The sequence below is a fragment of the Chryseobacterium mulctrae genome (genome assembly GCF_006175945.1).
Lineage (GTDB): Bacteria > Bacteroidota > Bacteroidia > Flavobacteriales > Weeksellaceae > Chryseobacterium > Chryseobacterium mulctrae.
Genome location: NZ_VAJL01000001.1, coordinates 576,716 through 692,058, shown reverse-complemented (window position 1 = coordinate 692,058; position 115,343 = coordinate 576,716). Strand labels below are relative to the sequence as shown.

The 115,343-nt window shown below is 34.0% G+C and carries 101 protein-coding genes, 2 tRNA genes, 3 rRNA genes and 1 riboswitch (2 of these 107 running past the window's edge); of the genes, 63 read left to right on the top strand and 43 right to left on the bottom strand.

Annotated elements, in window-relative coordinates; genetic code table 11:
• The 5 genes from FDY99_RS03000 to FDY99_RS22900 all read right to left on the bottom strand — a co-directional run.
• A protein-coding gene (locus FDY99_RS03000) for a histidine kinase (RefSeq protein WP_139419049.1) crosses the window boundary here: on the bottom strand, positions 1–127 show its start. It extends 644 nt beyond the left edge of the window; 127 of the gene's 771 nt are visible here — the first part of the coding sequence; the start codon lies at positions 125–127; its stop codon lies beyond the left edge, outside the window.
• An 86-nt stretch (positions 128–213) separates the two neighbouring features.
• Positions 214–585 carry a hypothetical protein gene (locus tag FDY99_RS02995; RefSeq protein WP_139419047.1) on the bottom strand — a complete coding sequence of 124 codons (372 nt, stop codon included), beginning with the start codon at positions 583–585 and terminating at the stop codon, positions 214–216.
• A gap of 76 nt (positions 586–661) precedes the next feature.
• Positions 662–1,855, bottom strand: a complete 1,194-nt coding sequence (locus FDY99_RS02990) for an alanine dehydrogenase (protein WP_074231701.1) — start codon at positions 1,853–1,855, stop codon at positions 662–664.
• A gap of 67 nt (positions 1,856–1,922) precedes the next feature.
• Complete coding sequence (gene tsaE / locus FDY99_RS02985) at positions 1,923–2,330, bottom strand: tRNA (adenosine(37)-N6)-threonylcarbamoyltransferase complex ATPase subunit type 1 TsaE (protein WP_139419045.1); 408 nt, start codon at positions 2,328–2,330, stop codon at positions 1,923–1,925.
• A gap of 101 nt (positions 2,331–2,431) precedes the next feature.
• Positions 2,432–5,899: a GEVED domain-containing protein gene (locus FDY99_RS22900; protein ID WP_228448728.1), complete on the bottom strand. Its 3,468-nt coding sequence runs from the start codon at positions 5,897–5,899 to the stop codon at positions 2,432–2,434.
• Positions 5,900–6,377: 478 nt separating this feature from the next.
• Between FDY99_RS22900 and FDY99_RS02975 the strand changes: the two genes are divergently transcribed.
• The 3 genes from FDY99_RS02975 to clpP all read left to right on the top strand — a co-directional run bounded on the left by FDY99_RS02975 (position 6,378) and on the right by clpP (position 9,471).
• The gene (locus tag FDY99_RS02975) at positions 6,378–6,596 is read left to right on the top strand and encodes a hypothetical protein (RefSeq protein WP_139419043.1); all 219 of its coding nucleotides are present in this window, start codon (positions 6,378–6,380) and stop codon (positions 6,594–6,596) included.
• Between the two features lie 19 nt (positions 6,597–6,615).
• Positions 6,616–8,601, top strand: a complete 1,986-nt coding sequence (gene dnaG, locus FDY99_RS02970; protein ID WP_139419041.1) for a DNA primase — start codon at positions 6,616–6,618, stop codon at positions 8,599–8,601.
• A gap of 183 nt (positions 8,602–8,784) precedes the next feature.
• Positions 8,785–9,471, top strand: a complete 687-nt coding sequence (clpP, locus tag FDY99_RS02965; RefSeq protein WP_074231705.1) for an ATP-dependent Clp endopeptidase proteolytic subunit ClpP — start codon at positions 8,785–8,787, stop codon at positions 9,469–9,471.
• Between the two features lie 73 nt (positions 9,472–9,544).
• Here the strand turns inward: clpP and FDY99_RS02960 are convergent, their stop codons facing one another.
• From FDY99_RS02960 to FDY99_RS02925, 8 genes are all read right to left on the bottom strand, one after another.
• Positions 9,545–10,663 (bottom strand): T9SS type A sorting domain-containing protein, encoded by a 1,119-nt coding sequence (locus FDY99_RS02960; protein ID WP_139419039.1) that lies wholly within the window; start codon positions 10,661–10,663, stop codon positions 9,545–9,547.
• 52 nt (positions 10,664–10,715) lie between these two features.
• On the bottom strand, positions 10,716–11,837 hold the full coding sequence (locus tag FDY99_RS02955) for a T9SS type A sorting domain-containing protein (protein WP_139419036.1): 1,122 nt from the start codon (positions 11,835–11,837) through the stop codon (positions 10,716–10,718).
• A gap of 8 nt (positions 11,838–11,845) precedes the next feature.
• Positions 11,846–13,123 carry a YncE family protein gene (locus FDY99_RS02950; RefSeq protein ID WP_139419034.1) on the bottom strand — a complete coding sequence of 426 codons (1,278 nt, stop codon included), beginning with the start codon at positions 13,121–13,123 and terminating at the stop codon, positions 11,846–11,848.
• A gap of 103 nt (positions 13,124–13,226) precedes the next feature.
• Positions 13,227–13,416: riboswitch (cobalamin riboswitch) on the bottom strand.
• Between the two features lie 152 nt (positions 13,417–13,568).
• Positions 13,569–14,327 (bottom strand): triose-phosphate isomerase, encoded by a 759-nt coding sequence (gene tpiA / locus FDY99_RS02945; RefSeq protein WP_139419032.1) that lies wholly within the window; start codon positions 14,325–14,327, stop codon positions 13,569–13,571.
• Positions 14,328–14,410: 83 nt separating this feature from the next.
• On the bottom strand, positions 14,411–16,543 hold the full coding sequence (locus tag FDY99_RS02940; RefSeq protein ID WP_139419030.1) for a S9 family peptidase: 2,133 nt from the start codon (positions 16,541–16,543) through the stop codon (positions 14,411–14,413).
• Between the two features lie 28 nt (positions 16,544–16,571).
• Positions 16,572–16,922 (bottom strand): TerB family tellurite resistance protein, encoded by a 351-nt coding sequence (locus tag FDY99_RS02935; RefSeq protein WP_139419028.1) that lies wholly within the window; start codon positions 16,920–16,922, stop codon positions 16,572–16,574.
• Positions 16,923–17,011: 89 nt separating this feature from the next.
• A complete protein-coding gene (locus tag FDY99_RS02930; protein WP_139419025.1) occupies positions 17,012–18,121 on the bottom strand; it encodes a BT_3928 family protein in 1,110 nt (369 codons plus the stop codon).
• A gap of 5 nt (positions 18,122–18,126) precedes the next feature.
• On the bottom strand, positions 18,127–18,690 hold the full coding sequence (locus FDY99_RS02925; RefSeq protein ID WP_139419023.1) for a DUF1599 domain-containing protein: 564 nt from the start codon (positions 18,688–18,690) through the stop codon (positions 18,127–18,129).
• A gap of 112 nt (positions 18,691–18,802) precedes the next feature.
• On the opposite strand from FDY99_RS02925, the gene folP reads away from it, so the two are divergent.
• On the top strand, positions 18,803–19,651 hold the full coding sequence (gene folP, locus FDY99_RS02920; protein ID WP_139419021.1) for a dihydropteroate synthase: 849 nt from the start codon (positions 18,803–18,805) through the stop codon (positions 19,649–19,651).
• A gap of 75 nt (positions 19,652–19,726) precedes the next feature.
• On the opposite strand, the gene FDY99_RS02915 is transcribed toward folP, so the two are convergent.
• The 3 genes from FDY99_RS02915 to FDY99_RS02905 form a co-directional block, all read right to left on the bottom strand.
• On the bottom strand, positions 19,727–22,180 hold the full coding sequence (locus FDY99_RS02915; protein ID WP_139419019.1) for a DUF5686 family protein: 2,454 nt from the start codon (positions 22,178–22,180) through the stop codon (positions 19,727–19,729).
• A 140-nt stretch (positions 22,181–22,320) separates the two neighbouring features.
• A complete protein-coding gene (locus FDY99_RS02910) occupies positions 22,321–22,557 on the bottom strand; it encodes a hypothetical protein (RefSeq protein WP_139419016.1) in 237 nt (78 codons plus the stop codon).
• A 132-nt stretch (positions 22,558–22,689) separates the two neighbouring features.
• A complete protein-coding gene (locus FDY99_RS02905; RefSeq protein WP_139419014.1) occupies positions 22,690–25,095 on the bottom strand; it encodes a hypothetical protein in 2,406 nt (801 codons plus the stop codon).
• Between the two features lie 1,442 nt (positions 25,096–26,537).
• On the opposite strand from FDY99_RS02905, the gene FDY99_RS02900 reads away from it, so the two are divergent.
• From FDY99_RS02900 to rrf, 5 genes are all read left to right on the top strand, one after another.
• Positions 26,538–28,054 (top strand): 16S ribosomal RNA (locus FDY99_RS02900).
• 181 nt (positions 28,055–28,235) lie between these two features.
• Positions 28,236–28,309, top strand: a tRNA-Ile gene (locus tag FDY99_RS02895).
• A gap of 87 nt (positions 28,310–28,396) precedes the next feature.
• Positions 28,397–28,470, top strand: a tRNA-Ala gene (locus FDY99_RS02890).
• Between the two features lie 204 nt (positions 28,471–28,674).
• Positions 28,675–31,434, top strand: a 23S ribosomal RNA gene (locus FDY99_RS02885).
• 143 nt (positions 31,435–31,577) lie between these two features.
• A 5S ribosomal RNA gene (rrf, locus tag FDY99_RS02880) occupies positions 31,578–31,685 on the top strand.
• Together the 16S, 23S and 5S rRNA genes with 2 tRNA genes alongside form the textbook arrangement of a ribosomal RNA operon.
• Before the next feature lie 690 nt (positions 31,686–32,375).
• On the opposite strand, the gene FDY99_RS02875 is transcribed toward rrf, so the two are convergent.
• Positions 32,376–34,859 (bottom strand): DUF5686 family protein, encoded by a 2,484-nt coding sequence (locus FDY99_RS02875; RefSeq protein ID WP_139419011.1) that lies wholly within the window; start codon positions 34,857–34,859, stop codon positions 32,376–32,378.
• A 409-nt stretch (positions 34,860–35,268) separates the two neighbouring features.
• Between FDY99_RS02875 and FDY99_RS02870 the strand changes: the two genes are divergently transcribed.
• The 5 genes from FDY99_RS02870 (at position 35,269) to FDY99_RS02850 (ending at position 40,201) form a co-directional block, all read left to right on the top strand.
• A complete protein-coding gene (locus FDY99_RS02870) occupies positions 35,269–35,574 on the top strand; it encodes a hypothetical protein (protein WP_139419010.1) in 306 nt (101 codons plus the stop codon).
• Positions 35,571–36,742 (top strand): IS3 family transposase gene (locus tag FDY99_RS02865; protein WP_139418594.1). Its coding sequence is split into 2 segments (ribosomal slippage): positions 35,571–35,817 and positions 35,817–36,742, totalling 1,173 coding nucleotides; the frame shifts between segments, so codons are not numbered across the junction. Before FDY99_RS02870 ends, FDY99_RS02865 begins: the two co-directional genes overlap by 4 nt.
• A 246-nt stretch (positions 36,743–36,988) precedes the next feature.
• Positions 36,989–38,179 carry an NACHT domain-containing protein gene (locus FDY99_RS02860; protein WP_139419008.1) on the top strand — a complete coding sequence of 397 codons (1,191 nt, stop codon included), beginning with the start codon at positions 36,989–36,991 and terminating at the stop codon, positions 38,177–38,179.
• Positions 38,180–38,891: 712 nt separating this feature from the next.
• On the top strand, positions 38,892–39,551 hold the full coding sequence (locus FDY99_RS02855) for a hypothetical protein (protein WP_139419006.1): 660 nt from the start codon (positions 38,892–38,894) through the stop codon (positions 39,549–39,551).
• A 356-nt stretch (positions 39,552–39,907) separates the two neighbouring features.
• Positions 39,908–40,201: a GIY-YIG nuclease family protein gene (locus tag FDY99_RS02850; protein WP_115950668.1), complete on the top strand. Its 294-nt coding sequence runs from the start codon at positions 39,908–39,910 to the stop codon at positions 40,199–40,201.
• Positions 40,202–40,489: 288 nt separating this feature from the next.
• Here the strand turns inward: FDY99_RS02850 and alaS are convergent, their stop codons facing one another.
• Complete coding sequence (alaS, locus tag FDY99_RS02845; RefSeq protein WP_139419004.1) at positions 40,490–43,093, bottom strand: alanine--tRNA ligase; 2,604 nt, start codon at positions 43,091–43,093, stop codon at positions 40,490–40,492.
• 749 nt (positions 43,094–43,842) lie between these two features.
• Between alaS and FDY99_RS02840 the strand changes: the two genes are divergently transcribed.
• The 4 genes from FDY99_RS02840 to msrB all read left to right on the top strand — a co-directional run bounded on the left by FDY99_RS02840 (position 43,843) and on the right by msrB (position 46,313).
• Positions 43,843–44,397 (top strand): sigma-70 family RNA polymerase sigma factor, encoded by a 555-nt coding sequence (locus tag FDY99_RS02840; protein ID WP_139419003.1) that lies wholly within the window; start codon positions 43,843–43,845, stop codon positions 44,395–44,397.
• A 10-nt stretch (positions 44,398–44,407) separates the two neighbouring features.
• The gene (locus FDY99_RS02835; protein ID WP_139419002.1) at positions 44,408–44,680 is read left to right on the top strand and encodes a hypothetical protein; all 273 of its coding nucleotides are present in this window, start codon (positions 44,408–44,410) and stop codon (positions 44,678–44,680) included.
• 81 nt (positions 44,681–44,761) lie between these two features.
• Positions 44,762–45,214: a DUF417 family protein gene (locus FDY99_RS02830; RefSeq protein ID WP_139419001.1), complete on the top strand. Its 453-nt coding sequence runs from the start codon at positions 44,762–44,764 to the stop codon at positions 45,212–45,214.
• Between the two features lie 10 nt (positions 45,215–45,224).
• Positions 45,225–46,313, top strand: coding sequence for a peptide-methionine (R)-S-oxide reductase MsrB (msrB, locus tag FDY99_RS02825; RefSeq protein WP_139418999.1), 1,089 nt, complete (start codon positions 45,225–45,227; stop codon positions 46,311–46,313).
• A 73-nt stretch (positions 46,314–46,386) separates the two neighbouring features.
• On the opposite strand, the gene FDY99_RS02820 is transcribed toward msrB, so the two are convergent.
• Positions 46,387–46,743: a hypothetical protein gene (locus FDY99_RS02820; protein WP_139418997.1), complete on the bottom strand. Its 357-nt coding sequence runs from the start codon at positions 46,741–46,743 to the stop codon at positions 46,387–46,389.
• 98 nt (positions 46,744–46,841) lie between these two features.
• Here FDY99_RS02820 and FDY99_RS02815 point away from each other — a divergent pair, with 98 nt between their 5' ends.
• The 3 genes from FDY99_RS02815 (at position 46,842) to FDY99_RS02805 (ending at position 48,462) form a co-directional block, all read left to right on the top strand.
• Positions 46,842–47,117, top strand: a complete 276-nt coding sequence (locus tag FDY99_RS02815; RefSeq protein WP_139418995.1) for a DUF1294 domain-containing protein — start codon at positions 46,842–46,844, stop codon at positions 47,115–47,117.
• Positions 47,118–47,205: 88 nt separating this feature from the next.
• Entirely contained in the window at positions 47,206–47,754 is a 549-nt protein-coding gene (locus tag FDY99_RS02810; RefSeq protein ID WP_139418993.1) for a type 1 glutamine amidotransferase domain-containing protein, read from the top strand.
• Between the two features lie 333 nt (positions 47,755–48,087).
• Positions 48,088–48,462, top strand: a complete 375-nt coding sequence (locus FDY99_RS02805) for a hypothetical protein (protein ID WP_139418991.1) — start codon at positions 48,088–48,090, stop codon at positions 48,460–48,462.
• A 79-nt stretch (positions 48,463–48,541) separates the two neighbouring features.
• On the opposite strand, the gene FDY99_RS02800 is transcribed toward FDY99_RS02805, so the two are convergent.
• The 4 genes from FDY99_RS02800 to FDY99_RS02785 all read right to left on the bottom strand — a co-directional run bounded on the left by FDY99_RS02800 (position 48,542) and on the right by FDY99_RS02785 (position 53,794).
• Positions 48,542–50,803 (bottom strand): glycoside hydrolase family 3 C-terminal domain-containing protein, encoded by a 2,262-nt coding sequence (locus FDY99_RS02800; RefSeq protein ID WP_139418989.1) that lies wholly within the window; start codon positions 50,801–50,803, stop codon positions 48,542–48,544.
• A 429-nt stretch (positions 50,804–51,232) separates the two neighbouring features.
• Positions 51,233–52,042, bottom strand: a complete 810-nt coding sequence (metQ, locus tag FDY99_RS02795) for a methionine ABC transporter substrate-binding lipoprotein MetQ (RefSeq protein WP_139418987.1) — start codon at positions 52,040–52,042, stop codon at positions 51,233–51,235.
• Positions 52,043–52,224: 182 nt separating this feature from the next.
• Complete coding sequence (gene metI, locus FDY99_RS02790; RefSeq protein ID WP_139418985.1) at positions 52,225–52,881, bottom strand: methionine ABC transporter permease MetI; 657 nt, start codon at positions 52,879–52,881, stop codon at positions 52,225–52,227.
• Positions 52,874–53,794, bottom strand: a complete 921-nt coding sequence (locus FDY99_RS02785; protein WP_262711421.1) for a methionine ABC transporter ATP-binding protein — start codon at positions 53,792–53,794, stop codon at positions 52,874–52,876. Before FDY99_RS02785 ends, metI begins: the two co-directional genes overlap by 8 nt.
• A 477-nt stretch (positions 53,795–54,271) precedes the next feature.
• On the opposite strand from FDY99_RS02785, the gene FDY99_RS02780 reads away from it, so the two are divergent.
• The 3 genes from FDY99_RS02780 (at position 54,272) to FDY99_RS02770 (ending at position 58,329) form a co-directional block, all read left to right on the top strand.
• Positions 54,272–55,018, top strand: a complete 747-nt coding sequence (locus FDY99_RS02780) for a metallophosphoesterase (protein WP_139418981.1) — start codon at positions 54,272–54,274, stop codon at positions 55,016–55,018.
• Positions 55,019–55,103: 85 nt separating this feature from the next.
• Entirely contained in the window at positions 55,104–55,658 is a 555-nt protein-coding gene (locus FDY99_RS02775) for a DUF2652 domain-containing protein (protein WP_139418979.1), read from the top strand.
• A gap of 547 nt (positions 55,659–56,205) precedes the next feature.
• Positions 56,206–58,329 carry a type IA DNA topoisomerase gene (locus tag FDY99_RS02770; RefSeq protein ID WP_139418977.1) on the top strand — a complete coding sequence of 708 codons (2,124 nt, stop codon included), beginning with the start codon at positions 56,206–56,208 and terminating at the stop codon, positions 58,327–58,329.
• A 134-nt stretch (positions 58,330–58,463) separates the two neighbouring features.
• Here FDY99_RS02770 and FDY99_RS02765 read toward each other — a convergent pair whose 3' ends face one another.
• Positions 58,464–59,771 carry a helix-hairpin-helix domain-containing protein gene (locus FDY99_RS02765; RefSeq protein WP_139418975.1) on the bottom strand — a complete coding sequence of 436 codons (1,308 nt, stop codon included), beginning with the start codon at positions 59,769–59,771 and terminating at the stop codon, positions 58,464–58,466.
• Positions 59,772–60,225: 454 nt separating this feature from the next.
• Positions 60,226–60,570 (bottom strand): MerR family transcriptional regulator, encoded by a 345-nt coding sequence (locus tag FDY99_RS02760; RefSeq protein WP_034757421.1) that lies wholly within the window; start codon positions 60,568–60,570, stop codon positions 60,226–60,228.
• Between the two features lie 114 nt (positions 60,571–60,684).
• Between FDY99_RS02760 and FDY99_RS02755 the strand changes: the two genes are divergently transcribed.
• Complete coding sequence (locus FDY99_RS02755) at positions 60,685–61,563, top strand: AraC family transcriptional regulator (protein ID WP_139418973.1); 879 nt, start codon at positions 60,685–60,687, stop codon at positions 61,561–61,563.
• Between the two features lie 4 nt (positions 61,564–61,567).
• On the opposite strand, the gene ccoG is transcribed toward FDY99_RS02755, so the two are convergent.
• Positions 61,568–63,010, bottom strand: coding sequence for a cytochrome c oxidase accessory protein CcoG (ccoG, locus tag FDY99_RS02750; protein WP_139418971.1), 1,443 nt, complete (start codon positions 63,008–63,010; stop codon positions 61,568–61,570).
• Between the two features lie 255 nt (positions 63,011–63,265).
• Between ccoG and FDY99_RS02745 the strand changes: the two genes are divergently transcribed.
• A complete protein-coding gene (locus tag FDY99_RS02745) occupies positions 63,266–64,156 on the top strand; it encodes an SMP-30/gluconolactonase/LRE family protein (protein ID WP_139418969.1) in 891 nt (296 codons plus the stop codon).
• Positions 64,157–64,215: 59 nt separating this feature from the next.
• Here FDY99_RS02745 and FDY99_RS02740 read toward each other — a convergent pair whose 3' ends face one another.
• Together FDY99_RS02740 and FDY99_RS02735 are read right to left on the bottom strand one after the other, a co-directional pair.
• Complete coding sequence (locus FDY99_RS02740; protein WP_139418967.1) at positions 64,216–65,523, bottom strand: DEAD/DEAH box helicase; 1,308 nt, start codon at positions 65,521–65,523, stop codon at positions 64,216–64,218.
• Between the two features lie 134 nt (positions 65,524–65,657).
• A complete protein-coding gene (locus FDY99_RS02735; RefSeq protein ID WP_139418965.1) occupies positions 65,658–66,647 on the bottom strand; it encodes a hypothetical protein in 990 nt (329 codons plus the stop codon).
• 233 nt (positions 66,648–66,880) lie between these two features.
• Between FDY99_RS02735 and FDY99_RS02730 the strand changes: the two genes are divergently transcribed.
• The 6 genes from FDY99_RS02730 to FDY99_RS02705 all read left to right on the top strand — a co-directional run bounded on the left by FDY99_RS02730 (position 66,881) and on the right by FDY99_RS02705 (position 75,401).
• The gene (locus FDY99_RS02730) at positions 66,881–67,303 is read left to right on the top strand and encodes a PaaI family thioesterase (RefSeq protein WP_139418963.1); all 423 of its coding nucleotides are present in this window, start codon (positions 66,881–66,883) and stop codon (positions 67,301–67,303) included.
• A 93-nt stretch (positions 67,304–67,396) separates the two neighbouring features.
• Entirely contained in the window at positions 67,397–67,741 is a 345-nt protein-coding gene (locus FDY99_RS02725; protein WP_139418960.1) for a phage holin family protein, read from the top strand.
• 297 nt (positions 67,742–68,038) lie between these two features.
• Positions 68,039–68,278: a hypothetical protein gene (locus FDY99_RS02720; RefSeq protein WP_139418959.1), complete on the top strand. Its 240-nt coding sequence runs from the start codon at positions 68,039–68,041 to the stop codon at positions 68,276–68,278.
• A gap of 111 nt (positions 68,279–68,389) precedes the next feature.
• Entirely contained in the window at positions 68,390–72,238 is a 3,849-nt protein-coding gene (locus FDY99_RS02715; RefSeq protein ID WP_139418957.1) for a T9SS type B sorting domain-containing protein, read from the top strand.
• A gap of 287 nt (positions 72,239–72,525) precedes the next feature.
• Positions 72,526–74,511 (top strand): urocanate hydratase, encoded by a 1,986-nt coding sequence (locus FDY99_RS02710; RefSeq protein WP_139418955.1) that lies wholly within the window; start codon positions 72,526–72,528, stop codon positions 74,509–74,511.
• A 368-nt stretch (positions 74,512–74,879) separates the two neighbouring features.
• On the top strand, positions 74,880–75,401 hold the full coding sequence (locus FDY99_RS02705) for a DUF6624 domain-containing protein (protein ID WP_139418954.1): 522 nt from the start codon (positions 74,880–74,882) through the stop codon (positions 75,399–75,401).
• A gap of 223 nt (positions 75,402–75,624) precedes the next feature.
• Here FDY99_RS02705 and FDY99_RS02700 read toward each other — a convergent pair whose 3' ends face one another.
• The 3 genes from FDY99_RS02700 to FDY99_RS02690 form a co-directional block, all read right to left on the bottom strand.
• On the bottom strand, positions 75,625–75,990 hold the full coding sequence (locus FDY99_RS02700; RefSeq protein WP_139418953.1) for a hypothetical protein: 366 nt from the start codon (positions 75,988–75,990) through the stop codon (positions 75,625–75,627).
• Positions 75,991–76,077: 87 nt separating this feature from the next.
• Complete coding sequence (locus FDY99_RS02695; RefSeq protein ID WP_139418952.1) at positions 76,078–76,344, bottom strand: DUF1883 domain-containing protein; 267 nt, start codon at positions 76,342–76,344, stop codon at positions 76,078–76,080.
• Positions 76,345–76,363: 19 nt separating this feature from the next.
• Complete coding sequence (locus FDY99_RS02690) at positions 76,364–76,684, bottom strand: hypothetical protein (RefSeq protein ID WP_139418951.1); 321 nt, start codon at positions 76,682–76,684, stop codon at positions 76,364–76,366.
• Positions 76,685–77,048: 364 nt separating this feature from the next.
• On the opposite strand from FDY99_RS02690, the gene FDY99_RS23530 reads away from it, so the two are divergent.
• The 5 genes from FDY99_RS23530 to FDY99_RS02670 all read left to right on the top strand — a co-directional run bounded on the left by FDY99_RS23530 (position 77,049) and on the right by FDY99_RS02670 (position 79,976).
• On the top strand, positions 77,049–77,183 hold the full coding sequence (locus FDY99_RS23530; protein ID WP_262711390.1) for a hypothetical protein: 135 nt from the start codon (positions 77,049–77,051) through the stop codon (positions 77,181–77,183).
• 180 nt (positions 77,184–77,363) lie between these two features.
• A complete protein-coding gene (locus FDY99_RS02685) occupies positions 77,364–77,609 on the top strand; it encodes a hypothetical protein (protein WP_139418950.1) in 246 nt (81 codons plus the stop codon).
• A gap of 20 nt (positions 77,610–77,629) precedes the next feature.
• The gene (locus FDY99_RS02680; RefSeq protein ID WP_139418949.1) at positions 77,630–78,388 is read left to right on the top strand and encodes a Rossmann-fold NAD(P)-binding domain-containing protein; all 759 of its coding nucleotides are present in this window, start codon (positions 77,630–77,632) and stop codon (positions 78,386–78,388) included.
• Between the two features lie 124 nt (positions 78,389–78,512).
• Positions 78,513–79,472 carry a cytochrome-c peroxidase gene (locus FDY99_RS02675; protein ID WP_139418948.1) on the top strand — a complete coding sequence of 320 codons (960 nt, stop codon included), beginning with the start codon at positions 78,513–78,515 and terminating at the stop codon, positions 79,470–79,472.
• Positions 79,473–79,478: 6 nt separating this feature from the next.
• On the top strand, positions 79,479–79,976 hold the full coding sequence (locus tag FDY99_RS02670) for a hypothetical protein (protein ID WP_139418947.1): 498 nt from the start codon (positions 79,479–79,481) through the stop codon (positions 79,974–79,976).
• Positions 79,977–79,999: 23 nt separating this feature from the next.
• On the opposite strand, the gene FDY99_RS02665 is transcribed toward FDY99_RS02670, so the two are convergent.
• The 3 genes from FDY99_RS02665 to FDY99_RS02655 all read right to left on the bottom strand — a co-directional run bounded on the left by FDY99_RS02665 (position 80,000) and on the right by FDY99_RS02655 (position 81,652).
• Positions 80,000–80,500, bottom strand: a complete 501-nt coding sequence (locus tag FDY99_RS02665) for a hypothetical protein (protein WP_139418946.1) — start codon at positions 80,498–80,500, stop codon at positions 80,000–80,002.
• A 124-nt stretch (positions 80,501–80,624) separates the two neighbouring features.
• Entirely contained in the window at positions 80,625–81,077 is a 453-nt protein-coding gene (locus tag FDY99_RS02660; RefSeq protein WP_139418945.1) for a VOC family protein, read from the bottom strand.
• Positions 81,078–81,121: 44 nt separating this feature from the next.
• Complete coding sequence (locus tag FDY99_RS02655; RefSeq protein ID WP_139418944.1) at positions 81,122–81,652, bottom strand: GNAT family N-acetyltransferase; 531 nt, start codon at positions 81,650–81,652, stop codon at positions 81,122–81,124.
• Between the two features lie 221 nt (positions 81,653–81,873).
• On the opposite strand from FDY99_RS02655, the gene FDY99_RS02650 reads away from it, so the two are divergent.
• The 6 genes from FDY99_RS02650 to FDY99_RS02625 all read left to right on the top strand — a co-directional run bounded on the left by FDY99_RS02650 (position 81,874) and on the right by FDY99_RS02625 (position 88,478).
• Positions 81,874–82,425, top strand: a complete 552-nt coding sequence (locus FDY99_RS02650) for a hypothetical protein (RefSeq protein WP_139418943.1) — start codon at positions 81,874–81,876, stop codon at positions 82,423–82,425.
• Positions 82,426–82,553: 128 nt separating this feature from the next.
• Entirely contained in the window at positions 82,554–82,940 is a 387-nt protein-coding gene (locus tag FDY99_RS02645) for a DoxX family protein (protein ID WP_139418942.1), read from the top strand.
• Positions 82,941–83,222: 282 nt separating this feature from the next.
• The gene (locus FDY99_RS02640) at positions 83,223–84,851 is read left to right on the top strand and encodes an NADP-dependent glyceraldehyde-3-phosphate dehydrogenase (RefSeq protein ID WP_139418941.1); all 1,629 of its coding nucleotides are present in this window, start codon (positions 83,223–83,225) and stop codon (positions 84,849–84,851) included.
• A 141-nt stretch (positions 84,852–84,992) separates the two neighbouring features.
• Complete coding sequence (locus FDY99_RS02635) at positions 84,993–85,496, top strand: RNA polymerase sigma factor (protein ID WP_139423753.1); 504 nt, start codon at positions 84,993–84,995, stop codon at positions 85,494–85,496.
• Positions 85,497–85,512: 16 nt separating this feature from the next.
• Positions 85,513–86,328, top strand: a complete 816-nt coding sequence (locus FDY99_RS02630) for a hypothetical protein (RefSeq protein WP_139418940.1) — start codon at positions 85,513–85,515, stop codon at positions 86,326–86,328.
• Between the two features lie 65 nt (positions 86,329–86,393).
• Positions 86,394–88,478, top strand: a complete 2,085-nt coding sequence (locus FDY99_RS02625; protein ID WP_139418939.1) for a M4 family metallopeptidase — start codon at positions 86,394–86,396, stop codon at positions 88,476–88,478.
• A gap of 109 nt (positions 88,479–88,587) precedes the next feature.
• On the opposite strand, the gene FDY99_RS02620 is transcribed toward FDY99_RS02625, so the two are convergent.
• A complete protein-coding gene (locus FDY99_RS02620) occupies positions 88,588–89,418 on the bottom strand; it encodes an alpha/beta fold hydrolase (protein WP_139418938.1) in 831 nt (276 codons plus the stop codon).
• Positions 89,419–89,588: 170 nt separating this feature from the next.
• Here FDY99_RS02620 and FDY99_RS02615 point away from each other — a divergent pair, with 170 nt between their 5' ends.
• The 3 genes from FDY99_RS02615 (at position 89,589) to FDY99_RS02605 (ending at position 91,518) form a co-directional block, all read left to right on the top strand.
• A complete protein-coding gene (locus FDY99_RS02615) occupies positions 89,589–90,080 on the top strand; it encodes an RNA polymerase sigma factor (RefSeq protein ID WP_139418937.1) in 492 nt (163 codons plus the stop codon).
• 91 nt (positions 90,081–90,171) lie between these two features.
• Positions 90,172–90,777 carry a hypothetical protein gene (locus FDY99_RS02610; RefSeq protein ID WP_139418936.1) on the top strand — a complete coding sequence of 202 codons (606 nt, stop codon included), beginning with the start codon at positions 90,172–90,174 and terminating at the stop codon, positions 90,775–90,777.
• A gap of 363 nt (positions 90,778–91,140) precedes the next feature.
• Positions 91,141–91,518, top strand: coding sequence for a GreA/GreB family elongation factor (locus FDY99_RS02605; RefSeq protein WP_139418935.1), 378 nt, complete (start codon positions 91,141–91,143; stop codon positions 91,516–91,518).
• A gap of 91 nt (positions 91,519–91,609) precedes the next feature.
• On the opposite strand, the gene FDY99_RS02600 is transcribed toward FDY99_RS02605, so the two are convergent.
• The 4 genes from FDY99_RS02600 to FDY99_RS02585 all read right to left on the bottom strand — a co-directional run bounded on the left by FDY99_RS02600 (position 91,610) and on the right by FDY99_RS02585 (position 95,211).
• Positions 91,610–92,170: a DUF417 family protein gene (locus tag FDY99_RS02600; protein ID WP_139418934.1), complete on the bottom strand. Its 561-nt coding sequence runs from the start codon at positions 92,168–92,170 to the stop codon at positions 91,610–91,612.
• A gap of 61 nt (positions 92,171–92,231) precedes the next feature.
• Complete coding sequence (locus FDY99_RS02595) at positions 92,232–93,065, bottom strand: helix-turn-helix domain-containing protein (RefSeq protein WP_139418933.1); 834 nt, start codon at positions 93,063–93,065, stop codon at positions 92,232–92,234.
• 41 nt (positions 93,066–93,106) lie between these two features.
• Positions 93,107–93,667 (bottom strand): YdcF family protein, encoded by a 561-nt coding sequence (locus tag FDY99_RS02590; protein ID WP_139418932.1) that lies wholly within the window; start codon positions 93,665–93,667, stop codon positions 93,107–93,109.
• Entirely contained in the window at positions 93,667–95,211 is a 1,545-nt protein-coding gene (locus FDY99_RS02585) for a S41 family peptidase (protein WP_228448726.1), read from the bottom strand. Before FDY99_RS02585 ends, FDY99_RS02590 begins: the two co-directional genes overlap by 1 nt.
• Before the next feature lie 144 nt (positions 95,212–95,355).
• Here FDY99_RS02585 and FDY99_RS02580 point away from each other — a divergent pair, with 144 nt between their 5' ends.
• A complete protein-coding gene (locus tag FDY99_RS02580; RefSeq protein ID WP_139418931.1) occupies positions 95,356–96,447 on the top strand; it encodes an MBL fold metallo-hydrolase in 1,092 nt (363 codons plus the stop codon).
• 1 nt (position 96,448) lies between these two features.
• On the opposite strand, the gene FDY99_RS02575 is transcribed toward FDY99_RS02580, so the two are convergent.
• Positions 96,449–96,736 (bottom strand): GNAT family N-acetyltransferase, encoded by a 288-nt coding sequence (locus tag FDY99_RS02575; RefSeq protein ID WP_074228026.1) that lies wholly within the window; start codon positions 96,734–96,736, stop codon positions 96,449–96,451.
• 288 nt (positions 96,737–97,024) lie between these two features.
• Between FDY99_RS02575 and FDY99_RS02570 the strand changes: the two genes are divergently transcribed.
• Positions 97,025–98,209: an MFS transporter gene (locus tag FDY99_RS02570; RefSeq protein ID WP_228448725.1), complete on the top strand. Its 1,185-nt coding sequence runs from the start codon at positions 97,025–97,027 to the stop codon at positions 98,207–98,209.
• Between the two features lie 302 nt (positions 98,210–98,511).
• Here FDY99_RS02570 and FDY99_RS02565 read toward each other — a convergent pair whose 3' ends face one another.
• The 3 genes from FDY99_RS02565 to FDY99_RS02555 form a co-directional block, all read right to left on the bottom strand.
• Positions 98,512–100,731 carry an NADP-dependent isocitrate dehydrogenase gene (locus FDY99_RS02565; protein WP_139418929.1) on the bottom strand — a complete coding sequence of 740 codons (2,220 nt, stop codon included), beginning with the start codon at positions 100,729–100,731 and terminating at the stop codon, positions 98,512–98,514.
• 105 nt (positions 100,732–100,836) lie between these two features.
• Positions 100,837–101,949, bottom strand: coding sequence for a cadherin repeat domain-containing protein (locus FDY99_RS02560; protein WP_139418928.1), 1,113 nt, complete (start codon positions 101,947–101,949; stop codon positions 100,837–100,839).
• 13 nt (positions 101,950–101,962) lie between these two features.
• Entirely contained in the window at positions 101,963–102,415 is a 453-nt protein-coding gene (locus tag FDY99_RS02555; RefSeq protein WP_102979889.1) for a T9SS type A sorting domain-containing protein, read from the bottom strand.
• Between the two features lie 150 nt (positions 102,416–102,565).
• Between FDY99_RS02555 and tpx the strand changes: the two genes are divergently transcribed.
• From tpx to FDY99_RS02480, 15 genes are all read left to right on the top strand, one after another.
• Positions 102,566–103,063 carry a thiol peroxidase gene (gene tpx, locus FDY99_RS02550; protein ID WP_074228029.1) on the top strand — a complete coding sequence of 166 codons (498 nt, stop codon included), beginning with the start codon at positions 102,566–102,568 and terminating at the stop codon, positions 103,061–103,063.
• Between the two features lie 87 nt (positions 103,064–103,150).
• Positions 103,151–105,487: an adenylate/guanylate cyclase domain-containing protein gene (locus FDY99_RS02545; protein WP_139418927.1), complete on the top strand. Its 2,337-nt coding sequence runs from the start codon at positions 103,151–103,153 to the stop codon at positions 105,485–105,487.
• 10 nt (positions 105,488–105,497) lie between these two features.
• Positions 105,498–107,546, top strand: coding sequence for an adenylate/guanylate cyclase domain-containing protein (locus tag FDY99_RS02540; RefSeq protein WP_139418926.1), 2,049 nt, complete (start codon positions 105,498–105,500; stop codon positions 107,544–107,546).
• A 150-nt stretch (positions 107,547–107,696) separates the two neighbouring features.
• Positions 107,697–108,281: an HD domain-containing protein gene (locus FDY99_RS02535; RefSeq protein WP_139418925.1), complete on the top strand. Its 585-nt coding sequence runs from the start codon at positions 107,697–107,699 to the stop codon at positions 108,279–108,281.
• A 7-nt stretch (positions 108,282–108,288) separates the two neighbouring features.
• Positions 108,289–109,170, top strand: a complete 882-nt coding sequence (locus FDY99_RS02530; protein WP_074228032.1) for a YitT family protein — start codon at positions 108,289–108,291, stop codon at positions 109,168–109,170.
• A 53-nt stretch (positions 109,171–109,223) separates the two neighbouring features.
• Positions 109,224–109,754, top strand: a complete 531-nt coding sequence (locus FDY99_RS02525; RefSeq protein WP_139418924.1) for a GNAT family N-acetyltransferase — start codon at positions 109,224–109,226, stop codon at positions 109,752–109,754.
• Between the two features lie 90 nt (positions 109,755–109,844).
• Positions 109,845–110,192 (top strand): VOC family protein, encoded by a 348-nt coding sequence (locus FDY99_RS02520; protein ID WP_139418923.1) that lies wholly within the window; start codon positions 109,845–109,847, stop codon positions 110,190–110,192.
• 171 nt (positions 110,193–110,363) lie between these two features.
• Complete coding sequence (locus tag FDY99_RS02515) at positions 110,364–111,575, top strand: DUF763 domain-containing protein (protein ID WP_139418922.1); 1,212 nt, start codon at positions 110,364–110,366, stop codon at positions 111,573–111,575.
• A 152-nt stretch (positions 111,576–111,727) separates the two neighbouring features.
• A complete protein-coding gene (locus FDY99_RS02510; RefSeq protein WP_139418921.1) occupies positions 111,728–112,318 on the top strand; it encodes a Crp/Fnr family transcriptional regulator in 591 nt (196 codons plus the stop codon).
• A gap of 76 nt (positions 112,319–112,394) precedes the next feature.
• Positions 112,395–112,808, top strand: a complete 414-nt coding sequence (locus FDY99_RS02505; RefSeq protein WP_139418920.1) for a VOC family protein — start codon at positions 112,395–112,397, stop codon at positions 112,806–112,808.
• A 34-nt stretch (positions 112,809–112,842) separates the two neighbouring features.
• Positions 112,843–113,250 (top strand): VOC family protein, encoded by a 408-nt coding sequence (locus FDY99_RS02500; RefSeq protein ID WP_139418919.1) that lies wholly within the window; start codon positions 112,843–112,845, stop codon positions 113,248–113,250.
• Positions 113,251–113,398: 148 nt separating this feature from the next.
• On the top strand, positions 113,399–113,923 hold the full coding sequence (locus tag FDY99_RS02495; protein WP_139418918.1) for a DinB family protein: 525 nt from the start codon (positions 113,399–113,401) through the stop codon (positions 113,921–113,923).
• Positions 113,924–114,215: 292 nt separating this feature from the next.
• Positions 114,216–114,647: a VOC family protein gene (locus FDY99_RS02490; RefSeq protein ID WP_139418917.1), complete on the top strand. Its 432-nt coding sequence runs from the start codon at positions 114,216–114,218 to the stop codon at positions 114,645–114,647.
• Between the two features lie 74 nt (positions 114,648–114,721).
• Positions 114,722–115,135, top strand: a complete 414-nt coding sequence (locus FDY99_RS02485; RefSeq protein WP_139418916.1) for an SRPBCC family protein — start codon at positions 114,722–114,724, stop codon at positions 115,133–115,135.
• Between the two features lie 18 nt (positions 115,136–115,153).
• Positions 115,154–115,343: the 5' portion of a DNA-directed RNA polymerase subunit alpha C-terminal domain-containing protein gene (locus FDY99_RS02480; protein ID WP_074228041.1), read on the top strand. It continues 68 nt past the right edge of the window; the window shows 190 of its 258 coding nt (coding positions 1–190); its start codon is at positions 115,154–115,156; its stop codon lies off the right edge, out of view.

Below are 115,343 nucleotides of genomic sequence, written 5' to 3'. Positions count from 1 at the left end.
TTACGTTTCTCTTTTTTAATCGCTGATTTTGACTGAAAAGATAAATACTCACCGTAAGAAAAAAGAAAATAGCAAAAACTCCAAAGAAGATCAGATAATCATGAATCATGTAGTAATTGCCATCCATTTTTAGAGAAATATTTAGATTTTATTTGCCACGAATGCACGAATAATTATCAATAAGAATTTGTGCATTCGTGGCTAAAAAATATTTTATTTAAGCTTTTTCAAAGAATTAAGAACTGCTTTTTCCTCACACTTTTCGAAAGTAATTTCGTACACGGGATTTTTCTCAGGATAAGTAATCACATAATCCGGGCAAGGTTTTTTCTGAGCGTGACTTCTTTCAAAATCTATTTTTCCTAAGGTAATAATACTATCTTTTAAAAACTTTTCGTCAACTTTTAAAGCTTTCATTTCATTTTTGAAGTTTTCAGAATATTGGAAGTCTTTTGAAAGGGTTTCTGCAATGACACGGCTGTTTGGTAAATAACCGCTACAGCTTGCGCCTTTAGCATTAAGTACAAAAAATACGATGATAAGTCCGGGAATAAGCCCGATGAGAAAGAATTTTATTTTCTTCATACGTAGAGTTTACGATCTATAATTGATGAATGATCATTGATAAATCATGATCGATTCTTTGTTTGCGAAAAATTTATTAGAATATTAAAAGATTGATGTCGTGATACGTAAGTCCGAAACGGTCGCAGATCACTTTTTTGGTATGTCTGCCTTTGTACATGTACAAGCTCTGCTTCATTTCGTTTTTGCGGATCAGCATGTTTTCAAAACCACCTTCAAGATCGTAGTTCAAAATATATGAAAGAAAGAAATTAGAGATTGCTTTTGTAGTTGTTCTCGGCATTTTTGACGTAAGATTCGGTAATCCGCAGTGAATAACGCCGTGTTTGATGATGTAAGGATCATCCATTGTTGTCAACTCGGAAGTTTCGATGGCTTTTCCGTTGTCAATAACAATGTCGATGATGACGCTGCCTTTTTTCATTTTCATTACCATGTCTTCGGTAACGATAGGCTGCATATTGAGTCTTGGTAAAGCGCCGATTACAACGTCAGCTCTTCTTAAACTTTTGCTTAATTCTTTAGGATCGATGATCGATGTAGGAACTCTGCTGTCGACCAAAGTATGAAGTCTTCTTAGTTTTGAGAGTGAGTTGTCAAAAACTTTTACACTTGCTCCTAAACCGATAGCTGCTTTTGTGGCAAATTCTCCAACGATTCCGGCTCCTAAAACCACAACTTCTGTAGGTCTTACTCCGGTAATTCCGCCGAGCATTAATCCGTTTGATAAGGCTAATAATTCTGAAGCGTATAAAATAGAAACTGAACCTGCAATTTCCCCGATCAATCTTACTAAAGCAAGTTGCTTGTATTCATCTGCAATAAATTCAAATGCAATAGCATTGATTTTTTTCTCAGCAATTTTTGTGAAATAATCTTTATCTCTTAAATTGATCTGAAGCGCAGAAACTAAGTAAGTATTAGGCTTGAAATAATCAATTTCTTCTTCTGTAGGTGGATTAATTTTTAAAACCAGATCCTGAGAAAATGCTTCTTTAGCATCCTGAGTAATTCTTGCTCCTGATTCTGAGTACTGTAAATCTGTGAAAAATGAGCCTTGTCCTGCACCAGATTCAATGATGATTTCGTGACCGTTTTCTACCAAAACCTGTACTGCATCGGGCGTTATGCACGTTCTTCTTTCGTTGAGACAGGTTTCTTTAGGGATTCCTATGCTAAACTGTTTTCCTTTTTTAATAACTTCCAGCTTCTCTTCCTTCGGAATTAATTCTTCCTCTGAAAAAGGAGTAAAAATATTTGTAGTACTCATTTTTGTTTAATTATGACTTACAGATTTTTTTTATTACAATCGATTTCTATAAGCAAAGATATAATATTTAATCGAATGTAATTTCTCTGTTTTCACCGGTATTATTGATGCTCATCGAGTGATAATTTAACCCGTAAAGTTCCTCTTCGTACACTTCCGGCCATTCTATAATACACAAAAATGCATTATCAAGATATTCTTCAATACCAATATCATATACTTCTTCAATATTTTTTAAACGGTACAGATCGAAATGGTAGATTTTTCCTTTTGGCGAACTGTATTCATTTACAATCGAATAAGTAGGAGAGTTTACTTCATCTTCATTGTCTAAATTTTTAAGCAGAAACTGAGTGAAAGTAGTTTTACCTGCTCCCAAATTTCCTTTTAAAAGCAGAATATTGTGTTTAATTTCCGGTAAAATAGAATCTACGACTTTTTGCCAGTCGCCAATCTCATGAATAGTAAATTGCATAAGCAAAGATAATTATTTAAGCTAAATTTTAAGTGATGCTCAAAATAAAACTGACTGAATAAAATTCAGCCAGCTTTGTTGTTATAATAAGATATTTGGTTTTATTTTTTTATTACTTTTGAAACACTCGTTTCATTGTTCTCCAAAGTAATTTTAATGATATAAACTCCTGAAGCATTGTTTTCTAAAGATATTTCTTCTACTTTACCTCCTTTTTTAATTAATTGTCCGGAGATATTGTACAGTTCGAAAGATCTAATCTTTTCCTTAGGATCAATTTTAATGATTGATGTTGTAGGGTTTGGATAAATTCTAATTGTGCCTTTTGAAATATTGTTTTCAGTTGTTGATAAGCTTCCAGCCACAATATTTACGGCATAATCTTCAACCTGGCCTGCTCTTAAATCTGTTGCACAAGGACCGGAAATAGAGTTTGGTGCAGATGGATTTGAATAAGCAGCAACATTGGTATTTTTCACAATACGCATTTTGGTATTTCCTAAAACAGCGGTTGAAGGAATGGTAATATTGGATGTAATGGTATTTGCATTTGCAGGGTTTGCGTCAGCAAGTTGTCCAATATAAAAACTTTCTCCGGTATCATCAAAAATACCATTGTGGTTAAAATCTATATAAGCCATCACGTCACTCGGGAAAGTACTTGAAGGTCCTTTTACAGAAATTTGGTACGTATTTCCCTGACTAATATCTGTAGAAATATTTGTGAAATCTTCATACGATGGAGTAGTTCCAGATGTAGCAGGCGAACTATTATCAATGGTGTTAAATGTTACTTTTGTAATCATATTTCCATTCGAATTGTACTGATAAGTTGGTAAACAGAACGGATTTACATTTCCGGGAGATTTTATTTCAAAATTATCAAAAGAAAGGTCATAATCTCCAGCAGTTCTGTTCGCATTGATTCTGATTTTTATGTATTGATTCAGATAATTTGCTAAAGAATATGTTTTTGTAATATAGCTTCCTGTTCCAGCTTCGTTATCCACGGTTCCTAGCGTTGCCCATGTTGTTCCGAAATCTGTAGAGATCTGCACTTCAAAATTTCCCCAATCTGTTAATGATGCATGAGGGCTATTGTAATTTGATTGTTTGTAATCAAAACTAAAAGTATAATCTGTCGCATTCAAAGGTCCAACTGCAATGGTGTTGAAAGTTCCTGATGCCGCATTATTAAACATGTTTTTATATAAATTGTTTGCAGATACACCATTTCCTGTGGCTCCTCTTACTGTACCTAAAGTGAATGATTGTGGGCTCGTTCCGTTTGTCCATCCAGTCCATCCATTAGGGAAATTTGATGTTAAAAATTCTTCTTTCCAAGGTGCCGGAGCGGTAGGAACTGTTATAAATGAAATAGATTTCCAAGGACTTTTTTCTGTTGCTGAACAAAGTCTTCTTATCCAGAAATAATAAGTTCCGTTTGAAAGTGACGAAAGATTGATAGTATTTGTTCCTGATGCTATTGTTGTAACTGCAGAGTTATTAGCCGGAGTTGTATTCGTTGTTGTAACAATATATTCGTAACCGTTTGCTGGTTGTTGATCGTTAACATTTGTCCAAGAAATATTGGCTCCAACTGGTGTTGTACTGTTTAAAGTAATGGTTGCTAATTCCGGACAAGTCGGAATAGGCTCCCAAATCACATCATCTACATACATATAAGACCATGTTCCACCGTCAAATCTTCTGATTCCAAGATAGTTTGCTGAACCACTGTAGTTATTGATGTAAACTATATATTCCTCATAATTTGTTGTTAAAGGTAAGGTCTGAATAATTTCTACATTTGCAGAAGCTGTATTTCCTGTTAAAGCTACGATCTGCACTTTTGTATCTGCAGCAGTTCTTCTCGCTTTGAAACGCAGTCTGTGTGTTCCGCTGTTGATATTGTTCAGTTCCGGGCTTACCAAAATAATTTTTGTTGCAGCATCAGTAGTGGTTGCTCCGTTTCCATAGAAACTGATATTGTTTGGTGCCGAAAAATTATCTGTGGTCGTTAAACTGATGGTTGGAGTAGAGCTGTTGTTTGATGTTAAAATTTTACTCCAGCAGTTCGGAAGATTATTTGTTCCTGTAACCGAATCGAAATTTTCGTTCAACATAGAAGTGGCAAGACAAGTTGTATGAACAGTTGAAGTACTAGAATATGAACTTTCACATTGTGTACTTACATTTTTCCCTCGAATATAATATTGAGTGTTGGGTTGTAAACCATTTACAGGCTGTGAAACTGTTGTTGCAGATAAAGTAAACGGAGAACCTGCGATCATATTGGTAAAATTACTGTCTGTTGCAACCTCTAAAACGGTATTAATCGCATTCGCTGTTCCGTTTTCTGAAACAGACCAATTAATGTTGAATGAATTGGTAGCAGCACTTGATGTCGTAATTCCGCTTACACTGATTGGGCAGTTTGTGATATTTGCTGTTAAAGGATTCTGAACATTATACAACGGCCCATTAGAACAGTTTGAGCTTACAGAATAAATTCTGTAAGTATACTGATTGTTTCCTTTGATTCCATGATTATAATTATTCTCAAAAGTAGTGTTTGTTCCGTAATAAGCAACATAACTGTTCAAAGAAGTATTATTTCCGGTTGTGTAAACTGTTCCGTTTACCGGAGTATTGGGAACTGTTCCCGCTAAATTTCTTAAAATTAAATACTTATCTGCTGAAGGTGAACTTCCTGTAAAACTACCATTGATGATAATTCCAGTATTGCTTAAAGTTAAATTCGTCGGCTGTGAAGTAGGTGCAACGCAAGTTGAAGGCGGAGTCCAATTGAAAGTCAATCCTTGAGAAGGTAAAAAATTATAATTGGTAGCAATTCCTGAAGAAGAATTCGTTCCTGCTGTAGAATTATTCCAATTACTTGAAGTATTTCCTGAAGCAGTTCTATTCACATAATCATTGCTTGCGGTTCCTCTTAAACCAACTTTGGCATTTGTTGCGCTTGGCGCTCCCTGAGAACTTAGGTTGTAAACATATTTTATGGTTCCATTTTCATGCAATCTAGCCTGAAAATTCCAGTCATGATAAGAGTTTGCAGTCGGGTTTGAAGAGTATGGTCTGAAATGACTCCACTGAACTACAAATTCACGATTGGGAGCAGTTCCTACCACAGAATGATCAATTGAACTTGTTAAATTATTAATATTAAACATCGAAGCTAAATCTGCTCCTAAAGGAGAGATTACGCCTGAATAAGCCAATCCTGAAGAAATAGGATCTGTAGAATTGGAAGTTGTGGCTCCAAAACTGATAAATCCGTTCGCATGAACCTTTACAGAATTATAAGAACTGCCATTAAATGAAAACTGAAACGGAATAACATTGTCAAGCGTATAAACATTCTCATCTAAGAAACCGGCTCCCGAACTCGCTGTAGCAACAGCAATATTGGTAGGATTTGTTAAAACTGTGTAAGTTCCCGCACTTTGTGAAAAAGAATAAAGGGAAACTGTTTGGGCATTAACTTGCCAAGTTGACAAAACTAAAGCTCCAAATAAGCTGAGTTTTGTTTTCGTAACTGTTTTTTTCAACAGCTTAAAAATCGATTTGTCATCATACATAAATTTTCGAGCTGTAAACTTATTATTTTTATTTAGAATTAATTAAAATAAAAATCATGATTTAAATCAATACTGAAAAATGGGAATTTATAATATGATAACGATTATTCTAAAAATTTTAGAAATGAAAAATGATATGAGTTTAGATTTATTTATAATAATCATTTTTGATTTTTTTTTATTAAATCTGTATTTTAAGTTTTTTTGCTTTAGAGAAATAGGAATAACATTAGTAAAATATTTTAAGTTTATATAAAATGAAATTGAAATATTCAATTCTTGTATTTATAATTTTTGCATCATGTCGTAATATGAAGTTGTTTTGCATTATTACAATGGCTTAAATTCAGATAAAAATAATACTTGGTCTTCTTCTCTACAGTTTTTTTTTGAAAAAGATGAAAAAATAACAAAAGTTCCAATTAAATGAAAAATTTTAAAAGAAGAATTGTCAAATATTAGAAATAAGATTATTACTAAAAATCAAGTTTTAGATTTTGATGATGGTAATTATTCATTTGCGTTTATTAATGAGAAAGATACATTATTTGCAGATGATAGATTAGAATTTTGGAAATATAGAGACATGGGTCTTGCTGTAAAACTTAGTGGGTTTTCAAAAAAGAAAATTTTAGAACATTACAAAATTAGCCCGAACCAATACTGAAATTTGTACTTTTGCAATTATGATTTCCAAACAAACTATAGACAAGATTTTCTCGACAATTCGTGTTGAGGAGATTGTTGGCGAATATGTGCAGCTGAAAAGAGCGGGATCAAATTTTAAAGGTCTGAGTCCGTTTCATGAAGAAAAATCGCCCAGTTTGGTAGTTTCTCCAAGTAAGCAAATTTGGAAAGATTTCTCAACCGGAAAAGGAGGAACTGCGATTTCTTTTTTAATGGAAATCGAAAACTTTACCTATCCTGAAGCTCTTCGTCACGCTGCCAAAAAATACGGAATCGAAATTGAAGAAGACCAGCGTGAATTTTCTGAGGAAGCAAAAAATGCACAGTCTGAAAAAGATTTATTGTATAAAATTCATGAGGTTGCCAATGATTTTTATCAGAATACGCTTTGGGAAAATGATGAAGGCAGAGCGATCGGTCTCTCGTATTTCAGAGAGCGTGAGCTGAAAGATGATATCATTAAAAAGTTTCAGCTTGGTTTTTCGCCTGAAAAGAAAAATGCTTTTACAGAATTTGCCATTGAAAAAGGCTATACAAAAGAAGTTTTAGAAAAATCCGGACTTTCTATTTTTCCTGAAAATGCTCCGAACGGAATTGACCGTTTTCGTGAGCGGGTTATGTTCCCGATTCACAGTTTTTCGGGCAGAGTATTAGGTTTTGGAGCGAGAATTCTTAGAAATAATATTAAAACTGCTAAATATCTCAATTCTCCGGAAACAGAAATTTATCATAAGTCGAATGTTCTTTATGGTTTAAACCAAAGCAAGCAGGCGATTTCCAGAAAAAACATCTGTCTTTTGGTGGAAGGTTATATGGATGTGATTTCGCTGCATATGTCCGGAATTGAAAATGTTGTAGCAAGTTCAGGAACTTCTTTAACAACTGAACAAATTAAGCTTATCAAAAGACTCACAGAAAATGTGACAATTCTTTTTGATGGTGATAATGCAGGAATTAAAGCGAGTTTCAGAAGTATTGATATGCTTTTGACGGAAGGAATGAACATCAGAGTTCTTCTTTTTCCGGATGGTGACGACCCCGATTCTTTTGCCAGAAAACATCCGCAGGAATACGTTGAAAAATTCATCGAAAATCAAGCGCTGGATTTTATTGATTTTAAAGCTGAAATTCTTTTAAAAGAAGTAGGAAATGATCCTATAAAAAAAGCAGAAGCGATCCGGGATATTGTAAAATCTGTCGGATTTGTTCAGAATGCTTTGAAAAGAGAAGTTTACCTGAAAGAAGTTTCCAATAAATTTGGTCTTTCTGAGCAGAGTTTATTTAATGAACTTGATGTTCAGAGACAGGTTAATCAAAATCATAATCAAAACGCTCAACAGCAAAAGGAAAATGCAGCTCCCGTTAAAATGGAGATTGTTCCTTTAGATGAAGAAAAAGGAGATCCTTATCTGTACGATGTTTTATTTATGGAAAACAAATTGGTCGATCATATGTTGATGTTCGGTGATGTTGTTTTAAAGCGAAAAGATGACAACAATACTGATTATCAAATTACGGTCATCGAAGAAATTCTGCATCATTTTGAAGAAGAACAATATCAGTTTCTTGTAAAAGGAAACAAAATTATTATTGATCAGGTGAAAGAAGGTATTCAAAACGACGAGCTTCGAAGCGGAAGTTTTTTTGTCAGTTTTATGGATGAGCAGATTACCACAAAAGTAGTTGATGCCTTGATTCCTTTAGATGATTTGGAAAACTGGAGTTCACGAAATATTCATCCACCCAATTATGGCGATAAAGTTGCCGAACAGATCAAAGGTGACGTTTTGCTTCATAAATACCGCTACATTGATTATTTAATTAAAGAAACGATTGTTGAACTCGAAAAATACAGCAGTACCGATGAGGTGAAATATTTTGAGTTGATTAAAAAAATTACCTTATTAAAACAGGCTTCTATCAGACTCAGTGATATTATTGAATATTCGCCGATTAAAGGAATTTATGTTGATAGAAAGCGATAGTTAGTTGATAGTTTTTGGTTGTCGGTTGATGGTTTAAAAAATTTGCTCTTCATTTTATTATAAAAAAATCTGAAATCTTAAAACTAAAATACAACCTAAACTGACAAAAAGTCCTATAAAATTTTAGGAATAAAAATTGTAATTTACAGTTTAAATAAATTAAAAAATAATACCGATAGAAATATGGACATTAAAAAAGAATTCAGAGATTTCTCTACAAAACACTTGGGAAATAACGGTTTGGTAACCGATCAGTATATGGGAATGTTTAATCCTACCAATCTTACTCCTTACATTATGGAGGAAAGAAGATTAAACGTTGCTCAAATGGACGTTTTCTCTCGTTTGATGATGGATAGAATTATTTTCTTAGGAACAGGAATTGACGATCAGGTTGCAAATATTGTAACGGCTCAGTTGTTATTCTTAGAAAGTGCAGATCCTTCAAAAGATATTCAGATCTACATCAATTCTCCAGGAGGAAGCGTTTATGCAGGTTTAGGAATTTATGACACGATGCAGATCATCAAGCCGGATGTTGCTACAATCTGTACAGGTATTGCTGCTTCAATGGGTGCGGTTTTATTGGTTGCAGGTGAAAAAGGAAAGCGTTCTGCTTTGAAACACTCAAGAGTAATGATTCACCAACCTTCTGGTGGAGCTCAAGGTGTTGCTTCTGATATGGAAATCAATTTAAGAGAAATGTTGAAGCTTAAAAAAGAGTTGTATGACATTATTTCTGAACATTCAGGACAAACTTACGAGTGGGTTGAGAAAGCTTCAGACAGAGATTACTGGATGACTTCTACCGAAGCTAAAGATTTTGGAATGGTAGATGAGGTTTTACAAAGATCTAAAGAGAAGAAATAATTTTTCTCAAGTTATGATATGAGTTCGGCGCGCCCAAAGGGCGCGCCGAACTTTTTTATTATTAAAAATCAAACTACTTTTTGATGATTTTATGAGTCGTTGTCGACTGATTGGTTTTAATTTCAATAAAATAAACACCCGACTGTAGACTTTGAATATTAATCTTTTTATTCTGAGTATTCATCACTCTTCGTCCTGAAATAGAGTAGATATTAATATCTTTAATGTTGTCCTGAGTTTCAATAATCAGAAAATCTGTAGCTGGATTTGGATAAATCTTAAAGCTTTGTTTCACAGCATCTGAAACACTTAAAGTTACATTGGCAACAGTTGGAGTAAATGGTATTCTCGCTCCAAAACTTAATCCAAACCAATCGTTATTGGCAAGCTGAATTTGTGAAAGATTGCTCTGTCCTCTCCAGCTTGAAAGATCTTTTCCTTTGTATAATTTCCAAGAATCGTTTCCTGTTGCATTTCCTGAGAAATTGTTTAATGATAATGCTGAAATTTGGTTGGCTGCTGAAGTATAATTGAATTCACTTACTTGAGAATCGATTAATTGTAAAGCCTGTTCTGCTGTAATTGTTCCATTGTATTGAATTCCAAAAGCAAAAGAATCAGCAATTCCGTTACCGTTATCAGTCCCGAAATCTATAACAACTAAACTTTTATTACTTCCTGTTCCGATCCAATTAATAATTTGAGATGAATTAAAACAAGCAGAATTGTAAGCTGGAACCGGAGTGGAAGGCGGACCGAATGTTGTTCCCGGTGTAAAACCATATCCATAAGACATTCCGTACCATTTACCGTCAACTAACGGATCATTATTGACGCCATTATTCGTGGTCATGTTATTTGAAGCAGTTCCCGACCAAGTCGACCAGTAATCATCTGTACTTGGAACGTGGTGATTATAATCAAAACTATATAAAAAACCGCTCGGTACTTCTGCGGTAACTTTAGAATCTGCCGCGTCGATTGCATTGATTAGATCTTCCATTGTTAAAGTGGTAGAATCAAATCTATAGCCCCAAACATAAGAAGTAGGATTGTCTGAATCGTTAAAATCTGCAATTAAATAAGCTTTTTTAGAACCAGTACCAACCCAGAATTTGACATCATTTTCTGTAAGTTGAGCAAATGAAAATTGGAATATAAAAATTAAAAAAAGAAGTATTGATTTTTTCATTGATGAATTTTAAAGTGAAAAAAAGAGCATCATAAAGATGCTCTATGTTGAATTATTTTTTGATAATCTTATGAGTCGTTATTGATTTGTCTGTTTTAATTTCAATCAAATAAACTCCCGATTTCAAACTTTGAATATTGATTTTCCTATTCTGAGTATTCAAAACTTTTTGTCCTGAAACAGAGTAGATGTTGATGTCTTTAATGTTATCCTGAGTTTCAATGATCACGAAATCACTCGCAGGATTTGGATAAATTTTAAAGCTTTGTTTTGCAGCATCAGAAACACTTAAATTAACATTGGCTTCTGTTGGAGTAAAAGGTCTTCTTGTTCCGAAACTTAATCCAAACCAATCGTTATTATTTAAAGTGATTGTTGAAAGATTAGTATTCGTTTTCCAGTTTGACAAATTGGTTCCTTTGTATAACTTCCAAGTATTTGTTCCGCTTGCTGTTCCTGAGAAAGAATTTAATGATAAAGATGAAACCTGATTCGCTGTAGAAGTATAACTAAATGTGCTTGATTGTGCATCAATTAACTGTAAAGCTTGTTCCGCAGTAATGGTTCCGTTATACTGAATTCCAAAAACAAAAGAATTGGCGTTTCCGTTAGAATTATCGGTTCCAAAATCTACAACCACTAAACTTTTATTGGTTCCCGTTCCGATCCAATTGATGATTTGCGAAGAATTATACCATAATGAACTATAAGCAGGAATCGCTGTTGCAGGAGCTTCAGCTGTAGGATTGCTAAAACCGTAACTTGCGCCATACCATTCTCCGTTTGAGATGGTTCCGCTGTTCATCCATCCTGCCATAGACCAACCATTGGTGTTATCACCTGCCCATAAACTCCAATAATCGGGTACGGACTGTGCAGAATGGTCATTAAATTGAACTTTATCTAAAAATCCTCCTCCGAAACTTGTTCCGTAATCAAATGCAGGTTCTGCAGTTTTTATCATCTGAAGCATTTGCGGGCCGGTAATATTTTGCCCGGGATTGAATTTTACCCCCCAAACATATGATCTGTCATCGGTACCGTCTTTAAAATCGGCAACAAAATATGCCGTTTCTGAACCTGTACCTACAAAAAACTTTACATCGTTGGCTGTAAATTGTGACATATACAGCGCAACGATGAAAGTAAATAGAAAACTTGATGCCTTTTTCATTTTAAAAATTACTTAATAATTAACTTTTCGTTGAAGTTGATATTCTTATCAGTGATTTTTACGACATAAACGCCTTTAGATAATGCGCTTACATTAATTCCTTTTTCATTGTATTTTTCATTGATAACGATTCTTCCGTTTACATCATAAACCTGAATATTTCCAGAATTTAAGCCTTGTACAAAGAATCTGTCACTTGTAGGATTTGGATATACAATTAATTTTGATGTTTTTGTGCTTTCAATAGTAGAAAGAGATGCATTATTGTAAGCAATGATTTGATTTGGTAAAGAAGTTACCGTAAAAGTATTCAATAAAGCACCTTGCAGATCGTAAGCATAAATTTTTCCCGCCGCAACATATCCTGAAGGGTCAGCTGCATAGATCTTATTATTAACAACATTGAATCCGTATGCAGTTCCATAACTGTTTACGGTAATGGGTGTAACTGCAATTGGAGAGGTGTTAATTGACGGTGAAGCAATTGGTGTTTTGTAGATTGAAGCTTCATTCATGTAATAAATATTCGTTCCGTCGGTATCCATATAAGATGGTTTTACCCCTACCGGAAATGTAGTGCTCGAAACCGTAGTCTGACTTGTTGTATTATAAACCGTCAATGTTCCGAAAGAAGTTGGAAGGTAAGGATCTCCCGAACTCATAATGTACAGTAAATTGTCTTTTTCAAAAATACTGTTGGGTGAATCTCCTACATTTACCTGCGATTCTACAGTATTGGTTGTAGTGTTGATGACATCCATAAAATGGTTCAATCCGTAACCTCCTTTCAATAAAACATAGAGTTTATTGTTTTTGCTGAAGATTTTTTCAGGACCATTTCCTACAGGAATATTGGTTTCGTGAGTATAATTGTTAAGATTAAACACTGCTACATAATCATCAGTAGTGCTACTGCCGCTTCCCCAATTGGTTACATAAGCTTTGTTCCCATTAAAAGCAATATATCTTGGATTGTTAAGATTGGTAGAAATTGTTGTAATTAAAGTGAAATCAGATTTATTAATGACTTTAATTTGGTTTGAAATATTTAAAACTACAAAAATCTTATCGCCAAAAATTTTAATGTCTTGAGCGGTATCACCCAATGTTGCATTATTGTTTTTAAGTTTAAAATAATTGTTGGTAAGTGCCGATTGATTATTGATCAACGAAATTTCAGCATTATTGCTTCCGGCGCCGCCTTCGTTGAGTACTAAAACTCCTTCAGTTTGAGCAATTGCAAATGAAAATACAAATGCAAGAATAAGAAAATAGATTTTCTTCATGATATAATTAAATTTAAAGTTTTGTTCCCGAAACTTCACTGCAGGAAAAAAAAGTCATGAAAAAATATCCGAAGATTTGATCTCATAAACTTTTATTCCCGAAAGTTGAAATTAATCTAAGGCAGGTTTCCTGGCTTGCATCTTATTATAACCTTCCCAAACCTGAAGTTCAGTGGTGTACTTAATAATAAGTTGAATAGCTTACAGTTGCGGGTACAGCTCAAGAATTATTTTACTTCACTTGATTCCCTATTAATGAACGCATGCGTTCAACCTTAAACTTTTGCAAAGATATTATTTAAAAATTGATTATTGTTTTAGTGAAAATTTAATAATTTTCAAATTATGTTGAATAATAGTTGTTTATTAAGTGTTTGTTTTATTTAATTAATCAAAAAAGACATACCAAATGATATGTCTTTACTTTTTTAATATGAATTATTTCTTAATTAAAACCTTCAATGATCTTTGAGAAATCTTCAAGTTTCAATGCAGCTCCACCGATAAGACCGCCGTCGATATCAGGTTGAGAGAAAATTTCTCTCGCATTATCTGGCTTTACAGAACCTCCGTATAGAATAGAGATTTCGTCTGCAACTTCCTGTCCATATTTTTCTGCGATAATTCCTCTGATGTGAGCATGAATTTCCTGTGCCTGTTCTGGTGTAGCAGTTTCACCTGTTCCGATTGCCCAAACTGGTTCGTAAGCGATCACTACTTTTTTGATTTCCTCTGCAGAAAGGGTGAAAAGAGCAGTTTCAGTTTGTGCTTTTACAACATCAAGATGCTGTCCAGCTTTTCTTTGCTCTAAAGTTTCACCATTACAGTAAACAGGAATTAAACCTTTATCTAAAGCCAGTTTTACTTTTTTATTGCAGCTTTCGTCGTTCTCACCGTGATATTGTCTTCTTTCAGAGTGACCGATCAAAGAACCTGTTGCATCTATGGATTCCAACATATCTGCAGAAAGTTCACCTGTGTAAGCTCCGCTTTCATATTCGCTCATATCTTGAGAAAAAACTCCGATTTCGTTTTTTTCGAAGATATCTTTTGCCATCATTAGATACAAAGAAGGCGGTGCGATCCAAACTTCACAGTTGGTTGTATTGTTGTTTTTATAGCTTAGTAATTGAATCATTAATTGTTGAGCATGAATGACGTTTTTGTTCATTTTCCAGTTTCCTGCAACTATTTTTCTTCTCATAGTTTCTATATTATCTTTTTGTTTCTTTTGTTTTTCATTTAAAATTAAAATCTGCAAAATTTGCTAAATCTGCGTGAGCTAAATTATTTACTAATTCCCTCCAGTTTAAACATAAATGCATATTCCAAAGCAATATCTTTCAGGTAATCAAATCTTCCTGAAGCACCACCGTGACCGTATTCCATATCGGTTTTTAGGAATAAAACATTTTTGTCTGTTTTTAAATCTCTTAATTTTGCTACCCATTTTGCAGGTTCAAAATATTGTACCTGAGAATCATGCAATCCTGTTGTAACAAGGAGGTTCGGATAGTTTTTTCTCTCAATATTTTCGTACGGAGAATAAGATTTCATATAATTATACGCTTCTTTGTTGTTAGGATTTCCCCATTCATCGTATTCATTCGTTGTCAAAGGAATACTTTCATCCAACATGGTATTAATAACATCTACAAAAGGAACCTGTGCAATGGCTCCATTCCAAAGTTCTGGTTTCATGTTGACAACAGCTCCCATTAAAAGTCCACCTGCACTTCCTCCTTGAGCGTACAAATGTTTTGGTGAAGTGTATTTTTCTTTAACTAAATATTCTCCAACATCGATAAAATCGGTAAATGTGTTTTTCTTTTTCATCATTTTTCCGTCTTCATACCATTGTCTTCCCATTTCTTGTCCACCACGAATATGTGCAATCGCAAAAGCAAAGCCTCGGTCTAAAAGACTCAGTCTTGTACTGCTGAATGTCGCATTCATTGAGTTTCCGTACGATCCGTAAGCGTAGAGTAGAAGTGGGTTTTTGCCGTCTTTCTTATATCCTTTTTTATAAACGATGGAAATCGGAATTTTTGTACCGTCTTTTGCAGTGGCAAAAAGTCTTTCGGTAACATAATTAGCTTTATTATAACCGCCTAAAATTTCCTGCTGCTTCAGTAAAGTTCTTTTTCCTGTTTGTAAATTTTGCTCGTACTGTGAACTTGGAGTAATCATCGAAGTATATCCGAATCTGAAATAATCTGTATTATATTCAGGGTTTCCTGATGGATAAACCGTGTAAGTTGGTTCATCAAATTTTAAGAATTCCCGTTTATTGGTTCTTCTGTCCAAAATAACCAGTTGCGAAAGTCCGTTTTGTCTTTCACTGAAAACCAGATAGTTTTTAAATTCACTGATTCCTTCCATCAAAACATCTTTTCTGTGTGGCATGAAATCTTTCCAGCTTTCAACGCCTGTCTTATCCAAAGGAGTTTCCATCACTTTGAAATTGAGGGCGTCTTTATTGGTTGTGATCAAAAACTTGTCTTCTAAAGGAGTTACATCATACAAAACATCTTTCATTCTTGGTTGGAAAACCTTGAACGTTGCATTCGGTTCATCTGCATTGATGTATCTTGTTTCTGAAGAAGTTGTTGCCGAAGAAACAATCATGATGATTTTTTCGTTCTTCGATTTTCCTACGCCAATATAATTGGTTTTGTCTTTTTCTTCGTATACCAACACATCTTTTGAGGGGTCAGTTCCTAAAGAATGTCTGAAAATTTTCTCCGTTAAAAGCGTTTCAGGATTTTTTCCGGTGTAGAAAATGGTTTTGTTGTCATTTGCCCAGGTTGCAGAACCTGTTGTATTTTTAATTCCTAAATCGGTCGTTTTTCCGGTAGTAAGGTCTTTTAAAAATAATTTATACTGTCTTCTTGAAACATCATCAACTCCGTAAATCATTTTAGAATTATCAGGACTGACGCTGAAACCTGATGCAGAATAATAAGCATGACCTTCCGCAAGTTGATCTACATCCAGAATGATTTCTTCAGGAGCACTTAGGTTTCCTTTTTTTCTGCAATATTTGAAGTATTGTTTTCCGGTTTCAGTTCGGGTGTAATAGTAATAACCTTTTCTGAAAACAGGTACAGATTCATCCTTTTCCTTGATTCTTGCCTTCATTTCCTGAAAAAGCTTTTCTCTGAAAGGTTCTGTATCTTTCATCATGCTTTCCCAGTAAGAGTTTTCAGCGGTTAAATATTCTACAACCTGCGTAGAATCTCTTCCTTTTTTGAAAAAATCAATCATCCAGTAATAAGGATCGTTCACCTTATCACCATGAATATTTCTCAAATGCTGTTTTTTGTCAGCAACCGGAGCTTTTAAATCAGGAAATATCTGAGACTGAAATGGGGCTGTACTCATACTCATTATTAATAGGGATAAGCAAATTTTTTTCATGTTTATATTTTTGTTTTTCGGTGATTTTTTACTTCAGATTCCAAAGATTTTTCAAAAGAACGTAGAAAGTATGTTCTTCGTCTGTCACTTTATCATCAGCTTTAATAAGAGTTTTCGCAAACTTGATGAAATTTAAACGTTCTTCTTCCGTAGAATCATCTAAAAAACAACATCCGTGAAATTCAAAATGATCTTTCCATTCTTCAGGCTTAAGCAATGCGATAGTTTCCAATTCGTTATCTAAATTCATTTTAAATGGAAATTCGTCAGCCAGATATTGCTGTACCAACATTCCTTCTTCCGGAGCAAATTCTCCGTCAACAGACGAAAGGATCATTAATAAGTGATAACCGGCAATAGATTTATTTGATTTATGCATTTTTATATATTTAAAGTTTAATGTTCTAAGTTTAATGTTTTCCTGGTTTTAAAATTGACAATTTACCATTCACAATTGACTATAAAATTCTAGTCAACATAATATTTCGCAGGTTTTTTGTCAACAATTTTTCCTTTTTCTAAAACCAGTACAAAAGGATTGCTTCTTGCAATGGTTTTGATGGCTGTACCGTCCATCATTGCATTTTTAATGGTTTTAAAAGTATTTTGATCGGTAGAAACACCGTAAATTACAGCTCCTTTCTGAGCATTTACTTTTGCTTCTACGTTTTTAATTAATTCCGGAGAAACTTCTTTCGGATGATAAGCAAAAACTAAAATTGCTTTCGGAGCATTGATAACTTCATCGGTTAAATCAATTCCGGTAGGGTCTTCAATTTTGAATTTTACAATTTCAGATTTATAACCTTCTTTAACGAGTTTAGATTCGTTTTTACCTTCTTCAATTTTCCAGGGTGAACCTTCTTCCCAATATTTTGTCTGGTTTACATAATCGTCCGAATTTACCTTTAAAACTTCACCGGTTTTAGTATTTTTCATTGAATAAAAAGTCTTGTATTCAAAAGGATTTTTTAGGATTTTAGCTTTTTCAGCTTTCAAATCCGTTCCTATTTTATAATCACGGAAATCAATAATTGGTTCGTTAACAATTCCAATGGTCATAATAACAATCATAATTCCGCAGAATGCTCCAAAAGCAACCGATTTAAATTTATTGTTTTCAGGTTTATTATTATCTGAGTAAGCATCTTTTTTCTTGAATTCTTTTCTATATAAAACAAAAAGAATAATCAGCCCAACCAAAAGTACAACGTCTTTCACAAAGCTTTCCCAAGGTGTAAATTTAATCGCATCACCAAAACATCCGCAATCGGTTACTACATTAAAGTATGCTGAATAAAACGTTAGAAATCCGAAGAAAATACAAAGTGCAATCAGCGCAGAAAGTGTGAATTTCAGTTTTAATTTTAGTAATAATAAAAAGCCTAAGAATAATTCAAGAACTACCACGATAATTGAAAAAAGCAGGGCAAATTTCTCCAAAAATGGCATATTAAAGACCGATGGCGAAAAATATTCCTCCATTTTAAAGGAAAAACCTACTAAGTCTACAGCTTTTACAAAACCTGAAGCGATGAAAATAACAGCGATAATGAAACGTAATAAACCTTTGATCATATTAATTAGTTTTTTGGGTCGTTTGGAATTGTTTGTTCAGAAAATTTGATCAGACAGAAAACTGCGTAATTCAGCATGTCAAAATAATTGGCATCCAAGCCTTCAGAAACCAAAGTTTTTCCCTGGTTGTCTTCAATCTGTTTGGTTCTCAATACTTTTTGGTAAATTAAATCGGTGATGGAAGAAATTCTCAGATCTCTCCAGGCTTCACCGTAATCATGATTTTTCTTTTCCATTAAAGCTTGTGCTTCAGCAGAATATTTATCGTAAAGATTTAAAATTTCTTCAGGATTTTCATTAAAATCATTCGAAAGACCTTTTTCCAGCTGAATCAATCCGATAATCGAATAATTAACGATAGCGATAAATTCTCCTTCCTCGCTTTCGTCAATCATCTTTACATCGGTCATCTGTAACGTACGGATTCTGTTGACTTTAATGTAAATCTGATCCGTAATTGAACTTGGGCGTAAAACTCTCCACGCTGCGCCATAATCGTGCATTTTTTTACTGAAAAGATCACGACACTCATTGATGATTTTACCGAACTGTTCTGAAGTTTTTGACATAAATTTTCTTAATCTTTCAAAGATACAAATTAGGTTTTAGGTAAGAGGAATCAGGGCGCAGTTTTTTGGCTATAAGTTGGAAGTAAGAAGCCAGAAGTAGTATTTTTGTGATATGGAAAATCATTCATCATTCATCAATAATCATTCATTAAATTGCAACGGAAGGCTAGTCGATTTAAGTTCGCCAAAAATCATGGGAATTCTAAATCTTACACCTGATTCTTTTTCTGACGGCGGAAAATTTAATAATGAAAAATCAGCATTGCAACACGCTGAAAAAATATTGAAAGATGGAGGTGAAATTATTGATATTGGTCCCCAATCTACAAGACCGAATGCTGAATTTTTGAGTAGTGATGAGGAGATCAGAAGGATCGGAACTGTAATTTCAGAAATCAAAAAAGAGTTTCCGGAAGTGTTAATTTCTCTGGATACTTTTTATGCTGCAACCGTGAGATTTGGTTTTAACGAAGGAATTGATCTGGTGAATGATATTTCTGGGGGACAATTTGATGAGAAAATGTTTGATGTAGTTGCTGAAACCAAACTACCCTATATTTTAATGCACGTCAATCCTTTTTATGAAACAATGCATGAAAAAGTAAATTTTGATGATATTACTTTGAATATCAATCAATATTTTACAAAAAAAACAAACGAACTATTACAAAAAGGAGTTAAAGATATTATTTTGGATCCCGGTTTCGGTTTCGGAAAAACGGTTGAAGATCAAATGAAAATGATTAATGAAGTAGAGTTCTTAGGTTTTGGGAAATATCCTTTATTAATAGGGATTTCAAGAAAGTCTTTTATTTATAAACCTTTGGGGAAATCGCCTTTAGAAATCAACGAAGAAACTCAAAAGTTGCATTTAAAAGTTTTAGAACAAGGAGCAAAAATTCTTCGTGTGCATGATGTAAGTGAAGCTAAAAAAACAGTTGATGAGTTTTTAAATAATTAAATTGAACCTAAAAAAACTCACAAAATATAAATCTTGAGAATTTTCTAATGAAATAATATTACTTATTTACCATCTTTAAAATCCTAATAATTTCAGTTTAAATTGAATGGCAAAGTTATCTTTAAATTTTGGGGTGTTGTAATGTCCGACCCTGTAGAAAAATCCTAAATTAAATTGTGAGGATAGGAAATTATTCCATTCTAAGCCTAATTCAGTATACAAATGATCCAATTTTTGAAACTCAAATTGATGGAACTCCTTATTTTTCATATCACCGATTGTTCCTCTGTAGATAAAATCAAAGCTTGAAACGTTCTTGCCGAAGCTTTTAAAATACCAAGGCAATCTGTGCGTTAAGTATGCGCCGACAAATTTATCGTTGTAATATTTTCCACCTTCCATTGTGGCAAAACCAAGGTATGAAGTCAGGTTGAAATTGAGTCCACCGTGGCCATTTCCTAATCCGTTCATGGTGAAATTTTTCCAAATCGGTGCGTCGCCGGTGATAATTCCACCGTAAGCTCTGATTCCTGTGACTCCTAATTTTGTTTTGAAGTTGTGCACGAAAAGTGCATCAAATCTGCTGAAATTAAAATCTCCATCTAGAGTTTTAAAGCCTTGTTCGTAATTCAGATATAGTTCCGGAAGGTTTTGTTCATAAGTGTATTTTCCAGTGGGCGTCATAATATTCTTCGAATTAGGAGAATATTTTAACGTAATTGTTGATGAAGTAATCTCAAACTGACTTCCTAAACCTTTAAAATTGTAGGCGAATTTAGATTCTTCCTGTGTTTTTTTAGCTGAAACATTCAGAGTTAATCCGTTGGTGATATCATTTTCATAACTCACTTTAAAACCTTCATAACCATAGAAAACTCCATTATTTAAGGCAACTCCCGAATTCATAATTTTCATTCTGAAATTCCACAAGTTTTCTGAGAAACGCCCGGCTGCCATTACATCATTAAAATATTCAACTCTGAAAAACGAATTCTTTTCTAATGTTGTACGAACGTCAACTCCGGCTCCATATTTAAAGTCTTTATCGTAAATTCCGTAGGCGAAATACGCATCGGGGGAAATATATTTATTGAATTTCTCGTTTAGTTTAGCACCTGCTCCAAAACGGAAATGCTCATATTTATTATAACCAATAATCCTGGCTAAATCAAAATCAACAATTCCCAGTCTGATTTTTCCTTTCAATAAACCTGTCAATGCTTTTGCTTTTTGGTCAAGCTTATATTTACTGCTTAAACTGTCAATTTTAGTATAAGTTGTTGATTCACGATCTGTTAAATTTTCTGTACGGTATTGATCAATGAGTTTTCCATCAGAGTTTTTCACATCAATCGTGTAGCCCTTAAAGTCTTTCGGATTTTCTTCAATGGGTGTTTTAAAATCAAAATAATCTGCAGTGGCAAAAGCGTAACTTCCGAATTTCTTTCTGTAGTTTTTGTCTGCTTCTTTTTCCTCTTTAGTTTTCTTTTTATCTGATGTATCGTCGATATCGAAAGTGGTCGATCCCATTTTTATTTTGTAATTTTCTTTTACCAAAAACCATTTGTTTTCAATAGGTTTCCAAATACTGGTGATGCTTCCTTCACTTTTAATTTTGCTGTTGCTTTCAATTTTTTTCAAAGCATAAGTTTCTTTATCTACATAAAGATACCCGTTAAATTTTCTTTTGTTTACCGCTGCTTTGTAATCGACCTGGCGAAAACGAATGACATAATTTTCTCTGCCGTCAATCTCTATTGAATCGGTAAGGAAGAAACGGTAAAGGTTTCTGTTTTCTTCTTTTATTTCTTTCGGAATTACATTCCTGTTGGAACGGAAAGCCATTAATTCATAAATAGGTTCTTTTAAGCCCGCAATTTTATTATCTAAAATATTGGTTTTCTCGCCGTATTTTTGTGAATATAGGCTTTGTGATGCTCTTTCCCATAAAAACATCTTGCTTTTACCTACCAGTTTCATCAGATTGACAGATTCTAGAGAGTCTTTTTTTTCCTGAGCTTTCATTGGCTGCTGAGGAAGGCTTTTTAATGAATCAATTCGGTTGGCAACATATGCGTTATATACATTAATGCTGTCTTCATCAAAATCTAAAGAAATTTTTTCATACGATTTAAATGAATAAGAATCTAAGCTTAATGGAGAATTCTGCTTGTAATTATCATTAATTTTTCTGAGAATTTCTAAAGCTCTCGGATCACTTTTATCTTCAAGAATTACCGTTTGGATGTTTTGCGTTTTAGGATCAGCTTTTGTTAAAAAAACTTCCATCACTTTGTCTACCACTACATCGTCTTCGAAATAACCTCTTGCAAAAACTTCTACTTTTTTACATTTAGTTTTAAAATTAAGTATTCCGGAAGCATCTGTTTTCCCTACTAATTTTTCGTTGCAGAATACGGATGCATTAGAAATGACCACATTATCCGCAGAACTTTTAACAATAATTTTAGACTGTGAGAAAATGCTGATGTATCCGAATGATAATAGCAGGATATACAATTTTTTCATAAAAAATTTCTAACAATTAATTTGATAGGTGGATATTGAATATTTTTCGATAGTAAGTAAAATCGAAAAACATTCAATTCAAATCAGCTATGGCAAATAGAGTGCCGCAGATGTTAAAAATATTTAATGTAAACTATTTATTAGTTGAGATGAGCTTGTTTTTCTGCAAACTCTTTAAAAAATTTTATTCTGTCTTCTTCCAATTTTTCCTGATTATCGGGCAAAATATAATTGAACAGAATTTTATCTTCATTATCCAGAAAAATCATTTCTTTTTCTTCACCATCAATCATTTGAGCAAAAACAGACCACATCGAAGTGTCTTTTAGTTTTAATAATTCAAAAAACTGTTCTGCTTTTATTTCTATTTTTTTCATTTTTATATTAATTCTTAAAACTGTCGTTTATTATTTTTCTTGCGTTAATTTAGCCACAAAGTTATACAACATTTTTCAATTTTTAAAGTGGATAAAGGGATTTGAGTTATATTTAGAAATACAAAACTTAGATTAAAACTCAAGAAGCTTTAATTTAAACTGTACCGCAAAATTCTGCTTAAAATTGGTTGTCGTGTAGTAACCAATCCTGTAAAATAATCCTAAGTTGAAGTAAGAAGATAAAAAGTTATTCCATTCTAATCCAACTTCCTGATACAAATGATCCAGCTTTTCGAATCTGTAATCATGATATTCGGGATGTTTCATATCACCAATTGTACCTCTAAGAACAAAATCAAAGCTTGTTACATTCTGACCAATACTTTTAAAGTAGAAAGGTAATTTATGAGTGAAATAATACGCAATAAATTTATCATTGTAATATTTTCCACCTTCCAAAGTGGCAAAACCGAGATAAGAAGTAAGGTTAAAATTAATATCACGACTTGGAGAAGCCAATCCATTTGTTGTGAAATTTTTCCAAATCGGTGCTTCACCCAAAAGAAAACCTCCGTATAAACGAACGCCTGTAGTTCCCAGTCTTGTTTTGAAATTGTGCACAAACAAGGCATCAAAACGAGTATAATTAAAATCTCCGCCAAAAACTTTCATACTCTGTTCATAATTAAAATATAGCTCAGGATACTTCTGATCGATCAGCGATTTTCCCTGTGGAGTCATAATATTGGTTGAATTTGGGGAATATTTTAACGTCACCAAAGTATTGAAGTTTTCAAAAGAACCACCTTTTCCGCGGAAATTATAATCAAATAGAGCTTCCTCAGAATTTCTTCTTGTAGCGAAAGCGAGCGTTAAACCGTTGGTAACGTCATTTAAATAAGACAAAGAAGCGCCCTTATAACGGTAATATTTATCGTTGTTGATGTTATTTCCATAATTCATCATTCGCATTCTGAAGGTCCAAAGTCGGCGATAAAATTCACCTGAAGAATTTACATCGTCATAATATTCAAGCCTAAAATAAGAGTTTTTTTCGAGTGTAGTTTTCATGTCGACTCCAATTCCGTATTTGAATTTGTCGTCACCCAAACCGTAAGCAAAATAATAATCCGGAGAAAAATAAGGATCAAAATTTTCATTCAGTTTTCCTTTTAAGCCCAACCTGAAGCCTTCATACAAGTTATAATTGACTATTTCACCAATATCAAAATCAAAACTTCCTACACGAACCTGTCCGTTAATCAAACCTGTTAAAATTCTCGCTGTTCGGTCGATTTTATAAACTTTTCCTAAACTGTCAATGGTTTTGTAGGTATGACTTTCTCTCGGCGATAAAGGTTCTGGACGATAAAGATGAAGGGTGTTTCCGCTTGTATTTTTTACCGAAAAAGTATAGCCTTTAAAATCTTTCGGATCTTCTTCAATAGGAGAGATGTAATTGAAATATTTTGAATTGAGATAGGCATACGTTCCGAAACTTTTCTTTTTTTCTTTCTCTTTTTCAGGATTTTCACTGTCCTGTCCCATCATCATTCGGCTCATACGTAGTTTTACACGTTCTTCAGATAAAAACCATTTGTTGTTGAAGTAAATCCAAATGCTCGTAATATTTCCTTCGTTTTTCTCTTTGCTTACGCTTTCGATTTTTTTGATGCCATACGTTTCTGTATCAATATAAATAGTACCGCTGAATTTTCTTTTTTTTACCGGTTTTTTATAATTGGCTTCACGAAAACGGATTACATAATTTTGTCTTCCATCAATTTCGATGCTGTCTGTAAGAAAGAAACGGTACAAACCACGATTTTCCTGTTTGATCTGATTAGGAATTTTATTTCTATTGCTTTGCAGCGCGATCATTTCGTAAATAGGCTGTTTCAGTCCGGAAATTCGGTTGTCAAGAATATTTATCTTTTCGCCATATTTTTTAGAATACAAAAATTCCTGAGCTCTTTCCCAAAGAAATAATTTACTATTGGCAAAAATTTTTCTTGCAGAAATATCCTGTAAAGAATCTTCTTTTTTATTGTTTTTAAATAATCCTAAATTGTTTGTGAATACATTATTAAATGCAGTAATACTGTCTTGGTCAATATCGAGGGAAACCTTTTCGTAAGATTTGTATGAATAAGAATCTAGACTTTCGGGAGAGTTGCTTTTAAAAAGCTGATCTACTTTTCTGAGAATTTCCAAAGCTCTGGGATCACTTTTATCTTCAAGAATTACCGTTTCTATCGCAAAGGTCTTAGAGGAAGTCGACGTAAGAGAAATCTGAATATTACTTTCTACTAAAGCAGTTTCTTTATGAAAACCTGATGCTTCAATCTGAATGTTTTTACATTTAGTTTTAAATTCCAGAAACCCTGCAGCGTTAGTTTTGCCTAAAACCTTATCATTGCATGATACATTTGCGTTGGCAATCGGAGTTTTATCAGTTTCATTAAATACAGTGATTTTTGATTGCGAAAAACCAAAAATAAATGCCCACAAAAAAATAAAACTCAGAAGCCTTTTCATACCATTATGCTCGTTCAAAATTACTGATATTTCTTATTGTGAGAAAGTTTTTAAAGTTAACTTATTTCACATCAAAAACGATTCCGAAGATTTCAAAAAAATGATGACTCATTTACATTAATTATATACTCTTGAAATAATCATTATTGAAGATATCATTCTCTCTGAAATTTTCAGGGATATTTTTTATCATATATATAATATAGATGGATTTCAAAAAATGATAATCTATATAAATAAGTAATTGTATTTTTTCATGAGCTTAATCCGGCTTTCACTACTCGCTTTTTTGCGCCCTGCTTTTTCTTTGCAGCAAAAAGAGCTCAAACAAGCCGTTCAATCCGGGCTATTTTAGAATGCGAGTAAATACAAGATAATAGATGATAGACTTACTATGAGAATGTTGAGTTTTTAAAAAAAATATCACTAAATATTTAATATGAGCTAGTCTTAGTTAATGTATTTAGAAGCAAAGATCTTCAAAAGCCACGGAGTGGCGTCCTGTTAATAGGATAAGATGTTACCAAAATACGAGATAGCGCTCCATCGGAGCACCACCTTTGTAGCAAAGCATATGAATTTAGAATCAAAGTTCCATGGGAGCGACACATAGATCACCAATCCGTTATTTTCTGATTTGTTTTTCTTAGCTAAGTAGAACGCCTTAGTTTATCCTATATAAGAACACAACTAAAAACTCTTAGTTTGCCTTTGCGATAAAGCGCTTCTCTATATTATCATAGATATTTCCGTCTGAAACCTTTTCTTTCTTCTCTCTTATACTTTCAGAACTTAACCCTTTCCTATAATCTTCACTCTCAAACGTTCCAACACTATTACTCTCCAACTCTCCGACACAACCTGCGACCAGCCACTGATAACCTAAGTCCTAACTCCTGCTACCTATAACTCTCAAAATTTTGAATCATAAAACCAGCTAGTTACCATGGAATATTGATTAAATATGAATTTTATGTTAAATAAATTAGGATTGTGTGGTAATAAAGTACTACTTTTGCCCCACTGAAAAACGAGAGTTGATTGGTAGCGCAGAAGAGCTTTGAATAAGGCGAAAACGATAAGACTAGTGTTATCTACGGATAGATAAAGATCTTAGAAAAAACTTTTAAATTTTTTGAAATAAAAATTTGCGAGAAATAAAAAGATTCTTATCTTTGCAGTCCGGTAAAACGGGAGCGGAGTAGAATAAATCAAGTGTGGGAAATAAGGATTTAGGGTCATCAAAAAACTTTAAAATTTCTTTTAAAAACATTTGGTCAGTTAGAAATAAAGTTTTACTTTTGCACACGCAAATCGGTACTGAAAACGACAGAAAATGTAGGTATCGTAAAAAGCGAGAGAGAAGAGATCATTGAAAAATAATATACAACCAAGTAAGGAAAAACTAAAGCGTCAAAACTTTGAGTGAGTCAGACAAACATACAATGGAGAGTTTGATCCTGGCTCAGGATGAACGCTAGCGGGAGGCCTAACACATGCAAGCCGAGCGGTAGAGATCTTTCGGGATCTTGAGAGCGGCGTACGGGTGCGGAACACGTGTGCAACCTGCCTTTATCAGGGGGATAGCCTTTCGAAAGGAAGATTAATACCCCATAATATATTGAATGGCATCATTTGATATTGAAAACTCCGGTGGATAGAGATGGGCACGCGCAAGATTAGATAGTTGGTAGGGTAACGGCCTACCAAGTCAGTGATCTTTAGGGGGCCTGAGAGGGTGATCCCCCACACTGGTACTGAGACACGGACCAGACTCCTACGGGAGGCAGCAGTGAGGAATATTGGACAATGGGTGAGAGCCTGATCCAGCCATCCCGCGTGAAGGACGACGGCCCTATGGGTTGTAAACTTCTTTTGTATAGGGATAAACCTTTCCACGTGTGGAAAGCTGAAGGTACTATACGAATAAGCACCGGCTAACTCCGTGCCAGCAGCCGCGGTAATACGGAGGGTGCAAGCGTTATCCGGATTTATTGGGTTTAAAGGGTCCGTAGGCGGATCTGTAAGTCAGTGGTGAAATCTCATAGCTTAACTATGAAACTGCCATTGATACTGCAGGTCTTGAGTAAAGTAGAAGTGGCTGGAATAAGTAGTGTAGCGGTGAAATGCATAGATATTACTTAGAACACCAATTGCGAAGGCAGGTCACTATGTTTTAACTGACGCTGATGGACGAAAGCGTGGGGAGCGAACAGGATTAGATACCCTGGTAGTCCACGCCGTAAACGATGCTAACTCGTTTTTGGGTTTTCGGATTCAGAGACTAAGCGAAAGTGATAAGTTAGCCACCTGGGGAGTACGTTCGCAAGAATGAAACTCAAAGGAATTGACGGGGGCCCGCACAAGCGGTGGATTATGTGGTTTAATTCGATGATACGCGAGGAACCTTACCAAGGCTTAAATGGGAATTGACAGGTTTAGAAATAGACTTTTCTTCGGACAATTTTCAAGGTGCTGCATGGTTGTCGTCAGCTCGTGCCGTGAGGTGTTAGGTTAAGTCCTGCAACGAGCGCAACCCCTGTCACTAGTTGCCATCATTCAGTTGGGGACTCTAGTGAGACTGCCTACGCAAGTAGAGAGGAAGGTGGGGATGACGTCAAATCATCACGGCCCTTACGCCTTGGGCCACACACGTAATACAATGGCCGGTACAGAGGGCAGCTACCTAGCGATAGGATGCGAATCTCGAAAGCCGGTCTCAGTTCGGATTGGAGTCTGCAACTCGACTCTATGAAGCTGGAATCGCTAGTAATCGCATATCAGCCATGATGCGGTGAATACGTTCCCGGGCCTTGTACACACCGCCCGTCAAGCCATGGAAGTTTGGGGTACCTGAAGTCGGTGACCGTAACAGGAGCTGCCTAGGGTAAAACAAGTAACTAGGGCTAAGTCGTAACAAGGTAGCCGTACCGGAAGGTGCGGCTGGAACATCTCATTTTAGAGCGTCTTTAGACGATAAACAAAATTAGTATCGTAAGATACATAAGTACTTACTTAAAGAGAAGCTTTAGTTTTTTATTTGGTTGATATATAATATAAAAATACAAAACCCACTAGAAATTAGTAAACGGGAACAGAGATAATTAACAATTATTAATTAATAATTATTAATTAGAGAGAGTCTCGTAGCTCAGCTGGTTAGAGCGCTACACTGATAATGTAGAGGTCGGCAGTTCGAGCCTGCCCGAGACTACTAATTGAAATAGAGGTTAGAAATTAGAATTTAGAAGTTAGTTTTTTACTAATATCTAATTACTAACATCTAACATCTTACCTAGAGGGGGAATTAGCTCAGCTGGCTAGAGCGCCTGCCTTGCACGCAGGAGGTCAAGGGTTCGACTCCCTTATTCTCCACAGTTTTGGAAAACTGATTTAAAAGTTACGAATAGAGCCAAAAACAATATTTGTTCATCAGAATTTCTGAAAAGAATTAAAGATCATTGACATTAACGGTAAAGATATCACAAAGAGATAACCGAGCACTTTCGAGTGCCGAGTTTATAAAAATATCGATAGACGAAAGTTTATCAAAAAATACTGAACTAATATAATATTAGGAAAGAAATCGTTAAGGGCGTATGGCGGATGCCTAGGCTTTCAGAGGCGACGAAGGACGTGGTAAGCTGCGAAAAGCTCGGGGGATTGGCACACACGAATTGATCCCGAGATGTCCGAATGGGGCAACCCGGCATGTTGAAGACATGTCACTCCGCAAGGAGAGCAAACCCGGAGAACTGAAACATCTAAGTACCCGGAGGAAAAGAAATCGAAGAGATTCCGTAAGTAGTGGCGAGCGAACGCGGATTAGCCCAAAAGCTTTTATATGTTTAATAGAATGTTCTGGAAAGAACAGCCGTAGAGGGTGATAGCCCCGTATATGAAAGGCATATTTAAGTGATAAATGAGTAGGGCGGGACACGTGAAATCCTGTCTGAATATGGGGGGACCATCCTCCAAGGCTAAATACTCCTGAAAGACCGATAGTGAACAAGTACTGTGAAGGAAAGGTGAAAAGCACTTCGAATAGAAGGGTGAAATAGAACCTGAAACCGTACGCCTACAAGCGGTCGGAGCCCACAAGTTGGGTGACGGCGTGCCTTTTGCATAATGAGCCTACGAGTTAATGTTACTAGCGAGGTTAAGGACTTCAGGTCCGGAGCCGGAGCGAAAGCGAGTCTGAATAGGGCGCTTAGTTAGTAGTATTAGACGCGAAACCTTGTGATCTACCCATGGGCAGGTTGAAGCTTTGGTAACACAAAGTGGAGGACCGAACCGGTTGACGTTGAAAAGTCTTCGGATGACCTGTGGGTAGGGGTGAAAGGCCAATCAAACTGGGAGATAGCTCGTACTCCCCGAAATGCATTTAGGTGCAGCGTCGTGTATAAGTTTATTAGAGGTAGAGCTACTGATTGGATGCGGGGGAGTCAAATCCTACCAATTCCTGACAAACTCCGAATGCTAATAAATGTTCCACGGCAGTGAGGGCGCGGGTGCTAAGGTCCGTGTCCGAGAGGGAAAGAACCCAGACCAACAGCTAAGGTCCCCAAATCTCTATTAAGTTGAAGCAACGCGGTTGGACTGCATTGACAGCTAGGATGTTGGCTTGGAAGCAGCCATTCATTTAAAGAGTGCGTAACAGCTCACTAGTCGAGCGGTCCGGCATGGATAATAATCGGGCATAAATAGAGTACCGAAGCTATGGATTTATATCATTAGATATATCTGGTAGGGGAGCATTCTGTTTGCACAGAAGCTGAGTCGTGAGGCTTGGTGGAGCGGACAGAAAAGAAAATGTAGGCATAAGTAACGATAAAGCGGGCGAGAAACCCGCTCACCGAAAGACTAAGGTTTCCTCAGCCATGCTAATCAGCTGAGGGTTAGTCGGGACCTAACGCGAACCCGAAAGGGGTAGTGGATGGACAATGGGTTAATATTCCCATACTTGCTCACACTAAAAAGGGGACGGAGTGCCGTACTTACTGGAGACTGACGGAATAGTCAAGACCTAGCCTTCGGGCGAAGTTGTTGTAGGGAAAGTGCTTCCAAGAAAAGCCGAAGTGAAGCAACCCGTACCAAAACCGACACAGGTAGTCGAGGAGAGAATCCTAAGGTGCTAGAGTGAATCATGGTTAAGGAACTAGGCAAAATAGTCTCGTAACTTCGGGAGAAGAGACGCCATCAGCAATGGTGGCCGCAGTAAAAAGGCCCAGGCGACTGTTTATCAAAAACACAGGACTCTGCAAAATCGAAAGATGCAGTATAGGGTCTGACACCTGCCCGGTGCTGGAAGGTTAAGGAAGGGCGTTAGCAGCAATGCGAAGCGTTTGACTGAAGCCCCAGTAAACGGCGGCCGTAACTATAACGGTCCTAAGGTAGCGAAATTCCTTGTCGGGTAAGTTCCGACCTGCACGAATGGTGTAACGATCTGGGCACTGTCTCAACCATGAGCTCTGTGAAATTGTAGTCTCGGTGAAGATGCCGAGTACCCGCAATGGGACGAAAAGACCCTGTGAACCTTTACTATAACTTCGTATTGACTTTGAGTAAGTAATGTGTAGGATAGGTGGGAGACTTTGAAGCAGGCACGCTAGTGTTTGTGGAGTCAACGTTGAAATACCACCCTTTACTTACTTGGAGCCTAACTTCTGTATTGAAGGACACTGCGTGGTGGGTAGTTTGACTGGGGTGGTCGCCTCCAAAAGAGTAACGGAGGCTTTCAAAGGTACCCTCAGCACGCTTGGTAACCGTGCGTAGAGTGTAATGGCATAAGGGTGCTTGACTGTGAGACCTACAAGTCGATCAGGTGCGAAAGCAGGACATAGTGATCCGGTGGTTCCGTATGGAAGGGCCATCGCTCATAGGATAAAAGGTACTCCGGGGATAACAGGCTAGTCTCCCCCAAGAGCTCATATCGACGGGGAGGTTCGGCACCTCGATGTCGGCTCGTCACATCCTGGGGCTGGAGAAGGTCCCAAGGGTTGGGCTGTTCGCCCATTAAAGTGGCACGCGAGCTGGGTTCAGAACGTCGTGAGACAGTTCGGTCTCTATCTATTGCGGGCGTTAGATGTTTGAGAGGGCTTGAATCTAGTACGAGAGGACCGATTTGAACAAACCTCTGGTGTATCAGTTGTTCCGCCAGGAGCACCGCTGAGTAGCTACGTTTGGAAGAGATAAGCACTGAAAGCATATAAGTGCGAAACTCGCCTCAAGATGAGACATCTTTTAAGGGTCGTTGGAGATGACAACGTTGATAGGCTATAGGTGTAAAGGCAGTAATGTCATAGCCGAGTAGTACTAATTACCCGTAGATTTATAGCCTGATATGGTGCTACGAAAGTGCAGCAAGGTTACCTCTTTGTGAATGTTTTTATCGATAAAATCAGAAGTTAGAAATTAGAGATTAGAAGTTAGTATATCACTAACCTCTAACTACTAAACTCTACCCTCTTATATACAACCTTTAGGGTGGTTTTAGCAGAGGGGCTCACCTGTTCCCATTCCGAACACAGAAGTTAAGCCCTCTAGCGCCGATGGTACTGCGAAAGCGGGAGAGTAGGTCGCCGCCAGTTTTTTTAAAAGTCTCATAGATTTGTTTCTATGAGACTTTTTTTTTTGTTATAAACTCAGAAATCAACAATATATATCAATGATAATTTATAATGGATAAATGATCATGGATCAGTAATTAGCAATAGACAATAAGTAATTTTATCTATTATCTATTGCTAATTGCTAATTATTAGTTGTGTCGCTCCTCCGGAGCTTATGAAAATGAGTCTGTAATGTTTTAGAAAGGTTGCACTCCTCAGGAGCTGCTTTTGGGAAAGGGTAGATTCTAAATAATCTCATCAATTAATTTTTTATCATGAAATTTTCTCTAATATATTTCTGTTGAAATATTTATCTTCTTTCTAATAGAATGTTCAGTTTAAAAGTGGAAATATTTAATGAACATTCTAATGAATAATCGCTAATTTTTAAAATCTTCAATCTATTTTTATGCCGACTTTCCTAGCCCGTATAGAAGCGGTTACCCCGCAACATGAGTAGGAGAGTTGGTGGGATATAGAAATGAAAAAGCAACGGCGTGAGGAGTAATAGCGAATAGCCGGAAATAGCTCCTGAAAAAACTTTAATATCATCATATAAATAATTCGGGTATAAATTTTATGAGATTCTTTTTTCTAAAACAAACCGTCATCAACTTTTAAAGTTGATGACGGTTTGTTTTAGATCTCCTTTGTAATGAGCTTGTTTTATTAATTTAGAACATTGAACCTCAATTTAATTCCGAAATTATCTTTGAATTGAGAGGTTTGGTAGTGTCCTAATCTATATGAGAAGCCTACACCGAAGTTTCTGCCTAAAAATCTATTCCAGATTACACCAACTTCCTGATAATAATGGTCGAGTACCTGAAAATCGAACTGATGATCGCCTCTGTTTTTGAAATCTCCGATAGCAGATTGGTATTCCAGTTCGATGTTTGAATATCGTGAACCAAAGGTTTTAAACCTGAACGGTAAATATTGTGAAACTTTAAATGCGATAAATTTATCTGCAAAGAAAGTTCCTGAAGGCATTGTTGCAAATGCTAAATTGTTTGGAGTATTGATATTAGAATACCAATGATCAGGATTTCTGTCGTTTTGACCTGCAATTTCAAAGTTTTTCCAGATTGGAGCAGTTCCTGATGAAATTCCTCCAAAAAGTTTAAGATTGGTGTAGCCTAATTTTGATCTGAACTGATGAATGATCAATGCATCTGCCCTGTAATAATCCAATTCTCCGCCCAATCCGTCAATTCCTTTTTCAAAATTCATATAAACTTGCGGAAAGCCTTTTTCATAGGTATATTTTCCGCTTGGCGTCATAATATTTTTATCGTTTGGTGAGAATTTTAGAGATAATGTTGTGCTTACATTATCGAAACGGTTTCCTAGATTTTTGTATTGATAATCAAAAAGTGCTTCCTGTTTCTCTTTATTCACCGCGATTTTCATACTCAATGAGTTCGAAATGTCATACAAATACGATGCTCCCCATTTTTGATTTTTATAAAAATTAGCATTGTGCAGATCTAGATTCAGGTCATTCACTTTCATCATCATATCCCACATAGTATTGCTGAATCTTCCTGCTGCAAAGACGTCATCTACATAATCAACGCGGAAAACAGAAGTTCTTTTATCGGATAATTTCATGTCAAGACCAAGACCATATTTCCAGGTGTGGTCTTTAAAACCATAACCGAAATATCCATCCGGAGAAAATGTTTTGCTAAATTTTTCATTCAGTTTTAATCCTGCTCCCAAACGAATACCTTGGTATTTATCGTAGCTGAAAAGCTTAGTAATATCAAAATCAATCATTTTATAACGCAGATTTCCTCTCATTAATTGGGTTAAAAAACTCAGTTTCTTTTCAAAATCATGCTTCTGTACAAAACTGTCGATTTGAGTATAGGTTGCGCTTTCTCTTGCGGTCAAACTGTCGGTTCTGTATTGATCAAGCAAACTTCCGTCAGAGTTTTTCATTTCCAGAGAATACCCTTTAAATTCAGATGCTTTCTGTGCTTCATTCAGTTGGAAATCAAAGAAACGATTTGTTACATACAGATAATTTCCAAAGGTTTTCTGATGGTATTTTCGCTTGTCGCTGATGTATGCGCCTTTCTTTAAACTATCGGTCTTTACACTGTCTCTCTTTGCAATATTGAAGGTCTGGTCGCCCATTTTCAGTTTAATATCTTCATGATCCAAAAACCATTTTCCGTCAATTGGTTTCCATACAGAGATAATGTCGCCTTCATTTCTTTTTTTGTTGGCACTTTCAAATTTTTTCAGTGCATACGTTTCAGAGTCAATGTAAATTTTACCATTAAATTTTCTCGGATTTTGCTTCTTTTTGTCAGTAATTTCCTTGAATTTGATAACGTAAGTTTTCCTTCCGTCTAACTGCAAAGTATCCGACATATAAAAGTTGAAAAGCTTTCTATTCTCAGGACGTAACTGTCTTGGAGTTCTGTTTAAATTGGAAATATTAATGGCTAAAGCTTCATAAATAGGATTTTTAAAACCCGACATTCTGTTATCGATGATATTGGTTTTTTCTCCAAATTTTTGTGAATATTTGTATTCCGTTGCCTTTTCCCAAAGAAACATCTGGCTTTCCTGTGAAGCGTTGATGAAATCTTCATTAATTAACGAATCTTTCTTCTCGCTTTCTTTTTGTTTAAATTCTTTTTTATCGACTTTTGAAAGAGAATCTTTTCTCGAAGCCAAGAAATTTTTAAAAGTATCAATTGAATCTTTGTCTACATCGATCGAAAACTTTGAATATGATTTAAAGTTATAGGTATCTAAAGACTTTGGTGAATTTTCTTTTTCCCTTTTATTGACTTCATCTAAAATTCTCAAAGCTTTCGGGTCACTTTTATCGGTGATGATAATCTTATCGATGTTACTTTGTTTTTCTGACAAAGGCTGCATGGCAACATCCATCGACTTTTTTACATCAATCAAAGCATCTTCAAAATTGCTGGCAAGAATTTCTACTTTTTTACATTTTGTTTTAAATGATAAAACGCCTTCATAATTGGTTTTTCCCAAAAGATTGTCGTCACAGTAAACGGCTGCATTTTCAATCGGTTTCTTATTGGTTTTATTGAAAACTTTCAATTGAGTTTGCCCAAAAATAAGTACCGTACAAAGTAAAAGTAGAGTAGATAAAAGTTTTGTCATTGAGTTTTTATTAATGAGACAAAACTATTGATAAGAAAGTTACAAAACCATAAGAGAAAATATAATCTTTTGTTAAAAATAAAATCTACTGAATTTCAATTTAATACGTTTTGTTTTTATATTAATCAATTCCCAAATGAATGATAAATTAGATTTTATTTAAAAGTTTTTAAGGCTTTTATAATGAAATACTATTTCTATTGTTGAACTTCCGTCAGTTCGAGTAGAAATTATTTGAAGAATAATTTTGTATCGAGAATACGGGGTTTTTATATTTTTTCATTTAGGGTTGAAATAAAATTGGTTTACTTAAAATAATTATTTAGTTTTAATGAAATTATATAATGGATTAACGCTTTGCGTAAAACCAAATTTTTAATGTAATACTATAACCATTCTATCTTTAATTATGCCATTCAAAGAAATATTGATTAAAACACTAATTACTCAATTTGTTAAGGAAGGAATTTCATCCGTAAAAAAAATACTGGAAAATTCAAGAGTTGAACTTATTGTTAATCAAACTGATTTAGAAAATGCTATTTATGAGCACAATCAATTTATATTGAACACAACTAAATCAATTTCCTTTAAAGATTTAAAAGGTAATAAAAGTTTAACAGATGTATATATCGATTTAGATATTGAATTAGAAGCTGGAGTTGCTAACTTTGTTAGGACACAATTCTTATACTCTTTATCTTTAAGAGTATGAAAAAGATCAGAAAAAATTACAGTCTAGAGTTTAAGATCCAAGCAGTATCTTTAAGTGAGCAGCGAGGCAATGTATCCTCGGTAGCTGAAGAATTGGGGATCTGTAAAGAAAGTCTCGTTAATTGGCGAAAACTTCACAAAGAAGGTAAACTTAGCAAGGAAAAACAAATATCCTCTGATCCAATAAGGGAAGAGTTATTGAGACTTCGCAAAGAACTAGAAGAAACAAAGCTTGAACGTGATATCTTAAAAAAGGCGGTAGGCATCTTCTCCAAGAGAGACGGGTAAGATATAAATTTATCAAAGAACACGCTGATGTGTTTCCTGTCGGGAAGATGTGCGAAGTATTAAAGGTAAGCAGGAGCAGTTTTTATCATTGGAAGAAAAGAAAACCGAGTAAGCAATCAGAAAGAAGAGCCATTTTATCAGCAGAAATCTTTAGTATTTATCATTGGAGCCGTGGGAGATATGGAAGCCCTCGTATTGCCCGAGAACTGGAAGCAAAAGGAATGAGAGCTTCACGTCCTTTGGTGGCCAGACTAATGAGAGAACGCAACCTGAGAAGTATTGTAAAGAAAAAATTTAAGAAAACTACCAACTCATCCCATCGATACCCTGTTGCTGAAAATTATTTGAATCAAAATTTTCAGGTTACAAGCAGTAAAGAGGTCTGGGTGTCTGATATTACGTATATCCGCACAGGTCAGGGTTGGTTGTATCTTACTACAGTCATTGATTTGTTTGACAGAAAGGTTATCGGCTGGTCATTAAGTGAGACGATGAAGGCTCAGGACACCAGTATTGCTGCCTTGAAAATGGCAAGGCTCCATCGTCCTTTACAGGATCATGATAGCTTGATTTTCCATTCAGATAGAGGGATACAATATGCGTGTACAGAATTTACATCAATAGTCGGAAAAAACATTACTCGAAGCATGAGCGGAAAAGGAAATTGTTATGACAATGCTGTAGCTGAGAGCTTTTTCAAAACTCTGAAAACCGAACTTGTCTATCAAAATAAATATGAAACTAGAGATCATGCTAAAAACTCTGTGTTTGAATATATAGAAACATTTTACAACACTCACAGAAGGCATTCGGCTTTAGGAAATTTAACCATAAAAGAGTATCAAAATTTAATGTCTAATCAATCTAAAAATGTAGCATAAAGAGTATATAAATTTTGTCTCAAAAATAGTTGCAAGTTCAGTATTTATAGTGTTTTAAAAACTACACTTGCAATTGAAATTTTCACTAGGGAAAAAGATAAAACTTTCGCACTTGAAAATATAGGCTTAAGAAATAAATATATTAATAGTTATTTAAATTCTTTAAAAACGGTTTTAATTCTTGACGGTTTTGATGAAATAAAACCTACAAGAGTAGATACTTTTTTTCAAGAGGTTAAATCTCTAATGTCAAATCTTACCACTAGCATGGTAATACTTACATCAAGAAGCCCATCATATAACTACTCTATTGACAACTCAATAGAATATGAAATTTGTGATTTAAATCTTATACAGACTGAAGAATTTGCAGTTAAATGGTTTAATGATAAAGTTAAATCCGATTCTTTTCTTTTTGAATTAAAAAATTCAAAATTTTTTGATTTATCTCTTCGTCCATTAACTTTGGCTCACTTGTGTGCCATTTACGAAAGAACAGGTAAATTTTATGATAAACCTAAATCTATTTATAAAAAATTAGTAAGAATATTAATCGAAGAATGGGATGAGCAACGTAACATAATTAGAGAATCAGAATATGCAAATTTTGATAATGAACAAAAATTTGAATTTCTATCGCAGTTTGCATTTGACTTAACTGTAAATTATTCTCATAAAATATATTCTGAAGATGCTTTTCTAGCAACGTACGAAAGAATATACGAAGATTATAATTTACCATATAATGAAAGGGAAAAAGTTATAAAAGAGATTGAAAGTCACAATGGAATCATTGTAAAATCAGCATATGATCAATATGAATTTGTTCATAAATCTATGCAAGAATATTTATCAGCGGAATATATAGTTAAACTACCAGAGATCCCGGTAAAGCTTTTTTATGATACGAATATATCAAATGAATTGGCAGTAGCAGTATCTCTATCGTCTAAGCCCAATCAATATTATTACAAGTTAATATTTGAAATTTTTTCAATGAAAAATTTAGGTAATCAATTTGCTTTAGAGTTTCTAAGTAGATTAGTTTACGAGAAACCAAACTTTAAAGAAAATATTTTACTCCCATTTAGTTTCGTTTATATTTTACACTTGTTGTCACATAAAATATTTGATGAAAAAAATGTTGTAAATATTGAGTTTATAAATTCATACAATAATATTATTAATTCTTTTTATAATGATTCAGAGTTAAAGAATTCATTTAAACGGTTGTTATTATTTGTTCAAAATAATGATGATATTGAAATTCACGATGACGATGATGATTTCTTCATTACCGAAGATAATGATTTATATTATGTAATATTTAATTCTGAATTCGAGAAAGAATTTAATAGCGAAACAACATACTTTATTGATGTTAACCAGGCTTTTAAAATACCAAAACAGTATTTTAATGAATTTATTAACTATTAAATGTATAACTACTGTATCTAAGATTGAGCTATGGCGAAAAGAAAGAAAATTACGTTAAAATTGAAGTGGAATTTTTGTTAATAGTAGTGTAAACAAATCCTTTATCCTTTCATTATAAAATAACTTTTCAATATAAAAACCTCGCCCTTCCGCGAGGTTTTCTAATTTCAAAAAAAATAAAATTCAAATCCCATACTAATCAAAAATATTTTTATATTTGTTTTAAGAACAACAAAAAACAAAATGATGATATTTAAAAATAATCCCGCATTTCATGCGCAGGCTTCCGGCACCATCGGATTCCACAAAAACACACATTATAACCAACAACTTACTTATCTCAAAAACCGATAAAGTAGTACGTTTGATCGCTGAAGTAGTTCGAAGACCGCTTCAACCGTTTAGAAATAGTATTCAAGCACTTGGTTGAGCCAATCAACCCCTTCGAAGGGGCGTTCAAGTGTTTCGTTTAGGCAATCAACTGTTTCGAAGAAGTAATCAAGCAGTTCGAAGAGCCGTTCAAGTAGTTCGAAATGCCCATCAACCAGTTCGAAGAGGCAATCAAGTACAATTTGTTATTTATCAGTGCTTTGCAGACTTTTGCTGAAAGTTGATGAATGAATACAAAAGATAAATTAGATTTTCAAACCTTTATTTAAAACACAAAAACAAATCCATTATGAAAAAAGAACAGGTAACCCGTAGCTTCAGATTGGCAGATTCTGTACTGAAACAAAAAGCTGATGAATTAATCGCTTTAATCGACAGAGACCTCACCGAATTTATAGACCGTGGCTACAACCCCACAAAAAAGTCTGAACTGACGACTGCCCGAAATACGGTAGACAGTTTCCCAAGCGATGAACAGCTGGAAGCCATCAAAATAGATCTCACCGAACAAAAAGACGCCGCCAGAAAAGCACTGGAAAAATCGATGCGCAGTATTTTCAATGCGGCAGAAAATGTTTTCGGACAGCACAGTGCCAAATATAAGGAATTCGGCAATGCATTAATCAGTCAGCAAAGTGATGCCGAGCTCGTGCGCATCGCCAAGATCATGAACCTCACCGCAGAGAAATACCTTCCCGAACTTTCCGATGAAGGTCTTACGGTAGACAAGATCAATACACTGATTACACAACGTGATACTTTAGACATCGCTATCGACGCACAGGCTCAAGGTATTTCAGACCGTGATGTTACCACCGAAGGTAGAGTGGAAGCGCTCAATAAACTCTACCAACTCCTCACAAAATATGCAGGCATCGGTCAGGATATTTTCTACGAAACCAACGAAGCCAAATACAACGACTACATCATCCACGACACCTCAAGTGGACTTCCGGAAGCCCCACCGGTAGATCCTGTATAAAAAATGTAATTCCGTCAATTCCCTCGTCAGTTCGAGTGTTTTTCGTAGCGCAGCGCAGAAAAATGTATCGAGAACCCGTGAACCGAAGCACAAAATCTGTCTTCCCATCAAAAACTTCTCGATACAATTTTTTAACAAAAATCTACTCGAAGTGACGATACCCTCTACACGATGACACTAAAGTCGCTTCGTCAGTTCGAGTGTTTTTCGTAGCGCAGCGTAGAAAAATGTATCGAGAACCAGTGAACCGAAGCACAAATTTTGTCTTCCCATCACAAACTTCTCGAGTAGATTTTTGAAAAAAAATCTACTCGAAGTGACGTTCGTTGAATCAAATCTTATTAATACAATTGATCATGCAAACATCATTCGTCTACATATTACTTTGTTCCGATAAAACCTACTACACTGGAGTCACCGAAAATGTGTACAAACGTTTTGACGAACATCAAGACGGTAAATATTTTGGCTCTTACACGTTCTCAAGACGACCGTTACAATTAGTATATTTTTGTCAGTTTATGGATATCGAACAAGCGATTGCATTTGAGAAAAAGATTAAGAAATGGTCACAGGCAAAAAAATTAGCATTGATTGAAGGAAGATATGAAGACCTGCCTAATCTCGCGAAAAAGAATTTTGGGAGGTAATTTATTTATCTTATCAATTAACCTACGTCAGTCGCTCGTCAGTTCAAGTGTTTTTCGTAGCGCAGCGCAGAAAAATGTATCGAGAACCTATGAACCGAAGACAACACATAAATCAAAAACTTCTCGATACACTTCGCTTTGCTACGTTACTCGAAGTGACGACATCGATACTAAAGTCCTTCGAAGTGAAGACGTACGATTGGCGTTGTAAAGCATAAAAAATCCCTTTCAAAAAATTGAAAGGGATTGTGTATAGAAACCGCAAAAACGGTAATATTCATTAATAATTTAAATATTCAAAGCTTTCTGATAAGCATTTTCCAGACCATCAAGATTTTTTCCTCCGGCTGTAGCGAAACCTGGGTTTCCACCACCACCACCTTGGATTTCTTTTGCCAAATCTTTAATAAGTGCTCCAGCCTGATAAATTCCTGCTAAGTCATCAGAAACACCAACGGTAATCATTGGTTTTCCGTCTGCGTCGGACAAAATAATCGTTATAGAAGTTGGGATCTCTTTCTTTAACTGGAAGACGATATCTTTTACAGAACCTGCGTCCAGAGAAGTTTTCTTCACTAAAAGTAATTTATCGCCTTTTTGCTCATAAGCACCTTTCCAGTCGCCGATCTCGCCTTTTGCTTTTTCTTTCTTGAAAGCTTCTACTTCAGACTTCAACGATGCATTTTCTTCGATTAATTTCTCGATAGAACGTACAACATCTTTAGATTTCAGCAATTGAGAAAGTTCGGTAATTTGCTTTTCTAAACCTTTGAAATATTCTTCAGATTTGTCTCCCGAAATCGCTTCAATCCTTCTGATTCCCGCTGCTGCAGAACTTTCAGAATTGATTTTGAAATGACCGATCTCGCTGGTGCTTTTCACGTGAGTTCCACCGCAAAGTTCTTTCGAACTTTCAAACTGGATCATTCTCACACTGTCGCCATATTTTTCACCGAATAAAGCCATTGCACCTTTGTCAATCGCTTCCTGAATCGGAATATTTCTGAATTCCTGAAGAGCGATATTTTCTTTGATCTTTGCATTGACTTTTTCTTCGATCAAAGCCAATTCTTCGTCCGTCATTTTATTGAAATGCGAGAAATCGAAACGCAAATAATCCGGACCAACGTAAGAACCTTTTTGCTCAACGTGAGTTCCCAAAACGTCTCTCAAAGCTTCGTGCAACAAGTGCGTTGCAGAGTGGTTTGCCTGAGAATTTTTTCTTTCGTTGGCATTCACTTTAGCATAGAAAACAGCACCTGCATCTTTCGGAAGTCCGTTGATTAAAGAAATAATCAATCCGTTTTCCTTTTTAGTTTCAAGAACTTCGAAACTTTCAACCGCATTTTCAAGAACGCCTTTATCACCGATTTGTCCACCACCTTCAGGATAGAAAGGGGAGTTGCTTAACACAACCTGATAAAATTCACCGTCTTTATTTTCTACTTTTCTGTATCTTGTAATGTAGGTTTCAGCTTCAATTTGGTCATAACCAACGAAGTTTTCTTCTCTTTCTTCTAAAGTTACCCAATCGTAAACTTTCTGAGCTGAGTCTGCTTTTGAACGTTGTTTTTGTTCGCTTAACGCTAATTTAAAACCTTCTTCATCAATCGTTAAACCTTTTTCCTCAGCGATAATTCTTGTTAAATCATCCGGGAACCCATAAGTATCGTATAATTCGAAAACTTCCTGAGTTGGCAACACTTTTTTATCTTCTGAAATCGTTTGCTGAATCAATTTTTCAACTCGGATTAATCCTGTTTCAATCGTTCTTAAGAAAGATTCTTCCTCACTTTTAATCACTTCAGAAACCAATTTTCCTTGCTTCTCCAGTTCAGGGAAGAATGCTCCCATTTGTTCCTGAAGAACAGCAACCAATTTATAAAGGAAAGCTTCTTTCATATCCAGGAATCTGTAAGAATAAGAAATTCCTCTTCTCAAAATTCTTCTGATAACGTAGCCAGCTCCTCCATTTGAAGGCAATTGTCCGTCTGCAATCGCAAAAGAAACAGCTCTGATGTGGTCAACCACAACACGGATGGCAATATCTTTTTCGTCCTCTAAAATTCCAGTATATTTTTTGCCTGAAAGTTCTTCAACTTTAGCGATCAAAGGCGTGAAAACATCGGTATCATAATTGGAAGACTTACCTTGAAGCGCCATACAAAGACGCTCGAAGCCCATTCCTGTATCTACGTGTTGAGCAGGTAATTTTTCCAGAGAACCGTCAGCTTTTCTGTTGAATTCCATAAAAACGAGATTCCAAACTTCCACCACTTGAGGATGGTCATTGTTCACCAATTCAAGACCGGAAACTTTAGCTTTTTCTTCCGGAGTTCTTAGGTCAATATGAATTTCAGAACAAGGTCCGCAAGGTCCGCTTGCGCCCATTTCCCAGAAATTATCTTTTTTGTTTCCGTTGATAATTCGGTCTTCAGAAATCACCGCTTTCCAGTAATCATAAGCATCTTGGTCTCTGTCGAGATTCTCAGAAGCGTCTCCTTCAAAAATCGTTACATAAAGATTCTCTTTCGGAATTCCGTAAACTTCCGTCAACAATTCCCAGGCAAAAGCAATAGCATCTTTTTTGAAATAATCACCAAAAGACCAGTTCCCCAACATTTCAAACATGGTGTGGTGATACGTATCTCTACCAACATCATCCAAATCATTATGTTTCCCGGAAACTCTCAAACACTTCTGTGTATCGGCAATTCTCGGTGCAGTCGGCGTTTTGTAGCCTAAGAAAAAATCTTTGAACTGCGTCATTCCAGAGTTGGAAAACATTAAAGTAGGGTCATCTTTCAGCACGATCGGTGCAGAAGGAACGATAAGGTGGTCTTTGCTTTTAAAATAATCTAAAAATTTCTGACGAATCTCTTGTGATGTCATAATTATATATTGCTTTGCTTTTTACAAATTTTTGATAAGATGCAAATTTAATGTTTTTAAAGCAATAGAAAAATATAGTTTTGTGTTTTAATCTATTTGTAAAATATTATTTGAGTTTGTCATTTCGACAAAGGAGAAATCTATTATTCTCAATCTTGTAAACTTCCATCATCCAGCTTCTAACTTCCTTTCTTTTTGGTAGCTATTTGACTACGTCGATTGCTTTTAGAAGCAATTCCCGCTTTCACTACTCGCTTTTTTGAGAGTTTCAGCATCTGCATTCCCACCGCTAAAACTCTCAAAAAGAGCTCAGACAGGCCGTTCAATCGGGGCTATTGACAACGCTTCGTAATAAACAAAACCTAACGGGTTTCAAAAATCCGTTAGGTTTGCAGACATTTTCAAAAGAGTAATACTTGAAAGGGATTTATAAATATCAATAGAAATGGGCTTTAGCCCGTTTTCAAAAAGAATAATCAAATTGGCTTTAGCCAAAACTTAATATCAATTTCGGCTAAAGCCAATTCGTTGTTAATTTTCGTCATCGGGCTAAAGCCCGATGCTATTGAAAAACACAATATTCTAATTTTTAAATAGCTAGAATTCATAACAATAAAATTTAGGCTTCCAAATTTTTTTAAAAAACATTTAATTAAAACTAATACGTTTATATAATTCAACCAAAAACTTTGCACTTCTGCGTTTAACTTATTACCTTCGTTAGTATCTGAAAAGATACAATCAAAAAAATGACGAAAAACGAAGCTTTAAAAAACTGGATAGAACAGTATTCTGAATCCTTGCTGAGAAGAGCAATTTTTCTGCTTTCGGATACCGTTGAAGCGGAAGATATCGTTCAGGAAGTTTTCATTGCTGCTTTTTCGTCCTACGATTCTTTTGAAGGAAAAAGCACGCCTAAAACTTGGCTCAATACGATTCTCAACAATAAAGTCGCTGATTTTTACCGTAAAAAATACAAATCGGAACCGCAGATTAAACTCGACCATTTTTTTGACGAAACAGGCTCCTGGAAAAACGATACGGTCTTAAATGATTGGAATGTTTCTAACTCGGAAACTGAACTTCTGGACAATCAGGATTTTAATAAAAGTTTAGAAGATTGCATCGAAGATTTGCCTTCCCGATGGAAGATCCCGATGAAATTGTATTATCTCGAAGAAAAAAAAGCACCCGAAGTAAGTCAGGAATTGGATATCTCTACGACTAACCTTTGGAAGATTTTACAACGAACCAGAATGCAGCTGAGAGAATGTCTGGAAATTAACTGGTTTTCAAAATCATAAGGAATAAAACATGTTTAGAAAAATAATACATATTTTCTTTTTACCATGCAGTACAGCAACTTTACTGATGGAAAAACGCAATGCAAAGAATATTTCGCCAAAAGAAAACTGGCAGCTTTCGATGCATGTAATGATTTGCAAATGGTGCAAAGCGCATGAAGAAAAACTGAAAATTTTAGATTCTATTTTAAAAAAGAAATGGTTCGGGGAAGAAAAAAACGATTTGAATGATGCAGATATTCAGGAATTTAAAGATAAAATATTTAGAAAGTTAGATTTTTAAGTATAACAACTGTCAGGATTTTGTAATTGTTGCGACTATAGTTTTGAAAATAATAAATATTAATTCAAAAATCTAAGAACAATGCAACAGACATCACAACACAAAGGCTTACCAACGTACAAAATCGGTTATTATATTTCGCTTTTCGGGGCAGCAATTATTTTACTTTGGATTGGGGCTTTCAAATTTACACCTACCGAAGCAGCAGCAATAAAACCTTTGGTAGAAAACCATTTTCTCACGTTCTTCGTATATGATATTATGAGCGCCCAAGCGGTTTCTAATATAATCGGAGTGATAGAAATTATCATTGCCTTGTTATTAATCTTTAGCGTGAAATTTGCATCTCTTAAAAAGTTTGCAGGTATTGGAATGGTGGTTACTTTTTTGGTGACATTGAGTTATCTCTTTACAACGCCTAATGTTTGGCATATTGTTGAAGGCGTTCCTGTTACAGATTTTTTTATTCTTAAAGATCTGATGCTTTTAGGATTTGGTTTAATGCTTTTAAATGGAAAAAATGGACACACATAATAAAACAAAAATGAAAAATATATTCACATTTCTCGGAATGGTTCTGGGAATTGCAGTCTTTGCGACAAGTTGCGGAGATGCAAAACAACAATCTTCATCAATTAAAAAAGAGAATGAGACCACTATGAATGCTAAAAATGTAAAAGAAGTTTATTTTGCAGGCGGTTGCTTTTGGGGAACTGAGCATTTTTTTCAACAAATCAGAGGAGTTGTAGGAACTGAAGTTGGGTATGCCAACGGAAATAAGAAAAATCCTACTTATGAGGAAGTTATAAGTCATACTACAGGTTTTGCCGAAACCGTGAAAGTAAAATACGACCCGGAACAGGTTGACCTTAAACTTCTGATTGATCTTTATTTTAAAACGATAGACCCTACGAGTTTAAACAAGCAGGGAAATGACAGAGGTGATCAGTACAGAACGGGAATTTATTCTACCGACAAAGAAACAGAAGCGATTATTAAAGAAGAAGTTCAGAAATTAGCGAAAAATTACAGCAAACCTGTGGTTGTAGAAACAATTCCGTTGAAAAACTTCTACAGTGCAGAAACGTATCATCAGGATTATTTAGATAAAAATCCGGGAGGTTATTGTCACATTGAGCCGGGATTATTTGAAATGGCAAGAAATGCAAACCCTCTTCCAAAAGCTAAATATCAAAAACAGGATAAGGATGTTCTAAAGAAAAAATTAACGGCAGAACAATATGCAGTTACGCAGGAAAATGCTACAGAAAGACCTCACACCAATGAATACGACAAAGAATTTCGTGAAGGAATTTATGTAGATATTACAACGGGAGAACCGTTATTTATCTCAACCGATAAATTTGAATCAGGTTGTGGATGGCCAAGTTTCTCAAAGCCAATTTCTAAAAATGTTATCGACGAAAAAACTGATAATTCAATCGGAATGACGAGAACTGAAGTAAGAAGTAAAACAGGAGATGCTCATTTGGGACACGTTTTTGATGACGGACCGAAAGATAAAGGTGGTTTGAGATATTGTATCAATTCTGCATCATTGAAGTTTATTCCTAAAGCAGAAATGAAAGCAAAAGGTTACGGAGAATATATTTCTCTTCTTAATAAAAAGTAAAAAATATTTCAGGAATAGTAATGATGGTCGGAAGAAATTCCGATCATTTTTTATGTTATCTATTTCAAATCGACTAATTTAAAAACTCAGAAGTAGTAATCCTTACACAATATTCACTCCCAAGATACAATGGATCACCGTGTTTCTCTGACCAGAAACCATCCAACACATTTTTATTAATACAACGGTAAACAGCAACTCCTTTATAAAGATGAGAATCTTCACCTTGATAATTAAAATTGATAACTAAAATATCATTTTTAAAAAATCCAGTTCCGTTCTGTTCGTGGTCGCCAATCAACCACTGTGCAGTAATGCGGTTATTTTCATCGAGAGATAATGTTAATATACCGTGATAACTGATATTTTCACTCGCCTCCTGATTGCTTCCCTGAATAGAATAATTACCTACTAAATCCTCTATTGTCATTGATCTACTTTTAAGGATAACAAATGTAGAAACTTTTTATCTTGTTAAGATCAGAAGGTAAACCGTTTGATATTTATTTTTGTTTTAGATTTGCCGTTATGTTGTATGTATTTTTGATAATGAATCTCATCGCTTTCACAGTTTTCGGAGTAGATAAATGGAAGGCAACCCAACACAAAAGAAGGATCTCAGAGTTTTCTTTGCTGATTCTCACGTTTTTTGGAGGAACGGTTGGCGCTATTTTAGCCATGATGATTTTCAGACATAAAGTGTCCAAAAAAAGTTTTTTGTGGAAATTTGGAATTATTATTTTAGTACAAATCTTTTTGGTGTTATTTTTTAAATTTAAAATATTGAATATTAAAATGGGTTGATATTTTAACATTTTTTAAATACCACATCACCCTTTCACGGCATTATATTTTCTTAGTTGTTAGCATATAACACCAAAAATAAAATATTATGTCAAAGAAAATTGCAATCTTAGCAACCCACGGATTTGAAGAAAGCGAATTAAGATCTCCAAAAGAACATTTAGAACAACAGGGTTGGACGGCTCATATCGTCAGTCCAAGATCTGGAACTATCAAAGCTTGGGCAGAAAAAGACTGGGGAAAGGAATATAATGTTGATAAGACCTTAGATGAAGTTTCCGCCTCAGAATATGATGCATTGGTACTTCCGGGCGGAGTTATTAATCCTGATCAATTAAGAACAAACGAAAAAGCTTTGTCTTTCGTTCAGGATTTTTTCAAACAACATAAACCTGTTGCTGCAATTTGTCACGGTCCACAAATTCTGATCAACGCAGGTGCTGTTGAAGGGAGAAATTTAACTTCTGTCAATTCCATTAGTATCGACCTGAAAAATGCAGGAGCAGTTTGGGAAGACAGTGAAGTTGTTGTAGACAATGGTCTGGTTACAAGCCGTACTCCGGAAGATCTTCCAGCTTTTAATGCTAAAATGGTTGAGGAGATCAATGAAGGGAAGCACGAAGATCAGGATTTTTAATTATTTTGTCCATTTGACTCCTTATAGTCGTCGAACCACTTCGTTAGGTTTTGGTTTGAAAAAAATCAAGACTGCAAGGATTAGCTAAAATTTAAATTATTATTAGAAGCTTTTTCCCGCTTTCCACTATATCTTTTGTTCCGCTTTGCTGCACAAAAGGATGTCGTTGCAATCGGGGCTAAGATTTTCGTTGTTCCTTCAATGTTTTAGAATTAAATCAACTTTGTCATCTTGTAGACATCTTGGTTCAAATATTCTTTACTTTAAAAATATATCTTTGAAAATATTATTTTTTCGATATATATTTATGGCTATTTATTAAAAAAAATAACCATGAAAAAACTAACATTCAAACTAATCGTTGGAGCCGGATTAGTTCTAGGAACGGCTACCTTATTTGGACAAAAATCTTTAAACAAAATTACACCAGCTGAAAAAAAACAGGATGCCAGTGTTGAGGGTACTTGGAAACTCTATAAAGCAGATGGAAATGTCATGAAGGAGAACGTAACAAAAACATTTGCAGCTAATGGTGTAATCACTACAAAATATCCACAGAGAACAACAAAAACGAAATGGAAAATCGAAAACGGGCAACTTTGTACAGACGATTTTGGTGGTGAGTTTAAATGCAGCGACTATAAAGTCACAAAAACCACTTTAACTTATAATGTTTTGAATTCAGAAATTATTTACACTCGTAAATAATAGATTCTGATAGATAACTTTTGAAAATAAAGATGCCCGAAAAAATTCGGGCATTTGTTTTAGAAATATATAAGTAAGATTACTTCAAAGTAAACTTCACCTTAGTTTTAACTGCATCAGAAGAATTTCCGATTTGCGCTTCAAAATCTCCAGGTTCTGCAACCCAGTCGTGTTTCTGAGCGTCAAAATAACTTAAAGCAGTTTTATCAATTGTAAAGGTTACTTCTTTCTGTTCACCAGGATTTAAAAATACTTTTTCAAAACCTTTCAGTTCTTTTGCAGGACGTTCAACTGATGATTTTACGTCGGTAATGTATAACTGAGCTACTTCTGCACCAGCTTTTTTACCTGTATTTTTTACAGTTACCGTAAAGGTAATTTTATCATCCTGATTCATGCTCGTTTTGTCGGCTTTTGCTTTTCCAAACTCGAAAGTGGTGTAGCTTAAACCATGACCAAAGCTGAATAAAGGCTTGATTTTTTTGGTGTCGTGCCAACGATAACCTACAAATATTCCTTCGTTATATGTAATGTTGATCGGGTTTTTCTGATCTTTACCTTTTCCTGCAGCCAATTCTTCTTTGTTTCCAGGATATTCACCCATTGTGTGAGCCGAATTGTCTTCCAGTTTCACAGGGAATGTAAACGGTAATTTTCCTGAAGGATTGGCATCACCTGCCAAAATAGAAGCGATAGAATTTCCTGCTTCAGAACCCAAATACCAACCTTGAACTACAGAAGGCACGTCTTTAATCCAAGGCATTGCTACTGCATTTCCTGTGATCAAAACAACGGTGAAATTTTTGTTAGCTTTTGCTAAAGCCGAGATCACATTATCCTGATTGTAAGGAAGTCCGTAACTTTTTCTGTCGTTTCCTTCGCTATCCTGAAAGTCGGCTTTGTTTAATCCACCTACGAAAATTACGTAATCAGATTTTTTTGCCAGCTCAACAGCTTCTTTCAGTAATTCTTCCGGAGAACGGGTGTCTTTCAAATCCTGACCAGATTTTACACCGTTGTATTCTCCACCGATATCTCCTACATAACCTCTTGCATATTGTACATCTGAATTTTTACCGAATTTAGCTTTAATTCCGTCTAAAGGTAAGGTTTCATATTTTACTTTTAATGAAGAAGAACCACCACCAACTGTCATTACTTTGATCGCATTCTCACCAATTACCGCAATTTTCTTAGCCTTACTGATGTCGATTGGAAGTACGTTGTTTTGGTTTTTCAACAAAACAATTCCTTCTTCACCGATTTCTTTTGCTACCGCTTTATGCTCTTCAGAAGCGATGTTTCCAAAAGGTTTTTTGGTGTTCATCGTAGTTTTATAAGCTAAACGTAAAAGTCTCGTCACTTTATCGTCAAGCTCTGCAGTTCCTACTTTTCCTGATTTAATAAGGTCTAAATAAGGTTTTGCTAAATAATAATTGTCGTATGCATTTCTTGTTCCTGCTGAAAGACCGTTGGTCCAGCTTCCGAATTCTACATCCAATCCGTTATGAATAGCTTGTTCAGTATTGTTTACCGCACCCCAATCTGAAACAACAACTCCTTTATATTTCCATTCTCCTTTAAGAATATCATTTAAAAGATATTGGTTTTGGCTTGCATACTGATTTTTATACATATCGTAAGCGCCCATGATCGTCCAGGAATCTCCTTCAGTTACTGCTGCTTTGAAAGGCGGAAGGTAAATTTCATACAGAGTTCTGTCATCAACAATAACGTTGCTTGTATGACGGAACATTTCCTGATTGTTTAATGCGAAATGTTTTACAGAAGTTGCCACTCCGTTAGATTGTACTCCCTGAATATAAGGAACGACCATCTTAGAAGTCAGATACGGATCTTCACCCATGTATTCGAAGTTTCTTCCGTTTAAAGGAGTTCTGTAAATATTTACTCCAGGTCCTAAAAGAATGTCTTTTTTTCTGTATCTTGCTTCTTCGCCCAATGCTTTACCATAGTTCCAAGACATTTTCTTGTTCCATGTTGCTGATAAAGCGGTTAAAGCAGGGTAGGCGATAATAGAGTCATTTGTCCATCCGGCCTGATCCCATTCGTCCCACATTACTTCGGGGCGAACTCCGTGTGGTCCGTCGGTTGTCCAAAATTCAGGAATTCCCAATCTTGGAACACCGGGAGAACTGAATTTTGATTGTGCATGAAGCATTGCTATTTTTTCTTCCAGAGTCATTCTGGAAAGTGCGTCCTGAATTCGCTGTTCAACAGGTTTAGATTCGTCTAAATAAACAGGAGTCGTATTGTTTTGAGCCATTGCAGAGGCAGATATTAACGTAAACAAACTTAGAAGTACAGTTTTCTTCAACATAAAAAACTTTTTATTGATTGTTTACAAAAATAGGTAAAATATTTATTATCTCAAATTGAGAAAATGTGTTTTTTGAGAAATGATTAATTTTTAAGTTTAGCCTTGAGAAAATTGATAACAATATTCTGAATAATTTTGTCTTTTCTCGTAGATCATAGAAATTTAGTGGATAGAAAAAATCTGCCTGATTTGCTTGATCAGCGAAATGAATTTTAATTCCATAGCAACGGGAAAGTGATATTAAAAGAAAAAATACCGCTCCGGAGGCAAAGGTTTTTCCGAAGCGGCATCGCATATAATAATAGAATTTTTTGTAGGAATAGGAGATCTGAACTACCCCGTCTTTTTGCTGGCGCAAAAATTCACCCCTTCAAGAAAGGGGAATTTAACCATCAACTGGCAACTATCAACTATCAACCAACTGCTCCATTAATTCCAGCCTTTCACAGCACCACCTTTGAAGATTTCTTTAGCTTTATCTTCAACTTCTTTCGACTGATAAGCTTTCAGGAAATTTTTCACTTTATCTGTATTTTTATTGTCTTCTCTTGAAACTACAACATTCATGTAAGGAGAATCTTTATCTTCTTTGAAAATCCCATTTTTATCGGCATCCAATCCGGCTTGAGCAGCAAAATTATTATTGATGATGGCAATTACCACTTCTTTATCGTCCAAAACTCTTGGCAATTGTGGGGCTTCAATTTCTAGAATTTTCAGTTGTTTAGGGTTATCTGCAATATCGGTTACTTTGGGTAGTAAGCCAATTCCGTCTTTTAATTTTAATAAACCGTTTTTTTGTAAAAGTAGGAGAGAACGACCTCCATTAGTTGGATCATTTGGAATTACAACTGTGCTTCCATTTTGAAGTTCACTGATGCTTTTTATTTTTTTTGAATAGGCTACAATCGGATAAACAAAAGTTTTTCCAATCACAGCTAATTTATAACCACGCTGTTTCGACTGCTCGTTTAGGTAAGGAACATGCTGAAAAGCATTCGCGTCAATATCGCCATTATTTAAAGCTTCGTTAGGAATAACGTAATCGTTGAAAGAAACGAGTTCTACTTCGAGATTATATTTTTCTTTAGCTACTTTTTTAGCGGTTTCGGCAATCTGCTGTTCAGGTCCGGAAGTGATTCCTACTTTGATGAAATTTGGATCATCTTTTTTTGGAGAATTACACGCTCCGAATAACAATAAACCTGCTGCTAATCCTAAAATTTTTATTTTTTTCATTGTAAATTTTTTTTTATTTTTAAAAGGTTGGGTGCTGGATGATGGAAGCTGGATGTTCATTTAGTAATATTGAATGGTGAGAAGTTATAAATTAGATATCTCCCTATTGTTGAAACCTTATAAATCTGTTCTCGTTGATACAAACTCTAAAGCGCTAAAACTCTCAAACCCTCCCACTCAACTCACCTATGATCAAATCTTTTCGCCAATCGATCACCTGAAAACTGAATGATAAATACCAAAGCGACCAACAAGCCAAGAACAAGATTCATGATCAATGCATCGTAACCGATATACCCGTACTGATAACCAATTTGTCCCAATCCACCAGCTCCGACAGCGCCACCCATTGCAGAATATCCTACAAGAGTTATTAAAGTAATCGTCGCATTGTTGATCAATGATGGTAAAGCTTCGGGCAACAAAACTTTTTTGATAATCTGAAACGGAGTTGCTCCTAAAGCTCTTGCAGTTTCAATCAAACCATTCGGAATTTCCAAAAGACTGTTTTCAACCAATCTTGCAATAAATGGTGCTGCTCCAATGCTTAAAGGAACTAATGCCGCATTCATTCCGATGGAAGTTCCTACCAAAGATCTTGTGAAAGGAATCATCCAGACAATCAAAATAATGAAAGGAATCGACCTGAAAATATTTACTAAAATTGACAGAACTCTGTTATAAATTGTGTTTTCTAAAAGCTGTCCTTTTCGGGTTACAAAAAGAAGAACTCCAACAGGAAGACCCAAAACAAAACCGAAAAAACCTGAAACAAATGTCATGTAAACTGTCTCCCAAATTCCTTTTGACAGAAGCGAAATTACCGTGTCACTAAGCATAACCTTTTACTGTATTTTGAATGTTATTCTGATTGAAATAATAGATTGCTTTCTGGTTTTCATCAGCTTCTCCCTGTAACTGTAAAAGAAGTTTTCCGAAATTGGAATCTCCCAAATATTCTACATCAGCTTTCAGAAGTTTGTACGGGATTTTATATTGATCGTAGATTACAGAAAGCAGTTTTTCTACGCTGATACTTTCGTTCAGTTCGATTTCAACCAACGGAAACAAACCATCTTGTGGCTCTCTCTGTAGTTTTTTGTTGAGTTCTTGCGGTATAGTCATAACACCTGATTTTAAAAATTGTTTGATGATAGGATTTTCTTTGTTGGAGATAATTTCACTCAAAGTTCCTTTTAATATTAATTGTCCTTTATCGATGACAGCAACGTGATTACAATCGGTTTTAATAACATCCATTTCGTGGGTGATCAATAAAATCGTTATTCCTAGGCGATTATTAATGTCTCTCAATAATTCTAAAATAGATTGCGTTGTTGCCGGATCGAGCGCGCTTGTCGCTTCATCACAAAGCAGGAGATAAGGATCATTGGCTAAAGCTCTCGCAATCGCAACTCTTTGTTTTTGACCACCGGAAAGGCTTTTAGGATAATCGTGAGCTTTATCTTCAAGACCTACGATTTTTAAAAGTTCATTTACTTTTTCTCTGATTTCATCTTTACTAAAATTATCCAATTCAAGCGGAAGTGCAATGTTTTCAAAGACAGTTCGTGATGAAAGAAGATTAAAATGCTGAAAGATCATTCCTATTTTTTTCCTTTCATGGGCTAATTGTTTGGAATTTAATTTTGTAAAATCTTTCCCGTTAATAATAATTTGTCCTTCATCCGGTCTTTCCAACAAATTAACGGTTCGGATTAAAGTGCTTTTTCCGGCTCCCGAAAAACCGATAATTCCGACAATATCACCTTTTTCAATAGTTAAATTGATATTATGTAAAGCTTTAAAAGCTTGTTTTTTCTGATGAAATGTTTTGAAATATTCTTTATTTCTATCATTTTTCTCTAATTTTTAATAAAAAAAGGCTCTACAACGTGGTAAAGCCTTTAAAAATATGTTATAATAAAAGTAAGGTCAGCCACTAAAATTCCCACACAAAGGCGTACAGCAATACATCATCATATAATTGATGTTAATCTTCGACATACAATTATAGGTGAATTTTGATTTCATTTCCATTTCCTAACTTGAATACGGATGCAAATATAAAACATATATTTTTACTAGTCTACTAAAATAATAGACTTTTTTGAATATTAATTTTAAATATGCGTTTAAATAATTGTAAATCAGTGTTTTATTTTTGTTTCCTAATTTGATTAAATTGAAAAATATTTTAATTCTTAGAATAATCTTATTTTAGCCCTCATGAAAATTCAAATCATCAGCGATTTGCACCAGGAATTCGGATTGTCTGATTTATCTTTCGATAGAGCAGATATTATTGTATTGGCAGGAGATATTAATTTAGGGACAAAAGGAATTGAGTGGATCAAAGCTAAAATTCCCAATAAACCAGTTATTTATGTTTTAGGAAATCATGAATACTACAAAGGTTCTTATCCGAAAACTTTAAACAAAATAAAAGAAGCCTCAAAAAACACCAATGTACATGTACTGGAAGATTTTTTCGTTGATATTGAAAATATAAGATTTCACGGTGCTACTTTATGGACAGATTTTTCAATTTTTGGTGATCCGAGATATTACGGAATGACTTGTCAATCTGTGATGAATGATTATAAGAAAATCACTCGTGATCCTTCCTATTCAAAAATGCGAAGTATTGATACTTTTAAGATTCATCAGTTTTCAAAACAATGGCTCAAAGAAAGTTTGGAAAATTCAAAAGGAATGAAAAACATTGTGGTTACCCATCACGCCCCAAGTTTGCAATCGGTTCCTGAGCACTTTAAAAAAGATCCGGTTACTTCAGCGTATGCTTCCAATCTTGAAGATTTCATTTCCGAACATCAACCTCTTTATTGGATTCACGGTCATATTCACACGCCTACGAGATATAAAATAGGAGAGACCGAAATTATCTGTAATCCGCACGGTTACATTACCGAAAAATATAATGGGTATGAGAAAGAATTGATTATTGAAATTTAATTTTAAACAGAAAATCACAGAATTTTTAAAGTAAAAGAAAGTCTTCTCCGTCTAGAAAAGTAAAGGTTTTCAAAACCAAAAAATTATGGAGAATACAAACATCAACAGCGGAATTATTTTAATTCCAGATTTCAGTGGATTTACTGAATTTGTGTTCAATACAAAACTTTATACCGGCGAATATATTGTAAAACAACTACTTTCTATTTTGATTGATGTAAACAATCAGTATTTTAATATTTCGGAAATTGAGGGCGATGCGATTTTATTTTATCGTTACGACAATCAACCTTCGTACAAAAAGATTTCCGGAATGCTGAGAAATATGAGAAAGACTTTCAATATGAAAATTCAGGAATTAAGCGAAATGTTGAATACCACCATCGAATTATCATTAAAATTTATTGTTCACTACGGAAAATTTTCACAGTACAATATCGGAAGTTTCAAAAAACTTTATGGAAAACCTATTGTAGAAGCGCATCAAATGCTGAAAAATGGTTTTGCTGAACAGCCTTCTTATGCTTTGTATAGTCATTCTTTTCTGGAAAATTCTCAGAATAAAGAATATGTTTTAAACGAAGATGAAATGCATGTTTCAGATGTTGGTGCAATTCAATATTTTGGAAATATAGATTAGCAAATTTATTATTAATTCCCTGTTATTTGTTTTTGTTAGCGTCTTGATAAATTCGGGTGTTTTTTATTTAAATATCAGTCACTTGCTTTAAATGTAAAGTTATAGAAATTTACTTCTACCTTTCCTTTTATTGACACTGAGTATGCAATTAATAAAGTCATTAAAATACTAATTGTTATGATAACAAGCGAGGAAGATTTAAATTTTTTATTTAAGTTATTCATTTTACTTATTTTTATTTGTTAGCATGTACCAAAAAAAATCGCCCCGCTTGTGCGAGACGACTGGAGTAAAGGTATGGATATTGAGAATACGATTAATTAATGTCAAAATTATTTCATATTATAACTATATATTTTTTGGTTTAAAAACCGTTTTTATTACCAATATATTTAATTTATATTTTGATACTAATATGATGAGATATAATAATCACCATTAGTATTATTTGTTAAATTAAATTGCAGAAGTTTTAATATGAACTAAATTTGGATGAATCCAAAAAAAATCCCGACTTTTGCAACCCTCCCAATAATCCCGATTATTCATGAAACTTTGTATTGCCGAAAAACCCAGTGTTGCCAGAGATATTGCCAAAGTATTGGGCGCAACCATGCCTAAACAAGGATATATGGAAGGAAACGGCTATTGTGTAACATGGACTTTCGGACATTTGTGCACCTTAAAAGAACCTCACGATTATGGTCCGCAATACAAATCCTGGAATTTGTTTTTGCTACCGATTATTCCTCAAAGTTTCGGGATCAAATTAATTCCAAACAAAGGCGTTGAAAATCAGTTTAAAGTAATCGAAAGATTGGTAGCTGAATGTGATGAGGTTATCAATTGCGGGGACGCCGGTCAAGAGGGAGAACTTATTCAGCGTTGGGTTTTACAAAAAGCAAAATGCGACAAACCTGTACAACGTTTGTGGATCTCGTCTTTGACAGAAGAAGCGATCAAGGAAGGTTTTGAAAAATTAAAACCAGCCGAAGATTACAAAAACCTCTACCTCGCAGGAAATGCAAGAGCGATAGGAGACTGGTTATTGGGAATCAATGCAACGCGACTTTTCACTAAAAAGTTTGGTGGAAATAAAGCTGTTTTATCGATTGGAAGAGTGCAGACTCCGACTTTGGCGATGTTGGTTCAGCGTCAGAAAGAAATTGATGCGTTCACAACCGAAGAATATTGGGAACTGAAAACCAAATACCGTGACGTTATTTTCAACGCAGCGATTGACCGTCTGAAAACTTTAGACCGAGCCGAAAAAGGTTTGGAGTATCTGAAGCTCAATGCTTTTGAAATTCTTTCATTTGAAATTAAAGAAGGAAAAGAAAAAAATCCAAGATTGTTTGATTTGACCGGACTTCAGGTGGAAGCTAATAAAAAGTTTGGGTATTCTGCAGACAGTACTTTAAAATATATTCAGAGTCTTTACGAGAAGAAACATGTGACTTATCCGCGTGTTGATACGACGTATTTATCAGAAAGTTTATACCCGAAAATTGGAGGGATTCTTCAAAGTATGGTTATTTATAAAGATTTGATTTCACCTTTGCTGGAACAGCCGATTCCAAAATCGAAAGCGGTGTTTGATGATGCAAAAGTGACCGATCACCACGCAATTATTCCAACTGAAATTCCGCCTTCTTCCAATTTAACGAGAGAAGAAAAAATGATTTATGACTTAATTGCGAAGCGTTTTATCGCCGTTTTTTATCCTGAATGTAAAATTTCAAATACGTTGGTTGAAGCTCAGGTTGGAACAATTCCTTTTAAAACAAGCGGAAGACAGATCCTCGAACCGGGTTGGAGAGCGGTTTATGCTAAAGATGCCAAAGAAGAACCGACCGATAAAGAAAAAGATAAGGAAGAAGAACAGACGATCCCCGAATTTAAAGTAGGGGAAACAGGATCACACGAACCGATGATCCATCAGGGAAAAACTTCGCCACCAAAACCCTACACCGAAGCAACTTTGCTTCGAGCGATGGAAACTGCCGGAAAGCAAGTGGATGACGAAGAACTTCGTGAAATGCTCAAGAATAACGGAATCGGAAGACCTTCAACCCGGGCAAATATTATCGAAACACTTTTCAAAAGAAAATATATTGAAAAGAAAAGAAAAAATCTGATTGCTACTCAAACCGGAATTCAATTAATTGATACTATTGAAGATGAATTGCTGAAAAGCCCGGAATTGACAGGGGAATGGGAGTTAAAACTTCGTAAAATTGAAAGTGGTGAATACGAAGCCAATCAGTTCAAGGATGAATTGATACAAATGGTGACCGAATTGACTAAAAAAGTGGTCGACGGAAAAGCAAAAGTTTTTACTTTACATGAAGAAAAAGAAGAAGTTAAGGAAAAGAAAAAACGTGAACCAGCCGTAAAAAAAGAATTACAGTCTTGGGAAGAAACACGATGCCCAAAATGTAAAACCCATAATTTGATGAAAGGTAAAACCGCAGTCGGATGTTCCGATTTTAAAAACTGCGGCTTCAAGGTTTCATTTGATATTTTCGGCAAAAAAATTTCTGACAAACAGTTAATGGATTTAGTTTTAAAAGGAAAAACCTCAAAACTAAAAGGATTCACAACACATCCTGAGAGGTTAACGGAAGGAGTTGTTACGCTATCACCTGAATTTCTAACAGTTTTACTATAATTAAGGCTGGAAGATGGATGTCTGAAGCTGGAGGTTTATTTAGCTATCAAATCAGGAATTGTTCAACTAGTGAAAATTTGGACTATCTATGAAAATAATCCTTATTAAACATCCATCATCAAGCTTCCATCATCCTACTTTAAATAAAGCCTCATCCTCGCTTCATATTCAGGCTTGGTTTTCAATAACTTCCAGATTTTTTTATCATCAGGATTGCTGATTCTGTAATAAATAATTTTATCTGCGGAATATTTAAAATACGGATGGTTTTTCAGCCATTCTTCGGGTGCATCAACCAAAGTATATCGTTCAACTTTTGAATTATTGAGTGGAGCAATGCTTAATAATTTTTGAACCAATTCTTTATCAATATTGTAGGTTTCCAAAATTTGTTCTTTGGTCATAAATCCGCCTAATTTTTTTCTGAAACCGATCATTGAACCTGCGCTTTTGTCATCCAAACCAAACTCTAAAAGCTGTTTAAACGTAATTGAATTCATATCTGTTTTTGAAAAGTCAGTTTTCTCTTGTTTAAGTTCTGGCTTTTTCTCTTCAGAGGTTTTCGCTATTATTGATGGATTTAATTTAATGAAAGGTTTTAATTCTTCGAACTTTTCTGCTGAAATAACAAAGCAATTTTTAATATCTTCTAAAGTTTTAAAACTTCCTTTCAGGTTTCTGTCACGGTAATTTACAATGACATTGGCTTGTTTTTCTGAAAATCCTAAAGCCGTCCAACCATTCACATCCAAAGTATTCGGATCAAAAGAAGTTTGCAGAGTTTTAGATTTAAATGAATTGGATTTTCCAGCATAAGCATTAAAATTCGCTGGTGTTTTTACAGGAAGAATTAAATAAGGTTCGAGTTTCGTATAATTTTCTTCATTAATGATAAAACATTCTTTGAATTTCTCTTTACTGACAAAACTTCCGCCTAAATAATTTTTATATTTTAAAATTGCAGAAGCCTGTTTCTCAGAGAACCCCATATTTTCCCAATCATTTTGTGAAAGTTGATCAGGATTAAATTTTCTTGTGATGTTTAAAGATCTCTTTTCATAAGTTTTAAAACCTGAATTTCCGGATCTTACTTCCAGATTGGTTTCAGGTAATAAAATAAAAGAACTTAATTGAGAATATTTTTCTTCAGAAATAGCATAACATTTTTTGAGTTGCTCTTTTGAAAGGAATTTTCCGCCAACAATTTTTTTGTATTTTAAAATCGTTGCTGTTTGTTTTTCAGAGAATCCGAGCTTTTGCCATTGATTTTCATCTAAATCGTTGGGATCAAATTCAGATAAAGATTCTACAGGTAAACTTTCAGAAATGAATGTGACTTCGGGAAAAGGCTTGTCGGATTTGTCTGTATATTTTTGAAATCCAAGTAGAACAAGCAATAACATTCCGAGAAATGCCATCTTTTGATAGTAATTTTTTTTCATCGTTGTCTATTTATGTTTGGTTGACTTCGATTTACCGAAATCAGAATACAATAAAGTTATGAATTAATTTAATTCACAAGCTTATAAAATGAAAAAAAATAATTAAATAATTGTTTTATAGGGAAATGTAAGGGATGGTTAATGTTTGGGAGAAATGGATTTTTTTTAGATTTTTCTACTAAAGAGTCAATTAACTTTAATATAATAAAGCCAATATCTCGAAAGTTTTTGAATTGATTGTAAGTGTATTTATACCGGAAAAAATAACCTTAAGAATCGCTTTTTTTGTGAATGAAAATTTGGACAAGTGAAACGACAAAGATTCCAATCAAAGCAGCCATTAAGTAGGTGTTCACATTAAAAACAGCTCCGACAATTATAAGAAATAATGAGACTCCGGCCAGAGTTTTTAAATGCTTTCGGTGTTTTACTTTAATCATTTGATATTACGTTTTTATTCAGAATCTTTTTCTACCAAAGAATCTTTTAGCTTAAGCAATTCTGCTTTTACGAATTCTAAGCGGTCGATTAGTGTTACCGTTTCAGAAATTTTTGAGTTGGTTGTTAACGCAATTCTTGCTCCATCAAGCGTATAACCTTTTTCTTTCACCAAATGATAGATGATTTTCAGATTTTTAATGTCTTCGGGAGTGAAGTAACGGTTTCCTTTTTTGTTTTTTTTAGGTTTAATAATTGGGAATTCTTGTTCCCAATATCTTATCAATGAAGCGTTTACATCGAATGCTTTCGCAACTTCTCCTATCGAATAATACAGTTTGTCGGGTAAATTTGTCTTCATTATAAAATCCTGAAAAATCAAAGATAAATATTTTTTAAGCTTTACTACAAATACACGTTGTAAAATGTGCAGTTTAAGCGTATTTTTGTTCTCTTTCACACATAATCAATCAGGATGAATTCTATCTCGGTATTGCATATCAATCTTTTTCAGTCAGAGAAAAACGCTCCGGATTTTTATTTCAATACGCTGAAAAATCATTTGATTTCCAGCCATAAACATATCGAGAAACCACATCGTCATGATTTTTATGTCACTGTTATTTTCACTAAAGGAAGCGGAATTCATGAAATAGATTTTCAAAAATATGATGTTTCTGAAGGGAGTCTGTTTTTTCTTTCTCCGGGACAGGTTCACAGTTGGGAACTTTCTCCGGATACCGATGGTTATATTTTCTTTTTTTCTCAGCCTTATTACGAAATACATTACGTTAATCAAAAGCTGAAAAATTTCCCGTTTTTTAATTCTCCGAGTTTTTCAAGAAAACTTCAGCTTGAATCTGATGAATTGATAAATATGATTCGCCTTTTTGAGGCTATTGGAAGCGAGCATGAGTCTCAGAATGTAATGAAACAGGGATTTATTCTTTCACTTATTTCTCAAATTTATATTCAGTCGGTAAGAGAGTTTGCTAAAGATGATGAAAAAACCTCAGCAACAAGTGTGTCTTATTTTAAACATTATCAGGATTTTGAAAACTTGCTGGAAGAATCTTTTACCTCTCAAAAATCAATTGCTTATTACGCATCACAAATGAATATCTCGGCAAAGCATCTTAACAGAATTACACAGACTGTTATGCAGAAAACTGCTTCTGAGATTATTACTGAAAGAGTGATTCTGGAAGCTAAAAGAATGCTCATCTATCTTGATGAAGGTCTTGTGGAAATTGCTTTCAGATTGGGTTATGAGGAGTATTCTTATTTTGCGAGGATGTTCCGTAAAAACTCAGGGATTACACCCTCGCAATTTATTAAAAATCATAAAAACTAATCTTTTACAATGCGAGTTTAAAAGGTCCTTCAAAGGTTGTTTCGAAAGTATCTAAAACTTCATTTTTTTCATCTAAAACAACGATGGTTAAATTTTGTTTTGAAGATTTAATTTCATTTTCCGGAAAAGCAATTCCAATAGATCCTTTCAGAATTTGGTCACCTTTTAATGTGATTTTGCTCGGTCCTGAAGAAATAATTTCGGCATGAGTAGGGTGCGTCACTTTTATGGTAATTACTTTTTTCTCATTGGTTTTATTCAGAAAAGTATAGGTGAAATTATTGATGATTTTTCCGTCTCTCACAAAAAATGTAGAGCCTGCAGGTTTTATAAATTTTGCTTCCATAGAACCTCTGTCGTTTAATAAGAATCCTAAAAATCCTATCAATAACGCCAGAAAAATTGTGGTAATAATCATTCTTGAAGTTATTCCAAGTTTTTTTCCGGTTTCAATTTCTGATTCTGTCGCATATCGTACCAATCCGGTTGGTAAACCTACTTTTACCATTACCTCATCACAAGCGTCGATACAGGCAGTACAGTTAACACATTCTAATTGCTGACCGTTTCTGATATCAATTCCTGTTGGACAAACCACGACACATTGTCCGCAATCAATACAATCACCTTTTCCTGAAGATTTTCTGTCTTCTCCGTTTCTCCATTTGGCGCGACCTTCTCCTCTTTTTGTATCGTAATATACATTGATGGTCTGCTTGTCGATTAACACACCCTGTAATCTTCCATAAGGACAAATCAAGGTGCAAACCTGTTCACGCAACCAAGTGAAAACAAAATAAAAAGCCAATGAAAAAGACAGCATTGCTGTAAAATGTAAAGGATTTTCTAACGGACCTTCCTGAATGATTTTGAAAATATTTTCGTACCCGACAATGTACATAAACATAAAATGAGAGATAATCAATGAAATAATAAAGAAAACAGACCATTTTAAAAGTCTTTTTCTTATTTTTTCGGAATCCCAACTCTGCCTGTCGAGTTTCATTTGTTTGTTACGGTCGCCTTCGATCCAATATTCTATTTTTCGGAAAACCATTTCCATAAAAACGGTTTGTGGGCATAGCCATCCACAAAATATTCTCCCGAAAACCACGGTGAATAACATCACAAAAATGACAGAGATCACTGCTCCTAACGCCAAAATAAAAAAATCCTGCAGGTAAAATGACTGACCTAAAATAAAGAATTTTCTATCGATAAGATTGATTAAAAGAAACGGGTTGTTGTTAATTTTTAAAAATGGAATTCCAAAAAATAAAGCTAATAAAACATAACTTGTATAATCTCTGTAATTGGTAAACTTACCTTTTGGCTTTCTTGGAAAAACCCATTTCCGTTTTCCTGTGTCGTCCATTGTTCCTACAGAATCTCTGAAAGCCTCACCATCACTTCCTGGAATTTTTATATTGCCTTGCTGAATGCTCATCTTTTGAATTTTATTGAATTAAAAGGACTTTTTTAGATAATTAATAAATCATTTCTGAAATAATAATGAGTCTAAATTCCCCTCATTAAAGATGATACAAAGCTCTTGATTTTAAGGTTCAATAAATAATATTAAACACTTACAAAATAGTACAAAAAGGACATTTTGTTATTTGTAGTTAAACTAAATAAATAGTTATATAAAATTGGCTAAGCTTTTTACAAATCGTAAATTGTATGCCTTAAATTTATAGAAATGAAAAATATTTTGAATGCGGGTCTTGTTGGTTTGGTTTTGGCATTTCTCAGTTGCAAATCACCAAATTACAATGCAATGCTTGAAAATACCGAACCAAAATTAATATCAGATCAGTTTTCATTTACTGAAGGTCCGGCAACAGATAAAACCGGAAATGTTTATTTTACTGATCAGCCCAACGATAAAATTTATTTCTGGGACTGGAAAACCGATAAAGTGTCTTTGTTTTTAGACAAAACCGGAAGAGCCAATGGAACGTATTTCGATGAGAACGATAATTTAATTACCTGTTCAGACAACGAAGGTGAAATCTGGAAAATTGGCCAAGACAAATCGATTGAGGTTTTATCAAAAGGTTTTGAAGGGAAAAGATTAAACGGACCAAACGATCTTTGGCTCGACGGAAATGGAGGAATTTATTTCACAGATCCTTTGTATAAAAGAGATTACTGGCAAAATTTTAAAGTAGAAATTCCTGAAAAAAATCTATACTACATAAGCAAAGACGACAAAATTTCAAAACTTGAAACTTTTGTGCAGCCGAATGGAATTATTGGAAGTATAAAGTTGAAAAAGCTGTATGTTTCAGATATTGATGCCGGAAAAACCTATGTTTATGATATTCTGGGCGACGGAAAATTGTCTGAAAAGAAACTTTTCTGTGAAATGGGATCAGACGGAATGACGCTTGATCAGGATGGAAATCTTTATATTACAGGAGACGGTGTGACGGTTTTTAATACCAAAGGTGAAAAAGTTCATCACATTAAAATTCCTGAAGACTGGACGGGGAATGTAACTTTTGGAGGGGAGAAAAACGATATTCTGTTTATTACCGCTTCAAGATCAGTTTATACTTTGAAGACGAATACAAGAGGGGTAGAGTAGGTTAAGGTCAAGGTTAAGGTTGATCTTTATTAGTATCAACCTTAGCCTCAGCCTCAAAATTAATAAGCAACTTCTATTTTTACTTTCTTGCCTTTCAGTTTTTCAGTGCTTAGTTTTTTAAGTAATTCTCTTACTTTATTTCTGGAAACCGCTACGTAAGAAGTGGTGTCTTTTACTTCGATCAAACCTACATCTTCTTTTTGCAACTCGCCTTTCTTTATTAAATATCCTACGATATCTACTTTATTGACCTTGTCTTTTTTTCCGGCGCTAATGTAGATCGTCTGGAACGGTGAGTTTCTAGGAACAGTAGAAAATTCTGTTACAGACTCTTCAGGAGTGTCTTTTTTGATAAACGGAAACTTTTCACTTTCAGTCATGATTAAATAAACAGAACCTTTTGCATTCATTCTTGCCGTTCTTCCGTTTCTGTGGATAAAAGCATCTTCCATTGTTGGAAGTTGATAATGTACAATCGATTCTATTTCCGGGATGTCGAGACCTCTTGCCGCCAAATCTGTGGTGATCAATACTCTTGCGGTATCGTTTCTGAATTTCAGTAAGGCGCGTTCTCTTTCGTCCTGTTCCATTCCGCCGTGGAAAGTTTCACGGTCAATGCCTTTTTCGCGTAAAAGCTCAGAAATACGGTCTACCGCTTCTCTGTGATTACAGAAAATAAGCATCCTTTTATTTCCTATTTTGCAGATAAGATGAAATAAGGTGTCAAGTTTATCCTCAGAAGTCGTTATTACTTTTCTTAATTGAATGTCGGGTTTATTATCTCCTAGCTTTAAGAAATCAATTACTTTTTCATCTTTCAAACCTGTGAACTTAGGAATTTCATCCATTGATGTTGCAGAAGTAAGCATTCTTTGGTAAAGATTGTACATGTTTTCGATAATGTATTCCATATCATCATGAAAACCAAGCTCTAAAGCTTTGTCAAACTCATCCAGAACCAAGTTTTTTATGGTTTTTACATCAAGATTTTTATTTCTCATATGATAGGCAACTCTTCCCGGAGTACCTATTAAAACTGCCGGAGCTTCTTTAAGATTGTTTACTTCAATTTTTTTATCGTGTCCACCGTAGCAAACAGTCACTTTAAAATCTGTTCCCATCGATTTGAAAACCTGCTCAATCTGTAAAGCCAACTCTCTTGCCGGAACCAAAATCAAAGCCTGAATTCCTGTAGATTCTTTCTTTAAACTTCTAAGAACAGGAAATAAAAAAGCAAGTGTCTTTCCTGAACCGGTTGGTGAAAGTAAAACAACATCGGTGTTGTTTTCTGTAGTTTTGTATGTAGATTTCTGCATCTGATTCATATCCTGAATCTGCAGTTTTTTATAAATAGATTCTAATTCCATTTTGCAAAGGTAGGGGATTTAGGTGTAAATAGTAAAACCTCTACTAAATCACTTTAAAAGAAACCACTTTTTAGAATAATTTAGAAATGAAAATGAGCATAATTGGTAATAAATATTGTTGATGGGAATTTTCACTATTTAAAATACTCAATTTCATAGTAAGTTTCATATTCTTTCTCGGAAACATTATTAGAACTCAACTCGTAAGTTATATTTTGTAAACTATCAAATTCATATTTGTAGGTCGTTATTTCTTTGTGATTTTTTAAATGATTGGTGAAAATTTTCTCAGTAACATTGCCTTTGTTATCATGTTTATAAAAATCAGTACAGCAATATTCGTTATCTCTATATGTCATGCAGTTAATTAACCTGCCTGATTCATCATATTTATTTATTGTAATGTAATTTTGATTCTCTTCTTTCAATAGTTTGTATTTACTTGAATATATATGAATTTCTTTGTCTTCTATATTCTTTGATTTGTAAACAATGGTTACCTTATTATCTTTGTAAGATATTTCTTTTGTGTATTTTCTTTTTGGATTGTTGTTTGTGATATTTGTAGGCCTTCCTTCACCATCATATGTTATTAAGACATCTAAATTAAATTCGTAATCTTTTTTTTCTTTTAGATTATTCTCTATTATTTTTTCAATCTTTCCATTGGTGTTATAGTAGATATTTTTAACATTAACTGTATCTCCATTTTTAATTTTAATTTCCTTAATCAAATTATCGTTTTTATCATAAGTATAATAAAAATTACCACCAGAGGAATATTCAGATTCAATTAAGTATCCTTTATCATTAAACTTATCTATCCTAAATGAATCGTTCCTTTTTTTTAAGGTTTTAATTTGCTTTACCTTACCCTGATAAGAGCTTTTATAAACATTATAGAAGTCATATTTATTAGGAAAAAATTTAAGGTCACTTGTTACGATAGAATTTTTAAAATCTAAATCAGAGATATAATCAACTTTTTGTTTATTAATATCATATTCAGTTAAATCAATATATAAAGAGTTTTTAGAATCGATTATGTCTGTATTGGTTGTTTTTTCTTGTCCGAAACTGTAAAAACAAGTTGTAAGTAAATAAAGTAAAATAATTCGTGTCATATTTTTGAAAATCTCTTCTTGATATAGCTATTTATGCAGGTAGTAGCTCTAGTTGTAATTCGTTTTTTATCTCTCAAATATAAAGAAAATCACCTCGCAAGGAATCAAAAAGATAAAATAAACTTGATTTTTATACAAGCGATATCTTTCCCAAACCCAGTAATTACTTTAAGATTTTCCTAACTTCGCAAAAGATATTTTATAATTAAACGACTAATCGTCAACATTCAAACATGACCCCTGAAAAAACAAAACTTATGACCGATAGTTTCAATCGCTCTGAAACTTTAAAATTCTATAAAGCCGAATTATTGGAAATAGAAACGGATTATGTATCCATCAAAATCCCAAAAATGGAATTGATGACGAGAAAAGCAGGAATGTTCAACGGAGCAATGATTGCTTCTTTGGTTGATGTTTCTTCAGGATATGCTGCGGTAAGCCATTATGAGCAAGATTGCTATGTGGTAACAGTGGAACTGAAAGTGAATTATTTAAGGCCCGCAATGGGAGACGCCTTAGTTTCAAAATCTTATGTAGTAAAAGGAGGCTCCAAAATCAGTGTTATCAGAACTGAAATTTATACAATTGACGAAAACCGTACTTCGGAAAGCCATGTAGCAACCTCTTTGGTGACAATGATGAAAATTAAATAGATTAAAACAAAAAAACTTAGTATTCATCATTGATTGTACGTGATTGGAATAAGTTTTGTTTGTAAAAACCAATAATATAAAAAATTAAATACTATGAACTTAATTATTCGACTGCTGGTGACAGCTATTGTAGCTTTTGTACTGACTAAGATTTTACCGGGTGTACATTTTGAAGGCTTTTCAACGGCAATTATTTTTGCAATTGTTTTAGGAGTTTTAAATATTATTGTGAAGCCTATTTTAAGTCTTTTTGGCTTGCCTCTTACCATTATTACTTTGGGCTTTTTTGCTTTGGTAATTAATGCAATTATTATTCTTATAGCAGATTACTTTATCGATAGCATGGTAGTAGACGGTTTTTGGTGGGCATTTATTTTCAGTATTGCACTGTCTATAGTGACGTCACTTGCCAATTCTATGTTTTCAGATGGAGATTAATTGAAGTAAATTATTAAAGATAAAGAAAAGTGGAAATTCAAAGGATTTCCACTTTTTTTTATGAATGGGTTGCTCTTTGGTGTTTCAAAAGAATGAATATTTTGAAGTTTTTTTGAAGTTTCTAAATAAATATAATGCTTGGATATCCCATTATTATTGTGATGTTAATATATTTTTAATAAATTATAAATAATTATTTATTATTGTGTATTTTGTAATTTAAAAGTATTATTTTTAAAGTATATTTATTATTAAGTTATTTTTAATTAATTAATAATTTATTTACACCAAATTTACATGACAAAATATTTACAAACTTTCTTGTTGTTTGTCAGTTGTTGTGCTTATTCTCAAATTCCCATAAGTGTGAAGGTGAAAGACGCTCTGGGAAATGAGAATTTTCATGTAACCTGTACAAATGATCTCGATGCTAATGGTTGTATTCCGCTTCATGTAGAATACCCGGAGCTGAAACAAGCTACAACGTACCAACTCACCCAAGGAACGTATAATCCGCCAATTCCACTGAATCAATGAACGGCGCTGAATGCCAATTTTGACGATTTATTTACGCCAAAAATAGATTTACCATTTAAGTTTTGCTTTTTTAATCAATATTTTGAATCTGTCGTCATCGGTTCAAACGGAATGGTCACTTTCGACCTGAATCAGCAGGGAAATATCAATTATCCCAATGTTCTTTGGCAAAATCCTAATCAGGGTTTACCCAAGAATTCTATTTTCGGAGTGTATCATGATATGGTCTTTTCTGCCGCAGACGCTTCTGAAATTTATTATTCTACAATAGGAACTGCGCCTTACCGCAAATTTGTCATCAGTTATTATGACGGAAGAGTCGCTGGTTGTACAGATCGGTCTTCATCACAAATTGTTTTACATGAAACAACAAATATTGTAGAAGTTTTTGTTGATAAAAAACTCACACCCTGCCCAACCAGAAAGTTTGAAAATGCTCTGATTGGAATTATAAATGATACGGGAACTTTAGGATATTCTCCGGCTTCAAGAAATACAGGGAATTGGCAAGCTATGCAGGAAGCATGGAAATTTACTCCCACTGGAAGTACGATTCAGCCAACGGTAACGTGGACTAATTCTGCAGGACAAACTGTAGCATCAGGAATTCAGGCTACTTTATGCCCTACACAGAATGAAGTTTATACCGCCAATGTTGTTTTTAATATTTGTGGAAATAGCAATCTGACGTTAACTGATGATTTTACCCTTGATTTTAATCCTTCTTATCCAATTTCAAGAAATTATACCCAGAATTTTTGTGGAAATGCTCCGATTCAGCTTAATCTGAATGATTTTAAACCTAATGTAACTTCACAAAATCCAGCGAGTTTTAATTTTACTTTTCATCAGTCTTTAGCTGATGCGCAAAATAATCAGAATAGTATTTCTACAAGTTATTCGCTCAATTCTAATAAGGTTTTATATGTAAGAATTCAAAACCCCAATGTTCCCGGATGTTTCAGAGTGGCAGTTCTTACTTTGAATTTCATCACCAAAAATCTTTTGACAGATAGTATTTTGCTTTGTGACACCAATAATGACGGAATCGAGCAGAACTATGATTTAAGTTTCTTAAACAGCCAGCTTTTTCCTGCAGGAACATCTGGATTTTCATATTATCTGTCTCAATCGGATGCTCAAAATAATACCAATACGGTAACAACTGCAAATATTACAGTGAACACAAAAGTTTGGGTAAGATTACAGGATGCCGCATGTACTTATATTCTCGGACCTGTAAATTTTACTTTCCAACCGGGAGTTAATGCCAATTCTCCTATTAATTTTTCGTACACGATGTGCGACATTAATGCAGATAATAATGAACCTTTTGATTTTGCTTTAAATATTGGACCTTTGATTACAACACAACCGGGAGTTACTTTTACTGTTTATCAGACTTTTGCAGAAGCATATAATAATTCAGGAACCGTAGTAGGAACGATAAAAGAAGGGCAGTACACGGTTTACATCAGAGTTCAGATTCCGGGAGGATGTTTTGCAGTGGTTACTGTTAATCTAAATATCACTTTTACCAAGATTTTAGTCAACGATAAAAATGAATATATCTGCTTCAATGGAACCGATGATATTACTGTGAATCTACAAACGCTTTCTGCAAATATGCTTGTTGCTCCGTCAACGGTTCCTGTTGTAGAATTTTATGATAATTATTTAGCTGCATTAGACGGAATAAATCCTATTTCACCAACCCAAACTATTACAGAAAACGGAAATTTTGTAAGCAAAACATTTTATGTCCGGTTTGAGCAAAGTGATACGTGTTATACAATTAAAGCGATTAATGTTAATCTGGTTCATCCAGTGATTGTAGATTCCAATTTTAGTGTTTGCGATTTTAATAATGATAATACAGAAGTTGTTCCGCTCGCTCAGTTTTCTGGGGCAATTATCGGAAATCAGAACGCAACTACAACTTTTTATCTAACACAAGCTGATGCTCAGAATGGAACCAATCCTGTAACCAGTGTAAATGTTGTTGGTACAAGACAGATTTTTGTGAAAATTAATTCTTACAATTGTACTCAGATTTATCCGGTGACCATCAGTTTGTTATCAACTCCGGCTGTAAATTCTGTTGTAAATATTAATCTGACCAATATTTGTGATAACAATAATGATGGAGTAGAACTGTACAATCTTTTGTCGGCTCAGCCTCAGATTTATAGTGGTTCGAATGTTACATTTACATATTATACTTCTTACGATCCTGCAACGCATGTTTTTTCGGGACCAATCGCAAACCCGAATGAACTTCCTGTTCCTGGAAATGCAACAGTTTTTGTAAAAGTGCAGTTTAATAACAATGAATGCTTTTCTGCATCACAATTGAATATTCAGATGACATTTTTACCTGTGATTGTATTAAAGAATGCTGTTTTAAATACGTGTGACGAAGATTTTAATCTGAATGAAACCTTCCAGCTGAATGATGCAATTCAGCAGATGTTTTTAGCTTCTCAGAACACATATCCACTTTCTGATATGACGATTACTTATTACAATACTTTAGCAGAAGCCAATGCAGGAGTTCCTTCTACTCAGATTGGAAACAGTATTGTAACAACGGTTTCTACGGTGAAGGTTTGGGCAAGATTTCAATCAAAAACGAACGGCTGCTTTTCAGTCGCGCCGATTGAGTTGAATACATATTTTCCTCCAAAAGCAATTAATTCAACCATAACAGTTTGTGATGATAATCTTGATGGCGTTTATGAAGTCAATCTGATGAATTATACCAATCTTTATGTTGATATTCCGAATACAATCAATACTTTCACTTTTTATCTTACTCAAAGTGATGCACAAAACGGAGTAAATCCAATTGCAAATCCACAAAACTTTACGGCAAATCCTTTTCCACAGCAGATTTGGGTAAAAGTGATGAATATTCCTGGATGTGATGATATTGCAACAATTAATTTTATTATTGGAACTAAAGTGGTACTTCAAAATTCAGGACCGTTCCTTCTAAATAATGTCTGCGATACCTTAAATGACGGAATAGAAAATGTAAACCTTACTCAATATGAATCACAGATTTTCTCAGGCGGCACGGCTACCTTTACTTATTACACTTCTTTAGCTGATTTAAATTCAGGAACAAATGCTATTACCAATCCTGCAAGTTATTCTTTCAATCAAAACTTAGGATTAGATACAATTTATGTAAAAGTAAGTGTTCCCGGATTATGTCCTGAAATAGCAACCATTAAAATTTCTCTTAAAAAAGTTCCTATTTTTGAAATCCCAACCCAGTATTTCTGTCCGGATGCGACATTCAGCTATACTTTAAAAGTTGAAGGACATACGATTGTAAGTTATGTATGGACGAATCCTGCCGGACAAATAGTTTCTACTACAGATACTCTCATTAATGCTGGAATGGTAGGAACCTATACCGTAACGGTAACATCAGATAACGGATGTTCTTACACTACGACTTTTGAAGCTAAATATTACGATGTTCCGGTCATTCAGAATATGATTGCGAGCGGTAATACCTATACGATTATTGCTACCGGTTCGCAGCCAATTCTCTATTCAATTGACGGAATTAATTGGCAGGCAACGAATGTTTTCTATAATTTACCGACAGGAATTACAACATTTTATGTAAAATATGTGGAAGGAAAATGTATTGTAAAACAGGACGGTGTTATTTTAGATATTAAAAATGCAATTACACCAAACGGAGACGGGCATAATGATAAATGGATCATCAGGAACCTTCATGTTTTCGGAGCCAAAATGACCAATGTAAAAGTATTTGACCGTTATCAATATCTGATTTTTGAGCAAAATACAAATACCCAAATCGTCTGGGACGGAACCATCGCGGGAAGAGCAATACCAACTTCGAGCTATTGGTATGTGATTACACTTCCGGATGGAAGAACATTTACGGGCTGGGTACTTGTGAAGAATAATAATTAAAATATTTTGAATAAGAATAACTACCTCATTGAAATTCAATGAGGTAGTTTCTTTTTGCAGAAATATTGATTAGATAAGTACCTTGTTTATCATTCCGTAGGAATCTCAACAATAATTTAGAAATAGCGCTTAGATTCCTACGGAATGACAAACTTTGAGTAAAGTTTGAAAAGGAATTCCATTAGGCTGTATATTTTCTCATTTGATTTGCACGAGTTTTCTAATTTGAATATCTTTAAAACCACAAAAAAACCATCAACGATCAACAAAAAAACATTAACTATATAATGACTTTCCAAGAACAGATACAACAGGGTATTCCAAATCAATTACCTCAGCCAAAACCATACGAAACCAATATCAATCACGCTCCGAAACGTAAAGAAATTTTAACGGATGAAGAGAAAAAACTCGCTCTGAAAAACGCTTTACGTTATTTCGAACCTCAGTTTCATGCAGAATTAATTCAAGAGTTTAAAAAAGAACTCGATGAGTTCGGAAGAATTTATATGTACCGTTTCCGTCCGGATTATGAGATGAAAGCGAGAGATATTGCAGAATATCCAGGAAAATCTGAGCAGGCAAAAGCGATTATGCTGATGATCCAGAACAACCTGGACTATGCAGTGGCACAACATCCACACGAATTGATTACATATGGTGGAAATGGTGCGGTATTCTCCAATTGGGCACAGTATCTTTTGACGATGAAATATTTGTCTGAAATGACGGACGAACAAACATTAACAATGTATTCAGGGCATCCGATGGGATTGTTTCCTTCTCATAAAGATGCACCAAGAGTGGTTGTGACCAACGGAATGATGATTCCTAATTATTCTAAACCGGATGATTGGGAAAAATTTAATGCTTTAGGTGTGACGCAGTACGGACAAATGACGGCAGGATCTTATATGTACATTGGACCGCAAGGAATTGTTCATGGAACAACGATTACGGTGTTAAATGCCTTCAGAAAAATAAATAAAGAACCAAAAGGCGGATTGTTCGTAACCTCAGGTTTAGGCGGAATGAGTGGAGCACAGCCAAAAGCAGGAAATATTGCAGGTTGTGTTACGGTAATTGCAGAAGTCAATCCAAAGATCACCAAGATCCGTCATGATCAAGGATGGGTGAATGAAATCCATGAAAACCTTGATGAATTAGTAGAAAGAGTAAGAAAAGCTCAGGAAACTCAAGAAGTTGTTTCTCTGGCTTATCTTGGAAATATTGTTGAGGTTTGGGAAAAATTTGATCAGGAAAATTTAAGAATTGATATCGGTTCAGACCAGACTTCGCTTCACAATCCTTGGGCGGGAGGTTATTATCCGGTTGGACAAAGTTTTGAGGAATCTAACACGATGATGGCAGAAAACCCTGAATTATTTAAAGAAAAAGTTCAGGAAACATTAAGAAGACACGCTGCAGCGATTAATAAACATACAGAAAAAGGAACGTATTTCTTCGATTACGGAAACGCATTTTTATTGGAAGCTTCAAGAGCCGGAGCCGATGTAATGTCTGAAAATCCAACGTTGGGAAGAGAGTTTAAATTCCCTTCTTATGTTCAGGATATTATGGGGCCAATGTGTTTTGATTATGGTTTCGGACCGTTCCGTTGGGTTTGTACAAGCGGAAAACCTGAAGATTTGCAGAAAACAGACGAAATTGCGTGCCAAGTTTTAGAGGAAATGATCCAAAATTCTCCTAAAGAAATCCAACAGCAAATGAAGGATAATATTCAGTGGATCAAAGGGGCACAGGAAAATAAATTGGTGGTTGGTTCACAGGCGAGAATTTTGTACGCCGATGCGGAAGGAAGAATGAAAATTGCAGAAGCCTTCAACACAGCCATTAAAAATGGAGAAATTGGAGCGATAGTTTTGGGAAGAGATCATCACGATGTTTCGGGAACAGATTCGCCGTACAGAGAGACTTCCAATATTTATGACGGTTCGAGATTTACGGCAGATATGGCGATTCATAATGTGATTGGTGACAGTTTCCGTGGAGCGACTTGGGTTTCCATTCACAATGGAGGCGGCGTTGGTTGGGGCGAAGTGATCAACGGTGGTTTTGGAATGCTATTGGATGGAAGCGACGATGCCGACAGAAGATTAAAATCAATGCTTTTCTGGGATGTCAACAACGGAATCTCCAGAAGAAGCTGGGCAAGAAATGAAGGCGCTGTTTTCGCTATCAAAAGAGCAATGGAAGTGGAACCAAATTTGAAAGTGACGTTGCCAAATTTTGTGGATGAGAGTCTTTTTTAATTTTAGAATTTGAAAATGATAAAGCAATCCGTCACTTCGAGTAGCTTTTGAAAAAAGCGTATCGAGAAGTTATTGTATTGAAATATAAAAACCTGCCTCACAGCAGGTTTTTATATTTATGATAGCGCGGATCTTTAATCCGTGCTTTGATTTTTTGCTCGCGGAATGCAAATCCGCGAGATCGGGAAAAAATTATCCATACTTTATTCCGACACTTAAAAATAATTCCTACTTTTGGGAGCAATTAATTTTTAACCAAAAATGGTCAACTTATTTTGGAATATGACCCAAAAATAGAAATGAAAATAAAAAAAATAGTATTCAGCATATTAACCGCTCTTGTTTTAATTATATCAATATTCCTTTATATGAATAGGAATAAATTTGTCTATGTAGGTTCAGTAGATATTATTGAAGTCGATTGTAGCAAAAAACGTCAAATCCTGAGCGAAGTTTTAGAAAGTGACCAAAGGATTAGAAAAGCAAATAAACCCATCAAATACGCTAAAGAAGATCATAGGAATCAGGAATTAGTGATCAGCATTATTGAAAAGTGTGGTATGCCAACATTAAAGGAGGTGGATCAAAAACATATGGATGCAATCTGGTTGGGATTGCAACATAGTACCGAAGAAATCAGAAAAAAATATTTTCCGAAAATAGAGAAAGCGGTTAAAAATGGAGACTTATCTAAAGGACAGTACGCATTGATGAAAGACAGGATTTTAATGGACGAAGGAAAACCTCAAATATATGGTTCACAAATAAAAAATGGTAAATTGTATAAATTAGAAAATCCTGCAACGGTGAACGAAAGAAGAAAAGAAATGGGAATGGAGCCAATAGAGGATTATTTAAAGAATTTCAATATTCAGTTCAATCCGAATTAACAACACAACATATAATCACGTATACGACTCCGGTCAAAATTGAATGGAGTGTGTCTCTCCGCATTGGTGCGAACATCTTCCTCGCACTCATTCAATTTAGTTTAAGACACGAGCTTGAAGCTCGCACCAGCGAAGTATAACGCAGAAATATTCATTTTCAAAAAACCTTAGAAAGTATGGAAAAACCTGCTGTGAGGCAGGTTTTTGCTTTTATTTGTATAGATTAATTAAGTTTTTTAGTTTTTCTAAAATTTCCAAACTTTGGATCCGATGCAGATAACCCAGTTTTTTCATAAATTTCTCTTCTCCTTTCTTCTTCTGTTTTTTCTTTTGGTAAGTTATGAGGACCTTTTTTCTTTTTAATAGGGAGTGCTGTGGTGATTCTTTCATTCGAAACACCAGTTGATTTATTAGGTAGCCACTTATTTCCACAATTTAAACAATGTATTTGAATTTTATTTGCTCCAACAGTACCGGCTACTAATCCTAATGGTCCAGCAACAAAAATTCCTGCTATGGCTTTTCCGAATCCAAATCCTTTTTTTTGTGAAGTGATTTGCTCTGAATTACATTTTGGACATCTTATCATTGTTTTTATATTTATTAGTTTAATACATAAAATTTAATCTAGTAACTAAAAAAATCTTCTGTGAAGTTGATCTTCATAATTTATTAATTATTTAATAATCTTTACGGCAGAGCGTATTGTTCCTGAGTAGCCTCCTAAATCTATCGTTATATACCATCTTCCAAAATTTGGAACTGAAACTCGATAAGGAGAATGCTTTATATATCCTCCATAATATTTATGATTTTTTCCATATTTATAATTTGAAAAGTTTGAGATGTCCATGAGTTTAACATTTGCAGCAGTTCCTGCTAAAGTCACTTCAACTATTTCTCCACCACTTAATTGACCTAAATCGTGTACTTGATATTTCATTTTTTTTTTAATTTAAAAATTAGTTCTTGTCAATAGATGAAAATTTCTTAGGAAAGTTTACAAAAATTAGTTCGCAAAATCGTCCAAGATAATAACCTTCAAAATCTTCAACTTTCCCAGTGTAACTATCAAACTTAAAAACTTGTGATGTCAGATATTTATTGTCATTATCTTTTGTTAGTTTTATAGCTCCCTTCTCTCCCCACTGCCCAGTATGTTTCAAATATTCTGTACTATTTATTGTTAATATTTCCCATGTTGACAACTTTCCTTCGTTAATAAGTTTTATAATTTCATTTTTGAAATCATTTGCATTTGATGTTTTGAACTTTAATGTCATAATGTTATTTTTCTCAAAAGTATATAGCTTAACTTAATAAAAATTACGGATTTCCGTAATCTAATAATTACGACTTACTTAAACTCTAACTCACACCTCCTAACATTATATCATCCTTAAAATAAACCTCCTGCATCTGCATTTTGTTTAAAACACCCCTGTTTATAACTTCATGCAATTGCATTTTATCTAAAACAAGCTTGTTTGTAACCTCGTGCAATTGCAGGAAGTCTCTCACAAGTTGCGGGGAACTTCTTGCAACTGCATTTTATTTCCCACAAAATGTTTTAAACAAAATGCAGAATTATTTATATTTGTTTTAGTTATTTCATGAATAATTAATAATTAAAACACATTTTAAAAGATGAAAATTTCATTAGTCAGACTGAGCACTAAAGATCTTGCAACTTTGGCTCAGAGAATTCTCAACAATATCCAATCAGGAAAATATCCTGTAATTTCCAATCATCCGCTTACCGCAAATTTGCAGACTCTATAACGATTAGTGCAGAATTAGGGGAAATTAGATTTGGTTGAGATCCTTTCAGGATGACAAACGGAATAAAAAAAATGATGACAAACTCAAAGATATTCAATGTTTTTGATATTCATTTCTATAATTTAGAATCATAAATTGATTATATTTGTATCAATAAAAGGTATTAAAAAACATAAAATAATGACAAAAGAAATAGAAGAATATATCGATATTCTTAATAACATTGATGAGATTTTGAAAAACTCTCCTTTCAAAATGTCTTATATTATTGAGAAATCAGGAATTAAGAAACCTACTTTTTTCAAGAAACTAAAAGAAAAAAGATTCACACCGGAAGAGCTTTTAGTGATTGCTAAAACGATTGAAATAAGAGAGTGGAATAATGAAACCTCCAACGAAAATAGCAAATCTTTAACCCCACAATAATACAATCTAATAAACTAAACATGAAAAAACTAGGAATTATTGGCTGTGGCTGGCTCGGAAATCATATTGCAGAAAGATTATCCAATCAATATGAAATTTTCGCAACAACGACGTCCGAATCTAAAATAAAAGAACTACAATCAAAAGGTTATCATCCAACATTGGTTGATTTTCCTGATCATCCATCTGAAGCAATATCAACTTGGGATGTTTTACCACAATTAGATGCGGTAATTATTACCGTTCCGTTTTCAGGAATTAGAGGAGCACAAGTCTCTATGAAAGAAAAACAGCAGAATCTTTTGGAATTTCTTGGAGATTATAAAGGTCAATTGTTTTTAATGAGCTCAACGGGAGTTTATCCTCAGATTGACAAAGATTTCACAGAAGATAATCAACCTGCAGAAAAGGTAGAAAGTGAGAATTTCATTTTGCATCAATTTCCAAAGGCGAATGTTCTGAGATTGGCCGGATTAATGGGAGATCAGCGACTTTTAAAGAATTATAATATTTCAAATTTAGAAAGGTTGGTGAATCATATTCATTATGCAGATATTTGTTCGGTAGTAGAAAAAATGCTGGACAATCATTCTGAATCTAAAGTGTACAATGTGGTTGCGCCAATTCATCCCAACAAAGAGGAAGTAATTAATGCTCAGAAAGATTTACCTTATTCTGGTGAAAGAATAGAGATTGGAAGAACGATTTCTCCAAACAAATTAATTGAAGAGTTGAATTTTGAGTTTCAATATCCTGATCCGAGGTATTTTCATTTGTAGAATTAATTAGTATCGCTTAAAAAAGTACTGAATAATCATTTCAAAATGAAGATTAATTATCCTAATCAATTTTCTCGTGTATTCTAAATTTAAATCGCTAAGTTTTTTATCATTATTTATTCTGATGGCATTTTACGGTCTTCAGGATTTGCAATTGATTTATCCGAATTATTTTCCGAAACCTGTTTATGATTTTAAGAAAAACCCTTTAAAAAAATCTACTGTCGACTTGGGAAGAAAGCTATTTTATGATCCTATTTTATCGAGAGATCATACAATTTCATGTTCTTCGTGTCATTTGTCGAATCAGGCTTTTTCACATGCCGGAAATCATTTAAGCAAAGGGATTGAAGACGGAATTGGAGACCGGAACTCTCCTGCGATTTTCAATTTGGCTTGGCAAAAAACATTTATGTGGGATGGTTCTGTTGTGAATATCGATGTTCAGGCTTTAGCGCCGATTAATCATCCAAAAGAAATGGGTGAAGATATTAATGTTGTTGTTCGCAAACTCAATCAGTCCAAAGAATACAAAACGCTTTTTTACAAAAGTTTTGGAGACAGTTTAGCAACTTCTGAACGTGTGATGAAAGCACTTTCACAATTCCAACTTACCATTGTTTCTGCGAATTCTAAATATGATAAAGTAAAACAAGGGAAAGCAAAATTTACTGCTTCCGAAAATAAAGGCTATCAATTGTTTAAGGGAAATTGCAGTTCATGCCATTCTGAACCTCTGTTTTCAACGTATGAATTTGCCAATAATGGACTATCCTATAATTCCGAACTAAAAGATTACGGAAAATGGAACAAAACTTTTGAATCGGCTGATAAGATGATGTTTAAAATCCCTAGTTTGAGAAATCTTGCTTACACTTATCCTTATATGCATGATGGCAGATTTAAAACATTAAATGAAGTTTTGGAACATTATGAAAAAGGAATCGTTAAAAGCCCAACTTTAGCGAAACAATTAGAAAAACCGATTGTTTTTAATTCTCAGGAAAAGGAGGATTTATTAGCTTTTTTAGCAACATTAAATGATTCTATGTTGGTTTCTAATGTGGAATTTCAGAAAAAATAATTTTTATTGATCAAAACGAAAGATCATTTTCCGATTAAACACATTCACCTTTTGAAAAATTATACCGCTCAATATCACAAAAACCATTTCGTTTTAAATTCTGAAAACCAACAGGAAATTGGTAGAATTACAGACGAAACCAGATCATTTATATTGCATCAATGCATAGAATATCAATCTCAAGTTTATGAGATAAAAAATGTAGGTTTTATGAAAAATGACGTTGAGTTGAGTCTCGCCAAACGCATTATTTATTTTACAGACTTTGGAAAAGACAGAATTATCAAGTCGGGACAGGATGTAAGAATTTATTATTTTAAATTTAGAAGAATCAGCACGATAATTGAAAAAGGAAAAGTTCTTGTCAAAATATGGAGGGTGAAAAAATGGTTTAAAGATCCGATTTTTCATATCGAAGCAGACGAATCTGTTGATGATCTGTTGATTTTACTGTTCCTGCATTATTCAACCAGAGAATTTAATGGAATAGATGGCGGAGATTAATAAACAAATTGCCGTAAAATAGGTTATTTATTCACTAAAATATTTTCTACAGATTCCAGAATTTCTTTTTCTATATCATCTTCATGAAGACTTTCAAGCGTGTAATTTTGCTCTTTTAAAGCAGCGGTTCCTGTACCATTTTGAAAAATGGTATCCTGATGTACAACGATTCTTTTTAGATTTTTATCGGTAACAAACATAATATGCGGAAACTTATCATTCGCATAAAAATTAGAATCTACATTTCTTGAAATCTGAAGTTTGATATTGGTTTGAGCATTAATCCCTAAACCATTTTTAATTTCTTCATTAAATGAAACTTTACAGCCAAATCCGTTTTGTCTGAGCATTCTTCTGAATTCCTGCATTTTAGGATCGATAAAGTTCTTGCACAGCGTTTTAAAACCTTCAATAAATAAATCGTCTTCACTTTTTTTCTTCTCAAGACTTTCTTTCAGCTTTTGATCTTCTGATTTTAAGTTTGAGAATAAAGAGTTTAGTTTATTGATATTTTCTTCTTTCATTTGTTTTATTTTTTTGACTGCTTTAATTTAGATTTTCAAATATAAATAAAATCATAAAATATAATGATAATGAAAAGCCAGTTCAAATTCCTTTTTATCAAACACTTTTACAGAATTTTCAAAGTTATTTTTTGTTAATTTCTTCAGCCAGCCCAATAAGAATTCCTTCAGGTCCACGAATGTAACAAAGCTTATAAACGTTTTGGTAATCAACAACTTCTTCTACAAGTTGGGCGCCATGTTTATAAAGTCTGTCGAGCGTGTCGTCTAAGTCTGCAACGGCAAACATAACACGCAAATAACCTAAAGCATTTACGGGAGCGTTGCGATGATCTTCAATTACTTTCGGATTAATAAATAGCGAAAGTTCCAGCCGGCTGTTTCCATCGGGTGTCACCATCATAGCAACTTCTACAGATTGATTGCCAAGTCCCGTAACACGACCTGCCCATTCGCCTTCAATCATTGATCTTCCTTCTAGCTTTAAACCAAGTTCAAGAAAAAAAGAAATCGTTTCGTCGAGGGATTCTACCACAATTCCGACATTGTCCATTCTAAGTAAATTCTGATTTTTCATAATTTAAAATTTATATTGAAGTGAAGTTAGCTTTAGAAATTTGATTATACAGTTTCAAATTCTTTTGGGTAAATTACGGTTCCCGAGATATTTTCAAGATTACCTTTTACCAATTCAATAGCCATAAATACATTTGAAGGTACGTCAAAAGGTGCTTTGATATTCCATTTTTCAGCAGGTTCAAATCCAAATTTTGGATAATAATGTTCATGTCCTAAAACAATTACCGATTGATAACCCAATTGTTTTGCCGTTTCAAGACCACGTCTGATTAATTGACCGCCAATTCCATTTTTTTGAAATTCGGGTAATACAGCCATTGGAGCAAGTGCTAAACTTTCATTTAAAGTTTTATCATCATTTTTTATATTGATTTTAGTAAACAAAATATGACCAATAATTGCGTTGTCTTTTATAGCAACAATAGAAAGTTCGGGAATAAAAACATTCAGATTATTTCTTAAAGCATTTACTAACTTCGCTTCATTCTGCTGTCCGAAAGCTTTACCGTTAAGTTCAAATACTTCTTGAAAATCATCCTGTGTTTCCTGTCTATAAATTACTTCTTCTGTCATGTTGTTTTTCTTTCTGTTGATTTCTTTAAGTGAAATTTCTTAATCAAAAGTTAAATTTATAACAAAAAACTGAGTTTTATATTTTGAATGGCTTGCTAAAAAAACGGTTAGTGCAAACTTATTTTTTTATCAAAAGGTAAAAAACAGTATTATTTTCATTTAAATATTAAACACTTTCCAACCTTTTTACTCAACACTGCATCTTTAATTAAAAAGAGACCATGAAAATCATTTTACCAAAGCCTTGTCATAAAAAATGGGAAACAATGACATCTCAAGAAAAAGGAAGATTCTGTGCGGTTTGCTCAAAAACTGTCAGAGATTTTACGAATGATTCTGATGATGAAATTTTAGATTTTTTTTCTGATCATTCGTCTCAAAATATCTGCGGAAACTTTTATGAATCACAACTTAATAGAAATATGCAGTATTCAATAATCAACTCGCTATTTTCAAAATTTGCTATTGGTTTTATCTTAACATCCGGCAGAATTGTTTCTGTAAATGCTCAGGAAAAAGATTCAATAAAGACTTCAGCTCTTGCCAATCTTCAAGGGCAAATAGCTTCTTTAGTAATTAATCAAAATAATGCATATTCTTCACCTCCAATAATGGGAAGAGGTGCACCTTCATCCATTCAGGGAAATAACGAACCTTTATGGGTAATTGATGGCGAAATTGTGGAAGCTAAAACCTTAAAAGATTTTGATCCTAATAAGATTAAGAAAATGAATAATCAAAGGAATTCAGGCAACTGCACTGTACGGAACTAAGGCGCGTAATGGAGTCGTCATTATTAAACTGAAAAAAGAATTTAGAAAGAAGAAATAAAATTTTAAGAAAAATAAATATCAGATTGGAATCATTCTTGACTTCATTATTGTATCACAAAATATACATTATGAAATCAGACACCATCAAAACCATCGCAAAATACGGTCTTGGAGCGATGTTAATTACCGCAGGAATAGGTCATCTTACATTTGCAAGAAAAGAATTCCAAGCACAGGTTCCCGATTGGGTTCCACTTGAAAAAGATGATACCGTTGTTTATTCAGGAGTTGCAGAGATTGCTTTAGGAACTGCTATTATTGCGACTCCTAAAAAATACGAATTGATAGTTGGTAAAATTGCAGGAACTTTTTTTACGGCAGTTTTTCCAGGAAATATTGCACAATATAAAAATGATCGAGACAGTTTCGGCTTAAATACCGACGGAAAGAGATTAGCCCGATTATTTATGCAGCCATTGCTTGTTTTCTGGGCATTAAAATCAACAGAAAAATAGAATTGAACTCAGCTTTTTTGCTGAGTTTTTTATTTTAAAAAATGTTCATTTTAATCGGTACACGAAACCTCTTCATTTCGAGTAGATTTTGAAAAAATCGTATCGAGAAATTTTTATGTAATTTCTTGATAAAATCCTTGAGCTGACGAAATGATTTTCAATATTAATTTTCATTCAAACACCCATCAAATAGAGTAAATCTATGAGTTGTTTCTTTTTAAAACAGATTTTTACGGCTAACTTTATTCTTTCAAATTTCCAAACTATTAAAATATACAATTTATGAGCTCAGTCAATGAAACTTCATTCCATAATCTGTTCAAATCTGAAAACGAAATTCCTGAAGAATATAAAGTTCCCGAAATCCATCAACGAGAATATCTCCTCAACGGAGAATTGGTAGAATGGAAGGGAGATGTCACCGAAATTTATTCACCGGTTTGCATTAAAACAGAAAATGGTTTAAAAAGAAAACTATTAGGAAGCATTCCGAATATTAGTCCGAAAGAAGCAATGGAAGTTTTGGAAGCTTCAGTAAAAGCTTATGATAACGGATTGGGAGAATGGCCAACAATGTCTGTGGAAGGAAGAATAAAATGCATGCAGAAATTTGTGTATTTTATGATTAAAGAGCGTGATTTGATTATCAAATTACTGATGTGGGAAATTGGAAAAACTTTGCCAGATTCCACCAAAGAATTTGACAGAACAGTAGATTACATCAACCAAACTATTGATGCCTTAAAAGATTTAGATAGAGAATCTTCACGTTTTCAACAAGCCGAAGGAACAATTGCTCAAATCAGAAGAGCACCTCTTGGTGTAGTTTTGAGTATGGGACCTTTCAATTATCCTTTAAACGAGATTTTCACCACATTAATTCCTGCTTTAATTATGGGGAATACAATTTTGTTTAAACTTCCGAAGCATGGTGTTTTAGCACATTATCCTTTATTAAAAGCATTTAAAGAAGCCTTTCCAAAAGGTACAGTCAATACTTTATACGGAAAAGGTTCAGAAATTATCACTCCAATAATGGAAAGCGGAAAAGTAAATGTTTTAGCATTTATTGGTTCAAGTAAAGTAGCAAATGGATTGAAAAAACTACATCCGAAAGTCAACCGTTTAAGAGCTATTTTAAGTTTAGATGCAAAAAACGCAGCAATTGTAACTAAAAATTCGAATCTTGACATTGCTGTAAGTGAAATTATTCTCGGGGCGCTTTCTTTCAACGGACAAAGATGTACCGCTTTGAAATTGATTTTCGTTCAAAAAGAGGTTGCTGAAGAATTTACTAAGAAATTAACGGCAGCTGTTTCTGCTTTAAAACCTGGACTTCCTTGGGAAAAAGAAGTGAAAATTACTCCGCTTCCAGAAGTCAATAAACCTTCTTATTTAAAAGAATGTATTGAGGATGCTTTAGCAAAAGGAGCAAAAGTTCTCAATGAAAATGGTGGATCTACCGAAAAATCTTTTGTTTTTCCAGCAGTTGTTTATCCTGTGAATAATGAGATGAAATTGTATCATGAGGAGCAGTTTGGTCCGGTAATTCCGGTAGTTCCGTTTGACAATATTGAAGAACCCATCGATTATCAGGTGAATGCAGACCACGGAATGCAAGTGAGTATTTTCAGCGAAGATGCTCTGGAAGTTTCGAAATTAATTGATTCTTTTGTAAACCTGGTGAGCCGAGTGAATATCAATTGCCAAGCTCAACGTGGACCAGATGTTTTCCCTTTCACAGGAAGAAAAGACAGCGCAGAAGGTACACTTTCTGTTTTTGATGCGCTTCGTTCGTTCTCCATCCGTTCTTTGGTGGCTGCAAAAATTACAGATTCTAATAAAGAATTGTTGAATACCATTGTGAGAGACCACGATTCTAATTTTTTGAGTACAGATTATATTTTTTAAGTTAGGTTTTTACTTTTAAAAGATCAGTTAATCCACAATGAATTTGTTTTATTCATTGTGGATTTTTAATTGAAATCGATTGATTTTGTTAAAAAATGTAACATTTGGCAGAAAATGATACTAACTGTTCAGAGTAATAAAATGGCATTACTGGAACAAGAGTTTTTAGAAAAAATTGAAAAGCATAAAGGAGTGATTTTCAAGATTTCTAAAATGTATATGGATAATTTTGATGACCAGAATGATCTTTATCAGGAGATCATCTATCAGGCATGGAAATCATATAGTGAATTCCTTGGGAAAAGCGATTTCTCTACTTGGCTATACAGAACTGCACTAAATACGGCCATCGTCTTCCTCAAAAGCGAGAAAAAGCGTAGTTTTATACATTATCAAAGTATAGAAAATCTCTCTGTATACCATGAAAGTTATAATGATGAAGACGACAGAAATATGAAATTGATGTATGATGCCATCCACCAACTCAGTTCTATTGATAAAGCACTTATTTTTTTCTTTCTGGAAGATTTTACGGGTAAAGAAATTGCTCGTCAATTGGGTATTACAGAAATAAATGTTAGGGTAAAACTTAACCGCGCTAAGGCAAAACTTAAAGAGATTATTGAAAAACAGAAATCTGTTTAATGTAAAAGTTTAGAAAATGGAATTAGATAATTTAAAAAAACTTTGGAATAAAGACAATAAAAATACTCCACCGGAAATTTCTTTGGAAAAACAAGATGAAATTCACTCTCCGCTGGAAATGATAAGAATCAATATGAAAACTGAATTCTGGATAATGATTGTCACATTACCGGGTATTTTATATGGTTTTCCATTTACAACAAACGATTCAAATATCAAAACGATTTCCGTTTTTGAAGTTATTTTGTCGTTTGGGTTTATTATTTATTTTTATTCCAGATTTATCAAGTTGTATAAATTGCTTACCAAAAATAGCATTAATACCAATTATGATCTATTCAATCTAAAAACTCAGCTTTTGGTTTCTAAGGAAATTTATCTTGCGTATTATATTTCTTATATTCCCTTGGCATTAATGATGTCTCTTATTAAGATCAGCTTTCATTTTGATACAGAATATCATGTTGCCATTTTTGGGATAAGCCTTTTGATAAGTATTTTGCTGATATTTTTCATTATAAAATATTGGATTTATTATATGTACGGAAAGTACATTCAGGATGTTATACACATTGTTGATGAACTAAATGGAGTGGAATTGAAACCTAGAAATAATAAAACCAATACATGGTTTGAAAGATCACAAAGATATTTAATTAAAAAATATGGTATTAAAGGAAATATTATTAATACTATAGTCTGGTTTTTTTCTTGTTATGTAGCAATCATTTTATTCCTTCTGATTATTCTCCTAATTATAATTATAATTGGAGCTAAACTCAATTTCATAGATTTAAATATTTTACTAAAGACTTTAAATAGATTGAATTAATTTGAAAATTTTTTGTAACATTTTTGTTTTTTTTATACTAACTGTTAGAATTAATCAAAAATATTATGAAAAAAACAGTTATACTTATTAAATCTTTGAGCTTTGTTTTTGTATTGGGTGGTTTAGCTCCGTCTTTCATAAACGCACAGGATCATAGCCTTAGAAACACAGAAAATTCTGTTCAAAATTTACCTAGAATATCTAGAACTTCAGGTATGGGTAATTTTCACGCCAGTTTTAGCGGAAAGAATATTTCATCTGATTTTTTGATTAATCATTTTGGTGAATGGTTAGGAACTAATAATGACCATACTTTTAAATTTGTTACAAGTTCAACTGATGATTTAGGATTTAAACGTTCTTCTTATCAGCATTATTATAAAGATGTAAAAGTTGCTGATGAATTAGTATTGATTCACGAAAAAGATAATAAAATAACTTTTGTTAATGGTGAACTCTCTGACGAGATAAGCTTTTCTATTAAACAGCCTCTTAGCCAATCTGAAGTAGAGAATATTGTAAATGCAGATATGAAGACCCCCAACGTAACTTTCGATGAATTTGACCAGGTAATTACGAAAGTATATTCAGGTAAAGGTGTTGAATTACATTTGGTTTCACAAATCAGTGCACTATCTTTAAAAACTTTACAAGGATTTATGTATTATGTAGATAATACTACAAAACAAGTTGTAAAAAAATTAGAAAAAATTCATAATCATAATATAGCGCCAAAAATTAACAATGTTTTTCCACTAAATAAAGTGTCTTCGATTAGCAAAACATTTTTTATTAGTCCGTTGGTAGATGCTCCATCTACAAGTGCAACTTATTATAAAGGTAATCAATCTATTACTGTAGATTCCTACAATGGAGCTTACCGTTTAAAAGATAATGCTAGAAATATTCATACATTAGATGGAACCGGATGGGATGGTAATGGAACCGCATCCACTGGTTTAACGGGAAATATTGCCGAATATACAAGCAATACAGCTAATTATATGGGTACGAATACTAAACCTGCTGTAGAAGTTCATTGGGCGATGGAAAAAGCAAAAGATTATTATATTGATAGACATAATAGAAACAGTTATGATGGTAATGGTTCCATCATCAGAAATTATTATAATATTAATTTTAATACGCCTAATACTCCCATTCAAGGAGATAATGCTGCTGCTTTAGATGTTCAAGGAATTGTTGCTATGATTTATGGAAACGGTTTAGTCGATGGGCAGTCAGGTATTTTTAATCCCTTTGTAGCATTAGATATTGCCGGACATGAATATTCCCACCTGATGGTGGGTAGAACTGCTAATTTGGCATATCAAGCAGAATCAGGAGCTTTAAATGAATCTTTTGCAGATATGTTTGGGACTGCAATAGAATTCTATTCAGGAATTTCTCCAAACTGGAATATTGGAGAGGGAATTCCTAACCACCCTCTTTTAGGTTTATTTATAAGAAGTATGTCTGATCCTAATTCCGGATCTTTTATCTTGGGGTCTCAACAACCAGATACTTATGGAGGAACTTATTGGATTACGCCAGTACCCCCATATGACAACAGTAATGATAAGGGCGGGGTACATACAAATAGTGGAGTAGGGAACCATTGGTTCTATTTATTATCTGTAGGAGGTTCTGGAACTAATGATCTAGGAACCGCGTTTAATGTAACAGGAATTACAATTCAGAAAGCAGAAAAAATAGCGTATAGAACTTTAGCAACTTATCTTACCGCAAATAGCGGTTATATTAATGCATATACTGCTTCGAAACAAGCTGCCATTGATCTTTATGGTGCAGGTTCCAATGAATTACAGCAGGTAGAAAATGCCTGGTGTGCGGTAGGGCTGGGCAATTGTGCTACCTTTTTAGCCGTGAATGAGGCAACTAAGTCTGATATACAAGATATTAAAATCTATCCAAATCCGGTTACTAATGGCCAATTTACCATTGAGTCTGGTCTCAAAGGAAATGTAACTTATGAAATATATGATTTTTCTGGTAAGTTGATTAAAACATCTGAAAAACTAGAAAAAGGAATAAACAAAATTAATATAAGCGGAGTACAGGCAGCTGCTTACATATTGAAAATTAACATAAATGGAAAAATTGTTTCGAAGAAAATAATTGTTGAGTAAATCTCTAATTTAGATGATAAATTTTATCTCATCAATTATTTAAATTTTTTTGTATTGTGAAACAGCAGCAATTATTTTGCTGCTGTTTTTCATATATGCTGTTATAAGCTTAATTATCCTTTAAGAAATCAGCTAAAGCATGGTTTAGATGATCTGCATGTGTTATATTAAGTCCGTGAGGGGCACCTTCGATTATGATGAAGTCATTATCAACAATCCCAGCAGCAGCTTGTTTTCCTGCCGTTTCTATTGGTACAATCTGGTCGTCATCACCATGTACGATCAGGGTTTTTACATTTATATTTACTAACTCTGGTCGGAAGTCTGTATTTGCCCAACTTTCAGCACATTTTATTGTTGCAATTGGGGACGCTTGAGAAGCAATACTCCAATCAAAATCTAGTTGTTTCTGACTTACTTTTTGAGAAAGTAATCCGTAATTGTAGAAGTTTTTATGGAAACTTTCCAAGAAAGTGACTCTGTCAGTTTTTAAACTGGTTAAAATTCCATACAATTCTTCTTCAGAAACTCCATGTGGATTATCATCTTTCTGTTTTACCAAAGGAATGATGGACGAAATCAAAGCTATTTTATCTACATTTTCTGAACCATAATTGGTTAAGTAACGTACAACTTCACCACCACCCATTGAAAATCCGAAAAGGATGACGTTTTTTAATTCTAATTGAGTGATAATCTCGTGTAAATCCGCAGCCAATCCGTCATAATTATAACCATCTAAAGTCGGAGACGATTTTCCGAAACCTTTTCGGTCGTAAGTGATCACTCTGTATCCTAGATCTAAAAGTACAGGAACCTGTAGTTCCCAAGATTTTCCGCTCAACGGCCAACCGTGAATTAAAATAATCGGTTGTCCGAAACCGAAATCTTCGTAATAAAGTTCAAAATTTTTGCTGTCTTGTTTTGTAAGGTAAGGCATATTTATATTTTTTTGGTGTTCAATATAAAACACAAATTTTGCGCCACGAAAGGTTTTGTTCTGAAAATGTGGTATCTGTTTTTTTTGATTAAATTTCCACTATTATTTTTTGCTTAAAACTGTAACAATTATTTCAATGATATACTAACTCCACAGAGAGTAAAGAAACCATGACCTCACAACAAGAATTTATTACCAAAATTGAAAAGCATAAAGGAATCATTTTTAAGATTTCTAAAATGTATATGGATGATAAAGATGACCGCGATGATCTTTTTCAGGAGATTACGTATCAGGTCTGGAAAGCGTATCCGAATTTTAAAGGTGAAAGTGAATTTTCAACCTGGCTGTACAGAATAGCGCTCAATACAGCGATTATTTTCCTGAAATCTGAAAAGAAAAGAAGTTTTATAGCCAATGAAGATTTTTCGAATTATAAAATTGCAGAGGATGAATATGATCACGAAAAAGAAGAGAAACTTGCTGAAATGTATAAAGCCATTCATCAGCTAAACCCTATCGATAAAGCATTTATTTTTTATTATCTCGAAGATTTTTCAGGAAGAGAGATTGCCGAACAGATGGGGATTTCTGAAGGAAATGTAAGAGTAAAAATGAATCGCGCAAAAAACAAACTGAAAGATATTTTAAATAATAATTAGGTTCGAGATGCGAGTTACGTGTTATAGAATGTGCTACGAATCACGAATCACGAAACTCGAAACCCGAAACCCAAAATAAAAAACAAACATTATGAATATAGATGACCTTAAAAACGCATGGAACGATGATGTTTCTGATGAAACACCTGAAATCAGCATTGAACATAAAAATAAAATCAATCTTCCGCTAGAAAAAATCAGGAAAAATATGCGAATGGAATTTTGGTCAACCTTAGGAATATTAATTTTCGGGTTTTTCATCGTTTGGGTTCCTATTCCCGAAGCTCCGTTTAAGTTTAAATTTTATATCACGGTATTGTTGTTTTCAATGGTAATCGTAGTATCATTTTTCTTCAGTAAGTTTTTTAAATTGTATAATAATATCGGCAATCCAATGATGAAAACTTTTGATTCACTGAAAGATTTAATGTACCAGTTTGACCTTAATAAGCAATATTATCTATCTTTTATGCTTTCATTTGTGCCGTTTTTGGTTTGCGAGTTGATTATCGTTATCGAGTTTCTTCCGCACCGAAAACCATTGAGCGATTTTCAGGCAGCTACAACGATTATTTCTACGCTTGCTGTTGGTCTTTTTGGTCTTTTCTTACTAGCAAAGTATTGGTACCAAATTTTTTATGGAAAATATGTTAACCAGATAGAAAATCTTTTGAGCGAATTGCAAAAGAAGCAATAAAGAACATCCTGAAAATGCATAACGAAGATGCAGCTTTTATTTAATATCAATTATAAGTTGTATCTTCGTGTCAATATCAATTAAATGACAACAAAGTATTTTTTTCCGGTAAAATATACCTCGATTACCCTTTCGTTGTCTTTGTCGTATCTGCATGATGACAAATTTTTAAAAAATTCTAAAGAGTTTATTTAATATCCCTGTCGAGACTCAGGACAGGGCATTATTAAGTGTTTTTTCACCCAATTTCATTTTTTCTGAATGTGTATTCTGCATACCTTATCACAATTTTTTTGTGCTTTATGGGCTATGTCTGAGTCTATTATTCGGCATTCGGAAATTCATTTTTTAAGAATAAAAATTATGTCAGAACAGATTATTTTAACCACAGGTGTATATGATTTAATAAAAGACCATTTAAGAAGAAAAAAAACAACGGCTGAAGAAGAGAAAGTACTTCTTGCGCAACTGAGAAATGCAAAACAGGTATTGCGTCGTGATTTACCAAAGGATATTGTAACGATCAACTGTGAAGTAAAAATAAAAGATTCTTCACATCCTCAAGCGCAAAAATTTACGATTGTTTCTGATGACAAGGCAAAAGTGAAGAAGGGAAAATATTCGGTATTATCTGATATTGCATTGGCCATTGTGGGAAATAAAGAAGGTGAAGTTATTGACTGGCCTTTTAAGGAGGGAGACAGAAAAATTGAAATCCTTAGTGTAGAACATATCAATTAATTGAAAAAAAATCATATTGAAAGCTCCCAATTTGGGAGCTTTTTTAGGTTTCGGCGGCACCTTCGGTGCCGCCGAAACCTAAAAAATACAATCACTCTTTTTTCAAAATACTTTTCGCAGAATCTGAAGCAATCACCAAACCTGCACCCAACATAATAATATCTTTTATAACCAGTCTTCCCACGCCAGATAAATAAGGAAAACCATGCTGACTTCCACCCAAATCCGGAACCCAGGTTTCTGGTGTTGTAATAAGAAAAGAAAGCGTGATTATCGACATTCCAGCTGTTAAAATTCCGCTTAAAACTCCAATTTTAGGATAGAAAATTCCTAAAAGCACCAAAATTCCGATGATGCAGATTACACTTCCTAAAGCATAAGAAAAAATATAAGTGCCGTTGGTTTTGTGCCATTGAATATTTTCAGGAATTACTTCACCTTCTTTATTTTTATGAAGTTTGTAATTATCAATATCGGAAACTTTTTTTTGAAGGAAAAAACTCATAAAAGGAGAATTCGCCACAAAAGGAATGATGCCTTCCGCTTCATATTGAAAAGCTTTGAGGCCTCCAATCCAAGCCATTACAATAAAAATGCTTATTCTTAAAAAGTGAATGAAGTTTTTCTGAGAATTTGCTAAAAGTTCCAACATAATTTATTTTTTCACAAAGTTATGCTGAACCAAAAGCCAATGAAATGGACGATTGTGGAAGTTATTTGTATAAATCTGCCACGATAGAGATTCCTGTTTCTTTTCTGAACTGTGTAGGTGAAATCCCCACATATTTTTTGAAATATTTGCTGAAATGGAATTCATCATTAAAATTGAGTTCCACAGCAATTTCTTTAATCGATTTCCGGGTAAGATGAATCTGTTTTTTGGCTTCAAGAATTACGCGTTCCTGAATAATCTGAGAAGGAGTTTTATTAAATTTAGATTTGATTTTCTTGCTTAAAGTATTTGAGGTTACATGCAGCAAATCCGCATAAAAAGAAAGGTTTTTTTCTAAAATAAAATGTTCTTCTACAAGATTTTGAAATGATTTCAGTTCATTAAAATCATCTTTGATAATTTCCTTATCTGGAAGCAATTTATTCTTTTCCCTGCTTGAAATAGCCAGAATTAACTGAAGATATGACTGCAAAACCGAATCCGAAAACTCTTCATGATAATCTACTTCTTGAATTTTTGAAAAATAATCTGAAATCTCCTGATAAACTTCTTCAGTTAACGAAAAATGCGGAAAAAGATAAATATTATTGAAAAGTAAACCGTTGCATGCGACTTCTTTTTTGTGAAACTCAATACAGTAAAAGTCACCGTGAAAATTTAAAACTTCAATTTCAATCTGTTCTTCATTTAAAATTTGAATATTCTGAAAAGGTGAAGAGAAAAATACAGTCTTTCCTGTAAAATTATATTCTGTAAAATCTACCATGATTTTTCCGTTTCCGCTAAACAGGAAAATATGATACATCGAATCACTGAGTATATTTTTAAAATGCTCTGAACTCTTTTTCTGAACGGAAAAAAATGTACTTTTCATATCCTAAAACTACAGAATTTTATTTTAAGATTTTTGAATCTCTACTGAGTATAATAAGCCGGAAATTCCCTCAAAATAGAATACAAATCCCGCCATTCAAAATATCTCGGACTTACACTTGAAACAATTTCAAAACCCTGATCTTTAAATAATTTCTTCGTTCGGGTCACATGAAAATATTGCGAAACAACGATGATGCTTTTAAACTTATATTTTTGTTGAAATTTCAAACTGTTTTCAACGGTCAATCTTGTGTTATTGCCGTAATTATCCACAAAAATTGCAGAGTCAGGAATTGCATTACTGATTAGAAATTCTTTCATTTTATCCCCTTCATAAAAACCTTCTTTACCTAAACCACCACTTACAAGAATTTTTTTAACACGATGATTTTTGTAGAGTTCAATTCCGGTTTCCAAACGTTTTTCAAGTCTTGCAGATAAAGTTCCGTCTTCGTTTACTTTATTTCCGAGGATGATGGCAATGTCTGCTTTTTCGCCGTTATCAGCCAATCCATCAGTTACGATATAAACGGTGTGGATTACAAACCAAGAAATGATTAAAACGACAATAAATTTTAAATATTTAATTAACTTCTTCATCAATCTGCAATTTTGAAGCTTTTTTCTTTTTCAATTTCTGCTTTCACCCAATCCAGTTGCGAATCTTTTTGATCAATAATATCCTGCATGCTTTGCTCAATTTTCACATCGGGAGTAACACCTTTTTTTGTATTTTCAAATGTGATATTAGGCTGTATTAAAAGCAATCCAATCGGTAAATCTATTTTAGAATTAGGGAGTTTTTGGTAAGAGTAAAATCCTGCAACTGTTCCGTCATTCGCACCGCCGGTTTCTTCGCCAACCAAGGTTACCCGTTTGTCAAATTTTAATTTAGAAGAAATAACAGATGATGCCGAAAAACTTCCGCCATTAATCAAAACATACACTTTTCCTTTGAAAGCATTTTCTTTAGGTTTTGTCGGTTTGTTTTCCTTCATTTTATAATAGGCAACGCCGTCTTTTCCTTTGTAAACATTCAAAGCCTGATAAAAGAAATAACCGGGATAAGCCAGACTTTTAAGAGTGTATTCTAACGGATTTGATTTTCTGAAATAGTTAGTTCTAAGCGGAGTTACTCTCGATGTAAGCTGAGAAGGTTTTATCAAAACAAACGGTTCAGGAGTGAGATAAGAATAGAGCTGATTGATTTCGTACAGCGAGCCGCCGTAGTTTTCACGAATGTCGATGATGAGATAAGAAGATTCTGCATTCTTAATCTTAGCAAAAGATTCTTTGTAAAATTTATCTGAAAATGTTCTCGAAAAACTTTTGATTTTCATGTAAGCAATGGTGCTGTCTTTATCTAAAAATTTTAAATTTCTATTGTAAGAATTTGTTGAAATAACATAATCGTTGATCTTTTTTTCGGGAGTCCGTTTTTTATCAAGCTTGTCTTTTTCAATCTCTTGCTTGTTTTTGCTTTCCCGTTTTAAGACCAGAGTTTGTTTTTTGTCATCGTAAAGAGTTTCAATTTTTGCGCTGTCCATTATTCCTTTTTCGGCAACAAAAAAGTTAAAGAAAACATCCTTAAGATAATAAGAATAAAAAGTGGTGTTGTAACCGTCACTGCTTATTAACTCACGGTATTTTTTTAGATAATTTGAAACAGGAACATCATTAATACTTAAAAGTTCAGTTCCGGGTTTAATGTTCTGAATAGAATCTTTATTTTCAATAAAATACAAATGATCATCTTCTACATGATATTCAAATCTTCCGAAGAGGCCTTTCTTGTTTTTTAAAGCTTTAATTTCTTTTTTTGAAAACCTTTTTGCCGGAATCTTCAATGATAAATGACCTTCGCGGATTTGGGCGATAACAGGTTGTAATTTAAAATAAAACTGAGTGGGAGTTAAAGGTTTGTTGATGGTCGACTTTAAACTGTCAAATTTAAAATCAAGTTCTTTTTTTGAAATATACCAGTTTAAATTTGGATGCATTTCCTGAAGTTTTTGATAGGCAAAATCTACATCCTGACGCAGTTTTTCAGGAGGAATTATGCTTAATCTCTGTTCGTTATACTTTTTTACTGAAGTACACGAAGCAAAACTTAACATCATTAAAGTGAATATAAAATATTTCAAAGTAAGTAGTTTTTTTAACAAACGAATTTAAAAACTTTTAAATATAATTAATGAAAAAAAAGTAAAATTCATTTTCGTGCGTCAATGATGAAAGAGTAGTAAACTTAAAGAAAGTTTTTTACATTTGAATTTCAAATTTTAATAATGATTTATTTAATTATATTGATCGCTGTACTTGTTGCGGCCACTTATTTTGTAATGTCTCAGGAAGTTTTTGGCGCAGCACCAAAAGGGAAACGTCTGGAAAAAATACTCAATTCTAAGAATTATAAGGATAAGCAGTTTCAGAATCAAAGTTTTACACCGCAGATTGCTGAAGGTTTTTCTATGCCAAAAGTAATGCTTGAGTTTTTATTTGGCAAAAAAGATCCGTTGCTGAAACCTTTACAGGCAATTCCTGCGATTCATACAGATTTAAATAAAATTTCTGAAGATGAAGATGTTTTCATTTGGATGGGCCATTCTTCTTATTTCATAAAAATTGACGGCGTTTCTTTCCTGATAGATCCTGTTTTAAGCACTTTTGGTTCACCTTTTAAGTTTTTCAATAAAGCTTTCGAGGGTTCAGATTTGTTCAAACCTCAGGATATTCCAAATATTGATTATCTGGTAATTACACATGACCATTATGATCATTTAGATTTCCCAACGGTAAAAGCGATCCGTGAGAAAATAGGAAAAGCAATTATGCCTTTGGGAGTGGGAGCTCACCTTGAAAGATGGGGATATTCTGAAGATCAGATTATTGAAGAAGATTGGGACGCAACTGTCGCTTTAAAAGATGGTTTTAAAATAACGTTTACTCCTGCAAGACATTTTTCGGGAAGAAAATTCCAAAGAAATACAACGTTGTGGACCTCTTATGTTCTCGAAACGCCTACGAAAAAGATATTTTTGGGTGGTGATAGTGGTTATGACACCCATTTTAAAACAATTGGTGAAAAATACGGACCATTTGATTTTGCAATCATGGAAAACGGACAGTACAATCCAGCTTGGAAATATATTCACGCTTTGCCGGAAGATGTCATTCAGGCAAGTTTAGATATTCAGGCAAAAAATATTATTCCTGTACATTCAGGGAAATTTGCTTTGGCTTTACATCCTTGGAATGAGCCACTACAAAAAGTGACGACGCTTGGAAAAGAGAAAAATTTACAGATTCTCACTCCAAAAATCGGCGAAAAAGTAGATTTAAACAATACATCGTATCATTTTCAGAATTGGTGGGAATAGTTTATTCGTGCCAAATTCCTTTATATCTTTTCGGATGATTTTCTAGCTGTTGTCTTACAAAATCGCATTCAGGGTCAATCATGAGATCTTTTTCTTCGGCAAAACTTACCAATCTATCTAAAAGAAGTTTGGCGTAACCATGACCTTCCAGATTTTCATCAATTTTGGTGTAATAAACATTGAGCAGTCTTCCATCAACGGAAATCGACATATAACCGACTTTTTTTCCATCAATTAATAACTGCAATTCATCTTGGTAAGGTGTAATTTCAAACTTTATACTTTCCATAATTTCTGATGCTTTTGGTGAAACTCTTCCTTAAAATTACAAATTTATATTTTAAAATGAGATTATTTTAAGAAAATGAAACTAATTTATAATGATTTAAATTAAATCTTCAATCAAATATTTTCTTGCAAATTGAGTGAAACTATAATTATAGATACAGAAATTTTATGAAGAAAGAGATTGGTTTCGATTGAATTTAATTATATACTATTTCAGAATTATTGATCTAAACAAATACGCTTGAACAAATAAAAAGTCGGACTTTTGTCGCTTGAAAATTTCATGCGGATGTTAAAAGAGAAAAATAAATTTATTGCAACGATTCTTGCTTTTGCAATGATTCCGATGTCAGGTTTGGCAACAGACATTTACCTGCCTTCAATGCCGAGTATGGCGACCGAACTTCATCAACCTGAAAGCAATATTCAGCTTACTTTATCGATATTTTTAATCAGTTATGGTTTGACGCAGTTTTTTGCGGGAAGTATTGTTGATTCTTTTGGAAGGTATAAAATTTCAATGGCTTCTTTGGCTCTGTTTGTTGTTTCTTTTCTGATTACCGCAACCACTCAGAATATTTTTGTAATCTATGCAATGCGTGTATTGCAGGGAATTTTGTCGGGATTTGCTGTAGTTTCCAAACGTGCTTTTTTTGTGGATGTTTATGAAGGTGATGAGCGGAAACATTATCTGAGCATTATGACGATTGTCTGGTCAGTCGGGCCGATTATTGCGCCTTTTATCGGAGGTTATTTGCAGAAAATCTTCGGATGGCAGTCTAATTTTTATGTTTTAGCTGGATATAGTTTGGTTCTTTTAATTCTTGAATTGATTTTTTCTGGTGAAACTTTAAAGAAGAGAAATCCTTTCAATGTTGAGTTCTTGCTGAAAGAATACGATTCGATGTTTAAAGCTAAAGATTTTTTCTATGGAATGGTCATGTGCGGAATCAGCTATTCGATGATTATGTTTTTTAATCTGTGTGGATCTTTCATCATCGAACATAAAATGGGTTATTCTGAAGTCATTGCGGGTTATGTTTCTTTAATTCTTGGATTTGCTTGGATGGCGGGTGGATTTTTAGGAAAAGCATTGATTAATAAAGCATTTCTGCCTAAAATTCGTTATGCTAACTTCATTCAATTATCTTTAATTGTTTTGATGTTTATTGCTTCTTATTTTTCAAATAATATTTACAGTCTGGTTGCTTTTGCATTCGTGATTCACGTAACTGCCGGATTTATTTTTAACAATTATTTCTCATATTGTATCGGAAGGTTCCCCAATTCTGCAGGACTTGCAGGCGGAATGACCGGTGGAGTAGTGTTTATCCTCACTTCTGCAATCAGTTACGGAATTGTAACACTCATTAGACCTCAGATTCAACTGGAAGTTGCGGAAGGATATTTTATAATGGGAGTTTTAGGACTGTTTATTTTAAGTATGATTAAATGGAGAAAGGCGCATGTTTGATTAATTAGGAATTAGGAATTAGGAATTAGGAATTAGGAATTAGTTTTTTGATAAATTTCAAATTTTGTACTAAGCAATATCAATAGGAGCGGGCTTTAGCCCGCTTTATTTTTGTAATATAACGATCGGCTTTAGCCAAAACTTAAAAATATTTCGCTATTACTACGCTTAAACTTCTTCGAGATGCCAAACTACACGCATATTTTTGTGTAGTTTGTGAAAAATATTAGCGCAATTCGTGTTTAACAAAACAAAAAAAGCTCCTTAAAAAAGGAGCTTTCAATTTATATTAAATTCGAAAATTAGATTCCGTCAATAATTTCATTTAAAACAGTACTTGGTCTCATTGCCTCATACGTTTTGTAAGTATCTGTTTTGAAGTAACCATCAATGTTTTGAGGCTTACCTTGAGCACCGATCAATTCAGCATTGATAACTTCTTCATTTTCCTGCATTGCTTCTGCAACCGGAGCAAATTGTTCAGCTAATTCAGCGTCTGCAGTTTGGTTTGCCAAAGCTTCTGCCCAATACATTGCCAAATAGAAGTGAGAACCTCTGTTATCGATTTGTCCAACTTTTCTTGCAGGAGATTTGTCAGTTGCTAAGAATTTAGCATTTGCTTCGTCTAATGCATCAGCAAGAACCTGAGATTTTGTATTTCCTTGAGTTTGTGCTAAATGCTCTAAAGAAGCCTGTAAAGCTAAGAATTCACCTAAAGAATCCCATCTCAAATACCCTTCTTCCAAGAATTGCTCAACGTGTTTTGGAGCAGAACCTCCAGCTCCTGTTTCGAATAAACCACCACCGTTCATCAATGGAACGATAGAAAGCATTTTTGCAGAAGTTCCAAGCTCAAGAATTGGGAAAAGGTCAGTTAAATAATCTCTCAATACGTTTCCTGAAACAGAAATAGTATCTTTTCCTTCTCTTGCTCTTTTCAACGTTTCCGTCATTGCGTCTTTTACATCAAGAATTTTAATGTCAAGTCCGTTTGTATCGTGATCAGCTAAATATTTTTCAACTTTTTTGATCATTTCTCTGTCGTGAGCTCTTCCTTTATCTAACCAGAAAATAGCCGGAGTATCAGAAAGTCTTGCTCTGTTTACTGCTAATTTTACCCAGTCTTGGATTGGAGCATCTTTAGTTTGACACATTCTGAAAATATCACCAGCTTCAACTTTCTGAGAAAGAAGAACGTTTCCGTTTTCGTCCTGAACTTCAACTGTTCCTTCAGCAGAAGCTTGGAAAGTTTTGTCGTGAGAACCATATTCTTCAGCTTTTTGAGCCATCAAACCAACGTTAGGAACAGAACCCATTGTTGTTGGGTCTAATTTTCCGTGCGCTTTCATATCATCAATAACTGATTGATAAAAACCTGCGTAAGAACGGTCTGGAATGATACAAACTGTATCTTCTTCATTTCCGTCTTTGTTCCACATTTTTCCTCCGCCTCTTACCAAAGCAGCCATAGAAGCATCAACGATAATATCAGAAGGAACGTGGAAATTGGTAATTCCTTTGTCAGAATTTACCATTGCCACTCTTGGTCCGTTTGCTAAAGCAGTTTCAATATCAGCTTTAATATCCGCTTCCTGAGCGTTTCCTTTAATTTTATCGAAAAGATCAGCCAAACCGTTGTTTGGATTTACATCTAAAGATCTAAATGTTTCAGCATATTTAATGAAAACATCTTTAAAGAAAGTCTCAACAATAGCTCCAAATACAATTGGATCTGAGATTTTCATCATCGTCGCTTTCAGGTGAGCAGAAAGAAGTACGTTTCTGTTTTTAGCTTCTTCGATAGCTTCCTGAACGAAAGATTTCAAAGAATTTAAATTCATTACAGAAGAATCGATTACTTCTCCAGCCTGAAGACCTGCGAAATCTTTTAATAAAGTTTCAGCACCGTCATTTCCTTTGAAAACGATCTTATATTTTGTAGCATTCTCTAGAGTAGTAGAAGTTTCAGTTCCGTAGAAATCTCCACTGTTCATGTGAGCAACGTCAGTTTTGCTGTCTGAAGCCCAGCTACCCATTCTGTGAGGGTTTGCTTTTGCGTAGTTTTTAACAGCTTTTGGAGCACGTCTGTCAGAATTTCCTTCCCTTAATACAGGGTTTACAGCACTTCCTAAAACTTTAGCATACTTAGCTTTGATCGCTTTTTCCTCATCATTTTTAGGTTCAGCAGGATAATTTGGAACTGCGAAACCTTTAGCTTGCAATTCAGCAATAGCAGCATCTAATTGAGGAGCCGAAGCTGAAATATTTGGTAATTTGATAATGTTTGCATCCGGTTGAGTTGCTAATTCTCCTAATTGAGCTAAAGCATCAACGATTTTCTGATCATCTTTCAAAAATTCTGGGAAGTTTGCTAAAATTCTTCCTGCCAAAGAAATATCCGGAACTGCGATCTCAATGTTTGCTGATTTTGTAAAAGCTTTTACAATCGGTAAAAACGAGTGTGTTGCCAACATTGGAGCTTCATCCGTAAGGGTGTAATAGATTTTTGATTTGTCTGACATTATACTGTTATTTATTATTTAAAATTTTAGTTTCACAAATTTAGTAATTATCATTGTTTTATTAGGAGTATTTGCATAAAAAAAGAGGCTTTTGCCTCTTTAAATTTATATCTGGGTGATTGTATATGCTCCAGTGCCGTCAAAATTTATATTAAATTCAATTTTATAATTTTTAGGAGTAGAATTAAGATTTGGAAAACTAATATTTGGTCCGTCTATATCAAAAAATCCATCATTTAGATTGTCTCCTAATATTTCACCTGCAATTCCCTGTGAAGCTAACTTTATATGAAATGTACCTCCATTACTTGTAGTTACACCGTACACATTTATAGTAAATTTTCCTGTAGAACTATTGTACGACGTTGATGTCGTTGGCATAGAACCAGAATAGGCTGAAAATTGAATTTCTGGTGTGAAATTAGTGAAGTTTACTTGCATTTGAGGACCGTTCTGAAACAAAAGCATCTGATAGAAACCATTTGAAGAAACATTAAAATCACTTCCGTTTGCAACGATTCCTCCATTAGAATTCGCACCATAAGTCTGCGCTCCGTTAGCTTGTGAAGCTATGAATTTTACTTGTGTATTGGCAGGGAGATATTTGTATCCAATCTTAGATGGTCCGTTACCTCTCAACAGTTCCGCTGTAGAAGCATTAAAAGAATTATATGATCCGTATGCATAAAGATTTGATGGTAGAGTATTACCTGTAGAACTTGATGATGTTGGCAAACTCAAAGTTCCTGAGTCGCTTACATTCAAAGTATAAGCTGTTCCATTCGGAGAAGTAAGTGTAATTCCTTGTCCAGCTCCAGTCACAACTGTTTTACTTACCTGAGAATAAGGCACACTCATTAATTGATTTACTCCAACATTTGTATAGTTAGAACCTCCCGCAGGATCCATTTCCACTTTTACAAATTTCGTGTTTGTTCCCCAGTTAATTCCTCCGAAAGTTCCTGTAGTAGCCGTTCCTTGTCCAATATTAAGATTAACTAAACCTTTAGAGTTGGTTGTTTTATTGTGAGTTTCTGTATATAAAACTGTTCCTGTAGCAGAATTTTCTAAAATACTAATCTTTAAAGCTACGTTTCCGTTGGCAATTGGAGCTCCAGAAGCGTTGAATGCAATTGTTTGGTAACTAAAAGCTTGTGGAACTTGTGCGCTTAATAATGTTGCTAAAAATAATCCTATAGATGTGTAAAGTTTTTTCATTTCAAATGGGTTTTTAAGGTTTTTTAATAATTTTAATAGGCTTGATGTCAGAATTTTTAAAAACAATCATGTAAATACCTTGAGGAAGATTTCTAAGGTCAATTTTGTCTGATTCTAATTTTGTTTTCAAAACAAGTTTTCCCGAAAGATCATAAATTTCGGCTCCTTCAATCTTTGATTTTGAGTTTAATTTAACGTAAACAAAATCAGCAGTAGGATTGGGGTAGATTTTTACATTGTCTTTTTCTAGTTCGGAAACTCCTAAAACTTGTAAAACTGATTGGTAAAGCATTCCCATTGTTCCTGAATTTGCTTTGTCGGGGTCAGTTGGGATTACATAAATTTCACCCACAGAATGGTTGAAGTTATCTGCAGAGACCGCTCCCGAATTAATGCCTCCAATCACAGATTGAGCAAAACCGAAAAACGGAACTACAAATAACAAAAGAGTAATTTTTTTTCTCATTGTTATTTATTTAAGAATGCTAATATAAAAAAAATCACTAATACGAGTATAATTTTTTTGTTTTCCACTTTAAGAATTATTTAACCTTTATTTCAAACAAAATCATCTAGAATTTAAATAAATTTGATGAAAATTATAAATTTATCAACAATGTCTACAATCACGTTTAAAGGAAACCCAATCAATACAATCGGAAATCTTCCAGAGGTAGGAAGAGAAGCTCAGGAATTTACAATGGTATCTTCAGATTTATCTGAAAAAAATCTTGCAGATTACACAGGAAAAAGAGTAGTATTAAATATATTCCCAAGCATCGATACGGGAATTTGTGCTGCTTCAGCAAGAAAGTTTAACGAAGAAGCTTCAAACCTTGACAATACAGTTGTGATTAATGTTTCAAGAGATTTGCCATTTGCATTATCAAGATTTTGTGCAGCTGAAGGTTTAAATAATGTTGAAACGTTATCAGATTTCAGAGGAAATTTCGGGGAAGATTATGGTGTAACGCTTTCAGATTCACCTTTAAAGGGTCTTTTGAGCAGAGCTGTTGTTGTTTTAGATGAAAAAGCTAAAGTAATTTATACAGAGCAAGTTCCTGAAATCGGACAAGAGCCTAATTACGAAGCTGCTATCGCATCTTTGAAATAAATGAAAATATTTCTCATCAATTTGAATCATTCTGTTATTTAATAGAATGATTTTTTTATTTTTGTACATCAACGCAATAACCAGCCATTGAAGAATAAATTTACCTCTTTTGCAATTATCTGTTTTCTCTTTTGTGGGAACACAGTTTTTAAAGCACAGGAATCTCTTGAGATTAATAATCTTAAAAGTCAGCTGAAATTGACTAAGTCTGACAAAGAACGAGCAAAGATTTTTGGAGATTTAGGTAATATCTATTCTCAGAATAAAAATGCAGACAGTGCAATTTCATATTCGAAGTTATCATTACCTATTTATTTAAAAAATAATAATATTGAGCAAATCGGTAGATCAAATTTGTTTATAGGTAATTTATTTCTTCAAAAGAATGATTTAGTTACAGGTGAAAAATATTTGTTAGAAGCAGAAAAGTATCTCCATAAAACCGAAAATTATGAAAAGAGAGCTTTACTCAATTTCCTGTTGGCCCGACTAAATGCTGTTAATAAAAAAAGTGATATTGCTACAAAATATTACAATGAAATTTTAAAGTATAATAAAGAAGGCAGAAAAATAGACAAAAATCTTGTGATGGAATCATACCAAGGTCTTTTTGCCAACAATTTTATAAAGCAGGAATATGCAGACAGCTATACAGCTTTGTATACTTACATCGATTTTGTTAAAAAAAACTATCCTGAAAATTTATATCCTGCATACAGAAGTGCAGGAACATTTTTCTTAACCAGTAGAGATAATAAAAAAGCGCTGGAATATTTCCAAAAAGGGTTGGATGTTTCCCAAAAGAGCCGTAATGATTTGCAGATAGCAGAAGCGAAAATTTTTATGGCTAATGTTTATTCTGAAATGAATCAACTGGAAGTAGCGAAAAAATATCTGAATGAGGCTAAAGCTTATTATGAATCTCATAATTTGAAAAACAGTTTACCTCTGGTTTATTACTATTTCTCGGATATCTATTCTAAAGAAAAAGATTTTGTAAAAGCTGAAGACTACGCTGCTAAAGTGATGAAATTGAGTGATGAAAATGATCCGATGTATCAGTATTACAAAAATCATGAAGGATTTATCGGGCTAAAGAAAATCATGGAAGACAGTCTTTCGCTAAAAAATAGTCCTTCAAGGCTTTCTGAATTGGAAATTAAAACCAAAGAACAGGTAAAAAATCTTGAGTATTTTACTCAATTGAAAATTTACGTTTCTCCAGAAATTTTCATACAAAATTATGAGGTATTGCATCGTGCTTATGCTTTTTTGGGTGATTACAATCGGTCTTATTCATATTTAAAAAAGATGTATGATAAGAAAGAAGAAACGTACGGAATCGACAAAATGAAGGCACTTTCTTCTGTACAATCTGAGACCGAACTTGCCAACGAAAGAACCCGTATAAAACTAGAAGAAGAAACCAAAAGAATTCAGCTTCAGAAAGAAATAGAATTAAAAGCGCTTCGTTTTGAATATGAAAAAAAACAGGCGGCTGCAAAAACTGAAGAAGAGAAAAAAAGATTGGCACTTGAAGAAGATTTAAAAAGAAAAGAAATTCAGATTAAATTTGATGAAGAGCAAAAAGCTGTAGCTTTAAAATATTCTCAGGAAAAAAATATTGCCAAAATCAATCAGGAGAAAAAAGATGCCATTGCAAAAGCAGATTTAGAAAGTTCTAAAACTCAAAAAAATATGTGGGCAATCGGAGCTGGTTTATCTTTGCTGTTATTAGGTTTTGCTGGGTTTTCCTATAATCAGAAGCGAAAAGACAACAAAAAAATTGCTGAAGAAAAACAAAAATCAGATGATTTACTGCTTAATATTCTTCCGTATGAAGTTGCTGAAGAGTTAAAAGAAAAAGGAAAAACCAACGCCAAACATTTTGATGAGGTTTCGGTTTTGTTTACAGATTTTGTCAACTTTACAGCAAATTCCGAAAGAATTGGTGTGCAGGAAGTTTTGAATGAACTTAATATTTGCTTCACCGAATTCGACAGAATCATGGAGAAATACAATTTAGAAAAGATAAAAACCATTGGTGATGCGTATTTGGCGGTGAGTGGATTGCCTGTTTCTAACGACCAACATGCAAAAAATGCAGTGAATGCAAGTTTGGAAATTCTTTCTTATATTCAGCAAAGAAAAAAAGAAAACCCGAATGCTTTAAATATTAGAATCGGAATTCATTCCGGACCGGTGATTGCGGGAATCGTGGGTGTGAAAAAATTCGCTTACGATATTTGGGGAGACACGGTAAATACGGCAGCAAGAATGGAGCAGAACAGTTCATCGGGAAGAGTAAATGTTTCTGAAGCAACCTATCAATTAATAAAAGAAGACTTTACTTTTGAGCATCGCGGAAAAATCGAAACCAAAGGTAAAGGCAAAATGGAGATGTATTTTGTTAATCAAATTTAATTTTATCAGAGTGAAAAAAAATCTACTCCTTACATTTATATTTTTCTTGTTAATCGGATTGCAAAATTTATGTTTTGCACAAAATTCTTTTGAAAAACCTAGAGTTTTTACTGAAAAGGAAATCAAAAACGGCGCATCTATTGATGAAGATAGTAAATTTTTTGCTGGTGATAATCCTGCTTTTGCTTTGCCACAATTTGATGATTCTTCATGGAAACATGTCAATTTTAATTCTAGAAAAGTTTATTCATGGAATCCTATGAATTATGCCTCTAAAAAAGATGCTAAAAAAGATCAGATTTATTGGGTTCGGTACTATTTTAAGATAGATTCTGCATCGGTCAATAAATCTTTATGTTTTAAAATTCAGCAACTCGGTGCTTCCGAAATTTACCTGAACGGTAAAAAGATTGAAAGCATTGGCAAAATAGGAGACGAAAAATCAAGAGAATTCAGGATTAAAAACAGAATACCAGAATTGTTTACTTTAGATAATACCAAAGTAAATGTTTTAGCAATAAGATTTTTACCGATTGTTGCGGGCAAAAAGAAGACGATTACTTTGGTACCTTTTGCCATCGGTGTAGAACTCGCCTCGGCTAACGAATTTATCAGAGACAAAACTGAAGAAGTGCAATATTTCAATTTTTACACCATGCTGATTTGCGGAATATTTGGTGCATTAGGATTTATTCATCTTTTGTTATTTATTTTTTACAGAAAAGCAATTTATAATCTGTATTTTTCTACGTACAATTTTTCGATTTCTTTGATGAGCTATATGGTCTTGCTCTTGTCAGAAATAAGAAATCCTTTAGATATCGACACTTACACGTTTTTTGCATTTCTTTCGGTAATGGCATTCGGTACTTCGCTTACAGGATTTGTCAATACATTATTTGGAAGAACCAAAAAAAGACTGAAAGTAATGTTGATTATTTCAGCTTGTATTTTTATTCTCTATTATTTCAGCGCGGCTTCTGCTGCTAGTTTTGCCTTTTTTTACCTTTGTTTTGTTGCTTTCGAATCTTTTTATTTGATTGTAAGAGCAATGATAAGAAAAGAAAAATCTGCTTTCATTGTAGGAGGAGGAGTTTTGGTATTCTTTCTTTTTATTGTGATGTCTATCGTTTTCATGTTTTTAAATAAACTGAATACCATTGATTTAGGAAATGTTTTCGGAGATGATTTCATGGGATATGTTTTAGGATTTATTTTCATAAGTTTTCCAATTTCGATCTCTGCTTATTTAGGTTGGCAATTTGCATCAACCAATTTAAGTTTGGTAAAACAGCTGGATGAAGTAAAGCGACTTTCTGATATTAATTTAAAACAGGAACAGGAAAAACAGCAGATTCTTCAGGATCAGAATGATTTGCTTGAGAAACAGGTTGACGAACGTACGTTTGAGTTGCAAAAAGAAAAACAGAAAACAGAAAATTTACTTCTCAATATTCTACCACATGAAGTAGCGGAAGAATTAAAAGAAAATGGAAGCTCTGAAGCCAAATATTATGACGAAGTCACTGTTTTATTTACCGATTTTGTTAATTTTACCCAGAGTTCAGAGAAAATGGGCGCAGAAAAAATGTTGGTTGAGCTGAACGAATGTTTTACTGCTTTCGATATGATCATGGAAAAACATGGTTTAGAGAAAATAAAAACCATTGGAGATGCTTATTTGGCGGTTTGCGGTTTACCCATGAAAAATGAATGTCACGCTTATCAAACAGTTTTGGTAGCTTTGGATATTATAGATTTTATTGAAGAAAGAAAGAAAACTCATCCTGATGTTTTAGATATCAGAATCGGGATTAATTCAGGTTCTTTGATTGCCGGAATTGTCGGGGTGAAAAAATTCGCTTACGATATTTGGGGCGATACAGTAAATACAGCCGCAAGAATGGAACAAAACAGCGAAAAAGGAAAAATAAATATCTCAGAATCAACCTATCAATTGGTAAAAGAAAAAATAACTTGCGAATACAGAGGTAAAATTCACACCAAAGGAAAAGGCGATATGGATATGTATTTTGCGATTGAAACTAAAAAAGATTGATAAATAATTTAAATTATTAGTCTAAACTCTGAAATCTTTGCTAAGTAGAGGCATTTGCGAACTTAAAAACAGGTAGTAGTTTTAAAACTTTGCGAACTTTGCATTAAAAGTAACATTAAAACAAATTAAAAAACATTTTCTATTTTAAATATGGAATACGAAAAATTAAATAAACTCATATTAAAAAGACTCAAGGAAAATCTTCCTGAGCACCTTTCCTATCACAGCGTGATGCACGTAAAAGATGTAATTGATTCTGTAGAAAAAATTGCAAAATCTGAAAACGTGAATGATGAAGACTTATTATTGCTAAAAACGGCAGCATTATTTCACGACACCGGATTTTTATACGGATCAAAAAATCATGAGGAAAAATCGTGCGAAATCGCTGAAGAATATCTTTCTGATTACGGCTATTCAGAATCACAGAGCGAGAAAATCAAAGGAATGATTATGGCGACAAAAATTCCGCAGACGCCACATAATCATTTAGAGCAAATTTTGGCAGATGCAGATTTAGATTATTTGGGAAGAGATGATTTTTTTGTGATCGGGGATAAATTATTTGAAGAACTTTCGATGTTTGGAATTGTCAATTCTGAGCGAGACTGGAATCTTTTACAGGAAAAATTCCTCGAAAGTCATCATTATTTCACAGAAACAGCCATCAACAGCAGAAATCAAAAAAAACAGGATAACCTGAATATTATTAAAACAAAACTAAAAAATAACTGATCACTTTATGAGCTCTGCTTCAACTAAACATGGCCCGCTTTTTACTCTTTCAGATATTATTTATCTCGTTTTAGGAGTTATTTCTGCGAGTTTTGCTTTAAAATCTTTTCTGGTTCCCAATCACTTTTTAGATGGTGGTGTTACCGGTGTTTCACTTTTACTTCACGAAGTTTACCATTGGAATCTCGGAGTAGTTCTATTGGTTTTAAACTTACCATTTATCATTCTGGCGTATTTCCAAATCGGAAAACACTTTGCGATCAGAAGTTTTTTAACGATTTTACTAATCATCATCACCATTTTTTTCGTCCCTTTTCCCGAAGTGACCCATGACAAATTATTGGTCGCTGTATTTGGCGGATTTTTCATGGGAATTGGAATCGGTTTATCTATGCGAGGTGGCGGAACTTTCGACGGAATGGAAGTTTTAGCCTTATTAACATTCAAAAAAAGCAGTTTTAGCATTACCGAAATTATTTTAGGAATGAATGTGATTATCTTTATCATCGCAACCGTTTTTCTTAAATTTGAAACCGCTTTGTATGCAATTATGACGTATCTCGTGGCTAGTCAGATTACCAAATATGTAATTGAAGGAATTGAAGCGTACACAGGCGTAACCATCGTTTCTGCAAACAGTGAAGAAATCAAAAAAGCTTTGGTTTTAACGATGAACAGAGGGATCACGGTGTACAAAGGCGAAAGAGGTTTTATGAAAGAATCTTTTGAACAAAGTGCCGATGCAGATATTATTTTTACCATTGTCACCAGACTAGAAGTTCGAAAACTACAGAATATCGTTCGTTCTATCGATCCGAAAGCATTTATTTTTACACAGACCGTAAGAGAACCTCAAGGCGGAATTGTAAAAGAAATTATAAAGCATTAAAATTTAAAACCTTGAGAATATTTTCAAGGTTTTTTTATTTAAAAATTAATCTAATGAAAGACATTGAAAAATATATATTTACCTCTCAAAGATTAGGATTCAGAAATTGGAGATCAACTGATATTGAAGATTTGTATGAAATAAATTCAGACAAAAGAGTGATGGAATTCTTTCCAGATGTTGCTACGAAAAAACAGACCGTTGATTTTGTTGAACGAATGCAAGCTCAATTTGCAAACAAAGGATTTTGCTATTTTGCGGTTGATAAGCTTGAAAATAATGAGTTTATTGGTTTCATTGGTCTTTCTGAGCAAACATTCGATTCTGAATTTACACCTTGTATAGATATTGGTTGGAGAATAAAATTCAGTGAATGGAATAAAGGATTTGCTACAGAAGGAGCGAAAAGATGCCTCGATTATGCCTTCAATGATTTAAACATTAAAAATATATATTCAGTCGCTCCGAAAGTAAATCTAAGATCTGAGCAAGTAATGCTAAAAATAGGATTAAAAAAACAATATGAATTTGAACATTCTTTACTGATGAACGATTCTCGTTTGAAAAAATGTGTTTTATATTAAATAGAAAAAAGTAATTAAAAATTAACAAAAAAGCCTTACGAATTAAATTCAGAAGGCTTTTTTGTTAATTTTAAACTTAAATTTAATTAAATGGTAAAAAGAATCGTAGCTAACATAAAAACTGAAGATTTATCTAAAGCTGATATATTTTATAATGATATTTTGGGTCTCGAAATATTGATGAATCATGGCTGGATCAAAACTTTTGGCAATCACGAGGGAGCAAAAGTTCAGATCAGTTTTGCAACTCAAGGTGGAAATGAGACCGAAGTTCCCGATTTTTCTATAGAAGTTGACAATGTCGATGAAATATATAATAAAATGAAAAATTCAGGATTTGAAATTACTTACAAATTGACCGATGAAGATTGGGGTGTCCGAAGATTCTTTGTGATAGACCCGTTCGGAAAACTTGTTAATATTCTTTCACATCAATAAGTTTAATATCATTCGATTGATTTTAATAAATTAAAAATCTTTTCGTTAAAACATAAAAATGTTAAAGCCTTATGTATTTCAATTGTAAGGCTTTAATTTTGCCTATCAACTATCAACTATCAACTATCAACTATCAACTATCAACTATCAACTATCAACCAACCATAACAAATGAAACGTTCCGGAACCGCAACTTTACCACTTCACTACGGAAAAGTACCGCCTTGGCTTTATGAAAGAATGGCAGTACTTGGGCTTTCTATTGTTGAAGTAATGCTTGCAGATTACGGAAAAAATGAAGTTCTTCGAAGATTGGCAGATCCTTTTTGGTTTCAAAGTTTTGGTGCGGTCATGGGAATGGATTGGCATTCTTCAGGAATCACAACTTCGGTAATGGGAGCTTTAAAACGCAGCATCAACCCAAATTCCAAAGAGCTCGGAATTTATATTTGTGGCGGAAAAGGAAAGCTTTCCAAAGAGACACCAAACGAACTTCTCGTTATTGCCGATAAAACCGGATTAGATGGAAACGAATTAGTTCGTGCCAGTAAACTTTCAGCAAAAGTTGATAATACGGCGATTCAGGATGGTTATCAGTTATATCTTCACAATTTTATTTTGTCAGATGAAGGAAATTGGGCAGTTGTACAACAGGGAATGAATGATTCTGATGGTACAGCGCGCCGCTACCATTGGCATTCTGAAAATATGAAATCTTTTGTAGATGAACCTCACAAAGGAATTCAGGGAATCAACCGTGGAAATATTCTGAATCTTACAGCAAATGAAGCTAAGGAAAACCGCAAAGGAATTTTAGAAATCTCTCATACGAATTCTGAAAAAATCATGCAGGATTTTGCCAATCTCATTCTGCCGGCTCATCATGATGTTCGTGCTTCAGATGTAGATTTGAAGAAATTGGGTACACTTTTGTATATGACAAGAGAAAACCAGCCTGAAAATTTTGAAGAATTGCTTTTAATGAAAGGAGTGGGACCACGAACTTTACAGGGTCTTGCTTTGGTGAGCGAAGTCATTCATGGTGCACCGTCAAGATTCAGAGATCCTGCGAGATTTTCTTTTGCACACGGCGGAAAAGACGGGCATCCTTTTCCCGTTCCTATTAATGTTTATGATGAAACGATTTCCATTTTACAAAAAGGAATCGAAAGATCTAAATTGGGAAACTCCGATAAGCTGCAATCGATCAATAAACTTCACACGATTATTGCAGAAGCTGAGAAAAATTTCACTCCGGATTTTGATATTAATGAAGTCATTGAGGAAGAACGCCAAAATTCATGGAGATTTGGTGGGAAAACAGTATTCGGTGATGCAGAAAAGCCATCAAAACCTAAACCGATTCAACTCTCTTTGTTTTAAACTTGTGAATTTTAGTTTTTAGTCGGAATTTCCCGTCTTGAATTTTTGGTTCTTTTGTTTCAAGACAAAAGAACTAATGATAATTTATACAAAATATTTCACTTTTAATTCCAATAAAAATTTTAATTTTAAAATCTCAAAATATTAATTGGATGACCAGCAAAGCCTTCGACGTTTATCGTGATTTTCCTTTTTTCTTTCAAGAAGAACTTGATGAAATTATTCAGGCGCACGAAAAAGTAGTTTTCCAAAAAGGAGAAGCTATTCTTCAGGAAGGCAAAATGGCCAATGAATATTATATTTTAGAAAAAGGTTTGGCGCGTTCTTTTGTTAATGATTTCAACGGGAATGATGTGACAATAAACTTTTTTACAGAAAACGAAATTATCATCGATGTTTCTTCTCTGTTTCAAAGAATTCCAACTCAGGAAAATATGGTCTGCATTACAGATTGCGAATGTTGGAAGCTTGATTTTGATGTTTTTCAGGAGTTGTTTCATAAAATTCCGAACCTCAGAGAATGGGGAAGAGCATGGATGTCTCAACAACTTTTTTTATACAAACAGCGTTCGGTAGAGATGTTTACACTTTCTGCAACCAAACGTTATCTTCATCTTTTAGAGCAAAAATCTCAGGTGATACAATTTGCACCTTTAAAACAAATTGCTTCTTATCTGGGAATTACAGACACTTCATTAAGCAGAATCCGCAAAGAAATAGTATCTCATCCGAAGAAAAATTAAATCTTGTCTTATGGCAAGTTGATTTTCGCAATGACTTGGTAATTTTGGTTAAAAGTTTAACATCAAAAATTACAAAATGGAAATCAATCAAATTTACGTAAACCTTCCTGTAAAAAATGTTCAGAAAACGAGAGAATTCTGGACAAAACTGGGTTTTTCGATCAACGAACAATTTTCTGATGAAAAAGCAATCTGTGTAATCATGAAACAAGATCATATTTACACCATGTTTTTAAAAGAAGAGTTTTTCCAAACTTTCACAGACAGACCTGTTGCAAAAGGAGATACCACTCAAACGCTTCTTGCAATTGGCGTAAACAGTCGTGAAGAAGTTGATGAAATGGTGAAAACTGCTACGGAAAATGGAGGTTCCAAATACAGTGAACCAAGAGATTATGGCTGGATGTATCAGAAAACTTTTTCAGATTTAGACGGTCATCAATGGGAAGTACTTTTTTCAGATATGTCCCAGCTTCCTGCGGATTTTTAAATCCTCATATTTTAACCTAAAAAAAATTAAAAAAATGAAAGTCAATCAGATTTACGTGAATCTTCCCGTGAAAGATATTCAGAAAACAAAAGAGTTTTGGACTAAAGTCGGATTCTCCATCAACGAACAGTTTTCAGACGATAAAGCAGTTTGTGTGGTGATGAATGATAATATCTATGTGATGTTTTTAACGGAAGAATATTTTCAGACTTTTTCAGAAAGACCGGTTCCGAAAGGCGATACTACACAAGTTTTGGTTGCAATCGGTTTAAATAGCCGTGAAGAAGTTGATCAGGTTGTTAATGCTGCCGTAGCGAATGGAGCTTATCAACATGAAGAACCACAAGATTACGGATGGATGTATCAAAATTCTTTTTGGGACATCAACGGGCATGGTTGGAATGTCACTTTTGCAGATATGTCGCAAATGTCAACTGAGTAATTGAGGCTCTCGCAGATTTAGCTGATACCGAAGATTTTAAAGTGAAAAATCTGCGATAAAAATAATAATAAACCCACAAATGGTCTTCAAATATTCACAATCATCCGTGAAAATCTGAGAAATCCGTGGGTAAAAAAAAATCAAAATTATGGATACACCAAAATCATCAAAATTAGAAATTATAATTCCTGCATTTCGAGGACACAGTCAGAGTTTTCTGATGGTTCTTGATGGAATTTCAGAAGAAGACGCTCTGAAAAGAATTGAAGGCAGAACAAACCACATCGTTTGGATGGTTGGCAATTTTCTCGATATGCGTTATGCAATGGGAAGCGTACTCGGTTTAAATGAAGAATTTGAATTTAAAGATTTTTTCTTTCAGGGAAAAGCATTAGATGCAAACTTAGAATATCCATCTTTACAGCAATTGAAAGATTCTTTTCATAAAATTTCACCTCTTGTTTATCAGAAATTATTGGAAGCTTCAGACGAAGATTTAGCAAAAGCTTTTCCGATGGGAATGAATATCGAATTTTTCCCTGAAAACGTGCTCAATTTCGTTGGAATGTGCATCGGTCGTGAAGATTATCTCTGCGGACAGATCGGATTGATGCGTAGAATTCTCAATTATGAAGGAATGAAATACGACTTTGATGAGAATATGAAGTATTAAAATCAAATGTAGATTTAAATATATTTAAAACAGATTCTTCACTGCACTTCGTTTCGTTCAGAATGACAAAACGTATAAAAATATAACTTATTTTCTTTGCTGAATCAAACGCGTTTGCTGACGAAAAATATTCTCAATTAGATAAAAAAGTCTTTGTGCTCTTTGCATTTAAGTAAACATAAATGACACAAATATTTATACAAATTTCACGATAAATTTAATTGTGTTATTCGTGAAAACCATTAGCGGAACTCGTGTTTAAAAAAAACTAACTTTAAAAAAAATAAAAATCATGGCAAAATTAAATCCGTACCTGAATTTTGATGGTACAGCAGAAAAAGCATTTACATTTTATAAATCTGTTTTCGGCGGAGAATTTGTTGGAGAAATCCATAAAATGGGCAATGTTCCCGGAACTGAAAATTTATCAGACGAAGAAAAAAACAGAGTAATGCACATTGCGCTTCCGATTGGTGGAGATCTTTTGATGGCTTCAGACATTGTACCGTCATTCGGACAAAACTTAACGGTAGGAAATAATAATTATGTTTCAGTTTTTCCTGATTCCAGAGAAGACGCAGACAGAATTTTCAAAGGACTTTCTGAAGGTGGAAATATCGAAATGCCACTTGAAGACCAGTTTTGGGGTGATTATTTTGGTAGTTTTCAGGATCAGTTTGGCGTTCATTGGATGATTAATTATAACGAAGAATACACAAAATAGTTTTATATTTAATTAATGAAAGGGTAGATGTTGAGTTTACCCTTCTTTTTACACATTAAAAAACAAAATATTAAATGGATAAAGTTAAAATTGACATTACAATCTTGGCGCCGGTAGAAAAAGTTTGGGATTATTTTAATGCTCCAAAACATATTACCAAATGGAATTTCGCTCATGAAAGCTGGTTTTGCCCGAGTTCTGAAAACGATTTGAAAGTAGGTGGAAAATTCAATAATAGAATGGAAGCAAAAGACGGAAGTTTCGGCTTTGATTTTATAGGAGTTTATGACGAAGTAATTCTGAACGAAAGAATAAAATATCATATGGAAGACGGTAGAGAAGTAGAAGTGATTTTTGAGAAAATAGATGAGAATACAACCAAAGTAACCGAAATTTTTGATCCTGAAAAACAAAATTCAGTTGAGATGCAGCGTGAAGGTTGGTATGCGATTCTCAACAATTTTCATAAATATGTAGAAAACCATTAAACTTTAAAAGCTGTAATCATGATCAATTTAGTAATAATGGCAAGATGTTTAAAGCCTATTTATACTGAGAATCATGTTGTGGAAAACAAATTTTTGCAGGGTATTATAGCAATGCCTGCAAGAAGAGCGCTGGAAAAAAAACAAATAGATTCTCTCACAAAACTGTCAGATTATTCTGAAAATGAATTAATGAAATTTCATGGTTTCG

Coding starts and splice junctions, on each gene's coding strand:
- FDY99_RS02995 (WP_139419047.1), bottom strand. CDS start 585: ATGAAGAAAATAAAATTCTTTCTCATCGGGCTTATTCCCGGACTTATC.
- FDY99_RS02990 (WP_074231701.1), bottom strand. CDS start 1,855: ATGAGTACTACAAATATTTTTACTCCTTTTTCAGAGGAAGAATTAATT.
- tsaE (WP_139419045.1), bottom strand. CDS start 2,330: ATGCAATTTACTATTCATGAGATTGGCGACTGGCAAAAAGTCGTAGAT.
- dnaG (WP_139419041.1), top strand. CDS start 6,616: ATGATTTCCAAACAAACTATAGACAAGATTTTCTCGACAATTCGTGTT.
- clpP (WP_074231705.1), top strand. CDS start 8,785: ATGGACATTAAAAAAGAATTCAGAGATTTCTCTACAAAACACTTGGGA.
- FDY99_RS02960 (WP_139419039.1), bottom strand. CDS start 10,663: ATGAAAAAATCAATACTTCTTTTTTTAATTTTTATATTCCAATTTTCA.
- FDY99_RS02955 (WP_139419036.1), bottom strand. CDS start 11,837: ATGAAAAAGGCATCAAGTTTTCTATTTACTTTCATCGTTGCGCTGTAT.
- FDY99_RS02950 (WP_139419034.1), bottom strand. CDS start 13,123: ATGAAGAAAATCTATTTTCTTATTCTTGCATTTGTATTTTCATTTGCA.
- tpiA (WP_139419032.1), bottom strand. CDS start 14,327: ATGAGAAGAAAAATAGTTGCAGGAAACTGGAAAATGAACAAAAACGTC.
- FDY99_RS02940 (WP_139419030.1), bottom strand. CDS start 16,543: ATGAAAAAAATTTGCTTATCCCTATTAATAATGAGTATGAGTACAGCC.
- FDY99_RS02935 (WP_139419028.1), bottom strand. CDS start 16,922: ATGCATAAATCAAATAAATCTATTGCCGGTTATCACTTATTAATGATC.
- FDY99_RS02930 (WP_139419025.1), bottom strand. CDS start 18,121: ATGATCAAAGGTTTATTACGTTTCATTATCGCTGTTATTTTCATCGCT.
- FDY99_RS02925 (WP_139419023.1), bottom strand. CDS start 18,690: ATGTCAAAAACTTCAGAACAGTTCGGTAAAATCATCAATGAGTGTCGT.
- folP (WP_139419021.1), top strand. CDS start 18,803: ATGGAAAATCATTCATCATTCATCAATAATCATTCATTAAATTGCAAC.
- FDY99_RS02915 (WP_139419019.1), bottom strand. CDS start 22,180: ATGAAAAAATTGTATATCCTGCTATTATCATTCGGATACATCAGCATT.
- FDY99_RS02910 (WP_139419016.1), bottom strand. CDS start 22,557: ATGAAAAAAATAGAAATAAAAGCAGAACAGTTTTTTGAATTATTAAAA.
- FDY99_RS02905 (WP_139419014.1), bottom strand. CDS start 25,095: ATGAAAAGGCTTCTGAGTTTTATTTTTTTGTGGGCATTTATTTTTGGT.
- FDY99_RS02875 (WP_139419011.1), bottom strand. CDS start 34,859: ATGACAAAACTTTTATCTACTCTACTTTTACTTTGTACGGTACTTATT.
- FDY99_RS02870 (WP_139419010.1), top strand. CDS start 35,269: ATGCCATTCAAAGAAATATTGATTAAAACACTAATTACTCAATTTGTT.
- FDY99_RS02860 (WP_139419008.1), top strand. CDS start 36,989: ATGTCAAATCTTACCACTAGCATGGTAATACTTACATCAAGAAGCCCA.
- FDY99_RS02850 (WP_115950668.1), top strand. CDS start 39,908: ATGCAAACATCATTCGTCTACATATTACTTTGTTCCGATAAAACCTAC.
- alaS (WP_139419004.1), bottom strand. CDS start 43,093: ATGACATCACAAGAGATTCGTCAGAAATTTTTAGATTATTTTAAAAGC.
- FDY99_RS02840 (WP_139419003.1), top strand. CDS start 43,843: ATGACGAAAAACGAAGCTTTAAAAAACTGGATAGAACAGTATTCTGAA.
- FDY99_RS02835 (WP_139419002.1), top strand. CDS start 44,408: ATGTTTAGAAAAATAATACATATTTTCTTTTTACCATGCAGTACAGCA.
- FDY99_RS02830 (WP_139419001.1), top strand. CDS start 44,762: ATGCAACAGACATCACAACACAAAGGCTTACCAACGTACAAAATCGGT.
- msrB (WP_139418999.1), top strand. CDS start 45,225: ATGAAAAATATATTCACATTTCTCGGAATGGTTCTGGGAATTGCAGTC.
- FDY99_RS02820 (WP_139418997.1), bottom strand. CDS start 46,743: ATGACAATAGAGGATTTAGTAGGTAATTATTCTATTCAGGGAAGCAAT.
- FDY99_RS02815 (WP_139418995.1), top strand. CDS start 46,842: ATGTTGTATGTATTTTTGATAATGAATCTCATCGCTTTCACAGTTTTC.
- FDY99_RS02810 (WP_139418993.1), top strand. CDS start 47,206: ATGTCAAAGAAAATTGCAATCTTAGCAACCCACGGATTTGAAGAAAGC.
- FDY99_RS02805 (WP_139418991.1), top strand. CDS start 48,088: ATGAAAAAACTAACATTCAAACTAATCGTTGGAGCCGGATTAGTTCTA.
- FDY99_RS02800 (WP_139418989.1), bottom strand. CDS start 50,803: ATGTTGAAGAAAACTGTACTTCTAAGTTTGTTTACGTTAATATCTGCC.
- metQ (WP_139418987.1), bottom strand. CDS start 52,042: ATGAAAAAAATAAAAATTTTAGGATTAGCAGCAGGTTTATTGTTATTC.
- metI (WP_139418985.1), bottom strand. CDS start 52,881: ATGCTTAGTGACACGGTAATTTCGCTTCTGTCAAAAGGAATTTGGGAG.
- FDY99_RS02780 (WP_139418981.1), top strand. CDS start 54,272: ATGAAAATTCAAATCATCAGCGATTTGCACCAGGAATTCGGATTGTCT.
- FDY99_RS02775 (WP_139418979.1), top strand. CDS start 55,104: ATGGAGAATACAAACATCAACAGCGGAATTATTTTAATTCCAGATTTC.
- FDY99_RS02770 (WP_139418977.1), top strand. CDS start 56,206: ATGAAACTTTGTATTGCCGAAAAACCCAGTGTTGCCAGAGATATTGCC.
- FDY99_RS02765 (WP_139418975.1), bottom strand. CDS start 59,771: ATGAAAAAAAATTACTATCAAAAGATGGCATTTCTCGGAATGTTATTG.
- FDY99_RS02760 (WP_034757421.1), bottom strand. CDS start 60,570: ATGAAGACAAATTTACCCGACAAACTGTATTATTCGATAGGAGAAGTT.
- FDY99_RS02755 (WP_139418973.1), top strand. CDS start 60,685: ATGAATTCTATCTCGGTATTGCATATCAATCTTTTTCAGTCAGAGAAA.
- ccoG (WP_139418971.1), bottom strand. CDS start 63,010: ATGAGCATTCAGCAAGGCAATATAAAAATTCCAGGAAGTGATGGTGAG.
- FDY99_RS02745 (WP_139418969.1), top strand. CDS start 63,266: ATGAAAAATATTTTGAATGCGGGTCTTGTTGGTTTGGTTTTGGCATTT.
- FDY99_RS02740 (WP_139418967.1), bottom strand. CDS start 65,523: ATGGAATTAGAATCTATTTATAAAAAACTGCAGATTCAGGATATGAAT.
- FDY99_RS02735 (WP_139418965.1), bottom strand. CDS start 66,647: ATGACACGAATTATTTTACTTTATTTACTTACAACTTGTTTTTACAGT.
- FDY99_RS02730 (WP_139418963.1), top strand. CDS start 66,881: ATGACCCCTGAAAAAACAAAACTTATGACCGATAGTTTCAATCGCTCT.
- FDY99_RS02725 (WP_139418960.1), top strand. CDS start 67,397: ATGAACTTAATTATTCGACTGCTGGTGACAGCTATTGTAGCTTTTGTA.
- FDY99_RS02720 (WP_139418959.1), top strand. CDS start 68,039: ATGACAAAATATTTACAAACTTTCTTGTTGTTTGTCAGTTGTTGTGCT.
- FDY99_RS02715 (WP_139418957.1), top strand. CDS start 68,390: ATGGTCACTTTCGACCTGAATCAGCAGGGAAATATCAATTATCCCAAT.
- FDY99_RS02710 (WP_139418955.1), top strand. CDS start 72,526: ATGACTTTCCAAGAACAGATACAACAGGGTATTCCAAATCAATTACCT.
- FDY99_RS02705 (WP_139418954.1), top strand. CDS start 74,880: ATGAATAGGAATAAATTTGTCTATGTAGGTTCAGTAGATATTATTGAA.
- FDY99_RS02700 (WP_139418953.1), bottom strand. CDS start 75,990: ATGATAAGATGTCCAAAATGTAATTCAGAGCAAATCACTTCACAAAAA.
- FDY99_RS02695 (WP_139418952.1), bottom strand. CDS start 76,344: ATGAAATATCAAGTACACGATTTAGGTCAATTAAGTGGTGGAGAAATA.
- FDY99_RS02690 (WP_139418951.1), bottom strand. CDS start 76,684: ATGACATTAAAGTTCAAAACATCAAATGCAAATGATTTCAAAAATGAA.
- FDY99_RS23530 (WP_262711390.1), top strand. CDS start 77,049: ATGAAAATTTCATTAGTCAGACTGAGCACTAAAGATCTTGCAACTTTG.
- FDY99_RS02685 (WP_139418950.1), top strand. CDS start 77,364: ATGACAAAAGAAATAGAAGAATATATCGATATTCTTAATAACATTGAT.
- FDY99_RS02680 (WP_139418949.1), top strand. CDS start 77,630: ATGAAAAAACTAGGAATTATTGGCTGTGGCTGGCTCGGAAATCATATT.
- FDY99_RS02675 (WP_139418948.1), top strand. CDS start 78,513: ATGGCATTTTACGGTCTTCAGGATTTGCAATTGATTTATCCGAATTAT.
- FDY99_RS02665 (WP_139418946.1), bottom strand. CDS start 80,500: ATGAAAGAAGAAAATATCAATAAACTAAACTCTTTATTCTCAAACTTA.
- FDY99_RS02660 (WP_139418945.1), bottom strand. CDS start 81,077: ATGAAAAATCAGAATTTACTTAGAATGGACAATGTCGGAATTGTGGTA.
- FDY99_RS02655 (WP_139418944.1), bottom strand. CDS start 81,652: ATGACAGAAGAAGTAATTTATAGACAGGAAACACAGGATGATTTTCAA.
- FDY99_RS02650 (WP_139418943.1), top strand. CDS start 81,874: ATGAAAATCATTTTACCAAAGCCTTGTCATAAAAAATGGGAAACAATG.
- FDY99_RS02645 (WP_139418942.1), top strand. CDS start 82,554: ATGAAATCAGACACCATCAAAACCATCGCAAAATACGGTCTTGGAGCG.
- FDY99_RS02640 (WP_139418941.1), top strand. CDS start 83,223: ATGAGCTCAGTCAATGAAACTTCATTCCATAATCTGTTCAAATCTGAA.
- FDY99_RS02635 (WP_139423753.1), top strand. CDS start 84,993: ATGGCATTACTGGAACAAGAGTTTTTAGAAAAAATTGAAAAGCATAAA.
- FDY99_RS02630 (WP_139418940.1), top strand. CDS start 85,513: ATGGAATTAGATAATTTAAAAAAACTTTGGAATAAAGACAATAAAAAT.
- FDY99_RS02625 (WP_139418939.1), top strand. CDS start 86,394: ATGAAAAAAACAGTTATACTTATTAAATCTTTGAGCTTTGTTTTTGTA.
- FDY99_RS02620 (WP_139418938.1), bottom strand. CDS start 89,418: ATGCCTTACCTTACAAAACAAGACAGCAAAAATTTTGAACTTTATTAC.
- FDY99_RS02615 (WP_139418937.1), top strand. CDS start 89,589: ATGACCTCACAACAAGAATTTATTACCAAAATTGAAAAGCATAAAGGA.
- FDY99_RS02610 (WP_139418936.1), top strand. CDS start 90,172: ATGAATATAGATGACCTTAAAAACGCATGGAACGATGATGTTTCTGAT.
- FDY99_RS02605 (WP_139418935.1), top strand. CDS start 91,141: ATGTCAGAACAGATTATTTTAACCACAGGTGTATATGATTTAATAAAA.
- FDY99_RS02600 (WP_139418934.1), bottom strand. CDS start 92,170: ATGTTGGAACTTTTAGCAAATTCTCAGAAAAACTTCATTCACTTTTTA.
- FDY99_RS02595 (WP_139418933.1), bottom strand. CDS start 93,065: ATGAAAAGTACATTTTTTTCCGTTCAGAAAAAGAGTTCAGAGCATTTT.
- FDY99_RS02590 (WP_139418932.1), bottom strand. CDS start 93,667: ATGAAGAAGTTAATTAAATATTTAAAATTTATTGTCGTTTTAATCATT.
- FDY99_RS02580 (WP_139418931.1), top strand. CDS start 95,356: ATGATTTATTTAATTATATTGATCGCTGTACTTGTTGCGGCCACTTAT.
- FDY99_RS02575 (WP_074228026.1), bottom strand. CDS start 96,736: ATGGAAAGTATAAAGTTTGAAATTACACCTTACCAAGATGAATTGCAG.
- FDY99_RS02570 (WP_228448725.1), top strand. CDS start 97,025: ATGTTAAAAGAGAAAAATAAATTTATTGCAACGATTCTTGCTTTTGCA.
- FDY99_RS02565 (WP_139418929.1), bottom strand. CDS start 100,731: ATGTCAGACAAATCAAAAATCTATTACACCCTTACGGATGAAGCTCCA.
- FDY99_RS02560 (WP_139418928.1), bottom strand. CDS start 101,949: ATGAAAAAACTTTACACATCTATAGGATTATTTTTAGCAACATTATTA.
- FDY99_RS02555 (WP_102979889.1), bottom strand. CDS start 102,415: ATGAGAAAAAAAATTACTCTTTTGTTATTTGTAGTTCCGTTTTTCGGT.
- tpx (WP_074228029.1), top strand. CDS start 102,566: ATGTCTACAATCACGTTTAAAGGAAACCCAATCAATACAATCGGAAAT.
- FDY99_RS02535 (WP_139418925.1), top strand. CDS start 107,697: ATGGAATACGAAAAATTAAATAAACTCATATTAAAAAGACTCAAGGAA.
- FDY99_RS02530 (WP_074228032.1), top strand. CDS start 108,289: ATGAGCTCTGCTTCAACTAAACATGGCCCGCTTTTTACTCTTTCAGAT.
- FDY99_RS02525 (WP_139418924.1), top strand. CDS start 109,224: ATGAAAGACATTGAAAAATATATATTTACCTCTCAAAGATTAGGATTC.
- FDY99_RS02520 (WP_139418923.1), top strand. CDS start 109,845: ATGGTAAAAAGAATCGTAGCTAACATAAAAACTGAAGATTTATCTAAA.
- FDY99_RS02515 (WP_139418922.1), top strand. CDS start 110,364: ATGAAACGTTCCGGAACCGCAACTTTACCACTTCACTACGGAAAAGTA.
- FDY99_RS02510 (WP_139418921.1), top strand. CDS start 111,728: ATGACCAGCAAAGCCTTCGACGTTTATCGTGATTTTCCTTTTTTCTTT.
- FDY99_RS02505 (WP_139418920.1), top strand. CDS start 112,395: ATGGAAATCAATCAAATTTACGTAAACCTTCCTGTAAAAAATGTTCAG.
- FDY99_RS02500 (WP_139418919.1), top strand. CDS start 112,843: ATGAAAGTCAATCAGATTTACGTGAATCTTCCCGTGAAAGATATTCAG.
- FDY99_RS02495 (WP_139418918.1), top strand. CDS start 113,399: ATGGATACACCAAAATCATCAAAATTAGAAATTATAATTCCTGCATTT.
- FDY99_RS02490 (WP_139418917.1), top strand. CDS start 114,216: ATGGCAAAATTAAATCCGTACCTGAATTTTGATGGTACAGCAGAAAAA.
- FDY99_RS02485 (WP_139418916.1), top strand. CDS start 114,722: ATGGATAAAGTTAAAATTGACATTACAATCTTGGCGCCGGTAGAAAAA.